We start from the raw sequence: 112802 nt of genomic DNA, 5'->3' as shown, positions 1-112802 counted from the left end.
CCCCTGGTGCGCCGGGGCCTGATGGACCTGCTGCGCAGCCTGTCGCGCCACCTGCGCAGCGGCGCGCTCGATGAAATCACCATGACCACCAATGGCAGCCAGCTGGCGCGGTTCGCCGGCGAGATGGCGGCCGCCGGCATCCGGCGGGTGAATGTCAGCCTCGACACCCTCGATCCCGACGACTTCCGCCGGATCACCCGCCGGGGCGAACTCGGCCCGGTGCTGGACGGTATCCGCGCGGCGCAAGCAGCCGGCATCGCGGTGAAGCTGAACGCCGTCGCCCTGAAAGGCATCAACGAGGAGCAGATCCTGCCCCTCGTCGCCTTCGCCCACGGCCGGGGCATGGACATCACCTTCATCGAAACCATGCCCATGGGCGATATCGACGGCGACCGTACCGATCACTACCTGCCCCTGTCGGCGGTGCGGGAGCGGATCGCCAGCCGTTATGCGATGACGCCGAGCGGGCATCGCACCGGCGGGCCGGCGCGCTATGTCGCCGTCGCCGAAACCGGGCGGCGCATCGGCTTCATCACGCCGATGTCCCATAATTTCTGCGAAAGCTGCAACCGGGTGCGCCTGACCTGCACCGGCACGCTCTATCTCTGCCTCGGTCAGGACGATGCCGCCGACCTGCGCGCCGTGCTGCGCGGCGGCGCCACGGACGACGAACTGCAGGCGGCGATCCGCGCCGCCATCGCCCGCAAGCCCAAAGGCCATGATTTCATCATCGACCGGCCGGGCGCCGCCCCCGCGGTGGCCCGCCACATGAACACCACCGGCGGCTGATCCGCCCGGAAGCGCCCCAGCCATGCCCCGCGAACGCATCACCTTCATCGCCTCCGACGCGCCGGACGCCCAGGCAGCCCTCGCCCGCCTGCGCAAACGCTATGGCGAGGCGGGCGACAATGCCGATGTCATCGTCGGCCTTGGCGGCGACGGGCTGATGCTGTCCTGCCTGCACCGGATCATGTCGGGCGATTTCGTCGATAACCCGCTGCCGATCTACGGCATGAACCAGGGCACCCTCGGCTTTTTGATGAACCCTTACGCCGAGGACGATCTCCTGCTGCGCCTGTCGGTCGCGGAATCGTCATCGCTGCACCCTTTGCGCATGAAGGCGCGCGGGCAGGACGGGCGTATCCATGATGCCCTCGCCATCAACGAGGTCTCGCTGTTCCGCGAGACCCATCAGGCGGCCAAGCTGCGCATCTTCGTCGACGGGCGGATGCGGCTCGAATCCCTGACCTGCGACGGTATCCTGCTGGCCACACCGGCGGGCAGCACGGCCTATAATCTCTCGGCCCATGGCCCGATCCTGCCGCTCGATGCCGGGGTTCTGGCCCTGACCCCGATCAGCGCCTTCCGGCCGCGGCGCTGGCGCGGCGCGCTGCTTCAGCACGAGGCGGTGGTGCGGCTCGAAGTGCTCGAGCCGGGCAAGCGGCCGGTCTCGGCCGTCGCGGACAACAGCGAAGTGCGCAATGTCGCGGAAGTGGAGATCGCGGAAGACCGCGAGGTGACCCTGAAACTGCTGTTCGATCCGGGCGGCGCGCTGGGCGAGCGCATCCTGACCGAGCAGTTCGCGCCCTGATCGGGCGCGGATGGCGCCCCTTCATCTGTTCGGGCGCGGATGGCGCCCTGTCAGTTGATCGGGCGCGGATGGCGCCCCCAGGCCGGGGGCGCCGGGCGCGTCAGCCGACGATTTCGGTCTGGGCGAAGAAATAGGCGATTTCGATCGCCGCGTTCTCGGCGCTGTCCGAACCATGGACCGAATTGGCTTCGATCGACTCGGCGAATTCCTTGCGGATGGTGCCTTCGGCGGCATTGGCCGGGTTGGTGGCGCCCATGACGTCGCGGTTCTTCAGGACCGCGCCCTCGCCTTCGAGAACCTGGACCACAACCGGGCCGGAGATCATGAAATCGACCAGCGAGCCGAAGAAGGGACGCGCGGCGTGAACGGCGTAGAAGCCTTCGGCCTGGGCCTTGGTCAGCTGAACGCGCTTCTGCGCGACGATGCGCAGGCCCGCGTCCTCGAACTTGGCGTTGACCTTGCCGGTCAGGTTGCGGCGGGTGGCATCCGGCTTGATGATCGAGAGAGTGCGTTCGACGGCCATGACAGGCTCCATTTCGACTTGGACGGCAATTCGGTGGGCGCCTTTTAACCGACGCCCGCCCGACTGGCAACTGCGGCGCTTTATGGGCACCCGGCCGCCGTGCTATTAGCCGCGCCATGTTACGGATTGACGGTCTCACCTATCGCATCGCCGGGCGCACCATCCTCGACGGCGCCAGCGCGATGATCCCCGACGGCCACCGGATCGGCCTGGTCGGGCACAATGGCGCCGGCAAGTCGACGCTGCTGCGCCTGATCCTTGGCCAGATTCACGCCGACGACGGCACCATCTCGCTCGACCGCGGCGCGCGCATCGGCACCGTCGCCCAGGAAGCGCCGGGCGGCGACGAGACGCCGACCGATGTCGTCCTGGCCGGCGATCAGGAACGCGCCCGCCTGATGGCGGAAGCGGAAACCGAGACGGACGGCCATCGCCTCGCCGAGATTCACGAGCGCCTCGCCGCCATCGGTGCCCATGCCGGCCCCGCCCGCGCCCAGCGCATCCTCGCCGGCCTCGGCTTCGACCCGGAAGCGCAGGGCCGGCCGATGCGCAGCTTCTCGGGCGGCTGGCGGATGCGCGTCGCCCTCGCCGCCGTGCTGTTTTCCGAGCCGGACCTCCTGCTGCTCGACGAGCCGACCAATTACCTCGACCTCGAAGGCACGCTGTGGCTGGAGGATTTCCTCGCCCGCTATCCGCGGACGCTGATCATCGTCTCCCACGACCGCGACCTCCTGAACAAGGCGGTCGGCGCCATCCTGCATCTCGACCATGGCAAGATGACGCTCTATTCCGGTGGCTTCGACCGTTTCGTGAAGACGCGGGCGGAACAGCTGGCCAATCTCGAAGCCCAGCGCGGCAAGCAGGAAGCGGCACGCAAGCATCTGCAGAGCTTCGTCGACCGCTTCCGCTTCAAGGCCTCGAAGGCGAAACAGGCGCAGGCCCGCCTGAAGATGATCGAGAAGATGGAGCCCCTGCCCGAGCTGCCGGGCGAAACCCGCGTGGAGTTCCGTTTCCCCTGCAAGGACGAACTGGCGCCGCCGGTCGTCACCATCGACAATGCCGCCGTCGCCTATGAGGGCCGCCCGCCGGTGTTGCGGGGCCTGAACCTGCGCATCGACCCCGACGACCGCATCGCCCTCCTCGGCTCCAACGGCAACGGCAAGTCGACCCTGGCCAAGCTGATCGCCGGGCGCCTGACCCCGGTCTCGGGCGAGATGCACCGGGCGCCCAAGCTCCGCCCCGGTTTCTTCGCCCAGCACCAGCAGGACGAATTCCGCCTGAACGAGACCCCGGTCCAGCACATGCAGGCCCTGCTGCCCAAGGCCAGCCCGACCGAGGTGCGCGGCCGGCTGGGCGCCTTCGGCTTCGGCGCCACCCTCGCCGACAATGAGGTCGGCCGGCTGTCGGGCGGCGAGAAGGCCCGTCTGCTCTTTGCCATGATGGCGGTCGACGCGCCCAACATGATCATCCTCGACGAGCCGACCAACCACCTCGACATCCAGGCGCGCGAAGCCCTGGTCGAGGCGGTGAACGATTACGCCGGCGCGGTCATCCTGATCAGCCACGACCGCCACCTGATCGAAGCCTGCGCCGACCGGCTGTGGCTGGTTTCGGGCGGCACGGTGAAAGCCTTCGACGGCGACATGGAAGATTACCGCCGCCTCGTCCTCGCCGGGGCGTTCGAGGATGGGCCGGTGAAATTGGCGGGCGATGCCGGCGCGGGCGACCGCAAGGAAGCCCGGCGCGAGGCGGCCCGCGCCCGCGAGGCCCGCGCCCCCCTGATGAAGAAGATCAAGGCGGCGGAAAGCCGGATCGAGAAACTGGGCGTCGAACTCGCCTCGATCGAGGCCGACATGGCCGACCCCAAGACCTACAACAACGCCGGGCGCATGACCGACCTCGGCAAGAAGCGCGGCGAGCTGCTCAAGGCGCAGGAAACGGCCGAGAACGAATGGCTGGCCCTGCACGAGGAACTGGAAGCGATGGACGCCGCCGGCTGACCGGCGGCGCCAGGCATCACGCCTGCGTCACCGGCCGGGCAGCGGCCCAGCCCACCACCCGCTCCACCCCCGGGCGGCGGCGGCTGGCCAGCCAGGCCTTGCGCCCGGCGGCATGGATCGCGGCCATGGCGGCGAAGGGGATCGTCACTTCCGACGGGATGTAACCGGCGATTTCGGCGACCACCAGCAGGGGAAACAGGAACAGCGCCGGGCGACAGGCCCAGGCCAGAAACACCAACGCCCGATCGAAAGCCGCCTGCATCATCGCCGTTTTCCCCTTGTCGCGTTTGTTCCATATTCGTTCTCTCACGAAGCCGAGCGCCGCACAAGGGTATTTTTCACGTTTTGTTCTCGTTTTCGCGCCGTCACCCGGGCCGGCGCACAATCACCCCATACCAGCCGAGGCCATCGTATTCCTGATAACCGAGGGTCCGCGCGAAGGCGACCAGATCGCCGTTGGCGGCGACATAGAAGCCCTTCTGCCGGCCGCCGTGGTCGAGCGGGAAATGGCCGAGCAGGCCGTTGTCGTCGGAGGCGGCGATGACGCGCAGCGAATGGTCGAGCAGCAGGACCTGTGAGTGGCGCCATTCCTCCTCGCTGAGGCTGGGCTCGTCGCGCACGATCACCCGGGCCTGATCCTGCCAGTCGAAGAAGACCCCAAGCACGCCGAGCGGCGCGCCGTCGATGCGTCCGCCCGCCCGCACCGCCGTCGCGTAAACGGCGACCGTGCGGCTGTCGTGCAGCGGATCGCGGAAAATCTCGTCGACCACATAGTCGTCGCCGCTCCGGGTGGCGAGTGCCCGGTTCACCCAGTGCATCTCGCCGAGCTGCGCCCCGAGCAGGCGGGGAAAGCGCCGCCCGGCCGAAGAGGCGACGACCTGGCCCCGGCGGTCGGTCAGGACCAGATCGACATAGACCGAATAGAAACGGTTGATGAGGCCAAGACGGGAAGCCGCATGATCGAGCGCGTCCGGCGCCAGGGTTTCGAGCGCGCGGCACAAGGCTTCATCGGCCGCCCACCAGCGCACGTCCGCCGTCCGTTCATAGAGATTGCGCACGATGAGCTGGACGAGCGTCTGGGCCATCTCGGCCAGGCGCTGGCGCTCCTTGTCGTCGAACTGGCCCTGCAGGACGGCGGTCTGGGCCTGGATTTCGTGAATGACGTGGGTGCGGAGTTCCTTGGAATTCTCCGCCGCCTGTTTCGCCAGTTGCTTCACCTCGCCCGCGACGACGCCAAAGCCACGTCCGGCATCCCCCGCCCGGGCCGCCTCGATGGTCGCGTTCAGGGCGAGAAGATTGGTCTGGCCGGCGATCTTCTCATTGATGGAAACGAAGCGTTCCACCATCGACTGGATCTTCTGGATGATGGAGGAAATGCTGACATCCGCCATGGCCGCTCCCACGCTCCGCAACAGCATCAGGGATTACCACCAAAATGGTGGCATGACCTCTGATACCTTTGGCGGTCTTGTGTCGCAGGGCGCAGGGCTCAGGCCTTGCGCTCCCAGCGTCCCTCGGCGGATTGCTGCCAGTAGGTGACGGCGTGGCCGGCTTGGCGAAAGCCGGTCCAGCGCCTGCGCGCGGCGGCAAGGGCGGTCTCGTCCCGCCCGTCGAACATGTCGAGGCAGCGGTCGATGTCGGTCAGGCCGAAGTCCGAAGGCTCGGCCCCGTCGACGAGGACGAGGATGCGCGCGCCATTCGGCCGGTCGGCGGGATCGGCGGTCAGCCAGACCGGCTCGTCGGCGGCGAAGTCGTCGGGCGCCCGGCCGTGGGGCAGGAACGACTGGTCGTCATAGGTCCACAGCGCGCCGTCGAGAAACGGCAGACGTTCCCCGTTGCCGGTGACGACGACGGCGCGATGGCCGGCGTCGATCACGCGGGCGAGAAGGCGCGGCAACGCCCATTCGAGCGGCCGCGCCTCGAGGTGATAGAAGGAAACTTCCGCCATCGGGCGGGTTACTTGCCTTCGTAATGGTCGGCGACCAGCCGGTCGAGCAGGCGCACGCCCCAGCCCGTGCCGCCGCGCGGCACCGTCGCCTGATCCTTCTTGGTCCAGGCGGTGCCGGCGATGTCGAGATGGGCCCAGGGCACGCCGTTCACGAAACGCTGCAGGAACTGCGCCGCCGTGATCGAGCCACCGGAGCGGTCCTGCCCGGTGTTCTGCATGTCGGCGATGTCGCAGTTGATCAGCTTGTCGTAGGCATCGCCCATCGGCATCCGCCACACGCCCTCGCCCGTCGCCTTGCCGGCGGCGGCGAGGCGGTCGGACAGTTCATCGCTGTTCGAGAACAGACCGGCATATTCATGACCGAGGGCGATGATGATGGCCCCGGTCAGGGTCGCGAGGTCGATCATGAACTGCGGCTTGAAGCGGTCCTGCGTGTACCACAGGGCGTCCGACAGCACGAGGCGGCCTTCGGCATCGGTGTTGATCACTTCGATGGTCTGGCCCGACATCGAGGTGACGACGTCGCCCGGGCGCTGCGCCGTGCCCGAGGGCATGTTCTCGACGAGGCCGACGACGCCGACCACATTGGCCTTGGCCTTGCGCCCGGCCAGCGCCTTCATCAGGCCGATCACCGTGCCGGCACCGCCCATGTCCCACTTCATTTCTTCCATGCCGCCGGCCGGCTTGATCGAAATGCCGCCGGTGTCGAAAGTCACGCCCTTGCCGATGAAGGCGACCGGCGCGTCCTTGGCCTTGCCGCCCTGCCAGCGCATGACGACGAGCTGGCTTTCACGCTCGCTGCCCTGACCGACGCCGAGCAGCGCGCCCATGCCGAGCTTGCGCATCTGCGCCTCGCCCAGGATCTCGACCTCGACGCCCAGCTTTTCCAGCGACTTGGCCTGTTTGGCGAGGGATTCGGGATAGATGACATTGGCGGGTTCGGACACGAGATCGCGGGTGAAGAACACGCCGTCGGCGATCTTTTCCAGGGTCTGGAACGCCTTCTTGGCGGCGCCGTCCTTCTCGACCCCGATCACCACCTTGGCGAGGGACGGCTTCTCGTCCGCCTTCTTGGTGGTCCGATACTTGTCGAAGCGATAGGAGCGCAGCAGGGCGCCATAACCGACATGAGCGGCAATCTCCGCGGTCGGCAGGGGCAGGCCGTCAATCTCGTCGACGACGAGCTGCACCGTGGTTTCGCCCGAGAGGGCAAGGCGCGCGGCAATGCCACCGCCCAGCGCCTGCGCGGCAAGGGCATCGAGCGCCTCCGCCTTGCCGATGCCGGCGACGAGGATCCGATCGAGTTCGAGACCGGCGGGGGCCAGCACTTCCAGAATATCGCCGCGCTTGCCCTTGAAGCGGCTGGCGGCCAGGGCCCGGCCGATGGCGCCGCCGGACATCTTGTCGAGAGTCTGGGCCGAAGGACCGAGCAGCTTGTCGTCGAGGGCGAGAACGGCAACCGTGCCCGAAGACGGCAACGCGGGCGCAGCAAAGGCGATCTTCATCGTGATCATCACTCCAGCAAGCTTCTTGGCCGGACATGGGGCCGGCGTGCCGCATCTTGGTACGCGCGGCGGCCAATGGGAAGCCCGCTCGACAGCGGAGCATGGCCCGGCTATTGACTGCGCATGACCATCGCCCCCGCCCCGACCGCCGACAGGGAAGACCGCGCGGCCCTGCGCCTCGTCGTCCTGCTTTCGCTCGGCCTTGCCATGCTGCGGCTCGCCGTCCTGTGGATCGGCGCCATGCCGCTCTATCTCGACGAGGCGCAATACTGGTTCTGGGCGCAGGACCTCGCCTTCGGCTATTTCTCCAAGCCGCCGCTGATCGGCTGGGCCATCGCCGGGACGACGGCGCTGTGCGGCGACATCTCCGCCTGTGTGAAGGCGGCCTCGCCCCTCGCCTATGGCATCGCGCCGATCTTCGTCTATCTCTTCGCCCGCAACCTGTTCGGGGTGCGCATTGGCCGTCTCGCCGGGATCGCCTTCGCGACATTGCCGGGCATCGCCTTCTCGGGCTTCATCGTCTCGACCGATCCCCTGCTGCTGACGGCCTGGGTCGGCGCGCTCTGGGCGTTCGAGCGGGCGCTGGCGCTGCGGGGCGCGAAATGGTGGCTGGCGACCGGGCTCTTCCTCGGCATCGGGATGCTGGCGAAATATGCCATGGCCTATTTCATGGTGCCGGCCGCGATCCTGGTCGCGCTGCAGCCGAAAGGTCGGCGCCCCTTCGGCGGCCTGTTGCTGGCCATTGTCGTCGGCTTTGCCGTGCTGTCGCCCAATCTGGTCTGGAACGCGCTGTCGGGCTTCGAGACCTTCAAGCACACCGCCGCCAACGCCAGCGTCGGCCAGCATGTCGGCAATTTTTCCGGCGTGATCGACTTCCTCGCCGATCAGGTGGCGATTCTGGGGCCTGTCTTCGCCCTCGTGCTGGTCGCCGTCCTGGTCCGGCCGCGCGGCCTGTTCCGCGATCCGGGCATCCGGCTGCTCGCCTGGTTTTCGCTGCCCATCCTCGCCCTGCTGATCGCGCAGGCCTTCCTGTCACGTGCCCATGGCAATTGGGCGGCGGTCGCCTTTCCCGCGCTTTGCGTGCTGATCGTCGCGGCGCTGGTCCGGCTCGATTATCCGCGCCTGCTGCGGGCGGCGCTGTGGTTCCACGGCGGGGCCTTCGCGGTCATCGCCATCGGCCTTGCCGTCGGCCATGTGCCCTTCCTCGAATTGTCGCGCCAGACCGACCCCTTCCGCTGGATCAGGGGCTGGGACGTGCTGGCGGACCGGGTCGAGGCGCTGCGTCTCGCCGATCCCGAACACCCGCTGGCGGTGCTCACGACCGAGCGCGGCGCGACGGCCGAACTCATCTATCACTTGCGCGACAGCGGTGCCCTGATCCGGCGCTGGTCGCCGGAAGGCGCGCCGCCGGAAGATCATTTCGCCATGGTCCTCGACCTCGCCGATGCCATCGGCTGCGATGCCGTCGTCGTCACGCGCCAGAAGACCCTGCCGCCCGAGCTGGCCGCCCGCTTCACGGCGCTGGGCGAGCCCGTCGAGGTCAACATGCGGCCCTATGCCGATCCCAAGGGCACCTATTACCTCTTCGTCGGGCGCGGCTTCGGCGGAAAGTCGGGCGATGCGGGGTCTTGCCGCTCTATCACCCGCACCGGGCGAAGGCTATAGTCGCGCGCCATGAGTCGGATGACCTCCTACATAAGGCGCCAGATCGCCGGCCCGATGATTTTCTTCACGCTGATGCTGACCGGCGTGATGCTGGTCGGCCAGTCGCTGCGCACCGTCGACCTGATCGTGAACAAGGGCCTGTCGCTGCAGACCCTGATCGAGCTGACCGCCCTGCTGATCCCCGGCGCTTTGTCGATGATCCTGCCTCTGTCGCTGTTCTGCGCCGTGATGTTCGCCTTCTACCGCCTGTGGCAGGACAGCGAGCTGATCGTCATGTCCGCCTCGGGCATTTCGGTCTGGCGCCTGATCCGGCCGGCGGTCGAACTGGCGCTGGTGGTCATGGCGATTTCGCTTGCCCTCAATGTCTATGTCACGCCGCTCGGCCTGCGTTCCTTCCGCAATGAAATCATGGAGATACGCGGCGATCTCGCCGCTGTCTTCCTGCAGGACGGTGAATTCACCGAACCGACCGGTGGCCTGACGGTCTATGTCCGCGAGCGCCTGAGCACGGGCGAGCTGCGCGGCATCCTCGTCTACGACGCCCGGCGCGCCGATACCGCGGTCACCATGATGGCCGAGCGCGGCATGCTGCTGCCCGAGGGCGATGGCACCAAGGTCCTGCTGGTCAACGGCAACCGGCAGGAAAGCGAGCTTTTCACCGGCAAGGGCTCCTACCTCAGTTTCGAGCGTTACGTTCTCGATCTCGGCTCGTTCGGCGGGGACGACGACATCCGCTGGCTGAAGCCGGGCGAGCGGTTCCTGACCGAGTTGCTGCCGCCCTATACGACGCCCGCCGATCAGGAAAATGCCGCCAAGCTGCTGACCGAGGCGCACAAGCGCCTGTCGTCGCCGCTCTATGCCCTGCCGCTCGCCCTCATCGCCGCCTGCGGCCTTCTGTCGGGCGAATATTCGCGCCGGGGCAAATACCTGCGCTCGGCCATCGCGGGCGTGCTCGCCCTCGCGCTCCGTCTCAGCGAACTCGGCGTCTCGGGCATCGTCACCTCGACCCCGGCGCTGGCGCCGCTGCTCTATATCGTGCCGCTGGCCGCGGTTTTCGTCGCCCTGTGGGTGCTGCGGCCGCCCCGACGCACGGTGCCGACCGAGGCGCCGCCCGCCCTGAAGACCGAGGTGGCCTGAGATGCTGCGCCTCGCCCCCGTCTTCGCGCTCTACATGATGCGGCGCTATCTTTCCGGTCTCGCGCTCGTCTTCGCGCCGGTGATCGCCCTCATCTACATGGTCGATCTCCTCGAGCTGACGCGCCGCGCCTCCCGCGTCGCCGGCAAGGATGCCGATTTCCTGACCCTGATGCAGATGTCGGCGATGAAGCTGCCGGGCCTCGCCACCATGGCCCTGCCCTTCGCCTGCCTGTTCGGCGCCATGTGGACCTTCGCCCGCATGACCCGCTCGAACGAACTCGTCATCGCGCGGGCTGCCGGCCTGTCGGTCTGGCAGTTCCTGGCGCCGCCGATGATGGTCGCGCTGCTGCTCGGCATTTTCACCGTCGGCATCATCAACCCGTGGACGGCGGCGCTGAACTACCACTACCGCCAGCTCGAATCCTTCTACATCAAGGGCACCTCGGCCTCGCTCTCCACCGTGACCGAAAGCGGCATCTGGCTGCGCCAGTCGGACGAACAGGGCAGCGCGGTCATCCATGCCCTCGCCGCCTCGGACGGCGGCCTGCGGTTGAGCGCCGTCGTCGTCTTCATGTTCGACCCGCAGGAGAAATTCCTGCGCCGGGTGGAAGCCTTCAGCGCGAAATACGACAACGACGTCTGGACCCTGTCCGACGTCTGGCTGATCGAGCCGGACCGTCAGGCCAAGGCCGTTCCCGTCTATCGCCTGGCGACCAATCTGCACCCCGAGGACATCCAGCAGAGCCTGGCCAATCCCGATTCGATCTCCTTCTGGGCGATTCCCGATTTCGCCAAGCGGCTCGAGGCCGCCGGCTTCTCCTCGACCCGCTACCTCGTGCAGTGGCACAGCCTCGCCTCGCTGCCGCTCGTGCTGTGCTCGATGGTGCTGGTCGCGGCGACCGTGTCCCTGCGCAATTCGCGGCGCGGCGGCGTCGCCATGCTGATCGGCCTCGGCGGCATCGCGGGATTCGTGCTGTTCGTGGTTTCCGACATTGCCCGGGCCCTTGGCATCGCCGAAAGTGTTCCGATCATTCTGGCCGCCTGGGGCCCCGCGATCGCCGCGACCCTGGTGGGCATCTCGTTGCTGTTTCATATGGAAGATGGTTGATGGCCGCCCGACGCCCCATGAACGACATGACCCGGCCGAGCCTGCGCACCCTGCGCAACCGGACGGCCATTGCCCTGGTGCTGGGCCTCGTCGCCATCGGCGGTCCGACGCTGGCCGTCGCGCAGAGCCTGCCGGGCGGGGTCTCGACCACCGAAGGCCCGGTCCAGATCATCGCCGACGAGATCATCTACAACCCGAACACCCATACGGTCACCGCCACCGGCAAGGTCGAGATCGCCCAGGGCGAGCGGGTGCTGATGGCCGACAAGATCACCTATTTCGAGGACAGCCGGATCGTCGCCGCGAGCGGCAGCGTCTCCCTGCTCGAGCCGACGGGTGAAGTGCTGTTCGCCGATTACGTTGAGCTGGACGACCAGCTGCGCGACGGCTTCGTCCAGACCATCAGCCTGCTGTTCTCCGACGATTCGCGGGCCGCGGCGGTGCGCGCCATCCGGCGCGACGGCAATGTGACCACCCTCGACCACGCGGTCTACAGCCCCTGCCTGCCCTGCGTCGCCAATCCCGAGCGCCCGCCCCTGTGGCAGGTGAAGGCGGTGAAGGTGACCCACGACCAGGCGGCGAAGACGGTCGAATACGAGGACGCGACCTTCGAGGTCTTCGGCGTTCCGGTCGCCTACACACCCTATTTCTCCCATCCCGATCCGAGCGTGAAGCGCCTCAGCGGTTTCCTGTCGCCCCGCGTCGGCGGCAGCGGCCGCCTCGGCTATCACATCGCGACACCCTATTTCTGGGCGATCGACGATGCGACCGACCTGACCCTGACCCCGCATTACACCTCGAAGGAAGGCAGCTACATCACCGGCGACTTCCGTCAGCTCTATTCGAAGGGTCAGCTGCTGGCGCAGTTCAGCGCCGGCTATGGCAACGATTACGCGGACGACGGCACCAACACCGGCGAGGATTCCTTCCGCGGCCACATCTTCGCCCAGGGCGACTGGCAGGTCGACGACAACTGGCGCGTCGGTTTCGATGTCGAACGCTCGACGGCGGATACTTACCTGAAGCGTTTCGACTTCTCGTCGCCCAACTACCTGACCTCCGACCTCTATGCCGAAGGCTTCTTCGGCCGGTCCTATGCCTCGATCATCAGCTACAGCTTCCAGGACCTGCGCAGCCAGGCCGATCCGGGCAAGACCCCCCTCGTCCTGCCGCTCGGCTATGCCAGCTGGATCGTCGAGCCGGACAGCATCGGCGGCCGCCTCGACCTGACCGCCAGCGGCATCGCCATCAGCCGCGACGAAGGCGAAAGCCAGCGCCGCTTCAGCCTGGGCGCCGCCTGGCAGCGGCCGTGGATCACCGATCTCGGCACCGTCTTCACCCTCGACCTCTCGGTGCGGGGCGATATTTTCGACAGCGAAGACGTCTACGACAGCAGCGGCAACGATCTTTCGGGTTCGACCGGGCGCATCCTGCCCAAGGCGTCGCTCGAAATGCGCTATCCCCTCGTCCGCGCGACCGAACACGGCCGGCAGGTGATCGAACCCATCGCCCAGTTCGTGCTGGCGCCCAGCGTGCCCCTGTCCAACAAGATCTCGAACGAGGACAGCCAGAACTTCGAGTTCGACGACACCAATCTCTTCGCCGTCAACCGCTTCAGCGGCTATGACAGGTGGGATTCGGGCTCGCGCTTCGTCTATGGCCTGCGCAGCGCCTATTACGGCGACGACGGCACCACCTTCTCGGTGTTCTTCGGCGAAAGCTATGAATTCAACGACACCAACGAAGTCTATGACGAGGGTGCGGGCATCGGCCACGCCCGCTCGGATTTCGTCGGCGCCATCACCTTCACGCCGACCTACTGGCTCGAACTCCAGCACAACTTCCGTCTCGACAAGGACGACCTGTCGTTCAACCGGAACGACCTGCGGGCGATCATCACCGGCAAGCGGGTGCAGGCCTATATCGGCTATACTTCGGTCAAGGATCCGAGCGGCGTGCCCAACCAGAGCGACCGCGACGAAATCTATGTCGCAGGCCAGGCCAAGCTGACCGAGTACTGGAGCATTTACGGCGACACCCGCCAGCGGCTGAATGATTCGAATTCGACCCTGTCGACCGGCCTTGGCCTGTTCTACACCGACGAATGCATCGAGGTCGGCACCGTCTATCGCCGCGACACGACGCGCGACCGCGACATCGAGCCCGACACTTCCGTGAATGTCGTGCTGCGGCTGCGCAACCTTGGCATGTAATCTCCCGCGTCATCCCGGCGGACCGGCAGTCGCGGGGCTTTCCCTTCCGCCGCCCAGGGACTATGCTGCGCGGGCTGAATTGCGGCCCGCGCCACGTCGCGGGCGGCCCTTGTCCTTATGACCGGCAAACGACCAGAAGATAGATCGACAATGCGCTTTGATGTCTTGAATGCGGTCTACGCAGTGGCTTTGGCCGTGGCAGTCACGGGTACGACGGACAGTGCCGCGGCCCAGGCAACAAGGACGAGGGAGCCCGCTCCTCCTCCGGCGGCGGCCGAGGTCGGCATCGCCGCGGTCGTGAATGACGAGATGATTTCGGCCTTCGACGTCGAGCAGCGCGTGCGCCTGCTGCTGGTCACGACGGGCGTGCCCTATAGTCCCGAAGCCGCGAAAGCCGCCCGGCTGACCGCGCTCCGCTCCCTCGTCGACGAGGCGCTGGAGCTGCAGGAAGCCCGCAAGCAGAGCGTCACCGTCACCAAGGAACAGGTCGAGCAGAGCTTCCAGCAGGTGCTCGATTCCAACAAGGTGACCCTCGAACAGTTCGAGCAGCTGATGAAGCAGGCCGGCACCTCCGCCGCGACGCTGAAGCGTCAGCTGGCCGCGGAACTGGCCTGGAATCAGGTCGTGCTGAGGCGCTATCAGGGCCGCCTGTCGGTCGGCGCCGAGCAGATCCAGGCTGCCATCGACCGGATCAAGGCCAATGCCGGCCGGCCGGAAAGCCTCGTGTCCGAAATCATGATCGCGGTCGACAATCCGGAGCAGGAACGCCCGGCCCAGATGCTGGCGCAGCAGCTGTTCGACCAGATTCGCGGCGGCGCCCGTTTCTCGGCTCTCGCCCGGCAGTATTCGCAGGCGCCCTCCGCCGCCAATGGCGGCGATATCGGCTGGATTCTGCCCGGCCAGCTGTCGAGCGAACTGGACGATACCCTTGGCCAGATGCAGGTGAATTCGATTTCGCCGCCGGTCCGGGCTTCGGGCGGCTGGTACATCATCGGCCTGCGCGAGCGTCGCCAGACGCCGCCGCCGCCGCCGGAAGTGATCCTGGTCGAGCTGAAGCAGCTGTTCGTGCCGGCCAATATCTCGGCCGACAGCGCCACCATCGACCGCCTGACCGCCGAGCTGAACGACGCCAAGGCCTCGATCAAGGGCTGCTCCGTGCCGCGCAGCGTGCTCGACAGCCTGCCCGACGCGACCTTCGGCGAAGTCGGGCGCCTGAACGTGAAGGACCTGCCGGTCGAATATCGCGACGCCATCGAGGGACTCGCCATCGGCGAGGCCGGCGGCCCGGTGCGCTCCACGGACGGCCTGCATCTCCTCGTCCTGTGCGACCGCGACGACCAGACCCAGGACGCGATGATGCGCGACGCCGTGCAGCGCAGCCTCGAGGACCAGCAGATGGCCATGCTGGCGCGGCGCTATCTGCGCGACCTGCGCCGGACCGCGACCATCGAAGTCCGCTGACCCCATGTCGGATCTCGCCCCGCTGGCCCTGACCTGCGGCGAGCCGGCGGGCATCGGGGCGGAAATTGCCCTCAAGGCCTGGATCGAACGGGGCGAGCAATCGCCCCGTTTCGTGCTGCTCGACCAACCCGGCCGCCTGACCCGTCTTGCCGAGAAACTGGGCCTGCAGGTGCCACTGGCGACGGTCTCCAGCCTTGGCGATGTCGACGACGAGCTTTTCGCCGAAGCCCTGCCCGTGCTGCCGCTCGACGCGCCGATCAGGGGCGAGGCTGGCCATGTCGACGAGGCGGATGCCCCGGCCATCGTCGAATCCATCGTGCGGGCGGTCCGCCTCGCCCAGTCGGGCGAAGCCGCCGCCGTCGTCACCAATCCCATTCGCAAGCAGTCGCTGAAGGCGGTCGGCCTCGATCATCCGGGCCATACCGAATTCCTCGCCGCGCTCGCCGGGGGCGGCGCGCGTTCGATCATGATGCTGGCTTCGCCCCGGCTGCGGGTGACCCTGGTCACCGTGCATGTCCCGCTGGCGGCGGTGCCCGATCTTCTCTCCGTTCCGGCCATCCTCGAAGTCGCGCGGGCGACGGCGCGGGCCCTGCGCCAGGATTTCGCCATCGACGCGCCCCGCCTCGCCATCCTCGGGCTCAACCCGCACGCCGGGGAATCCGGGATGCTCGGGCGCGAGGAAATCGAGATCATCGCCCCTGCCGTCACCGCCCTGCGAGCCGAGGGGATCGACGCCTTCGGCCCGGTGCCGCCCGATGCCGCCTTCCATCCAGCGGCGCGCGGCCGTTACGACGCCGCGGTCTGCATGTATCACGACCAGGGCCTGATCCCGCTGAAGATGCTGGATTTCGACGAGGGGGTGAATGTCACCCTGAACCTGCCCTTCGTGCGCACCTCGCCCGATCACGGCACCGCCCTCGACATCGCCGGGACCGGCCGTGCCAATCCGCAGAGCCTGATGTCCGCCCTCGCCCTCGCCGAAGCCATGGCACGGGCGCGCCTGTCCGCCACCGCCGCATGAACATCGACGACCTGCCGCCCCTGCGCGACGTGATCGCGCGCCATGGGCTCGCCGCCAAGAAGACGCTGGGGCAGAATTTCCTGCTCGATCTCAACATCACCGCCCGCATCGCCCGGGCGGCGGAAATCGCGCCCGGCGACCTCGTTTACGAAGTCGGTCCCGGCCCCGGCGGGCTGACCCGTGCCCTGCTCGCCGCCGGCGCCCGCGTCGTCGCGGTCGAGCGGGACGAACGCTGCCTCGAGGCGTTGGCGGAGGTCGCGGCCGCTTACGAGCCCGGGCGCCTGACCGTCATTCCGGGTGACGCGCTCGAAATCGACGAGATGGCGGTGCTGGGCGGGCAGCCGGCCAAGGTGGTGGCCAATCTGCCCTATAACGTCGGCACGGCGCTGCTGATCCGCTGGCTCTCGGCCGATCCCTGGCCGCCCTGGTGGCGCTCCCTCACCCTGATGTTCCAGCGCGAGGTTGCCGAGCGGCTGACCGCCCTGCCGCGCGAGGACGCCTATTCCCGCCTGTCGATCCTGGCGCAGTGGCGCTGCCGGGTGCGCCATCACTTCGACCTGAACCCCAAGGCCTTCGTGCCCCCGCCCAAGGTCACCTCGACCGTGGTCGGCCTGACGCCCCTGCCCGCGCCCGAGCATGAGTGCCGCCTGCCGGCGCTGGAGCGGGTGACGGCGCAAGCCTTCGGCCAGCGCCGCAAGATGCTGCGCCAGAGCCTGAAGGGCCTCGGCATTCCGCCCGAGGCCCTTCTGGACGCGGCCGGCATCGCCCCGACCGCGCGGGCGGAGGAACTGGGCGTCGCCGACTTCGCCCGCCTCGCCCGCCTGCTGCCGTAAAGTCCCCTTCATCCGCGGCATGGCTCACCCGCCCTTGCGGCGGGTGCCGGGCGGGGGGGCCGCTGCTAGGCTTTGCCGCCCAGCCCGGACGCGCAGCGCATGACGACACCCTACGATTCGATTCCCCTGCCACTGCGCCGCTCCCCGCCCTTCGTCATGTTCTGGACCTCGCGGGTGCTCGGCTCTCTCGCCTTCCAGATGTCGTCGGTTGCGCTCGGCTGGCTGATCTATGAACTGACCGACAGCGCCTATCTGCTCGGCCTCGCCGGGCTCGCGCAATTCATGCCGATGATGCTGTTGACCTTCGTCGTCGGCCCCGTCGCCGACCGTTATGACCGGCGGCGCATCGTCGTCCTGTCCCAGACGGTGCAGGGCGCCACCCTGCTGCTGCTGACCCTCGGCACGCTGGCGGGGCTGCTCGGCGTCGGGGCGATCTTCGTCGGCCTCATCGTCCTCGGCTGCGCACGGACCTTCGAGCGGCCGGCGATGGCCGCCCTGCTGCCGGCCATCGTGCCGCTGGCGGTGTTGCCCCGGGCGGTCGCCGTTTCCTCGTCGGCCATGCAGACGGCGACCATCGTCGGGCCGTCGCTGGGCGGCCTGTTGTTCGCCTTTGGCGCCAGCGTGCCGCTTGGCCTGTCCGCTCTGCTGTTCCTGCTCGCCGCCGCCGCCCTCGCCCCCTTGCGCCTGCGCGAGGCCCCGCGCCCGCCAGAGCCGATGAGCCTTTCCACCGCCTTCCGTGGCCTGTCCTTCATCCGGGGGCGCCCGATCCTGCTCGGCGCCATCTCGCTCGACATGGTGGCGGTATTGCTGGGCGGCATCACCGCCCTGTTGCCGATCTTCGCCCGCGACATCTTGCAGGCCGGCCCCTGGGGCCTTGGCTTGCTCCGCGCCGCCCCTGCCGTCGGCGCCATCGCCATGTCGCTGTTCATCGACCGGCTGGCCCTCGACCGGGGGGCCGGCCCCAAGCTCTTCGCCTCGGTCATCCTGTTCGGCCTGTGCACCATCGCCTTCGCCGCCTCGACCGACCTTGTCTTCTCGATCGCGACTCTCACCGTGCTGGGCGCCGCCGACAATGTCTCGGTGGTAATCCGCCAGAGCCTGGTTCAGCTCTCGACGCCGGACGACATGCGGGGCCGGGTCAACGCGGTGAATTCGCTCTTCATCGGGGCGTCGAACCAGCTTGGCGAATTCGAATCCGGCATGACCGCCGGCCTGTTCGGCACGGTCGAGGCCGGCATCATTGGCGGTGTCGGCACCATCGCCGTCGCGCTTGTGTGGATGTATCTGTTCCCCAGCCTGCGACGCGCGGAAAGACTGTCGTCCTGAGCGGGATCAGGCGCTGCGCCCGCGCCCCTCGACCGGCCAGATATCGACCAGCGTATCGCCGTCGAGGACGTGGATGACGTCGTGGAGGTTCACCGTCGGGTCGCAATGCGGCACCTGCAACCGCACCAGCGCGCCCAGCGGCAGCGCGGCGAAGACAGCGCCATGCTCATCGCCCATGAAGGCGAATTCACTGCCCGCGGGCGCGCCCCCCGCCACCTTCGGCTTCGGTCCGTCGGTGGCGAACGCCTTGTAGCCGGCGTCGACGGTGACGAAATCGGCGCAATTGGCGCTGATCACCCGCGCGTCGACGAAGAGGGCGGCGCCGAACGGCCCGGCCCCGCCCGCTTCGAGCGCGACCGCATCATATTCGACATCCATGAAGATATAGGAGCCGGCCTGCAGCTCGGTCAGGACGCCGAGGCCGGCTTCCTGCGCGAAGGTGCCCGTGCCGCCGCCGGTCAGGAGCGGTGGCGGCAGACCATCCGCCCGCAGCAGCGCCGCCGCCGTCGCCATGTCGGCAAGGGCCATGGCCGCGATTTCGCCCCGGACGGCGTAATCCTCGATGTGCTGGGCATGGCCGGCATAGCATTGCAGGCCGGCGAACCACAGGCCCGGCAGATTGGCCACGCTTTTCGCCAGCGCCGCCGCGGCCTCCGCCCCCGGAACACCGGTGCGGTGAATGCCGGGGTCGATATCGACCACCGCGCCGATGCGGACGCCGGCCGCCGAAGCCGCCGCGGACAGGGCCCTCGCCCCCGCGTCGCTGTCGACGGCGACCAGCAGTTCGGGCACGCGGGCAGCGACCCCCGCCAGCCGCGCGAGGGCGGAAGCGCCGATCACCGGCGAGGTGACGAGCAGGCTGCGCAGGCCCGGGGTATCGGCCAGCGCCTCAGCCTCGCCGGTCTTGGCGACGCAGAGGCCGATGGCGCCCGCCGCGAGCTGGCGCGCCGCGATGGCCTTGCACTTGTGGGTCTTGGCATGGGGCCGCAGGGCGAGACCGGAGGCGCGGGTCGCCGCCGCCATGGTGGCGACGTTCCGCCCGAAAACCGCGAGGTCGAGCACCAGGGCCGGTGTCGCAAGGTCCGCGCGCCCGCCGGGGACGCCGATCAGGGCGCGGTTCGGGTGCATGTCTATTCCGCCGCCAGTTCCTTGGCGCGCGGCAATTCCTTGTAGAAGAACACCGTGTCTTCCAGCCGGCCGGTCGACGCCCGCGCATAGCGCGGCACCCGGCCGACCTCGGTCCAACCCATGGCGCGGTAAAGTTTCTCGCTCTTGTCGCCGGCCCTTGTGTCGAGGGTCAGCAGGGTGCGGCCCTGTTTGGTCGCCTCCGCCTCGGCCACCACCATCAGGCGCTTGCCGACGCCGTGCCGACGCACTTCGAGCGCGACGATCAGCATGGCGATTTCCGCCCGGTGATTCTGGTTGGGCGTGGGGATCAGGTCGAGATAGACGCAGCCGACCAGCCGGTTGGCCTGTTCGGCGACGATCAATATCCGCTGCCCATGGGCGACGCTGCCCGCCACCTCGGTCCAGAAGGCCATGGCATCGCCGAATTCGAGCGGCGCCATGAAGGAAACCGAAGCTCCCGCGTCCACCGCTTCGACCAGAAGGTCGGCGAGGGCGGGAATGGCGGCCCAGGCTTCGGCCGCATCCAGGGTGCGAATTGTGATCATGCGGCACTCACAATAAGCCGAACGCAAAACTGGTGGCTATGGTCGTCTCTTCCATTCATGACGGATATGGTACAAGGCCAAATGACCGACCGCGCAACCGATTTCTTGCTCGATCCACGCCTTGCCGCCGATACGGTGACGCTGGGGGATTGGCCGCTTTGCCGCGTGCTGATGATGAACGAGCGCCGCTACCCCTGGATTATCCTCGTGCCGCGCCGCCCGGGCCTCGTCGAGATGCTCGACCTCAGCCCGGAAGACAGCCGGATGCTTTGGGAGGAATTGCACCAAAGCATGGCCGCCCTGCGCGGTTTGGGAACAAAAATCAACGTCGGCGCCCTCGGCAACATCGTGCGGCAACTGCATGTCCATGCGATCGCGCGGACCGAGGGCGACCCGGCCTGGCCCGGCCCGGTCTGGGGTCATTCCCCGCGGGAGCCCTGGCCGGACGCGGGCGAGGCAGCGGCCGAACTGCGCCGCCGCCTGAATTTGCCGCAGTGCGGCATATAGGCGCAGGCCTCTAGGACAGCAGCGCCAGGGTCTCGCGGACGATGACCGCCTCTTCGTCGGTCGGGATGACGAAGCCACCGATTCGGCTGCCCGGCGCGGTGATGCGGGGGCCGCCCGCCGCGTTGGCGCCTTCGTCCAGCACCGCGCCGAGGAAGCCCAGCCCCTCGATCACCCGGGCCCGGATCGGCGCCGCGTTCTCGCCGATGCCGGCGGTGAAGACGATACCGTCCAGCCCGCCCAGCACCATCATCAGCGAGCCGATTTCACGCAAAATCCGATGCACGAAGAGGTCGACCGCCTCGGCCGCCGCGGGTTCCGGCGATTCGAGCAGATCGCGCATGTCGTTCGAGATGCCCGAGACGCCGAGCAGGCCCGATTCGCGATAGAGCATGTCGGCGATCTTGCGCGGGCTGTAGCCCTTCTGCTCCATCAGATAGAGCACGACACCCGGGTCGATGGTTCCCGAGCGGGTGCCCATGACGAGGCCGTCGAGCGCGGTAAAGCCCATGGTGGTGGCGACCGACTTGCGGTCGTCCATGGCGCACATGGAACAGCCGTTGCCGAGATGGGCGACGATCACCTTGCCCTTCGCCTCTTCACCCATGACCGCGCCCATGCGGCCGGCGATGGCCTGATAGGACAGGCCATGAAAGCCGTAGCGGAACACGCCTTCGTCGATCAGGGCGCGCGGAATGCCGAACAGACGGCCAATCCGGCTCTGGCCGAAATGGAAGGCGGTGTCGAAGCAGGCGACCTGCGGCAGGTCGGGGCGCAGCCCCTCGAGCGTGCGGATGGCGGCGAGATTATGCGGCTGATGCAGCGGCGCCAGGGGCACCAGCGCCTCCAGCCGCTCGATCTCTTCGTCGTCGAGCAGGACGGGCTTGTCGAACTCCAGGCCGCCGTGCACCACCCGGTGCCCCGCCGCCAGAATGGGCCGGCCCGGCAGCCGCTCCGCCGCCAGCGTCAGCAGCAGGTCGAGGGCGTCCTCCTGCTCGTCCATCTGTTCGGGGGCGAGATGCATGGGGATGGCATTGCCCTCGCCGTCCTTCAGCTTGAAGGCGGGGTGGCTGCCGATGCCGCTGATCGAGCCTTCATAGAGCGGCTTGCCGGTCACGTCGGCGATGCGGAACTTCACGCTGGACGAGCCGGCGTTGATGACGAAGACGATGCCCTTGGGGTCGATGGTCATGTCAGTCCCCCTTGGCCGGCGCACAGCGGACGCGCAGTACCGCGAGCGCGGCCGAGGCGGCGCGGGCCGCCGGCCCGTCGGCCCGGCTGGTCAGGATGATCGGCACCCGCGCCCCGAGGACGAGGCCCGCCGCCTCGGCATCGGCGAGATAGCCGAGCTGCTTGGCGACCATGTTGCCGGATTCGAGATTGGGACAAAGCAGGATATCCGGCTGGCCCGAGACGGGCGAGGCGATATGCTTGGTCTTCGCCGCCTCGGCCGAAATCGCGTTGTCGAAGGCCAGCGGGCCGTCGACGATACCGCCCGTGATCTGGCCCCGCTCGGCCATTTTCGACAGGGCCGCCGCCTCGACCGTCGACGGGATTTTCGAGGTTACCGTCTCGACCGCGGACAGGACGGCGATCTTCGGCACCTCGATCGCCAATGCCAGCGCGAGGTCGATGGCATTCTGCGCGATGTCCCGCTTTTCCTCTAGGGTCGGGGCGATGTTCACCGCGGCATCGGTGACGAGCAGCAGCTTCGGGTAATTGGGCACGTCCATGACGAAGACATGGGACAGGCGGCGGTCGGTGCGCAGGCCCCCCTTGTGACCGACGACGGCGCCCATGATCTCGTCGGTGTGCAGGCTGCCCTTCATCAGGCCCTCGACCTCGCCGGCCTGGGCGAGTTCGACTGCGGTGTCGGCTGCGGCATGGGAATGCTCGACCGGGACGATACGGATACCGTCGAGCGAAATGCCCATCTTCTCCGCCACGGCGCGGATACGCGCCTCGGGTCCGACCAGCACCGGCTCGATCAGGCCGAGGTCGCGGGCCTCGATCGCACCGCCCAGCGACGAGACGTCGCAGGGGTGAACGACCGCGACCTTGAGCGAGGGGAAGCTCACCGCCCGCTCGATCAGGCCGGCGAGCCGGGCGCCCTTGCGCAAGAGTCGGATTTCCGGCAGGCCCATGGCCTCGCGCCGGATCTTCTCCTGCGGGGCAAGAACATCGACACTGCCGGAGATGACAGGGTGACCAGGCTCGGTCTCGCCCTCGACGCCGAGGGTGACACGGCGCCCCTCGCCCTTTTCGAGCACCTTCACGGTCAGGTGCAGCGTATCGTCGAGGCCGACCGGGCGGCGGTATTCGAGCCGCTGCGAAAGGATAATGGTCCCCGGCCCCGGCAATCGTGTACCGATCACCGCCGAGACCAGCGCCAGCGCCCAGGGGGCCGGCGCCACCGGCTCGCCATACCTGTGCGCTGAGGCGAAGGCTGGGTCGACAAGGAAGGGATTGAGGTCACCGGTCAGGGATGTAAGGGTTGCGACATCCTCGCGGGTGAGCCGACGTTCGATCGCGGCGGCATCGCCGACGGACAGTTCGTCGAAGGGGCGGTTTTCGATCATCGTCATGGGGACAAGATTACCCCCGCCACGGTGACAACAAGAAGAACAAGATGGGGGAACGGCACGAAATGATAAAATTAATGGTCTGCATGAGGCGCCACCCGGGCATGAGCCGGGAGCAGTTCCTCCACTACTGGCGGGATGTCCATGGTCCCATGGCGGTGGAGCGGGCGGAATTGCTGGGGATCCGCCGCTACGTGCAGAATGTGACCGCGCATGAGGAAATCTCGCAGGCGCTGACCGCGGCACGCGGCACGCCCCAGCCCTATGACGGCATTGACGCGCTTTATTGGGATTCGATCGGCGCCATGCTCGATCACCTGAGCACGCCGGAAGGTGGCAGGGCCGCCTCCGAGCTGTTCCTCGATCACATCAATTTCGTCGACTATAGCGACTCGCCCATCTTCATCGGCGAGGAAATCGACGTCTACGGCTCGGCCTGAGCCGACCCGGCCCCCGCGCGCGGGGGGCCGGGCACCCGGTCAGCCGCGGGTCAGCGGCTTGTACTTGATCCGGTGCGGCTGGTCGGCGTCGGTGCCGAGGCGGCGGTGCCGGTCTTCCTCGTATTGCTGGTAGTTACCCTCGAACCACTCGACATGGCTTTCGCCCTCGAAGGCCATGATGTGGGTGGCTATACGGTCGAGGAAGTAACGATCGTGCGAGATCACCATGATCGAGCCGGCGAAATCGAGCAGCGCCTCTTCGAGCGCGCGCAGGGTATCGACGTCGAGATCGTTGGTCGGTTCGTCGAGCAGCAGGAAGTTGGACTGCGACTTCAGCATCTTGGCGAGATGGACGCGGTTGCGCTCGCCGCCCGACAGCATCCCGACCTTCTTCTGCTGGTCGGCGCCGCGGAAGTTGAACGAGCCGAGATAGGCGCGGCTCTGGATTTCGCGCTTGCCGATGGTCAGCATCTCGTAACCGCCCGAGACCTCTTCCCACACCGTCTTGTTGGGATCGAGGGCATCGCGCGACTGGTCGACATAGCCGAGCACCACGGTATCGCCGATACGGATTTCACCCGCGTCGGGCTTCTCGGCGCCGGTGATCATGCGGAACAGCGTGGTCTTGCCGGCGCCGTTCGGGCCGATGATGCCGCAGATGCCGCCCGGCGGCAGGTTGAACGACAGATTGTCGATCAGCAGCCGGTCGCCGAAGGACTTGGAGATGGCCTTCGCCTCGACGACGAGACCGCCCAGGCGCGGACCCGGCGGGATGACGATGGTCGAGCGGCCGATCTCGCGGTCGCCCTGTTTCGCCACCAGATCGTCGAAGGCCGCGATACGCGCCTTGGACTTGGCCTGACGGGCGCGGGGCGAGGCCCGGATCCATTCCAGCTCGCGCTCGATCGCCTTCTGGCGCGACTCTTCCTGGTTCTTCTCGATTTCCTGGCGCTTGCGCTTCTGGTCCATCCAGCCGGTGTAATTGCCCTCGAAGGGCAGGCACTGCCCGCGATCCATTTCGAGGATCCAGCCCGCGACATTGTCGAGGAAGTAACGATCGTGGGTAACCGCGACGACGGTGCCCTCGTATTTCTCGAGGAAGTTTTCCAGCCAGGCGATCGACTCGGCGTCGAGGTGGTTGGTCGGTTCGTCGAGCAGCAGCATGTCCGGCTTCTCGAGGAGGAGACGGCACAGCGCGACGCGGCGCTTCTCGCCGCCCGAAAGCGTGGTCACGTCGGAGTCGCCCGGCGGACAGCGCAGGGCATCCATCGCGATCTCGACATGGCGCTGGATATCCCAGGCGTCCTTGGCGTCGATCTGTTCCTGCAATTCGGCCTGCCGGGTGATGAGATCGTTCATCTCGTCGTCGGTCAGGTCTTCGCCGAAGCGGGCCGAAACCGCCTCGAACTCGTCGAGCAGATCCTTGGTTTCCTTGACGCCCATCATGACGTTGCCGAGCACGTCGAGCTTGGGATCGAGCGGGGGTTCCTGCGGCAGATAGCCGACCTTCACACCCTCGGCTGCCCAGGCCTCGCCCTGGAATTCGGTGTCGAGGCCGGCCATGATCTTCATCAGGGTCGATTTACCGGCGCCGTTGCCGCCGAGAACACCGATCTTCGCGCCCGGCAGGAACGACAGCCAGACATTCTTCAGAACCGTCTTCCCACCCGGATAGGTCTTGGACAGATCCTTCATCACATAGACGTACTGGTAGGAAGCCATCGGCCCTGCCCTCTGTTCGCTCGCATTTGCCGGGATCGGATTGCCGCCCTTGTAGCCCAGCCGACCGGGGGCCGCAATGGCAGGGGTTGATTTGCCCGCCGCCTCGCACCATATTGCCAACGCTATTGCGAACCATTTGCATGAACTGCATCGGAGGATCTGGATGCGCCGTCTGATCGCCACACTCGCCCTTGGTCTTGGCCTCGTCGCCGGCCAGGCGAAGGCCGAGGAACTGAACATCTATTCATCCCGCCACTATCCGTCCGACGAATTGCTGTTCGGCAAATTCAAGGAAGAGACGGGCATCACCGTCAATCTGATCCAGGGCAAGGCGGCCGAACTCGTCGAGCGCATGAAGCTGGAAGGTGCCAACAGCCCGGCCGACATCTTCATCACGACGGATGCCGCCAACCTGTGGCGCGCCCAGTCCGCCGGCCTGTTCCAGCCCGTGACCTCGGACAAGCTGCAGGCGGCGGTGCCCGATCAGTTCCACGAGCCGAGCGGCCTCTGGTATGCCTTCGCCACCCGCTCACGCGTCATCGTCTACAACAGGGACAAGGTGAAGCCCGAGCAGCTTTCGACCTACGAGGCGCTGACCGCGCCCGAATGGAAGGGCCGCGTCCTGTCCCGCTCGTCGAACAACGAATACGTCCAGTCGATGACGGCAGCCATGATCGCCCATCTGGGCGAAGCCAAGGCCGAGGAATGGGCCAAGGGCATCGTCGCCAATTTCGCCCGCGCGCCCAAGGGCGGCGATACCGACCAGATCAAGGCGGTCGCGGTCGGCGAGGCCGATGTCGCCCTCGTGAACCATTATTACTACGCCCGCATCGCCGCCTCGGATAAGCCCGAGGACAAGGAGATCATCGCCAAGGTCGGCATCTTCTTCCCCGACCAGGAGAGCTTCGGCACCCATGTCAATGTCTCGGGCGCCGGCGTCGCCGCCCATGCCCCGAACAAGGACGCGGCGATCAAATTCCTCGAATATCTGGCGAGCCCGGAAGCGCAGGACATTTTCGCCGAGGCCAACAACGAGTTCCCGGTCCTGAAGGGCGTCGCGCCCTCGTCGGTGGTGCAGAGTTTCGGCGACTTCAAGCGCGACACCCTGCCCATCGACGAACTCGGCAAGAATAACGCCGCCGCCGTGCAGCTGCTCGACCGCGCCGGCTGGCGGTAAGCCGTCTCGTAACGCGAAATGCCAAGGGAGGCCGGCTATGTGCCGGCCTCTGCCTTGTCTAGCCACGTGATGAAGATGCCAAGCCAAGGAACACGGCGATAGCACGATTGAGGCGCATCAGGTCGACATCGTCGAGAGCGCCAATTTTCATGCCCAGCTTTACCTTGGGGACCGTGGTGATCTTATCCACCATCAGGCGAGACTTCACGCGCAGCCCATTTCCGTCACGGGCTTCGACTTCCAGCCTGAAGAGCGGAGCTTCGGTGGCATCCGAGGTGAATGCGCAGATCGTAACAGAGGTCGTGGCGTCGAAACTATCGTCCTGAACGATCACCACGGGCCGCGGTTTGCCCGTGTAGTCCTGCCCGGCCGACGCGGTCCAGACCTCCCCGCGCTTCAATCCTCTATCCCTTCCGAAATCGCGTCAATGAAGGCCTGGTCCTCCGCCGCCCCTTCACTTCCGGCAATCGCAGCAGCTTGACGATGCGCCTCCGCCTTGAAGGTCGCCGCCCGGACATCGGGAACCCAGATCTGGATCGGCCTCAGGCCTTGTCGGCGCAGCCTCTCGCGATGAGCCCGCACCTTGTCGCGTGACGTCTTGCTCGGTGATACCCCTGTCATGGCTGCCTCCGACATTGGGTTACATGTAACATAGCGGCATGATCCCACATCAGCCAATAACTTGTTTGGCCCGGCCGGACGGCCTAGCACCCACCGCGTGACGACTCGGCGCGCTTCGCCCATGATGGTCGCCAGCCAGCACATATGGACATCATGAGCGACAAGAACGACGAAGCCGCCCGGCAGAAGGCGGCCGAGGGGCAGCAGGCGAGCATTCCGATGGCGCCGCAGGACCGGCGGCGGGCCTTTCTGGTCCTGACCATCGGCCTGATGTGCACCGGTTTCAGCCAGTCGGTGGTCTATGCCATCCTGCCGCCCATCGCCCGCGATCTCGGCCTGTCCGAGATGCAGGTGGGTAGCATCTTCGTGCTGTCGTCGCTGTTCTGGGTGCTGACCACGCCGTGGTGGGGCCGCCGCTCCGACAAGCTGGGGCGGAAACTGTCGGTGCTGATCGGCCTGTTCGGCTTTTCCCTGTCGATGCTGCTGTTCACCCTGACGCTGCAGGCGGCGCAGGCGAAATGGCTGACGATCGGGGCCGCCTTTCCGATCCTGATCCTGACCCGTTCGCTCTATGGCCTTATCGTCTCGGCTGCCAATCCGTCCGCCCAGGCCTATGTCGCCGACCGCACGACGCGGGACGAGCGGACAAGGGCGGTCGCCACCATCGGCGCCGCCTATGGCCTTGGCGCGACCATCGGCCCCGGGCTTTCGGCCAGCCTCGTCATCCTCGGCATCCTGGTGCCCTTCTATTTCTGCGTGCTGCTCGGCCTCCTTAGCGCGGCGCTGATCTGGCGTTATCTGCCGGAGAAGGAGCGGCCCCTGCCCGCCCACGCCAAGGTGAAGCTGCGCCTGTTCGACCGGCGCATCGTGCTGAACCTCGTCAATGGCGGCCTGATGTCGTCGGCCCAGGCGATCATGATCCAGACCGTCGCCTTCTACATGATGGACCGGCTGTCGCTGCCGCTCGACCATGCCGCGCAATATGCCGGCATCGGCCTGATGGCTGCTTCCATGGCGGCCTTGTTCGGGCAATTGGTGATCGTGCACCGCTTCCGCATGTCGGCGCCCGTCCTTGAGCGCAGCGGGTTGCTGATCGCCGCCGGTGCCTTTCTCGCCATGGCCTTCGCCGACCAGATCGGCCCCCTCGTCTTCGCGCTGACCATGATCGGCCTTGGTCAGGGCATGGCCCGGCCGGGCAATGTCGCCGTCGCCTCGCTCATCGTGCGGCGCCACGAACAGGGGGCGATCGCCGGCCTGAACAACGCGACCAATGCCTTCGGCTTCCTGATCATGCCCTTCATCGCCATGCCGGCCTACAAGCTCGACCCGTCCCTGCCCTATCTGATCGGGGCCGGTCTGTTGTTCGTCGCCATGGTCATTTCCGTCGCCGATCCCAATGCCCGCATGGCCGCGAGCAAGGCCGGCGAGCATTACGAGCCGGACGACATGGACGATCCCGCCCGGCCGCTCTGATGCTGCGACGCAATACGCCCTTGAACTCGGCCCCGTTCATCCCCAGTTTCGCGCGGGTGTTCCTTTGGGGGTGTATATGCTCGAGAGACTGATCGAACAGGCCATTCTGGCCAGCCGCTGGCTTCTGGTGCCGCTCTATCTCGGCCTCGCGCTGATGCTGCTGGTGCTGATCTGGCAGTTCTACGCGGATTTCTTCCATGTCATCGGCACGCTGGGCACGGCCGACGATTCCGCGATCATCCTCGAGACGCTGGCCCTCATCGACCTCGTGCTGGTCGCGGGCCTGATCACCATGGTGGTGATCAGTTCCTACGAGAATTTCGTCTCCAAGATCGACGTGAAGGAAGGCTCGGACACGCCGCCCCTGTTCGGCAAGCTCGACCCCGGCACGCTGAAGATCAAGCTCGGCGCCTCGATGGTGGCGATCTCGTCGATCCAGCTGCTGAAGGCTTTCGTCAGCGTCGGCAAATATTCCTCGACCGAACTCGGCTGGCTGATCGGCATCCACATGACGCTGGTCGTCTCGACCCTGCTCATGGCCTTCATCGACAAGCTTGCCTTCTCCAAAGGCAAGGGCGAGAAGGCGGAAAAGGAAAAGGCGGCCGCCTGACCGCCTTTTCGGAACCTCTGATACCGGCCTGCCCGCTCAATGGGCGAGCAGGACCGGGACCGGGGCGCCGTCGAGAATTTCCTGGGTCAGACCGCCCAGCAGATATTCGCGCACCCGGCTGTGGGTATAGGCGCCCATGACGACAAGGTCGGAGCCCAGCTCCAGCACCCGGTCGAACAGCGCCTTCGACAGAAGATAGCCCTCGGTCGGGACATTCGCCGTCCGCACCACGACGCCATGGCCGGCGAGATAGGCGGCGACATCGTCCAGCCCATCCTGATCGACCGCGTGGTCGAAGGTGACGACATCGACTTGCCGCGCGTCGACCAGCAGCGGCATCGCCGCGGTCAGGGCGCGCGTCGCCTCGAGGCTGCCGTTCCAGGCAAGCAGGATGCGGGCGGGCTTGTGACCCGGCACCGGATCGCCGTTCTCGATCCCGGGCACCAGCAGCACCGGCCGCCCGCTGGACCACAGGGCGCCGTTCAGGCTGTCGGTCTCGCCCCGGCTGACGCTGGAGGGCGTGCGTGCGATCACCGCGACGTCGTTCAGGCGCGCACGGCGCCCGACCAGACGTTCCGGCGCGCCGACCATGGTGCCGAACGACAGGGAAAAGCCGCGCTGGCGGCCGCGGGGAATATCGCCGCAGCCAAGCTCGTCGAGCACCTCGCCGATCATCGCCTTGATCTCGCCCTTCAGGGCATCGGCGGCCTTCTGGGCCTGGTCGATCAGTTCCGGCGCAAAGGCGATGCCCGACAGGCCGTCGAACACCGGCGGCATCAGCAGGGCGGGGTCCATCTGCGGATGGAACACTTCGACATGGGCATTCGCCTCGCGGGCGAATTCGATGGCGTGGCGCAGCGCCGGCCGCGCGGTCTTCGGCCGCTCGACAGGCACCAGAATGGTCTTGAAGGACATGATCTCGCTCCCCGACAGGCCTATCGCGGCCTAAAGGCTGCGGCGGCTGCTGTCAATGGTCATCGCCCGGTGGCCGACCATCAGGCGCCCGGCATCGTGCCAGGCATGGTCGGACAGGAGCGCGGTGAGCCATTCCGAGTCGTGGGGCACGGCGAAGACGATTTCATCGCAGGCATGGGCTTTCGCGATCGCCCGGGTCGCGTCGGCGAGGGCGAGGGCCGCCCGCTCGGGAAACAGAAGCTCGAGCACGCCGACCGCGTTGACCACCAGCTCGAACCCGCCCTTGAGGGAGGGCACCATGCTGTAGGCGAGCAGACCGCGGATGTAACCATCCCGTTCCGCGACGATCAGACCCGAGCGATTCCCCTCGGCGTAACGCCTGGCGACACCGCGCCAAGTACCGAGGTCAGGTGTGCCGAGGCAGGCGTGAGCGAGCGGAAAAGCCGCGTCGACATGCCCTTCGCCCAATGGTGACACCTGATATGCCGCGGTCATTGCCGACCTCTCCCTGATCTGGGAACGACCCTAGCAGGGGCTGTATGCAACCGCCTTGAGGTGGATCAAGCGAGGGTCTTCAAGCGATCTGGTCGAAGGGATGGAAGCAGGCTTCGCGGTCTTCCTGACCGGCGATTTCCACCAGTGCGTCGAGATCCTGGATGTCGACGCCGTGATTGCCCTTCAGCAGGATCACCGCCTCGCCCTTCAGCTGGGTGAAGGTGCGGCTGACGGTTTCCGTGGTCAGGCCGAGGTAGTCGGCGATGTCGCCCCGGGTCATCGGCAGCTCCACCGGATTACCCGGCCGCCCCCGCCGCACCGCCCGGTCCGACAGGGAGAGCAGGAAGGAGGCGATACGCTCCCGCGCCGTCTTGCGGCCCAGCAGCACCATCTGGTCCTGCGCCGCCATCAGCTCGTTCATGGCAAGGCCGAGCATCTGGCGCTCGATCTTGGGCAATTCGTTGAACAACCCGCGCAGCTGCGGGCGCTGGAACCGGCAGCAGGTGACGGGGGTGATCGCCGTCGCGCTATAGGCATAGGTGCCGCCGCGCGACAGACCGAGAAAATCCCCCGCCATCATGAAGCCGGTGATCTGGCAGCGGCCGTCGGCCAGCAGCTTGAACACTTTCACCGTGCCGGAGGTCAGGTTGAACAGATCGTCCGCCGGGGCGCCTTCCTCGATGAAGGTGGTGCCCGCCTCGAAACGCTGGTCCGACATGATGGAGGCAAGGCGTGCCAGTTCGTCCGCATCGAGGGCGTTGCACATATTAAAGCTGCGGGCCTCGCAGTGCTCGCAGGTGTGCATGTCCGGGTGACGGCGCCTTGCGCCGCCTGCGCCCTCTTCCGCCGGGGCGCGACCGGTCCTGCCTGCCTGCTGTGCCGCCATGTCCCGGCCCTTTTCCCGCGCCCGCGCGCCTGTTCCCGAAGAAAATATACCTCGTGTAAATGGGGCCAGTCCGGGGCAACAATCCTTGACCTGAATCAATGCCTGTGGGGTTACAGACGGGCTATGGCCAAAGACTTGGACCAGACAGAGACCATAGCCTTCCTCGAGAGGCCGGCGACACACGGCGGCATTGCCCCGCATCGGATCGACACGTCCTGCGCCTTTGTCTTCCTCGCCGGGGATTTCGCCTACAAGATGAAACGGGCGGTCGACCTCGGCTATCTCGATTTCTCGACCCTTGAAGGCCGCGAAGCCGCCTGCCGGGCGGAAATGACGCTGAACCGGCGGACGGCGCCAGAGCTTTACCTTCGCCTCGCCCATGTCACGCGGGCGGCGAACGGCAGCCTCGCCCTCGATGGCGACGGGCCGGCGGTCGAGCCCGTCGTCGTCATGAAGCGTTTCCCCGACGACGCCCTGGGCACCACCGCGCTGGCGGCCGGGCGAATCGAGCGGGCGCAGATCGCCGACCTCGGCCGGCGGCTCAAGGCCTATCACGGCGAATGCCCGGTGCCGCCGCTGCCGCCCGCGCCCATGACCGCGCGCCTCGCCCCCTGCCGGGTGCCGCTTCGCGCCATGGCGCCGGACATCCCCGCCTGGCGGATCGAGGGGCTGCTGGCCCGTCTCGCCCCGCATTTCGAGGCGGCGGACCGCCTGATGCCGGCGCGCGCGGCGCAAGGCTTCTGGCGGCGGGGCCATGGTGACCTGCACCTTGGCAATATCTGCCTGATCGACGGCCGGCTGGTGCCGTTCGACGCCCTCGAATTCGACGATGATTTCGCCACCGCCGACGTGCTTTACGACCTCGCTTTCCTCGCCATGGACCTGCGGCGGCTGGGAAGGGGCGATCTCGCCCTTGCCCTGTTCGACGCATACGGCGATGTCGGGCCGGGCGGCGCCGCGGTGATGCCCGGCTTCATGGCGCTGCGGGCGTCGATCCGCGCCTTCGTCGCCCATGCCCGCTGGCAGGCCACCGGCGGCCCGGCCCCTGTCGAGGAAATGTCCGGCTTTCTCGATACGGCCGAGGATGCGCTGGCCGAGACAAGGCCCCGCGTGCTCGCCGTCGGCGGCCTGTCGGGCACCGGCAAATCCACCCTCGCCCGGGCGCTGGCCCCCCGCCTCGGCCCGGTGCCGGGCGCGCTGCACCTGCGGACCGACGTCATCCGCAAGGCGATGCATGGCATCGCCGAGACCGACCCGCTGCCCGCCGACGCCTATGGCCCGGGCAAGAGCGAGGCGGTCTATGCCGCCCTGTTCGAGGCTGGCGCCGCCGGTTTCGCCGCCGGCCGCAGCGTGATCCTCGACGGTGTCTTCGCCCATGAAGCCGAGAGGGCCGCCGCCCGCGCCATCGCCCCCGACGCCTTCACCGGCCTGTGGCTGGAAGCGCCTCTGTCCCTCCGCCAGCAGCGGATCGAGGGGCGGCGGGGCGATGCCTCGGACGCGACCCCCGCCGTCGCCGCGAAACAGGAAGGTTACGACCTCGGCACGCTGGACTGGAGCCGGCTCGCCGCCGGCGGCCCGCTCGACGCGCTGGTCGCGGCCGCCCTCGCGATATCAGGGCACGAGGACGGCGGCGCCCTGTAGCCGGCCGCTGCGCAGATCGCCCAGCGCCTCGTTCGCCCGGTCGAGGGCATAGGGCACCACGGCGGCATGAAGCGGGATTTCGGCGGCGAGGGCCATGAACGCTTCCCCATCCTTCCGCGTCAGATTGGCGACAGAGCGCAGCACCCGCTCGTGCCACAGGATTTCGTAGGGAAAGGCCGGAATATCGCTCATGTGGATACCGCCGCAGACGACCGTGCCGCCCTTGTCGACCCGCGACAGCGCGATGGGCACGAGATCGCCCACAGGGGCAAAGATCAGCGCGGCGTCGAGCACTTCGGGCGGCGCCTCGTTCGAGCCGCCGGCCCAGACGGCGCCAAGGCCGCGGGCGAATGTCTGCGCGGCGATATCGCCCGGCCGGGTGAAGGCGTACACGCGCTGGCCCTTGGCCACGGCGATCTGCGCGATCAGATGGGCGGCGGCGCCAAAGCCGAAGATGCCGATGGATTGCGCCGGCCCCGCCATGGCCCAGGTGCGATAGCCGATCAGCCCGGCGCACAGCAGCGGCGCGGCCGAGCGGTCGTCGTAACGCTCGGGGATATGCAGGACGAAATCCGCCTCCGCCACCATTTCCTCGCCATAGCCGCCGTCGGCGGTATAACCGGTGAAGCGCGCCGCCTCGCACAGGTTTTCCTGACCCCGCAGGCAATAGCGGCAGGCCCTGCAGGCATGGGCCAGCCAGGGCACACCGACCCGGTCACCGGGGGCCCAGCGGGTTACACCGTCGCCGACCTCGATCACCCGGCCGACCACCTCGTGGCCCGGCACCACCGGCCCCGAGACCGCCGGCAGTTCGCCATCGACAAGATGAAGATCGGTCCGGCAGACACCGCAAGCCAAGACCTTGATGCGCAACTGCCCAGGTCGCAGTGGCGGGCGCGCGAGTTCGCAACGCAGGAGCGGACGCCCCCGCCGCTCGGAAACCATGGCCCTGTATGTCGTCACCCGGATTCGCTTTCCGCTGTTTTGTTTATTATGCGTCAGACTTGCAATAGTTGCGAGATGAAGCGCCGTCCATCCGGGGGTTTCACCGCCCGTTCAGGCGGAACAACCAGCTGCGCAGCCGGCGCAGGTGCGCCTCGGCCGTCCGGTCATCGGCGATACCGCGTCGGCGGCGGCAAATTTCCGCGACCAGCCAGGCGAGGGCGGGCAGCGGCGCCCGGCCGGCGGCGGCGCAATAGCGCGCCAGATAGATTTCCACCATCCAGAAGCGGAAGGCCCGTTCGGCGGCCCCGGCCTGACGCCCCTCGCCCTTGCCGAGCAGCAGCCAGGACAGGCTGCGCGCGACATCGAGGTCCGGCTCGCCCCGCCCCGCCCGTTCGAGATCGAGGATGGTGATCCGCCCGGCGCCCAGCCGCGCGTTGGCACCGTGAAAATCGCCGTGGCAGAAGGCGAGCGCCCGCTCCTGCCGCAGGATATCGGCGACAAGGGCGGCAAAGGGGGGATCGAGCCGGCGCAACAGGCCGAGCGCATGGTCGAGGCTCATCTGCCGGGCCGGGTGCTGCATATCGACCGGCGCCCGGTGGAAAGCCTGCTGGATGTCGGCGAGGCGGCGGATCAGGCCGAAGGTGCGCCAGGGCTGGCGGGTCATCACGGTGCTGACGTCGACGCCGGGCACGAAATCCCCGACGAGGCCGATGCGCCCCGCCCGTTCCTCGACCCCGTGAACCTGCCAGACCGGCAGGCCGGCCGCCGCCGCCGCCCGGGTCAGGTCATATTCGCCCCGGCCGGTCTCCGCCGCGAAACGCTCGTGATACAGCTTGAGGACCCGGCCATCGCCGAGGTCGAAGATGTCCGATTTGCCGCCCGTGCCGATCCGGCCGCCGGGATCGGGCGGCGATGGCGCTGGCGGTTGTGGGGGGCGATCGTCGGTCGTCATGGCACGCAACCGCCTATAGCACGATGGACGATGGCCGCCCATGGCCTTTGCCGGCGGCGCAGGGGTGATCCCCACGGCGGCCCCTTGCCGACGGCCCCCTGGGCAACGCATGATCGCGGCCCCTGTTTTCCCGTCGGGTTCCGTGAATGAGCAGCAGCATCGCCGGTATCGAAAAGGCCCGCATCGAAGCCTGCCTCAAGGCCGAGACCGCCCGTTTCATCGACCGCAACCCGCGCTCGAGACAGCTCGGGCAGGAAGCAAAGGCTCATTTCCCGGACGGCGTGCCCATGCACTGGATGACCGACTGGGGCACGCCTTTCCCCCTCTTCGTCGCCGAGGCCACGGGCGCCCGCCTGACCGATGTCGACGGCAACGCCTATCGCGACTTCTGCCTGGGCGACACGGGCTCGATGTTCGGCCATTCGCCGGCCCCGATCATGGAGGTGCTGGCGCGGCAAGGGGGCCACGGCCTGACCTACATGCTGCCGACCGAGGATGTGCCCGTGATCGGCCGTCTGCTGGCCGAGCGTTTCGGCCTGCCGCAGTGGCAGGTCGCGGCGACGGCGACCGACGCCAACCGCTTCGCCCTGCGCTGGGCGCGGGCGATCACCGGGCGTCCGAAGATCCTCGTGTTCAACGGCTGCTATCACGGCACGGTGGACGAGACTTTCGTCCGTCTGCGGGACGGCCGGGTCATTCACCGCCCGGGCCTGCTCGGACAGGTCACCGACCTGACGACGGGCGCCCACGTCGTCGAATTCAACGACCTGCCCGCCCTCGAAGCCGCGCTGGCGGAAGGCGATGTCGCCTGCGTCATCACCGAACCCGCGCTGACCAATATCGGCATGGTCCTGCCGGACGAGGGCTTCATCGAGGGAGTGCAGGCGGCCTGCCGGCGGACCGGCACCCTCCTCCTGATCGACGAGACGCATACGATTTCGACCGGCCCCGGCGGCTGGACCCGCAAGCACGGTCTGTCGCCCGATTTCTTCGTCGTCGGCAAGGCCATCGCTGGCGGTGTGCCCTGCGCCGTCTGGGGCTTCACCGACGCCATCGCCGCCGGGATGAAAATCGCCCGGGAAAAGGCCGGCCCCGGCCATTCGGGCATGGGCACCACCCTGTCGGCCAATGCCCTCGCCCTGCGGGCGCTGCGCGCCAATCTCGAACAAGTCATGACCGATGCCGCCTATGACCACATGCTGGCCATGTCGGACCGGCTGGCGGCGGGCATCCGCGCCGTGATCGCCGGGAACAGCCTGCCCTGGCATGTCTCGGCGGTGGGGGCGCGGGCGGAATTCGTCTGCGGCCCGGTGCCGCCGCGCAACGGCGCCGAGGCGGCCGTCTCGATGCATGGCGACCTCGAAGCCGCGATCCATCTCTATCTGATGAACCGGGGCTTCCTCATCGCCCCGTTCCACAACATGACCCTGACCTGTCCCGCGACCACGGCCGAGGATGTCGACGCCCTGGTCGCCTGCATCGCCGCCGCCTGCGGCGACCTGCTTGCCGGAGCCTGATCTTGTCCTTCACCCATCCCGCCGCAACCGACGGCGCCGAAGCCGCCGCCTTTTTCGCCGCCAATCCGGATATCGAGGCGGTCCAGCTGGTGCTGACCGACACCAGCGGCGTCGCCCGCGGCAAGACCGTGCGCCGGCACGAGCTGGCCTCGGTCTATACCAACGGCCGGCCCCTGCCCTGTTCCATCCTCGGCCTCGACGTGACCGGCGCCGATGTCGATGAAACCGGCCTCGTCTGGGAAGAAGGCGACGCCGACCGTCTGGCCTTCCCCGTGCCCGGCACCCTGCGCCGCGCGCCCTGGCTGCCCGTGCCCACGGCACAGGTGATCCTGTCGGTCTGGCACCTCGACGGCCGGCCCGAGGAGGCGGACCCGCGCCACGCCCTCGCCCGGGTGGTGAAGCGTTACGAGGCGCTGGGCCTCACCCCCGTCGTCGCGGCCGAGCTGGAATTCTATGTCGTCGATCCGGAGATCGGCCCCGACGGCATGGTCCGTCTCGCCAAATCGCCGCTGACCGGCCAGCGGCTGGTGACGACGCAGGTCTACGAATTGAACGCGCTCGAGGAATTCGGCGCCTTCCTGACCGAGCTTCAGGCCGCAGCCGATGCCCAGGCCCTGCCGGCGGAAACCGCGATCAGCGAATTCGCCCCCGGCCAGTTCGAGATCACCCTGCGCCACCAGCCCGACGCCATGAAGGCGATCGACGAAGCGATCTTCTTCAAGCGCACCATCAGGGGCGTCGCGCAGAAGCACAATCTGATCGCCACCTTCATGGCCAAGCCCTTCACCGGGCGCACCGGCTCCGGCCTGCATCTCCATTTCTCGATGAACGACGAGAGTGGCCGCAACGCCTATGCCAGCGAGGACGAGCGCGGCCCCGCGATCATGCAGAGCGCCGTCGCCGGCCTCATTGAGACCATGCATGAGGCGACGGCGATCTTCGCCCCCGGCGCCAATTCCTACCGCCGCTTCCGCCTCGGCTCCTATGCCCCGATCGCGCCCTGCTGGGGCGTCAACAACCGCTCGGTCTCGGTGCGGGTGCCGATCGGCCCGGCGAACAGCCGCCATATCGAGCACCGGGTCTGCGGCGCCGACGCCAATCCCTATCTGGCGCTGGCCGCCGTCCTCGCCGGGGCGCATCACGGCATGGTCAACAAACTGACCCCGCCCGCGATCATCGCGCGCGACGGCTATGCCGAGACGGCGGAACGCCTGCCGACCCAATGGGCCGATTCCATCGCCATCTTCGAGACATCCGCCCTGATGCGGGATTACCTCGGCGCGCGCTATACGGAAGTCTTCACCGCGATCAAGAAGGCCGAACTCGACCGTTTCTACGCCCAGGTCTCGGCCCTCGACTACGTCTGGTACCTGCGCAACGCCTGAGGCGGCGGGATCGACCGAAAAGCGGCCGCGATCACAATTTGCGGGCGCGGCGAAGGTTGGCATTGCCACCGGGCTGGGGCATCCTGCGGCCATGACCGCGACATTGTCCCGACACCCGCCGGCCGCGACCCTCGCCGGGCTGAGCGATGCCCTCGCCGCGCTCTGCCTCGAGGCGGGCACGGCCGAGAGCGCGCTGGAAGCGGCCATCGCCGAGGTCCTGGTCCATCGGCCAAAGGCCCGGCCCGGCCTTGTCCGACGCCTGTGGGGCACATTGCCCGCCGGTGATGACGACCGGGGCGACGATGGCGCGCGAGCGCGCCTGCGCCGGGAAATCGAAGCCGCCGACGGCCGGCGGATCGCCATCGCCTGGATCGCCGCGCAGGCGGAAACCTTGCCGCCCGGCCCCGGCGGCGACAGCGTTCGCGCGCATCTGCTGCGCGCCGCCGTCGAAGCCGGCGCGGCCGAGCAGCGACGGGCCGAGGCCGGCCGGCAGGCGCTGCACGACCTGATGCCGCTGCGGCGCGAGGGGATCGGCGCATGATCGACATCCTGCTGTCCCCGGCCAACCGGCCCTTCGCCATCGCCATCGGCCTGATGCTGGGTCTCCTCCTGGTCGAGCTGCTGGGCGCGCTGACCGGCTTCCGCCTGGGCGAGCACGGCGCCGACCACGATGCCGACATCGCCGATCACCACGCCGAGGCGGAGGGCGGCGTGCTCGACTGGATCGGCCTCGGCAAGGTGCCGCTGGTCGTGTTGCTGGCCGAATTCTGCGCCGCCTTCGCCAGTTTCGGCCTTCTCCTGCAGGAAGTCGCGGGCGCGGTGCTCGCCCCCCTGCCCGGCTGGGGCGCCGCCCTCGCCGTGCTGGCGCCCGCCGTGCTCGCCACCCGCTGGCTCTCCATCGGCATCGCCCGCGTGCTGCCGCGCGAGGAAACGGTGGCGGTCAGCGTCGACACATTGGTCGGCCGGATCGGCAAGGTCGGCAGCGGCACCGCCCGGGCCGACAATCCGGCCGAGGCCATGGTCAAGGACCAGCACGGCCACGCCCATTACGTCCGCGTCCGCCCGGCGCTGGACGGTGAAATCCTGAGCGCCGGTGCCCGCATCGTGCTGCTCGCCCGCGAGGGCGGTGTCTTCACCGCCACCCTCATGCCCGATCTCGACACGCCGGGGAAAATCCCATGAATGAAGAACTCTTCGCCGTCCTGACGCCGGTCGTCCTCGGGCTCGTCCTTCTTCTGGTGGTCGGTCTCGTCTTCGCCCGGCTCTATCGCCGTGCCTCCAAGGAAATGGCCTTCGTGCGCACCGGCCTTGGCGGCTCCAAGGTCATGCTGGACGGCGGCGCGCTGGTGCTGCCGGTGTTCCACGAGATCACCGGCGTCAACCTGAAGACGCTGAAGCTGGTCGTCCGCCGGGCCGAGAGCGAGGCGCTGATCACCAACGACAAGCTGCGCGCCGATGTAACCGTGGAATTCTTCGTCCGCGTGAAGCGCGATGCCGATGCGATCCACATGGCGGCCCAGACCCTCGGCACCCGCACCAATGACACCGATGCCCTGCGCGAGCTGGTCGAGGGTAAATTCGTCGACGCGCTGCGCGCCGTCGCCGCCCAGATGACGCTGGAGGACCTGCACCTCAAGCGCGCCGACTTCGTCCAGTCGGTGCAGAATGTCGTCGCCGAGGATCTTGCCAAGAACGGTCTCGAACTCGAATCCGCCTCGCTGACCGGCCTCGACCAGACCGACCAGAAATTCTTCAACCCGGAAAACGCCTTCGACGCCGAGGGCCTGACCAAGCTGAAGGAAAAGACCGAGCTGAAGCGCCGCGAGCGTTTCGTCGTCGAGCAGGACACGGAAGTCGCGATCAAGCGCAAGAATCTGGAAGCGACGCGCGAGAAGCTGGAGCTGGAGCGTCAGGGCGAGGACGCCGTTCAGGCCCAGCAGCGCGAAATCGCCTTCATGCGCGCCGCCGCCGCGACCGAGATCGCCAAGAAGGAAGCGGCCGCTCAGCAGGAGGCGGAGAACGCCCGCATCGAAGCCCAGCGCAAGGTCGAGACGGTGAAGATCGCCAAGGATCGCGATCTCGAGATCGAGCGCCAGAAATCGCAGATCGACGTCGCCAAACAGTCGGAAGCCCGGGTCGCCGCCGAAGCCTCGGCCGAGCGGGCGCGCATCGAGGCCGACCAGCAGGTGCAGTCGGTCCGCATCGAAACGGAAAAAACAGTGGCGATCACCCGCCAGCAGTCGGAAATCGCCCTCGCCGAACAGTCGAAGGCGAAGTCTGCCGCCGAAGCCGCCGCCGCCCAGGCCAAGGCCGAGGAAGTGCGCGCCGCCGAACAGGTGGAAACCGCCCGCGCCCTTGAAAAGGCCGAGCGTCAGCGCCAGGTCGAATTGACCGAAGCGCGCAAGGAAGCCGAGAAGGAAGCCCTGAAGGTCACCGTCGGCGCCGAGGCCGAGCGCCGCGCCGCCGACGAGATGGCGGAGGCCCGCCGCATCGAGGCCCAGGCAGCGGCCGATGCCGAAAGGATCGGCGCCGAAGCCCGCGCCCGTTCCTACGAAGTCGACGCCGCCGGCCAGCAGGCCCTGAACGCCGCGCGCAACACCCTGACCGACAAGATCATCGCCCAGGAAATCCGCCAGCGCCTGATCGAGAAACTGCCCGAGATCATCGCCCAGATGGTGAAGCCGGTCGAAAAGATCGACTCGATCCGCATCGTCGACACCGGCGGCCTCGCCCGCCTCGCCGACGGGGCCGAGGCCGGTGCGTCCGTGCCGGGTGACGAGGGTAATCTCGCCGACCGGGCGGTGGCGGCGGCGCTGCGCTATCGCACGCAGGCGCCGCTGCTCGACAGTCTGCTGGCCGAGGTCGGCCTTTCCGGCGGCAAGGGGCTGGACGGCCTGCTGCCCAAGACCGACGACAAGTAAGTTCGGTCAGTAGCCGACGGTGAAGCGCCGACGCTCATGCTTCGGCGCCTCGACTTCGTCGGCGAGGGCGATGGCATAATCGGCGAAGGAAATCGAGCTGTTGCCATCGTCGGCGACCAGAAGCCCGTCGGTGCCGAGACGGAAGGTCCGGGTGCGCGGCCCGTCGAAGAACAGCGCCGAGGGGGAGAGGAAGGTCCAGTTCAGCGCCGGCTCTGCCTTCAGCCGGTCGAGGAAGACCGCGCCCTTCAGGGCCTCGGCCTTGTAGATGGCCGGGAATTCCGGCGTGTCGACGACGCGAAGGCCCGGCACCGCCTCGAGGCTGCCGGCCCCGCCGACGACGTAGTAGCGCTTCACCCCCGCGGCTTTCACCGCGCCGATCAGGGTTTCCGGATCGCTGGCGAGGAAATGCACGGCGGAGATCGCGATGTCGTGCCCGGCCAGGGCGGCGGCGAGCGCCTTTCCGTCGTTGGCGTCGACCGACAGCGGCGTGACGCCGGGTCCGGCGGCGATCTTCGAGGTGTCGCGGGCGATGGCGGTCACCTCATGGCCGCGCGCCACCAGTTCAGCGAGGATTTTCGAGCCGGCGTTGCCGGAAGCACCGATCAGGGCAATCCTGGACATAGAATGGTTCCTTTCAGTCATCAGGTTTCCAATGGATACCAGATGACATCTTGAAATCTGCTTGTGAAGAGGGCACTTTACGGTCATCTGGTAACCCTGACGAAACCCGGACCCGCGCCATGAACAGCCCCGATGCCTTCAACGCCCTGTGCCCGACGCGGCAGATCCTCGACCGCATCGCCGACAAATGGACCGTCTTGCTGCTCGGCCTGCTGGCCGGCCGCACCATGCGCTTCAACGAATTGCGCCGGGGCGTTGACGGGTTGTCGCAGAAAGTCCTGTCCCAGACCCTGAAGAGCCTGGAGCGCGACGGGCTGGTGACCCGCGCGGTCTATCCAACTGTGCCGGTCACGGTCGAATACGCCATCACGGACCTCGGCCGCACGCTGGCGGCGACGCTGGAGCCGCTGCGTCTCTGGGCGGAAAGCCATATGAATGTAATCGAACAGGCAAGGGCCGATTTCGACCGCCGGCAGCAAGCGGCGGCATGACGCCTGCGCCCCTGTGATTTAGACTGACCGGCATCGCGACTTCGTGAAGGCCGGGGGGGTCTGGGCATGTCGTCACTCGCGCGCCTTGCTGGCGGCGCCTTGCTGCTGCTCGGCCTCGCTTTCGTGTGGCCCGCGCAGGCACAGGAACCACAGGCCGAGCCGACGGCGGAACAACTGCGCACCGAGGCCGAATTCCGCGAGGGGCTGCAAGCCGTCGCGGGCGGCGACTATGCCGCCGCCATCGCGATTTTCGACGCCATTCTGGCCCGCGACGCCAGCCTCGTCCGGGTGCGGCTGGAACTCGCCCGGGCGCTGTTCCTCGCCGGGGATCAGGACGAGCGCGCCCGCTTCCAGTTCGAGCGGGTGCTGTCCGCCGACCTGCCCCAGGCGGTGCAGGACAATGTCGAGAAATTCCTGAACGCCATCCGCAAGCGGCGGCGCTGGACCCTGTCGGCCGAACTCGCCATCGTGCCCGACAGCAACATCAACGGCGGCCCCGACAGCCGGGAAGTGAACCTCGTGTGGTTCCCCGGCCGGCCGTTCGAGCTGAGCGATTCCGCGACGCGGAAATCCGGTGTCGGCCTCTATAGCGCGGTCAACGGCAGCTATCGTTTCGACCTCGCCGATCATTGGCGCCTGCAGACCAGCGGCGGCCTCAGCCAGCGCACCTTCACCGATTCCGAATTCGACGATACCGTCCTTTCGGTCACCACCGGCCCCCGCTACCTTCTCGAGCGGGGCGAGATCGGCATCGGCCTGACGGCCTACCATTGCTGGTACGGCCTCGATCCCTATAACCGCTTCGTCGGCCTCCAGATCGACGGCAATTACCTGCTCAGCCGCAGCGTCCGGGCGGAAGCCGCCTTCCGCATCGGCGACGACCGAAGCGCCCTCGACTTCGGACGCGACGGCCTGTCGACCGATGGCTCCGTCACCCTGCGCTACGCCGTGCTGCCGGAGCTGTTGCTCTACACCGCCGCCAGCGCCCAGCGGGAGGATTTCGACAATGCCTTCTACGCCAATGTCGGCGCGGGCCTGACTGCGGGCATCTATGGCGACCTGCCCTGGGGTTTTTCCGCGGGCGGCTCGATCCGGGTCGCCCGTACCTGGTACGACGGTTACCAGCCCGCCTTCGCAACAACGCGCGAGGACGAGAGCCGGCAATACACGGCCTTCATCCTCAACCGGCGGATCAACGTCTGGCGGGTGACACCCAGCCTCCGCTACACCCACATCGACAACGACTCGAACATCCCGATCTATTCCTACGGACGGGATCTGTTCCAGATCGGCGTAACGAAGGAATTCTGACCCGGGATCGGCTCAGACCGAACCCGGCCGCTCGATCACGAGGATACGGGCGGGGCCGACGGGATGGGCGACATGCTCCGCCCCGATGCCGGCATGGACGATGTCGCCCGAGGCCATGCGCGTGACGCGCTCCACCCCTTCCCCGTCCTTCCAGTGCATGTCGACCGTGCCGTCCAGGACGACGAAGACTTCCTCGCCATCGTTGACGTGCCAGACATAGGGCCGGTCGGTCCAGTGCAGGCGCACCGTCGCCGCGTCGAAACGGGCGATGTCGAGGGCGCCCCAGGCCCGATCCGCCGTGAAGCCCTTCGGGTCGATGAAGCGCATCACAGCAGGTCTTTCACCGTCTCGGGCGGGCGGGTCGCCCTGCCGCCCTTCCCCGAGGTGACGATGGGCCGGTTCAGCAGGATGGGATGGGCGGCGATCGCGTCGAGAATGGCCTCGTCCGGCGCGGTCGCGAGCGCCATTTCCTTCGCCAGCGGCTCCTTGGTCCGCAGCAGGTCACGGACGGACAGGCCCCTGGTCGCGGCCAGCGCCGCCAGTTCGGCCCGGCTCGGCGGCGTCTTCAGATATTCGACCACCCGGGGCTCCACCCCGGCATCGCGGATCAGCTGAAGCGTGGTGCGCGATGTGCTGCATTTGGGATTGTGATAAATAGTCACCGTCATGATCGGGTCCTGGAGTCGCTGTCGGCGGCGAGGATAGCACCGCGCCGCACCGGGGCACGCATCATGTCGCGGCGGTCACCGCCCGGCGAAGCACCGGGCCGGACCCGAGGAGAGGAAACGATGACGCCACCCGCCCTGCGCCTGTTCGGCGCACCCTGTTCCTATTACACGGCGAAGGTCCGTTCGGCCCTGCGCAAGCAGCGTCTGCCCTTCCGCGAGGATTTCCAGAGCCACCCCTATTACCGGACCCATGTCCTGCCGGTGACGCAGAACCAGCGCATTCCGGTGCTCGAATTCGCCGACGGCCCGATCGTGCAGGATTCGACCGAAATCCTCGACCATCTCGAAGCCCGCGACCTGCTCGGCGCACGCCCGGCCGGGGTCGCGCGGGTGGTGGAACTCTTCGTCGAGGCTTATGCCGACCGGGCCATGCTGCGGCCCGCCATGCATTACCGCTGGAACTTCCGGGCCGAGAACGAAGCCTTCATCATCGGCGAATTCTCGCGCCTGATCGCCATGGGCGACACCGGGAAGGGATCGGAACTGGGCCGCGTCATCGCCGGCCGCATGTCGGCCTATCTGCCGCCGCTCGGCATCACCGAGGCGACGATCCCGGCGATCGAGGCGCAATATCTCGCGTTGCTCGACGCTCTCGACCGGCATTTCGCGCATCATCCCTATCTGCTGGGCGGCAGCCCGTCCCGCGCCGACTACGGTCTGATGGGGCCGCTCCATGCCCACCTCGGGCGCGACCCTCATGCCGTGCCGCTGATGCAGCGCCGCGCCCCCATCGTCTATCGCTGGACCGAACGCATGAACGCGGGCGAGGACACGTCGCCGGAATTCCCCGATCCCGCCCCGGGCTTCGAGATCACGGCGGACCTTTGCCCCGTGCTCGACCTGATGGCCGCGGAATTCGGGCCGGAACTGGCGGCGACGCTCGATCTGTTCGGGACCTGGGCGGCGGAGCGTACCGACATGCCCGCCGGCACCCCGGTCTCGTCCAAGGGCGTGGACCAGCCCAGCTTCGGGCCGGTGCGCTTCGATATCCAGGGCATCACGTTCGAGGTGATGTCGGCCGGCCATTCGCTGTGGATGCTGCAGCGGGTGCAGGATGCCTTCGCGCGGCTGGACGACGCGGAAAAGGCCGAGGCCCGCGCGCTGCTGGCGGCCGGCGGCATGGCCCGCCTGCTCGACGAAAAAATGCCCCGGCGACTGGGCCGCCAGGGCAACAAGTTGACGGTGGCTTAGGGAAGTTCAAAGGCTTCGGGCGATCACCATGCGCTGAACGTCCGACGTGCCCTCGTAGATCTGGCAGACGCGGACGTCGCGGTAGATCCGCTCCACCGGGTAATCCGCCAGGTAACCGTAGCCGCCCAGGGTCTGGATGGCGACGGAACAGACCCGCTCCGCCATTTCCGACGCGAAGAGCTTGGCCTGGCTTGCCTCGATCAGGCAGGGCAGGCCGGCTTCGCGCAGGCGCGCGGCGCGGTGCACCATGAGGCGCGCGGCCTCGATCTGGGTCGCCATGTCGGCGAGCCGGAAGCCCACGGCCTGGTGGTTCATGATCGGCTGGCCGAAGGTGACGCGCTCCTTGGCATAGGCGACGGCGTAATCGAAGGCGGCGCGCGCCATGCCGACCGACTGCGAGGCGATGCCGATGCGCCCGCCTTCGAGGTTGGACAGGGCGATCTTGTACCCCTCCCCTTCCTTGCCCAGCAGATTCTCGGCCGGCAGGCGCAGATCCTCGAAAATGATCTGGCAGGTATCGGAAGCGTGCTGGCCCAGCTTGTCCTCGACCCGGGCGACCTTGTAGCCCGGGGTATCGGTCGGCACGATGAAGGCGGAAATGCCCTTCTTGCCGGCGGCGGGATCGGTCACGGCGAAGACGATGGCGACCTTGGCGTTTTTCCCTGAGGTGATGAACTGCTTGGTGCCGTTCAGCACATAATGGCTGTTGCCGTCCCTGGTCGCGCGGGTCTTCAGGTCGGCGGCGTCGGAGCCGGCCTGGGGTTCGGTCAGCATGAAGGCGCCGATGGCCTTGCCGGCGGCCATGTCGGGCAGATAGTGCGCCTTCTGCGCCTCGGTGCCGAACTTCAGGATGGGCAGGCAACCCACCGAATTATGCACGCTCATGATGGTCGAAAGCGCGCCGCAGCCCGCCGCGATCTCTTCCAGCGCCATGGCATAGGCGAGATTGCCGGTATCGGAGCCGCCCCATTCCTCCGGCACGACCATGCCGAAGAAGCCGAGCTCGCCCATTTCCGCGACCGCTTCCGCCGGGAATTCGTGGTTGCGGTCCCAGTCGGCGGCGAAGGGGGCCAGCCGCTCGGCGGCGAAGGAACGCGCCGCGTCGCGGATCTGGACCTGTTCCTCGGTGTAACCGAAGTCGCTCATCTCAGTGCACCAGCTCGACCGCGAGGGCGGTCGCTTCGCCGCCGCCGATGCAGAGCGAGGCGACGCCGCGCTTCAGGCCGTATTTCTCGAGCGCGGCCAGCAGCGTGACCAGGATGCGCGCGCCCGAGGCGCCGATGGGATGGCCGAGGGCGCAGGCACCGCCATGGACATTGACTGCCGCCGGATCGAGGCCGAGTTCGCGGATCGCCGCCATGGCGACGACGGCGAAGGCTTCGTTGATCTCGTAGAGATCGACGTCCTTCTTGCTCCAGCCGGTTTTGGCGAACAGCTTCTCGATCGAGCCGATGGGCGCGGTCGGGAACAGGCTGGGCTTGTCGGCATGGGTGGCGTGGCCGCGGATGACGGCGATGGGGGCGAGGCCCCGCTTCTCGGCTTCCGAGCGCTTCATCAGAACGAGCGCGGCGGCGCCGTCCGAGATGGAGGAGGAATTGGCCGCTGTCACCGTGCCGCCCTCGCGGAAGGCGGGCTTCAGGGTCGGGATCTTGTCCATCTTCGCCTTGGGCGGCTGCTCGTCGCTCGAAACCTCGCCGCCCTTCTTCAGGGCGACGGGCACGATTTCCTTGACGAAGGAGCCGTCCTTGATCGCCGTCTGCGCCTTGGTCAGGGAGGCGATGGCATAGGCATCCTGTTCCTCGCGGCTGAACTGGAAGTTTTGCGCGCAATCCTCGGCGAAGGTGCCCATCAGGCGGCCCTTGTCGTAGGCATCCTCGAGCCCGTCGAGGAACATGTGGTCCATGACCCGGCCATGGCCCATGCGATAGCCGCCCCGCGCCTTGTCGAGGAGATAGGGCGCGTTGGTCATGCTCTCCATGCCGCCGGCGACCGCGACATCGGCCGAGCCGGCGAGGATCAGGTCATGGGCGAACATGGCCGCCTTCATGCCCGAGCCGCACATCTTGTTGATGGTGGTCGCGCCCGCGCCGAGCGGAAGGCCGGCGCCCAGCGCCGCCTGACGGGCCGGGGCCTGGCCCTGACCGGCGGGCAGCACGCAGCCGAAGACGATTTCCTCGACCGCCTCCGGCGCGAGGCCGGCGCGGGAGAGCGCGGCCCGGATCGCGGTCGCGCCGAGCTGCGAGGCGGTGAAATCCTTCAGGTCGCCCTGAAAGCCGCCCATGGGGGTACGCGCGGCACCGACGATGACGATGGGATCTTCCATGATGCGTCTCCTTGTTATTTGGCGGCCATGCGAAGCGCGCCGTCGAGACGGATCACTTCGCCGTTCAACATGCGGTTCTCGGCGATATGCTTGACCAGCGCGGCGAATTCCGCCGGATAGCCGAGACGCGAGGGGAAGGGCACGAGCTTGCCCAGGGAGTCCTTCACCTCCTGCGGCATCCCCGCCATCATCGGCGTCTCGAAAGTGCCGGGGGCGATGGAGACGACGCGGATACCGGTGCGGGCCAGCTCGCGCGCGATCGGCAGGGTCATGCCGACCACGCCGCCCTTGGACGCCGCATAGGCCGCCTGGCCGATCTGGCCGTCATAGGCCGCGATGGACGCGGTGTTGACGATCACGCCGCGTTCCCCGTCCTCGCCCGGCTCGTTCTTCGCCATGGCGAAGGCGGCGACGCGCAGCATGTTGAAGGCGCCGATCAGGTTGACGTTGATCACCTTGGCGAAAGTGTCCAACTTGTGCGGCATGTCGCGACCGACGACCTTTTCGCCGATGACGATGCCGGCGCAATTGGCGAGGCCGTGCACGGCGCCGAATTTGGCGATGGCGGCATCGACCGCGGCCTGCCCGTCGTCGGCGTTGGTGACGTCGGTCTTCACGAAGATCGCGTTGGGGCCAAGGCCCTCGGCGACCGAAGCGCCATTCGGATTGACGTCGACGAGGACGGCATTGCCGCCCGCCGCGATGACCATCTGCGCGGTCGCGAGGCCGAGGCCCGAGGCGCCGCCGGTAACGATGAAGGTCTTGCCCGTGATCTGCACGTCAGGCTCCTGAAGATTGTAGTCGTCGTCCCGGCGCAGGCCGGGACCTTGGGACGAAAGACGCGATACGCGCGATCAGGCCGCCGAGGCGTCCTTGGTCTTGGCCACTTCCTGATTGCGCAGGATGAAACGCTGGACCTTGCCGCTCGGGGTCTTGGGCAGGTCGGTCACGAATTCGATCTCGCGCGGGAAGGAATGGGTCGACAGGCGCTTGCGGACATATTGCTGCAGCTCTTCCGCAAGCTGGTCCGACGGCTCGAAGCCCTTGGACAGGACGACGAAGGCCTTCACGATCTCGGTCCGTTCCGGGTCGGGCTTGCCGACCACGGCGGCTTCGATCACGGCGGGGTGCTCGATCAGCGCGCTTTCGACATCGAAGGGCCCGATGCGATAACCGGCCGAGGTGATGATGTCGTCCGAGCGGCCGACGAAACTGACCGAGCCGTCGTCATTCAGCTCGACCGTGTCGCCCGTCAGGTAGTAATTGCCGACGAAGCTGGGGGTTTCGCGGTTCAGGTAGCCGGGGAACCAGAACAGCGGCGACTTGCTGCGGTCGATGGCGAGAATGCCGGGCTGGCCCACCGGCAGTTCTTCCTGGCCCTCGGGATCGACCACGACGGCATGGTAGCCGGGCATCGACAGGCCGGCGGAGCCCATGCGGATCGGGTGCTCGATGCCGTGGTGGTTGTTCACCACCATGCCCATTTCGGTCTGGCCGTAGTGATCGTTGATCGGCGCCGCCAGATGTTCGGCGAACCAGCGGATCACCTCGGGGTTCAGCGGCTCGCCCGCCGAGGAGACGGCGCGCAGCTGGCCCTTGATCGGCGCGGCGGCTTCCGGCCCGGCCGCGATCAGCAGACGGTAGGCGGTGGGCGAGCCGGCCAGATTGGTGATGCCCAGCTTCTTGATCAGGCCATAGGTCGATTCGACGGTGAAGGAGCCGTCATAGAAGGTCGTGGTGTGGCCGAGCAGCAGAGGGCCGGTGACGGCGTAGTAAAGGCCGTAGGCCCAGCCCGGATCGGCGATGTTCCAGAACTTGTCCTCGGGCAGCAGCTCGACCGCGTCGCGCATGTAGACGCCGAAGGACAGCAGCGCCTTCAGCGGCACCGGCACGCCCTTGGGCAGGCCCGTGGTGCCCGAGGTGAACATCAGAAGGAAGGCGTCGTCCGCCCCGCGCAGCACCGGCGCGAAATCGGCCGGCTGCTTCGCCAGTTCCTCGGCGAAATTCATGTCGCCGGCCGGCACGTCCTTGCCCACGGTCAGGACCGGCGGGCAGTTCGGCACATCGTCGAGCTTAGAGCGGTTGCCGAGATCGGTGACGACGAAGCGGCTTTCCGCCGTCTTCACCCGGTGCTCGATCGCCTTGGAGCCGAAGGCGGTGAACAGCGGCTGGTAGACGCAGCCGGCACGCCAGGTGCCGAGGATGGTGACCAGCAGCTCCGGCGTCCGGGGCAGCAGGCCCGAGACGCGGTCGCCGGGCTTCGCGCCGTTGGCGACCAGGAAATTGGCGAATTTGGCGGACAGATCGCGCAGCTGCTCGAAAGTGTAATCGGCGCTGCTGCCGTCCTTGCTTTCATAATGAAGAGCGACCTTGCCGGCGCCGACATGGGCGTCGCAGCATTCGAGGCAAGCGTTCAGGCCCCCGGCGAGACTGCCCTTCAGCAGCTCCTGCTCGAGCGCGGCGACGGAAAACCCGGCAATGACGGAATCATAGGTACGCTTCATCGGCGCATCTCCCTTGGCTTGTTCCGGCCCTCGGCCTTTGGCGAACGGGTTAAGCCCATTGCGCGTCGGCCACAATGGCAGCAGGCTCCAAATTCGGCGACGGAATTTGCCATGCCGGACAAGGGGGAACGGCCCAAGGCCATGATGCAGCGCGGCACGATTTCGGTTCATCTGGTCGAGGAGGCGCTGGTGGTCGCCCGCCAGCGCGGGTTCGACATCGACGCCGTGCTGACCCTTGCGGGCATCGCCCCCGGCCTTCTGGCCGACGCCACGGCCAGGGTGCCGGCCAGTCAGTATGCCGCGCTCTGGATACACCTGGCGCGGGCGATGAACTGCGAATTCTTCGGCATGGACCGCCACCCGATGCGCCCGGGCAGTTTCACCCTGATGGCGCGCAGCGCCCATGGCGCCGAAACCGTCGGGCAGGCGCTGCGCCGGGCCTTGCGCTTCATCTCGCTGATCCTCGACGATTTCCAGCCCCGACTGGTGCGCGAGGGCGAGCGGGCGTCCGTCGTCCTCACCGAGACCGGCGAGCCTTTGCGCGCCTTCACCTATTGCACCTTCTGGCTGATTCTCCACGGCCTGACCTGCTGGCTGGCGGGCCGCCGCATTCCGGTGACGGCGGCCGAATTCCGCTGCGCCGAGCCGCCCTATACCGAAGACTATCGCACCCTCTTCACCCACGATCTGCGCTTTGGCCGAAGCCGCACCCGGCTGGAATTCGACGCCGCCGTTCTCGACCTGCCGGTGAAGCGCAGCGAGGCCGAGCTGAAGAGCTTCCTGCGCCGCGCCCCCGCCAATATTCTGGTGAAATACCGCTCGAACGACAGTCTGACCGTACAGGTCAGACGGCGGCTGCGCCGGCTCGACGCCACCGAATGGCCGGATTTCGACCGTCTGGCCGGGGAATTGCACATGTCGCCGTCGACCCTGCGCCGCCGGCTCGACGGCGAAGGCCAGAACTATCAGGCGATCAAGGATTCGCTGCGCCGCGACCTCGCCATCCGCTGCCTGAGCGAAGGCACCAACAGCGTCGCCGACATCGCCGAACGGCTCGGATTCGCCGATCCCAGCTCGTTCCACCGCGCCTTCAAGAAATGGACCGGCATGTTACCCGGCGAATTCCGGCGTGGCAGCGCCGGGGCCGAAACGGCGGTGCCGCGGGACGACGGCCGGGCCGCCTGAATTTCCCCTGTCGGCAGACAAGGCGCCGCCGATTTCAACCGGGCGCTCCAGGCCTTAACCTGTCCTTAAAGGTATAAACGCAACTCTGCTTGCGAAGCCATTCCTGGCGCAAGGCTGGGCGCCCCGATTTGAAATGACAGAACGTCTCGTCCCCCGCGGTTCGCGTTCTCGCCGTGACACCCCCTCTTGGGGGAAAGGCGGTACGGCGTGAACGGCATCACCGCCAACGACACGCACGCCGCGGCCATCGACGCGGCGCGGAGCAAAGGCGCCACCATGCGGCGGGGCTTGCTGGCGACGGCGACACTGGTCGGCACCGGGGCGCTCTACCTCCTTCTCGCCTTCCTGGGCACGACCCTCGCGCAGATCGCCGATCCGTCCTTTGCCCTCGGCTTCGCCAATGCTGCCGTCCTCGCGTTGCTGTGGCGCAGCGCGCCGCACCGCGCCCTGCCGGCCCTCGTCGGTTCGGGACTGGCCTGCCTCCTGTTCGACATGGCGGGCGGGACGAGCTTTTTCTCCGCCGCCGGCCTGTCCTGCGCCGTCACCGTTCACATTCTCCTGACGCTCGGCCTCGCACGGAAAACGCGCGGATACAGGAATGGCATCGGGGGTGAATTCCGCGCCCTGCTCGTTGCGGCCGCCGGGGTTCCGTTGCTGACCGGCTTCATCGTCGCCGCCAACAGGGTCGGCATGGCCTCTTCGCCGCTGCCCTTCCTTTCAGTCTGGTGGCTGTGGTGGCTGTCATCCTGCGTCGGCGTGATCGCGCTTCTGCCGATCGCCCTGTCCTATGATGCGGCCGCGGTCCGGCGTTTCGCCCGGAGCCGCTGCACGCTCGGCCTGATCGGCACGATGATCGCCTGTTTCGCCATCGTCGCCTTCTCAGACATCGCGGGCCATACCGCCTTCGCGCTTGTGTCGATCACCCTGGTGCTGGCATCGCTCCGCCTGCCCCGCTTCGCCACGGCCGTGGCGGCGGCAGCCTGCAATCCCGTAATCCTGATCGCTTTCGACAATCGGGTCGAAGTCCCGCTGCAGGCCAGCCACATCCTGGCGATGCTGCCGTCATGGCTGCCGGCGCTCGCGCTGCTGGCGGCGCCTTACGCCATCGCCCGCCTGATCGAGGAACACCGCGGCAATCAGCGCGTCCTTGAGGAAAACGAGAGACGTTTTCGCGGTGCCATGGACAATGCCGCCATCGGCATGGCCTTCGTCGCCCCCAATGGCATCATCGTCGAGAGCAACAGGGCGTTCGCCGACATGCTGGGCTACAAGCCAGCCCAGTTGGTCGGCACCAATTTCCGCGACATCACCTATCCCGACGACCTGACCCACGATGTCAGCCAGCTCGAGCGGATACTGGAAGGCGCGATCGACAGCTACCGGATGGAAAAACGCTACGTCACGATTGACGGGCGGGTCATCTGGTGCAATCTGGCGGTCTCGGCCTCCCGCGATGCCGAAACGCGGGATGTGCTGCATCTGATCGCCCAGATCGAGAACATCGACCAGCGCAAGAAGGCCGAGGCAGCCCTGAGCGAGAGCGAAAGCCGCTGGAGTTTCGCGCTCGAAAGTTCGCGCCACGGCGTCTGGGACCGCGATCTCGTGGTCGGCCGCACCCTTTATTCACCGATGTGGACGGCGATGCTGGGGCTGCGCCAGGAAGACGTCGGCGACAACGAGGAAAAATGGCTGGAGCTGATCCATCCCGATGACCGGGAACGGGCACTCCGCCTCGACGAGGCCTGCATCGCAGGAACCACGGATAATTTCGCGGCCGAATTCAGGATGCGTCATCGCGACGGGCGCTGGATCTGGATTCTCGACCGGGGACGAGTGGTGTCACGCGACGCGGACGGCAAGGCCACCCGCATGATCGGCACCCATGCCGACATCACCGCCCGCAAGGAAGCGGAACAGAACCTGCGCGATCTGAGCGCCGCCCTGTTCGAGGAAAAGGAACGGCTGCGGGTCACGCTCTATTCGATCGGCGACGCCGTCATCTGCAGCGATACCGCCGCCCTCGTCACCTTCATGAACCCCGTGGCGGAGCAATTGACCGGATGGACCGCCGCCGAAGCCCTGGGCCGCCCGGCGGCAGACATATTCCGCCTCCAGGACACCGCAACCGACGCCGATCTGCCGAACCCGATCGAAGCCTGCCTGCGCGAACTGAAGCCCTATTACGTCAAGAGCGACGCCAAGATGCTCAATCGCGCGGGCCGTTACCTGAACGTCCAGGATTCGGCGGCGCCCATTCGCAACGCCGACGGCGAATTGCTGGGCGCCGTGCTGGTGTTCCAGGACGTGACCCGAGCGCGCGAACTCGAACACGAACTGGAACAATCGGCCCGCCACGACGTCCTGACCGGCCTGCCCAACCGCCTCGCCCTCGAACAGAGCCTGGTCGAGGCCTGCGATGAAGTCGTGGCCACGCGGCGCCGCTTCGCCCTCGCCTTCATGGATCTGGACCGCTTCAAGATCCTGAACGACAGCGCCGGGCACGAGGCGGGTAACGCCCTGCTGGTCGAAGTCGCCCGCTGCATCAGCTCGCTCGTTGGCGCAAATGACCTGACCGTGCGTCTCGGCGGCGATGAATTCGCCATCCTCCTGGCCGACCGCAGCATCGACGAGGCCGAGAGCCTTGCCCGCACCCTGATCTGCGCGCTCTCCGCCCTCACCTTCTCGTGGGATGGCAAGCCCTATCACGTCACGGCCAGCATCGGCCTCGCCGAGATCGCCGACGGCACCATCGCGGTCAGCGAATTGATGAGCCGGGCCGACGTCGCCTGCTATACCGCGAAATCGACCGGCCGCAACCGCGTCTGCACCTATCGCGCGGACGAAAGCGACGCGGGTCGTTACCACCGCGATATCCAGATCGCCTCGGGCATCCGCGCCGCCATCGCCGCGGACCGGTTCCGCCTGTTCGCCCAGCGTATCGAATATCTGCAGGACAGCACTCCAGGCCGGCGCTATTACGAAATCCTGCTGCGGATGCAGGGCGAAAACGGCGAATTGCTCTACCCCGGCCATTTCATTCCGGCAGCGGAGCGTTACGATCTGATGAGCGAGATCGACCGCTGGGTGATCCGCACCACCCTGCGCCGCTACGGTCCGCGCCTGCCCGTCCTCGGTGACTTCGCCCTCGCCATCAACCTGTCGGCCAATTCGCTGAACGACCCCAACCTCTGGACCTTCGTCGGTCACGAGCTGGAAGTCTCGGGCATCTCGCCCCACCGCCTGCACTTTGAGATCACGGAAACGGCGCTGATCAACAACATGGCCGCCGCCAATGATTTCGTCGCCTGCGCCCGGGCAACGGGCTGCGGCATCACCCTCGACGACTTCGGCGCCGGCCTCAGCTCGTTCTCTTATTTGCGGCAGTTCCCGGTCGACGAGCTGAAGATCGACGGCAATTTCATCAAGCAAATCACGACGAGCGCGGTCGACCGCGCCATCGTCGAATCCATCAACGAGCTGGGCCACAAGTTCGGCGCCTATACGATCGCGGAATTCGTCGAGGACGAGGCGACGATCGAACTTCTGCGCGGCATGGGCATCGACATGGCCCAGGGCTATGCCATCGCCCGGCCCGTGCCGCTCGAGCAGATTCTCGGCGAGGCCGAGGCGGGGAGCGCCTGACGCGGCTCAGGGGTTGTTGCGCTCCTGACGGCGGCGCTCCTGGTCCTCGCGGCGCCTTTCCTGTTCCTGCGCGCGCGCATCGCGTTCCTGCTGGATGCGAATCTCGCGAAGGCGGCGTTCCTCGCGCTGCTGGGCCTCGCGCTCGCGGGACTGGCGCATCTGCTCCATCTCGCGCTGGCGCCGTTCGGCCTGCTGCTGCTGCTCGCGCTGCTGCCGCTCCAGCTGCTGGCGCAATTCGATTTCGCGCATTTTCTGATCGTGAAGCTCGCGGTCGCGCATCTGCTGTTCGCGCTGGCGCAGTTCGATTTCGCGCTGCTGCTGTTCCTGACGTTCGCGATCGCGATCGCGGTCCTTGATCTGCTGATCGCGCTGGCGTTGCTCGTATTCGATGCGGCGCCTTTCCTGCTCGCGGCGCTCCTGTTCACGGTGCTGCCGCTCCCAGGCCGCGCGGCGGGCGGCATCGTCGTTATAGGAGCCACCATAACCATAGTCGTTGGGATAGGGCTGGCGATAACCGCCATAGCTCCCACCACCGTAATTCCCGCCGCCATAGCTGCCGCCGCCATAGCCGCCACCGCCATAGCTGCCGCCGTCATAACCGTCGTCATAGGCGACACAGGCCGAAAGTCCGCCGGCCATCAAGGCGGCCGTCATCAGCCGCAGAGAACGCCGAACCCAAGTCTGCCTGATCATTCCCGTTACTCCCGGCGGCCCGTGAAATCGGAGCCTCGCGCCGCATCAATGCGCCGAAGGGGAACAGGGTTGCACGCTGGATGATGATTTCGCGATGCCGACCGTCAGGGATCGCCGCGCCGGTCCGCTTGCGCTATCCCTTTTGCGGCACCGCCTGCCGCACACACTTATTCAGCGCCGGAGCGAGCCGATTCCGGCAAGGGCGATATTCGAGGTGACTTGCAAATGCATATGTTCCCGCGTGTCCTTGGCGCCGTCGTGTCGATCGCCACGCTTTGCGCCTGCGTGCCCGCGTCATGGGCGGGAGGGGCGACCGAGCAGTTGCGGGAGGCCCATACCGTAAAAACGGCCCAGGGCGCCGAGGAATGGCGCCTGACGTGGAGCGAGCCGCCGACGCCCGTCTGCGCCGCCGATGATGTCGAGATGGCCTCGACCTGCCCCTGTTCCGGTTTTGCCTATGGCGAACAGGGGCATCTGTCGATCATTCGGCTTCGGGATGGCAAGGAAATCGACCGCCTCGACCTTACCCCCCTGTTCGCCGGGGCCGACCTGATGGAAGGCGGTCTCGCGGTCCTGCAACGGCAGGCGCCGCGGCCCGACGATCTCGACCGCTTCTACGCCGACGATCCGAAACTGGCGGCGGCGATCGCGCGCCGGCCCGAGACGGCGATCATGAAGTTCGCCGATTACGACCGGGACGGCCGGGCCGAGGAATTCCTGCTGCAGGTCGGCACCCTGCCCTGCGACAAACATCAATTCGTGGCGATCGGCCTGCCGAAGGGGGCGGACCGACTGAGAGCCCTGACGGCCGAGGGAACGGAGGAACCCCTCGTCCTGCCCCTCGCGGCCTGGGAAGCCCTGCGGCGGTCGACAGCGCCGAAGACGGTCGAAACCTGGGCCTGCGGCGATCACGGCAGCGAGCAGCGCGAGGAGATGGTGGTCTTCGCGCGGGACGGCGCGATCAGCGTCAGCGAGCGAAGCACGCCCTGCGCCGGCACCCCCTAGGGGCCCAAATGGAAACGGGGCCGGCTTGCGCCGACCCCGTTCCGAACTTGCCTGGAAGGCTGGATCAGAAGTCCATGCCGCCCATGCCGCCCATGTCGCCGCCCGGCATCGCGGGGGCCTTCTTCTCGGGCTTGTCGGCGATCATGGCTTCCGTCGTGATCAGCAGGCCGGCGACCGAGGCGGCGTCCTGCAGAGCGGTACGGACAACCTTGGTCGGGTCGATGATGCCGGCCTTGACCATGTCGGTGAAGACGTCGTTCTGGGCGTCGTAGCCGATCTTCGGATCCTTGTTCTCGAGCAGCTTGCCCGAGATCACGGCGCCGTCCTTGCCGGCGTTTTCGGCGATCTGGCGCACGGGGGCCAGCAGGGCGCGACGGATGATGTCGATGCCGTGCTTCTGGTCCTCGTTACCGACCGAGAGCTTGTCGAGAACGCGCGAGGCATAGAGCAGGGCCGAGCCGCCGCCCGGGACGATGCCCTCTTCCACCGCGGCGCGGGTCGCGTGCAGCGCGTCGTCGACGCGGTCCTTGCGCTCCTTCACCTCGACTTCGGTCGAGCCGCCGACCTTGATCACCGCGACGCCGCCGGCGAGCTTCGCCAGACGTTCCTGCAGCTTCTCGCGGTCGTAGTCCGACGAGGTCTCTTCGATCTGGGCCTTGATCTGGCCGACGCGGGCCTGGATCTGGTCCTTCTTGCCGGTGCCGTCGACGATCGTGGTGTTTTCCTTGTCGATGACGACCTTCTTGGCCTGGCCGAGCATCTTCAGGTTCACGTTCTCGAGCTTGATGCCCAGGTCTTCGGAGACGACCTGACCACCGGTGAGGATCGCGATGTCCTCGAGCATCGCCTTGCGACGATCGCCGAAGCCCGGAGCCTTCACCGCCGCGACCTTCAGGCCGCCGCGCAGCTTGTTGACGACGAGCGTGGCCAGGGCCTCGCCTTCGACGTCTTCCGCGATGATCAGCAGCGGACGGCCCGACTGCACGACCGACTCGAGGACCGGCAGCATGGCCTGCAGACCCGAGAGCTTCTTCTCGTGGAGGAGGATGTAGGGGTTGTCGAGATCGACCGTCATCTTCTCCGCGTTGGTCACGAAGTAGGGCGACAGATAGCCGCGGTCGAACTGCATGCCCTCGACGACGTCGAGTTCGGTGTCGAGGCCCTTGGCCTCTTCAACGGTGATGACGCCTTCCTTGCCGACCTTTTCCATGGCCTTGGCGATCATCTCGCCGATGGCCTTCTCGCCATTGGCGGAAATGGTGCCGACCTGGGCGATCTCGGCAGAGCCGGCGATCTTCTTGGACTGCTTCTTCACGTCGGCGACGACGGCCTCGACCGCGACGTCGATGCCGCGCTTCAGGTCCATCGGGTTCATGCCGGCGGCAACGCCCTTGCAGCCTTCGCGAACGATGGCGGCGGCGAGCACGGTCGCGGTGGTGGTGCCGTCACCGGCGATGTCGTTGGTCTTCGAGGCCACTTCGCGCACCATCTGGGCGCCCATGTTCTCGAACTTGTCGGCGAGTTCGATTTCCTTCGCGACCGAGACACCGTCCTTGGTGATGCGCGGCGCGCCGAACGACTTCTCGATGACGACGTTGCGGCCCTTCGGACCGAGGGTGACCTTCACCGCGTCGGCGAGGATCTCGACGCCGCGCAGCATGCGCGACCGGGCGTCGGTGTTGAAACGAATGTCCTTGGCAGCCATTGGCTTAATCCTTCAAATCTTCTGGCGGATCAGACGGGCGAGACCGCTCAGGCGGCCTTCTTGCCCTTCTTGGCGGTGGTCTCGAGGATGCCGAGGATGTCGGATTCCTTCATGATCAGGAGATCTTCGCCGTCCAGCTTGATTTCCGTGCCCGACCACTTGCCGAACAGGATGCGGTCGCCGGCCTTCACGTCGAGAGCGACGAGTTCGCCCTTCTCGTTGCGGGTGCCGGAGCCGACGGCGACGACTTCGCCTTCCTGCGGCTTTTCCTTGGCGGTGTCGGGGATGATGATCCCGCCCTTGGTCTTCTCTTCTGCTTCGATGCGCTTGACCAGGACACGGTCATGCAACGGCCGAAAGCTCATGGGAACCTCCTCTGGAAATAGACAAAGGCCTGTTAGTCGGGCCGCGTTGTTAGCACTCCCGTTCGGCGAGTGCCAACGGACGCAGCAGAGTTAGGCGCACCCCCCGCCTCTGTCAAGCCGGCCGGGCCACAAAATCGGTGCTGCACATGCACAGGTCGGCAGGCCGCTTCCATCGGAATCTGAGTGCAACGCCGCAAACACTTGAATCCGCGTGATGTTTCTGCCATTTTCAAGTCTTGTCGGACGGGGTCGCTCCCGGGCCGGCATTGGGCGTTGGGCTTAACCATATGGACTTCGGGCCGCGTGGTATCATGAGCATGGATCGTCGCAACATATTGCGTCTCGGGCTCGGTTTGCCGTTCCTCCTGTCCGGGGGCGCGACAGAGGCGCTCGCCGGGACGCTGAACGATCAGATGCCGAAGCCCGCGCGCAAGCCTGCGCCTCCCGCCGCGCCGCGTGCCCTGCCCGTCATCATGCTCGACCCCGGTCACGGCGGCCGCGACCCGGGCGCCATCGGCCCCTCCGGCGCCTTCGAGAAGGACATCACCCTCGACCTCGCCAAGCGCATCGCCGCCCAGATCGAAGCCGGCGGCCGCTGCAAGGCGGTGCTGACCCGCAGCAAGGACGTTTTCGTCCCGCTGCAGGAACGCGCGATCAAGGCGCAGACCGCCAAGGCGGATTTCTTCGTCTCGATCCATGCCGATTCGGCGCCCAATCCGGATGCCCGCGGCCTGTCGGCCTATACGCTGTCGGAAAAGGCCTCGGACGGTCTCGCCGCCGCCATCGCCGACCGGGAAAACGCGGTCGACCTGCTACACGGTCTCGACCTCGGGGTGTCGGACCCGCAGGTCGCCGCCATCCTGTTCGATCTGTCGCGGCGCCATTCGCTGAACACCGCCCTCGCCCGCAAGGCGCATATCGTCAAGACTGCCGGCGCCAAGCTGCGGCTGCTCGACAATCCGCGCCGCTCGGCCAATTTCGCCGTGCTGAAGGTGCCGGACGTGCCGGCCGTGCTGATCGAGACCGGCTTCCTGTCCAACACCAATGACGAGTTGCTGCTGACCTCGGCCAAGAGCCGGTCGAAGATCGCCACCGTCCTCGCCGACGCCTTCACCGGCGCGGTCACGGTGGGCTGATGCCGCTTCTGTTCCGCCTCGCCCTCGTCGTCGCCGCGCTCGACGGTTTGCTCGGCGTCGGCCTCGGCGCTTTCGCCGCCCATGGCCTGAAGGCGACGGCGACGCCGGATCAGCTCGCCCTCGTGCAGACCGCTAGCCTCTATCAGATGATCCACGCCGCGGCGACCCTGGGCGCGCTGTGGCTCGTCGAACGGGGCCGGGTTTCGGTCGCGGCGCCGCTTGCCTTCGCGGTCGGGGCCTTCGTCTTCGGCGGCGCGCTTTATGCCATTGCCCTCGCCGATCTCCGCCTCGGCATGGTCGCGCCCATCGGCGGCACCATGATGCTGATCGGCTGGGCCTGGCTGCTGGTCAGCGCGGCGATCCGGCGCTGACCCCGGGTCGGCTTCGCTTTGCGCTGCCGACCGTTTCGGTCTAGAACGGGGACAAGCCACCAAAACCGGAACATCGGACCCGCGCCTTGAGCGTCTATTCCAGCCGTGAAGGCGACCGCATCCCGCTGGGATCGCGTCTTCTGTCGATCAACTGGGGCCTCGTGCTTCTTGTCATCGCCATCGCGGCGATTGGCGTCGCCATGCTCTATTCCAGTGCCGGCGGCAAATGGGACCCCTGGGCGGGGCGCCAGCTGGTGCGCTTCATCATCGGCCTCGGCGTCATGATCGTCGTCGCCCTGATCGACATCTCCCTTTATGCCCGCTACGCCTATTTCCTCTATGGCGTCACGCTGGTCGGCCTCGTCGGGGTCGAGGTCATGGGCTCGATCGGCATGGGGGCGCAGCGCTGGATCGACCTCGGCTTCTTTCAGATTCAGCCGTCCGAAATCATGAAGCTGGCGCTGGTGCTTGCCCTCGCCCGCTATTTCCACGGCGTGATGCCGGAACAGATTGGCCGGCCGACGGTGCTGATCGTGCCGCTTCTCATGGTGTTGGCGCCGGTCGCCCTCGTCCTCAAGCAGCCGAACCTCGGCACCGCCACCCTGCTGCTTGCCGGCTCGGGCGCCATCTTCTTCCTCGCCGGGGTGCGGCTGTGGAAATTCGGCATCGTCATCGCCGCCGGCCTCAGCGCCCTGCCCATCGTCTGGGAGTTCATGCACGACTACCAGCGCCGCCGGGTGCTGACCTTCCTGAACCCCGAGGCAGACCCCCTCGGCGCCGGCTACAACATCCTGCAGTCGATGATCGCCCTCGGCTCGGGCGGGGTGTTCGGCAAGGGCTATCTGCTCGGCACCCAGAGCCAGCTGCGCTTCGTGCCCGAAGTCCATACCGACTTCATCTTCCCCCAGCTGGCGGAAGAATTCGGCATGATCGGCGGTCTACTGCTGATCCTCCTCTACATCTGCCTCTTCGGCTATGCGCTGGCCATCGGTCTCGGCTCCCGCCACCAGTTCGGCCGGCTGGTCGCGCTCGGCATCGGCACGCAGCTGTTCCTCTATGTCTTCATCAACCTGTCGATGGTGATGGGGCTCATTCCGGTGGTCGGCATTCCGCTGCCGCTGGTCTCCTATGGCGGCTCGGCCACCATGACACTGATGATCGGTGTCGGCCTCATCCTCTCCGTCTCCGTGCACCGCGAGCGGCGCCTGCCGCGCCGCCTCGATCACAGTTGAGTGTCATGAAGAAACCCGGTACCGGCGTATTCCGTGAGCCTTCGGCGGCCGAAACCCTCGTGGTCATGGCCTTCGGCTGGCCGGAGGAGCGGATTTCCATCGGCGCCATCGTCGACATGCTGGCGGAACGCGGCTTCGGCCTGCTGATCCTGCTGCTGGCCCTGCCGACCTGCCTGCCCATCGCGCCGCCCGGCCTGTCGGCCATCGCCGGCTTTCCCATCGCCGTCATCGCCCTGCAGATGGTGGCCGGCCTGCCCCGGCCCTGGCTGCCGAAACGCGTGCTCGCCCGCAGCCTCGCGGCCGAGGACCTGCGCAAGGTGGTGCGCGGCGGACTGCCGGTGATCGAGCGCGTGGAAAAGGTGCTGAAGCCCCGGCTTTCCGTGCTGACCGGGCCTTTCGCGGAACGCATGGTGGGGCTGCTGATCGCCTTGCTCGGCCTCATGCTGGCGAGCCCGATCCCCTTCACCAATATCCCGATCTCCTTCGCCATCCTGTTCCTGGCCCTCGGCCTCATCGAACAGGACGGCTTGATGACCTCGATCGGCATCGCGGGCGGCATCGCCGCCATCGGTTTCCTGGTTTACATGACCGTGCTGTCGTGGGACGCGCTCAGCGGCTGGCTGGGCGGCGCCATCTGAGATCGGTCAGGGCTTGCGGGTCCATTCTTCGGTGCCGGCGGCCTTGGCGCCGATGGGGGCCCAGCGCCCCTTCAGCCCGCCGTCGGGCATCATGATGTAGACGGCGACCGCCGCCTCCTTGCTGGACGGGTCCTGCCAGGTCACGGCGAGCGTATCGCCAAGGCGCAAGCCCACACCCTCGACCTTCTGACCCTGACCGGTCCAGTCGAGGTGATAGACATCGCCTTCCAGCGTCACCGCGACATCGGCGGCATAGGTGCCCGGCTCGCCGCCGTTCTGGCCGGTGACGAGGTAATTGCCGGTCAGGTCCAGCCCCGCCTGGGCGAAGGCCGGCGCGGCAAGGCCGACAACAAGGCCGGCGCCAAGGGCGAAGCGGCGGATCGCGACATTCATTCCCGAACTCTCCCCATCAGAATCGCGCGGCGTTCAGGCGCCGCGTTCCGTCTCCAGGCTGCGCTCCAGCACCGCCAGTTCCGTTTCAAGCCGGGACAATTCCGCCGCCCTCGCCGATTCGGCCCGTTCGGTGAACGCCCCGGTCACCTCGTCCAGCATGGCGCCGATTTTGGCAAGACTGGGGTGAGCGTCGCCACGCAGCTGGTGAATCCGCAAGGCATGTTCGCCCAGCCGGCGGCCCAGCCCGAGATAGAAGGTCAGCAGCCGGCGCTGGGCCATCGCCTCCTCGGGATGCTCCTGCACCTGATAGACGACGGGCAGCGCCACATCCTCGAGCCGGCGCAGGCGGCGCGCCACCGCGGACGGCGTCACCCCGGCCAGATGGTTGATGGCATCGAGGTGACCGTCGGCGAGGGTGAGGATATCCGCCGCCGCGCTGCCGCCGCCCTGCCCGGCATCCGCACCGGGCAGAAGGGCACCGAAGATCAGCTGCAGGGCGGCATAGGCCGCTACCCCCGCCCCGATGGAAAGCGAGGGCGCGTCGCCGAGCCAGAGATAGAAGATCAGGAAGGCAACGCCGCCGCCGAGGCCGGCGGCGATGTGCCGGATCAGGTCCATGCCGCCCTCAGCCGCGGATCAGCCGCGCCTTCAGTTCGGATTCGATCTTCAGCAGCTCGCCCTCGGCCTGTTGGCGGCGGCCGCGGCCTTCGGCCTGGATCTTCATCACCTCGTCGATGGTCGAGATCAGGTCGCGGTTCACAGTCTGCAAGGTCTCGATGTCGACGATGCCGCGCTCCGCCTCGCGGGCGACGCCGATGGTGCCCTGCTTCAGCATCTCGGCATTCTTGCGCAGCAATTCGTTGGTGGTGTCCGTCACCTCGCGCTGCAACTCCAGCGCCCCCTGCGAGCGGGCGATCGAGATGGCGATGACCATCTGGTTCTTCCAGATCGGGATCGTGTTCAGGATCGAGGACTGGATCTTCTCGACCAGCACCGTGTCGTTGCCCTGGATCAGGCGGATCTGCGGCATGGTCTGCAGCGTGACCGTCTTCGACAGGCGCAGGTCCTGCAGCTTCTTCTCGAAACGGTCGAGGGCCTGACGGGCATCGGCCAGTTTCTGGGCGTTGAGCTGGGCAAGGCCGGGATCGGGGTCGTTGGCCGCGGCTTCGAGCGCCGGCAACACTTTCGTCCGCATGTCGGCCAGCAGCTCCTCGCCGGCACGGATATGCAGGTTGAGGGCGCGGAAATTCTCGAGGTTGCGCTCGAACAGCATGTCGAGCATCACGACGTCGCGCAGCAGCTGGTCCTTCGCCTCCTCGAGCTTGAGGACGATGCGGTCGATCTGGCTCGCCACCTTCTCGTAGCGGCCGAGGAATTTGCCGACCTCATTGGCGGCGCTGCCGAACAGCCGGCCGATGAAGGAGGGCGACTTGTTCAGGCTTTCCGCGTCGAGCCCGCGCACCTTCATCAGAAGGTCCGACAGGGTCTCGCCCACGACGCCCGAATCCTTGGCCGCCACGGTCTTCAGGATACCGTCGGCGAATTCGGCGATGCCGCTCTGCACCTTGGTGCCGAACTGCAGCACGGCGGCGCTGTCGGTGATGTCGATGCCTTGCTTGATCTCGGTCACCAGCGCCGCATCCACGGGCTCCAGCGCGACCGAGGGCGACGGGCTGCGCGACAGCTCGGTCTGCGCCAGCTCGATATTCTTCGACGGCTGCGGCACCACGTTCGACATTCAGCATCTTCCTGCAAGGGGCGATCGCCGCAGTATAGCGACCCCATCCGGCCGATGCGAGGTCAGGCCGCCTGCAGGCCCACGGGCGGCGGCACCGGATGGCCGTCCGCCCGGACCAGGCCCATGCGCACCAGCATGTCGAGATGGCGGGCGAAATGGCGGGCGGCGGTCGGCCGGTGCCAGCCTTCCAGCCAGTTCTGTTCGAGAAAGGCGAGCACGCCCGGCTGGCCCAATTCGACTTCCCACAGGATGCCGAGCAGGGATGCCAGGGTCTCCTCCTCCTCCCGCGTGGCGAAATCGGTGCAGAGGGCGGCGTTCGCCTCCTCCACCCGGCCCGATTCGGGACCGGCGCCGAGACCGAAATCGAGCAGCCCGCGCCGCTCGGGCGGGGAGACCAGGTAGTGGGTGACCTCATGCACGATGACGCTCGCCTCCGACCGGGTGCGGAGGAAGCGGCCATCCCACGAGAACGCCTGCTGCGGGGCCTCGTCCAGCGTCTCGAGGCCGAAGTCATGGGCGAGGCGGACCGCCCGATCACGGTGCTCCGCCGTATCGACGCCGAGGGGGATCAGGTCGGCGCTGTCCATGACGAAGGCGAAGGCGGCGCGCGCATGGGGCGCCTCGACTTCGAGATGGGCGTCGAAGGCGGCCCGGATGGCCGGCAGATCGGCGATATCGACACGCGAGAGGATCATGCCCCGTGCTTTATGCCGAAGCGCCATGCCAAGGCAAGACTGGCGGCCCCCTGCCCGCCCGCCTATTTTGTCGCAGCAACGAACAAAACGACGGGGGAATCCATGTCCTTGCCGGCACAGGCGGCCATGAACGCGGGTGAAGTGCAGAGCTTCCTCGAACAGGTCTTCGAACAGGCGATGCACATCAAGGTCGAGGAAACGGCGCCCGGCTTCTCGCGCTGCCGCTTGCCCTTCGACACGAAGCACCTGCGCCCCGGCGGCACGATTTCCGGCCCCAGCATGTTCCAGCTGGCCGATTGCGGCCTCTATGCCATGGTGCTCGGCACCCTCGGCCCGGTGGCGCTGGCGGTGACCACCAACCTGAACATCAATTTCCTGCGCAAGCCCGGCCCGCGCGACATGATCGCCGAAAGCCGCGCCCTCAAGTTCGGCAGCCGGCTCGTCATCGGCGAAGTCTCGCTCTATTCCGATGGCGACCCTGACCTGGTCGCGCATGCCACCGGGACGTATTCGATCCCGCCACGCTGATCAGCGAAAGACCCGGAAGGTCAGCCAGGCGAGGACCAGCACGCCGCCGATCACCAGCATCCCGTTCGTCGACTGCGCCTGATCGAGCAGATCGTCGAAGGAATTGCGGATTTCGACCGGCGGCAGGTCCGAGCGGATGACCAGCCAGTCCCAGAAGGCGGTCCAGACGTAGGTTACAACTCCGGCCATGGTTGTGTTCCGGCAAGGGCGACTGTGCCGGTGCAGCGTAAGTCCAAAAACGCCCGGACGCCAGTAGCGGCGCCGATGCCACGCAGGCTGGACTATTTCCGCCCCCGGGCTGGAAAAGCCTTGATTCCCCTGCGTCAATCGTGCTCATACCAAGGTCGTATGGCAGCATAATGAGAATCATCTTTTTATGTTGCCACGCCGATAGGTGAAGCGATCTCTCCTCCGCTTGCTTGATCGGAACGGCCGCAGCGCAACGTCGGGTTGCGATTTCGGGGCTTCGGCCCAGTATCGCGATTTTCGACGCGGCCCATACTTTAAGCCCGCCGTTCACTCTGGCCCTCGAACGGCGGGCATTTTTTTGCCCGCGCGGTCCCTATTCGTCGTGATGATGGTGTCCGTGGGGCGTCGGCGCCTCCTCGGTCGGCACCAGCACCAGACGGCCGTGCTGCACCCCCCTCTCGGCCATCACGTGATCGGCGAAATGGCGGACCTCGCCGGCCTTGCCGCGCAGCAGCGCGACCTCGAGGCAGCGGGCATCGTCGAGATGGACATGGGTCGTCGCCAGCGACAGATCGTGATGATCGTGATGGGCATGGGTCAGCCGGCTGGCGAGGTCGCGCCGCTCGTGATCGAAGACATAGACGAGGGCGGCGACGCAAGGGTGATCCCCCTCCTCGCCCAATCGGGCTTCACGCAGGCCCGCCCGCACCAGATCGCGGATCGCCTCGGACCGGTTCTCGTACTGGCGGGCGGCCATGAAGCCGTCGAGTTCGGCGGTCAGATCGAGATCGAGGGTGATGGTCACGCGCTGCATGAAGGAAACTCCGCCGGGTCGGTATGCCGCGCCAGCCTAGGCAGCTCTCTGCCGGCCGTCGAGAGCGCGTGCGGTGGCTGGCGCGGGACGCCGGCTCGTGACAGATTGGCGCCATGCTTCGCACTGCCGCCCTGACGATGACCCTCGCCCTGCTGCACGCCGCCACCGCCGCGCCGGCGCTGGCCGAGCGAGCGCAGGACGGTCAGGCCCGGCCGCGCTACAACACCGAATTGCCGCCCGATGTCAGGGAGAACATCCGTGTCTACCTGCGCCGCACCCTGCCGCCCATGTGGTGGTATGAAGACCCGCAGCCGAGCGCGGTCGGCTACGACGTGACCATCCACATTCCCGACGGCTGGCAGGGCTCGCCGGGGACGGCGCTGCTGAATTTCTGCCCGCGCCCGAGTGACCCGGTCTGGCACAAGCTGCGCCAGATCGACCTGCAGGCGAAGCAATATTCGGTCGCTGGCGCCGTCGTTACCTGTCGGCCGCGATGAGGTCGACCAGCTTGGCCCGGGCCTGGGCGCGGGCGACGAAGATGAAATTATTGTAGTAGATTCGCCCCTCGAGCCGGTGAGTGCCCGCCTCGTTCAGGGCCGTAGTATCCTGATGCACGGCCGGATCGAAGGCTTCGATGGGGCGCAGCCCCGTGCCGTCGAGGAAGTAGCCGGTGTAACCGAGAGGCTCCAGCCGTTGGCGCAGCGAGGCGACGGCGCCGGGGCGGTGCCGCTCCTCCGCCTCGATCAGCAGGGTGGGCAGGTCGCGCCCGATGATGCCGAGGCCGCCGTCGATCACCGCGATCTCGTGGCCTTCGACGTCGATCTTCATGAAATCGACCTTGTCGCGCAGCACATCGTCGAGGCGCCGCTTGGGCACGGTGAAGCTCTCGGTCGGGGCATCACCCAGCTTGGCGAAGGCCGCCGCCTCGACGGTGCCGAGGGCGGCCGCGTCCACCGGGACATGCAATACGACTTCGCCGACCGTATCGCTCAGCGCGCAGCTGTCGACCTTCAGGCGGCCGGCGGCGATTGCCCGGCTGAAACGCAGCTCCATGACCCGGACCAGACGGGGATTGGGCTCGAAGGCGAAGATGCGGGTGCCGAAGCGCAGCAGCCAGTAGGTGTAGAGACCGCGGTTGGCGCCGATGTCGCAGACCGTCTCGCCCTTCGAGACGAGGCGGGGCAACAGGCGCATCTCGGGCTCGCCATCCTTCATCGCGCGGTTATCGCGAATATCGGCGAGCACGCCGAACAGCCGGGGAAACCGGGACTCGATCAACGACTTCAGGTGTGCCAGCACGACATTGTCCTTCGGGGCTTCGCGATACTGGGCAACAGAAGACACGAAATCGGTGCCCACCGCCAGTGTTCACCCCGCATTGCGGGGCGACCGGCGCCTCGCGCCTTGACTGTTGTGACGGCGGCGCCATGCTTCAGGCGTCGAATGAGCGAACGCAGGGAATCGTCGGGGCATTCATGATTTTCTGGACACACGGATTGATCAATCGCCTCGTGCGTCTTGGGGATCTGGCGGCCATCGCCATCGCCTTCATCGCCGTCGGCGTGACCTGGCGCGGTCCCGGTCTTGGCTTCAATATGCTGCAGTTCGGCCTCGCCGGCCTGCTGTTCCTCGTCCTGTTCGTGCGGCTGATGGAAGCCTCGAACAGTTACCGGGTGGAGCGTTACCGCAATCCGCTGTCGTCGATCCTGCGGCCCGCCCTGATGACGGCGATCGCGCTGCCGGTCACGGGCATCGTCGTCGGCATCTATAGACCGGAGGTGTTCGACCTGGGCGCGGAGATGCTGCGCTGGCTGGGGTGGGCCGTGGTCGCCCTGGCCGCCAATCGCTTCATCGCCAAATTCCTGGTGGCCAAGGCCTTCCGCGACGGCCTGCTCAGGCGCCGGGTCGCCATTGTCGGCGTGACCGAGAAGACGGACACGATCATCGAGAGCCTGCGCAGCGACGACCAGCGCCACACCTACGAGATCCTCGGCATATATGACGACCGCGGCCCGGACCGCCGGGCGGAATCGGTGCAGGGTGTTCCCGTCATCGGCAAGGTCGAAGACCTGCGCAAGGCGGTCAGCGCCTCCTCGGTCGATGTCGTGATCCTGGCCCTGCCCTGGGTCGCCATGACCCGCATCGACGGAATGCTGGAGCGGCTGCAGGGTTTCGCCGCCGACCTCCTCGTCCCGCTCGAGAGTCACGACCTGCGCACTGGTTTCGCTTCGACCGTCACCATCGCCGGGATGCGCTCGCTGTGCATGGCGCATCGCCCGCTGAAGGGCTCGCAGGGCGTGCTCAAGGCGGTGGAGGACAAGGTGGTCGCCGTGATCGGCCTGACCCTGACCGCGCCCATCCTGCTGGGCGCGGCCATCGCGATCCGCCTGACTTCGCCGGGGCCGATCCTGTTCCGTCAGCGCCGCGTCGGCTTCAACAACCAGACTTTCGACGTCTTCAAGTTCCGCACCATGACCGTCGACCCCAATGACGACGGCACACGCGGCACGCCCAAGGACAATCCCCGCATCACCAGGGTCGGCGCCTTCCTGCGCCGCAGCAGCATCGACGAACTCCCCCAGCTCCTCAATGTGCTGAAGGGGGACATGTCGGTGGTGGGGCCACGGCCCCATGTGCCCAACATGCTGGTCGGCAACAACACCTATCTCGAGGCCGTGCGCCAATATGCCTTCCGCTGCCGGGTGAAGCCCGGGGTGACTGGCCTTGCCCAGATCAACGGCGCGCGCGGCGGCATCCACACGGTGGAAAAGGCCCGCAAGGCGGTCGAATTCGACATCGCCTATATCGAGAACTGGTCGCTGTGGCTCGACATCAAGATCATGGCGAAGACGGTCATCGTCGGCCTGTTCGGCAAGGACGTGTTCTGATGGCCCTGCGGCCCGCCACGGCCCTCGCCGTGGTTCTGGCCGGCCTGTTCGGCGGCACGGCGGCGCGGGCGGCGGAGGCGCGGCCCTTCGTCGTCTATCATGAAAGCTGGCTGGAACGGCCGGCGACCGGGGCCATCGCCACCACCCTCGCCTTCATGCCGGCCTATGCCAACACGGTCGTGCTCGCCTTCGCCCGGCCCGACATGATCTATCCCGGCCAGCTCGACCTCGGGGCGACCGGCCTCGAATATCAGTTCGGCGGCCCCATCCTGCGCGACGCGATCGCCATCCTGAAACGCGACAACCCGGGAGTGCGCGTGCTGCTCGGCGTCGGCGGCGATGGTTACAAGGAAGGCTGGCCGGCCTATGATCCCGTCGCCGCCGCCCGCCTTGTCGCCGATCTCGGCGCCGACGGCATCGACCTCGATTACGAGCCGCCGCGTCCCGATTGCCGACCGTCCGGCGAGGCGGGCCGCATCGCCTGTGCCAGCGACCCGATCTGGCGCGATCTCGTGCGCCGGACGCGGGCCGCCCTGCCCCGGCCGGCGATGCTGTCGATCCCGGTCTGGAGCGTCGGCGCCTATGGCGAAGGCGACTACGCGGCCGCCCGGCCGGTCTCGCCCTATACCGGCGTCATGCTCGACCTGCTGCGCTCGCCGGAGGCGGCGGAGGTCGATCTCCTCTCGATCATGAGCTATGAAGCCGGCCCGGACTTCGATCCGCGCCAGGCCTTCCGCGCCTATCGCCATTATTGGCAGGGGCCGCTGACCATCGGCATCAATGTCGTCTCCAGCATTCCGGGCGACGACTGGAGCCCACCCCGGATCGAGGCCATCCTGTCCGATCTGGCGACGCCGGCCGACCCGGGCGCGGGCGCCATGCTCTATGCCGCGCTTCAGCGCACGTCGGACGGCAGCGCCAACGGCCGTCGCAAGCTTCAGGATATCTGCCGGGGCCTCGGCCTCTCCGGCTGCGATGCCACTCTGCCCTGACGCCCGCGTCAGGCGCGCGGCTGCCGGCCTTCGGGATGGATGGCGACGAGATTGCCCCAGCCCTCCGGCACGCTTTCACGCGCCAGCAGCCGGCCGTCGGCCTGACGGATGAAGAAGTCGTAGCCAAAGGCCTCGATCGCGCGGAAGGCGCCGGACTTGTCGTCGCCGCGATGCTTCTGCAAGTCGGCGTTCACCTCGAACAGGATGATCGGCCGGTGGCGGGCGATGGTTTCCGCCGCCCCGGATATCACCTGTGCCTCGACGCCCTCGACGTCGATCTTCAGGCAATCCAGCCGGCCGGGCGCCAGTTCGGCCATCAGGCGGTCCAGGGTCGTCACCTCGACCTCTTCCGTGCCGTGGTGGCTGCCGTCGGTCAGCAACGAAAACGTCTGGGGATCGTCGCCGACGAAGACATGAAAGAACGTGGCGCGTCCCTCCCGGTCGGAGACAGCCTTGCGCACCAGCCGGATCTGGGTGAAGTCGGGATTGAGCGCGACATTGGCCGCCAGCCGGTCGGCCGACAGACGCCCCGGTTCCACGGCGACGACAAGGCCAGCAGGCCCCACCAGCGGCGCCGCCCGCAAACTGTAGATGCCGATATTGGCGCCCACGTCGATGAAGACATCACCGGGGCCGATCAGGCGGTCGAGAAAATGCAGGTCGATCTCGGCCCAGTCGCGCATCATGTAGCACGAGACCGAAGTATAGCGGAAATCGGCCGGCACCTTCAGCAGACCGGCACCCGGCGCGATGCGAAACAAAGGCTCGCGCCGCAGGCAGACCCAGAACACCAATGCCGCGCCGCGCCAGAGCGTTGCCAGCGGGGCCGAGCGGAAACCCGGGTGCGCCAGTAGTTTACGAACCCGCCTGACCAAACGCAGCACCGTGATCTCCGTCAACTCGGCTCCGCGACGGTCGATTGCGCGCGCCGCCGGGCAAGATAGACCGACAGCGCCGCCGCCGTCGCGAATTCGCCGGGCGTAAACATGACGGAATAAATGATACTGGCAATAGAGACGTAAAGGATCAGATCGCGCAACGCGAGCGCCATCGGATCACCATCGGCGGCATTGCGCCAGGCGAAGTAGAGACAGCCGAGCAGGCAACTGGCGATCAGCAGGACTCCCAGCAGGCCGTATTCGAACATGATGCCGACCCAGCCCAGATCGGCGAGGAAGAACTGCGCGTCGCCGAAGACATCGGCCATGGTGACGGCGCTGAACCTAGTGATCGAGCCGACGCCGAACAGCAGGCGCAAGGGATCGCCGAACATGAAATTGAACGCGAGGGCGAGCGAATTCTGCCGGATGGTCAGCGAGCCGCCCAGATTGCTCTTGGCCGATTCCCCGATCATGCCGGTGGCGACGGCGAAGATGAGAACCGCCGCCGCCATGACGCCGCCCAGGATGACGAGGCTGCGCAGTTGCCGCGGCAGCGCCGTCGTCACCGCCCAGCCGACCAGCAGCAGACTGACCGCGATCGCCGTGCGCTGCTTGTAGATCAGGATTTCAGCGAGAATACAGGCGACGGCGAGGCCCAGCAGCCACAACCGCCCGCGCCCGGCGACCGCCTGACGCGCGCACCAGAAGACGAAGAGATTGCCGAAGAACATCGGCATGTAGATGCGATAGCCACGCTCGAACTCGAACATGAACAGCTTGCTGTCGGCGTTGTTGCCCTGATAGGCCGAGGCCGGCATGACGATCCACAGGAGTACCATCAGCCCGAAGGTGGTCGCGCCCAGGATCACCAGTGCCCGTTCGACCTGTGAAGCCTTGGGCTTCGCCACCATCAGCAGGCCGAGCAGGGAAAAATAATAGGTCAGGGGCCAGGACTTGGCCGTGGTCGCGAGGCCATCGAACAGGCCGTTGCCCAGCTGGATCATCGACACCATGGGTGTCACGCCGAGGACATAGGCCAGCATCAGGAGAAACAGCAGGGTGAGCGGCGGCTTCGCCCTTGCGATGCCCACGGGCACCAGGGCGAGCGTCAGGGCCGGCCAGGCCTTGGACAGGTAATAGGCCGGCATCACGTCGATCAGATAATGGAAGCTTTGCCCGAACATGGGCAGGGTGAGCGCGAAGAGGAAGACGAGCGCGGCCCTGTGTTCCTCGGCCACGGACGGCAAGGGCGGCACCAGGGCACCGACCCGGGGCGCAGGCATCGGCGGCACGAGGCGCCCCGCCGGACGGAGGATCTGCCCCCGCCGCCGGACGGCCCGCACCTCCGGCCTGTTCACCTGCCCCCCTCGGCGGGCGGCAGGGCGGCGGGCGCGTGGGACTTGAGACCGAGGCGGGCCTTCACGGCGATCCACACCACCGGCAGGGACTGCTTGAACACACGCTTCGCGTGACGCCGCGGGTTCAGCATCAGACGATGCAGGGATTCGAGGGCAAGACGCCGCATCCAGGCCGGTGCCCGGGGAATGAGGCCGGTGGCGAAATGCAGCGAGCCACCGATGCAGAGGGCGACGCCCACCGCGCCGCCCAGCTCGATCGCGCGCAAGGCCACCATTTCGGACTGGGGACAGCCGCAGGCGATGAAGACATAGCGGGCAGGATTGGCGATGATGAAACGCGCCGCCGCCTCGATGGCCGCCGGGTTGGAGACAAGGCCCATCGGCGGCTCGTGATGCGCGATGCGGGTCAGGCCATATTGCGCCCGCAACTCGGCGAACAGCTTCTCGTCACCGCCGATGACGGTGATCGCGTCGTCGGGCCTGATATAGCGCCTGAGCAGCAGCGCGGTCAGATCGCTGCCGGCGGCGAGCGGCAGATTGAGCCCGAACAGCAGCTTGCCGAGAAGACGCAGGATCTGGCTGTCGCAGGTGACCAGCCAGGCATGGGCATGGACCCGCGCGAAATTGCGGTCGCCCTGATCGAGGGCGACGACATGCTGCGCATTCGGCGTCACGACATAGACGAGCGGCAACGCCGGATCGCGCCCGGCCACGGCCTCGGCGGTTTGGTTCACGTCGACCGGCGTGATCGACAGACCGAGGAAGTCTATGGCCGGAGGGAATTCCGTCGTCGTCATAGCGGGGGTACCGTGCGGCCGGTCTCGGTCTGCCAGGTGCGGTTGATCGAGTAGTTGAACTGCGGATCCCAGGGCAGCGTGTTGTCGAGATACTGCTCGACCCAGTGACCGACCTCGCCGACGAGGCTGCGCGGCACGAAGAGGAGATCGCCCGACACCAGCATGACGTCGTCCGCGGGGTCCATGCGCTGGATGAAATTCTGGATGTCGATCGTGCGCATCATCGGCTTTCCGTCCGGCGCGCGGCGGATCAGCACCACTTCATCCGGCCGCGCATCGTCGCGGAAGCCGCCGGCATTGATGATCACCTGCAACGGCGAAACCGGTCCCGTGACCAGATAGGCCCCCGGCGCGGCGATGCTGCCGCCGACATAGATCCGGGACGAGGCATAGGTCTTCACCTGCACGGCGACCACCGCGTCGGCGGCCAGGAAGCGGCGGGCGGCGACCTTGATCTTGCTCTCGAATTCGCCGGGGGTAAGGCCGGCGGCCACGATCTGGCCTGTGGTGCGCAGCCCGACCTGACCGTCCGGCGACACCGTCACTTCGTCGTCCATCTCGGGCGTCAGCAGGAATTTCACCTGCAGCGTGTCGCCAGGTCCAATCCGGTACTGCGGCTTGCTGTCGACCCAGGACGAGAAGAAATCGGGTTTGACCACGTCTTCCTGGATATAGACCTCCTGCCCCGTGCAGGCGGACAGCAGGCCGCCCGCCAGCAGAATGGCCGCGATGGGACGGGGGCGGCTTTTTCTCACAGCCATTTGTATATCCTCGAGGGAATATGGAAGCGACGGCCGGTCATGATGAAACCGAGGATGTCGCCCCCCGCCTCCAGCACCGCATCTCGCGTCCACACGGCCGCGGGCCCACGGCTGCTCTCGGCCTTCAGCATCAGGATGGTGGCATCGACGATGGCCGAGGCCCGCCGGCCGATATGACCGGCCGACAACGGCGGCGCCACGATCACGACGAGATCGAACGCCTGCTGTAGCGCCGCCACGCCCTCGACGGCCTGGCGCAGGGGGACGCGCAGATCGAAGACGGGGCTCGACAGAGGCTCGATCGCCACCTCGACATGCCCGAACCCCGGCAGCGGCGCGTGGCCGACATCGGCGGTCCGCCGCGTCGCCGCGGTCTGCGGCCGCAACCCCAGGGCCCGGGCGATGCCCTGACCGTCGCCCAGATCGACCAGCAGCACGCTCAGGCTGCGCTGCACGGCGCATTCGGTCAGCAGGCCCTGCAGCAGCGCGATATCCGCCGCATCCCGGTCGACCGGCAGGATGTGCAGGCTGCCGAGACCGCGGTCGCCAATCAGCGTGTCGAGGATCTGCGACGACAGATGGCCCATTTCCTCGTCCGAGGCCCGGTGCTTCGGCCGCGGCGCGCCAACCATGAAACTGGCCAGCGCGCTCAAGCCCAGCTGGCGCTCCGCCTCGCTCGGCAGTAGGTAGACCTGCCGATTGATGTTGGCGAGGAAGCCGCCGGCGATCCCCGCCAGAATGCCGCCGAACAGACCGGCGGCGAGGAAACTCCAGGCCATGGTCGCGCCGGTCACCGGAACTTCCGGCAATTCGATCACGCGCACATTGTTGGTCTGTTCCGCCGCCGCCTTCTCGTCCATCTTCACCGCTTCGGCGCGCAGGGCGTACTGGTGATAGACGTCCTCCATCACCTTCCGCGTCCGCTCCAGCTCGTGCAGCAGGAACTGTGCCTCGCGCAATTCGTCGACCCGGCTGGCCGCCTCCTTCGAGAGGCGCTCGAGTTCGGCGATCTGATCGTCGAGAGAATCGCTCTCGACCTCCAGCTCGAACAGCCGGGAGTTCATGAAATCGAGCGTGGGGTTACGCACCTCGCGGTTGATCTGATATTGCGGCTTGGCCTTCTCCCGGATGGATTCCTTCAGGAGAGCGATGCGCTTTTCGGTCTGGGCGCGCAGCGGAAAATCCGGCGCGTAGAGTTTCTTCAGGCCCTGCAGTTCGAGTTCGAGCTTGGTCAGCAGGTTGCGATCCTCGTCGTTCAGGATCTGGTTGGTCTGCTCGCCGTAGTCGAACAGACGCAACGGCTCGGCCGCCAGCTTCGCCCTGGCCGCCGTCACCTGCTCGATCACCATCGCGCGGCGCTCCTGTGCCTGGCGGGTTCGCTGCAGCAACACGTCCGACTGATTGACGGCGAGGATGATGTCCTGGTCGATCTCGATGGCGCCGTATTTCAGCTTCACCGCCCTGATCTGGGCGTCGATACCCTGCAGATCGTCAGCGAAACGGCGGACCTCCTCGTTCAGCAGGGGCGAGCGGACGACGTCGAAGACTTTCCGCCGCCGTTCCTGATAGGCCTTGATCACCGCCGAGGTGACGGCCGCCGCCAGCTGCGGATCGACATGGCGGAAACTGACGCCGATGACGCTGCTTTCTTCCCGCACCTGGGCCTTCAGATCGTCGCGCAGCCGCTCTACCGCGCGCTGCGACCATTCGTTTTCGTCGGCCGGCGGCAGCAGACCGAACAGCCGCCGCTTCGCGACCGCCGGGTAAAGCACCTCGGGCCGCATCTGGCGCACGACATCGGCGAGCACCCCGTCGGAGACGATGATTTCCGCCTCCGACTGGACGAGCTTCAGCCCGTCGATCGACAGGACCGAGGGTCCGGCGTCGCTCACCCCCTCGGTGCCACTGTGCTCGCGATTGACGAGGACGAGGATGAGACCGTTGGCCGTGTAGTATTTCTTCGCGGTCAGCGAGGCAGCGACCCCGATCAGCAGCGGAATCAAGCCGACGATCACGATCACCCGCCAGCTGTAGAAGGCGAAAATCAGCAGATCGCGAACGGTATAGCCGCCGCGTGAAGCCATTGGCGCCGACCGTGTTCCGGTACGCGTGGCTGCCCCCTGCTCCGTTGTCTGAGCCCCCGATGCCAAAATCGCCCCTTTGCCGCCGAACCAGTCTCACATTGGCCAAAGCGGTGCCGTAACTCAAGAACCTAGCGCGACCATTCCCTTGAGAATCAAGGCATTGGTGACAAAGCCGCTACTGGAATCCCAGCGCGAGCTGGAGCGAGCCGGCGATGAAGCCGGTTACCGCGCCAAGGACGAAGAATATCCACTCGTCCTCCTGGAACGCCGGCCGCAGCAGGTCCTGGAATTCCTCGGGCGAAAGCGCGCGTGTCCGCTCGGCGAGGAAGCGTGACAGGAATTTCGCCCGGTCCTTGTTGAAGGCCTCGTCCTCGAGCGGATCGAGCGCCATGGCGGTCGACTTCTCGGCGATGGAGCTCTTCAGCCCGGCATAACCGTCCGGCCCCATGGCCAGCTGCAGCGTCGTCCGGATCACCGGCGATTCGAGCATCGGGGCGAGATGCTTCTTGATCAGCAGCTTGGTCTTGCCCGATTGCCGGCCGACCAGGATCTCGCGGGTGATGCGGCCGATGGTCAGCATTTCGCTGGCGGCGAGTTCGGCGAATTTGTCGGCGATCTCGTTCTGGCGGCGCAGGAACACGCCCTGGAAGCGCCACGGCCCGATACGCACCGGCTTCAGTGGCCGGAACACCATGGAGAGGGCGATCCAGTTGGTGAGGAAGCCGAGCACGGCGGCATAGGCTGGCAGCAGCCAATGGGCCGGGATGAAATAGAACAGCACCATCTGCAGCAGGCCGAAGGCAAGGCCGATCCAGAAACTGGCGCGGATGACGAAGGCCAGTTCCTTGTTACCGACCTCCATGAACATGCGCACGACAAGGCTGCGGTCCGCCTCGACCTGATTGCCGATCATCTCGCGGATGTCGACCAGGTCTTCGGCATTGTCGATGATGTCGTCCATCATCGCGCCCATCACCTTGGACAACTGGCCACGGGCGTGATTATAGACCCGGTTGCGCACCAGCCGGGGCAGATTGGCCCAGAGCACCGGGCTCTGTTCCGACATCAGGTCGTCGACGTAATCCTCGATCCGGGCGGCGACCGCCTTGGCGACCTGCTCCGAAATCCGCTCCGGCTCCATCTTGCGCATGAAATCGCTGAGGGTGCCGATCTTGGCCAGGGTCTTGTCGACCAGGATGTTCGACATCTTGCGCGCCTTGCGCGGCACGACCCCCTGCCAGCCGAGGAACGGCTCGAGCACGCCCACATAATGCACGGGGTAAAAGACCATCTGCATGGCCATCCAGACGTGGACCCAGGTCACCACGGCCGCGACGATCGGAATGCTGACGAAGCCCCAGAAATCCGGCCTGCTCGTCAATTCGGCCCAGAACATGCCCAGATCCATCTATCTCCCCCGCGCCTTCCAAAGGGCGGTCTTGCGCCGCCTTCCGCATGATTATCCCGGCAAGGCCACCGCGACCAAGCCGGAACCCACCCGCTTTCGGGGCTTTGCCGCTCAGAGGAGCGCGGCCACAAGCCCGATGACCAGAAACACACCGGCGACGATGCCGTGCAGCAGCGGCAACTCGCTGCGCAGGACATTGCGCTGCATGGTCAGAAAGGCCAGCTCGTCCATCGCGTCCAGCCGCTCGCGCACCCGATGGCGCAACCGCCCGGCGCAGCGGCCGACCAAGGCCGGCTCCCGCGCGGCGACGGTCAGCAGGTTCAACAGTTCGCTCGTCGCCGACTCGATCATGCCCTGCATGGCCCGGGGCGAGACCACGAGATTGAGCAGCAGGCGCCCCGGCAGCCGGGCGAAGATCGCCGCCACCCGGCGCTCGACGATGGCGCGGGTGGCGATGGCGCCCCGGCCAGCCACCAGTTCGTCGATGACGATATCGAGGCGGAAGGATTCGTCGGCCACCGTATCGGCATAGAGCGTGGTGATCATCGCCCGCTCCGGCAGCAGGGGGGTGAGACAGCGCCGGGGCAGCCGGAAACGCCAGCCTGCCGGCGGCGGCAAGAACAGCCAGTCGACGGCAAGCCGGCTGGCGCCATAGCCCATGATCGCCCCGGCCAGCATGGGCAAGAGACCGGGGGCGAAGGCGGGCAGCAGCAGGGGCAGCAGGGCGAGCGCGGGCAGCACCACGGCAAGGGCACGGAAACAGGGCGTCGCCACGACGGCGATCATCCGCGAAAGCTCCAGCGGCCGGGCGCCGAAATAGCGTTCCTGCATGGCGGGCACGTCGATCAGATCGTCGATGGCGGCGACGATCTCGACCAGCGCCTTGTCGATGGCCCGGGGTACGTTGCGCGCCAGATGATCCTCGAACTGGACCTTGGCCGCGCCGGGCAGGCCACGCCACATCACGCCGAGATGCTTGCCGGCGACCCGGTGCAGGATCGCCTCCCGCTCGGCCGCGAAGGCCTCGTTCACCGCCGCGGCGATATCTTCCGGGCCGAGGGCGACGGCCAGTTCCTTCAGGGGGCCGACGGCTTCGAGGCTGAGGGCGCCGATCCGCCGGCCGATCTCGGCACTGCGGGCGGCGATCAGGGGTGGCAGCAGACCGTCGGCCCGCAGGCGCCGGGGCAGGCGGATACCCGTGAGCAACGCCCGCGACCCGGCCAGCGGCACCACGGCCATGGCGCATAGACCCAGCAGATAGAGGGCGAGCAGGATCACCGCCGTCCGTTCCCGGCAGCCCCGCCACGCCGGTCCATGCCATGCCCGGTCATTGCCTGTTCCCCCCTTGCCTGACCCTGACATGACGCAAGTCTTGGTCGGTCGTCAAGGTATTCGCGCCCGCGCCCCCCTTCGCAAGCGCCGACATTGCATGGTAAATGCGAAGGCGCTGGCGCGACCGGCAACCCGACCAGTTTCCGTTCGAGGGACGAGCCGCCGATCATGAAGACAGACGCCGAAAGGACCGCCCCGCGCGGGCGACCGCGCAAGGGCAAGGGGCGCGAGGAACGGACGCTGGCGCTGCGCCAGGCGATCATCGAATCCGCGATCAAGGAGTTCGCCGCCAAGGGCTATGCCGGCGCCTCGCTGCGCATGATCGCCGGGCGGACCGGGATCGAACTCGGCCATCTCGGCTATCATTTCGCGACCAAGCTGGAATTGTGGCAGGCCGCCGCCGCCGCCCTGTTCGACGTCATGCCGGCGCCGGGCGACCTGCCGCCCGCGACCTCGGCGGCGGAGGCGAGCGCCAACATCATCCGCCTGATCGGCGATTACGCCTCGTTCTGCGTCAGCCATCCCGAGCATATCCAGATCGTGTTCAGCGAATCCCCCATGGGGGGCGAGCGGCTGGACTGGCTGGCCGATAATTATCTGAACGCCATCGTCGCCGGGATCGCCCTGCATCTCGACGCCGCGCATCGTTTCGGCGTGCTGCGCGAAATTCCGGCCTCGATCTTCATTGCCGCCATGGTCGGCATTTCGGCGATCAATTTCGCCCTGCCGCCCTTGCGCGACATCCTGCTGCGCGGCGGTCTCGACCTCGGCCCGATGCAGGATCTGCTGCTGCGCTTCCTGCCGCCTGGCCCGCCAGCGACCGATTGAACCGCCCCGAAGACGATTGTGGCCGTTTGCACGGCGAATAGTCCCAAAGTGCAAATTTTGACGAATGACAAGTTTAGAGCGGCGGGCTATCAAACCCATGCGTGTGAGCCCTTATGCACGCTGCCCGCGGGTTTCGCCGGGCCGACTTGATGGCGTCGATGCCTTCATCGACGCCATTATTTTTGCCGCTAGTCTGCGGACGACTTGCAGGTCGTCCGATAGTCGGTCACCGGGGGCATGGCATCCTCGCCGGCGGTGATCACCGTCAGGCTGGCGGCGGCGCTGTCATATTCGAAGGCGCAGAAACCGAAGCCCGTGCCGGCGCAGGATTCGACTTCCGGCACGCGGGCGGCCAGCGTGGCTTCCCGGCCGGCGCCATCGGCTGACGGACCGGAGCGGGGAACCGGGCGCCAGCCCGCCGCGATCAGCCGGCGGCGCGCGACGTCGATGGGCAGATCGTAGACATTGGGCACCTTGACGCGGCCCTGACAGCGGCTTTCCTCGGCGGACAGCGGCGTGACCAGGACCGCGCCGTCGGGCGCGACATGGAGTTCGGCCACCGGACGGGGCAGGAAATCCCCGGTCCAGATGCGGATTCCCCGCGGCTCGAGCGGGGCGATGCCGCCGATGCTCAGGGCGGCGCCGCGCCGGGCATAGGCGATGGCGACGAGAGTCGCGCCGTCGAACAGGGCGATATTGCCCTCGTCCATCTCGCAGCTGCCGCTGGTGCCCGCCGTCATCCGGCCGACGAAGGCCACCGCCTGATAGGGCCCGACCGCGGCTTCACCGGTAACCGCCCAGCCCGCGGCCGAAACGATCCCCGCCGCCTCGGAGGTTGGGGAAGCGAGGAAATGGGCGCATTCGCCGCGCTCGGCGGCAGCGGCGGGTGCGGGCGGCAGTGCCGTCAGGGGCGTCAGCGCCAGTCCGGGCACCACGGTATAGAGCGCGGGTGTTCCCGTCGCGAAGGCCGGCGCCATGGCGCCGAGACCGGCCATCAGCACCGCCGCGCCGATCGCTGTGAAACACTTCATCGCCAAGTCCCCCCGAGTTCCGGCAATAAGATCATCGTTGCGTGTCGATATAGGCGAAATCGTGATGTCCGGTCCCCTGTTCGTTGAAGGCCTGCTGCGCCTGATCGGCGCTTTCTATGTCTTCGCCGGGCTGGTCGCCCTGCGAGCGGCCGTTTTCGGCGGTTTTCTCGACCGCGCCCTCGCCACCCTGTCGGCCAAGCCGGTGCCCCGGGCGGAGCGCCTGCGCCGCCATTGGCTGACCGCCGCGCCGATTCCCATCGCCCTTGGCGGTGCCGCGCTCCTCCTGCTGTGGCAGGGGGCTTTGGTGTTTTTCATCGTCAATGCCCTCGGTCAGGCGCTTTATCTCGGCCTCGTCGCGCCGCGCTGGCTCGACCCGGACGACCCGCCGGAGCCGGCCGGCCGCCGCTCGACCTGGTGGGCCTTCGCGGTCTATCTCGCGGCGACACTTGCGGTTCTGTCGGCGGCGCAGACCGGCGTGCTGCTGCCCCTCGATGCGATTCCGCCCGCCGCCCTCGGCGGGATCGGCTTCGGCCTTGTGGTGGCGTTCGGTTTCCTGCTGCGGCCCCTGCTGGCCCGGCCCTCGCCGGCATTGGAGCCGGCCGAGGCGACACCGCCGCCCGCGCATCTGATCCTCACCCCCGGCTGGCGCGGCACCGGCCTTGTCGATGCCGCCGACGGGCGCCCGTGGGAATATTGGGCCATGACCGATCATGTGCCCGACGAACTGCAGGACCGGCTGCGCGCCTGGTGCCAGCTGTTCGCCGACCACGCCGACCCGGACGATCCCTGGCGCGCCGCCCTGCGCGATCCTGCCGCACAGGAAGCGATCACCGCCATGGGCGCAGAGTTGCTGGCCGATCTCGCCCCTGGCCTGCCCGGCATCGCCATCGACTTCGTGCCCGTCGCCCGCCCGGTCGCCAGCCGCTGGCCGGACGCCTCCAGGGTCACTCTTCGGCCCCGCAGCCTGTCCTGGCCGCTGCAGATCCCGGCCCCCGAAGAAGGCGACGAGCAGCGGGAACGCGAGTTCGACCCCGCCGACTTCGGCCTGTCCCACAGCCTCGCCGAAGACCTCATGGCCTGGAACATCGCCTATGAGGAAGCGATCCCCGACCTCGAAACCGGCAGCGAACCCGTCTGGAGCGACGAAGCCCGCGCCGCCTTCAATGCCGAAGGCCAGGCGTTGGCCACCCGCCTGCGCCGGGAACTCGACGCCACGGGCCAGGACCGGGTCGCGGTGGAGACGGTGCTGCCGTGAGGGATGGGGCCGCAGCGCACCGCCGCCACGAGCCGGATATCGATTCCGGCCGCACCTTTGATCAGTAATCCTTATGGTAACTATAATATACGCCCAAACACAATCCCAAGGATTCAGGATTATAATCTTCAATCTTCTCCATTTCGAACTCCGTATACCATACAGACTGATATGAAACGTCTTTTATAATGACCCATTTAATCTGACCGCGGCAGCCATATGTCTCGCCGCCCATATTCTTGTTGGCATATTCCGATGGATTCAGAACGCGGTATATCCTGCCGCCGCCTGTTAAATGATCATCGCCCTTCATCACCCCATAGAATTCAATTTGCATGACCCCGGATCGCCCATTGATGACGATTGCCTTGTCGTCAAAGACATATAAGTCCTTGGGGCCGGGCCAGTCCGGGTTCCCGGGTTGATAAAAGGTGAGCCTGCCGCCCTGATTTTCCGCGCGCGACGGCTGGACCTGAACAGCGGCCGCCAAACCCGCCAGCAGTGCCAAGGCGGTCAACTTCACCCCGATCCGCTTGCTCAACGACGCCATGGCCACCTCTCCGTCAGCACCAAACCTTAATGGAGGGACACTATACTGAATTTATGCCCGTTCAATAGAGCGTGCCTGTCGCGGCGGCGAGCTGTCGGGCCGCGCGACAGGCGTTGAACAGTTTCCAACATCCGCGTCGCGAAACGCGCACCGACTGTCGTGCCTCACGGCTCCGTTCCTAAATCGCCAAGCCATGGATTGATTCAGATCAATCCAGAGCGAAGATCAGCGCAAGAAACCATCCGGCATAACTCTTGCGTTCAAGGCGGCAGAACGGGTGACGACGGCGTCACTCGGCCTTTCTCGCAGGAGTTTGCCGTGGCCAATGTAACATTTTCGTCCCCGCGCATGGCGAAGGATATCACCGTCTATGCCGTCGCCGGCGATCGCGGAACCGTTCTCGCCGTCGCCAAGCAGCACAAGATTCCGATCCCCTTCGATTGCCAGGACGGCAATTGCGGCTCCTGTGTGGTCGAAGTGGTGCATCTCAACGCGCCGACCAAATACAGCAAATACGGGATTGCGCTCACCGAAGAGGAAAAGGAAACGCTGCGGCAGATCGGCAAGATCAGCAAGGACGAGGTCTATGAGGCCGAGGTGAACGACATGGCGCCGCGCCATCGTCTCGCCTGCCAGTGCTTCGTGCGCAACGAGGACATCCTGGTCCGCTTCGAGGGCGACGAGACCCTGCCCGCCCAGGCGCCGCACATCACCCATGCCGCGCAAATCTTCAAGGGCGGCATCCGCATTGCCTCGGTCGATGAATTCCTCGGCTATGCCGTGAAGATCGAGGAAGACGCGGCGGCGCATTTCTATGGCCTCGCCGAAGACATGAAGGCCTGCGGCAACGACGATGTCGCCAAGCTGTTCTATCAGCTCGCCGGCTTCTCGCGGCAGCACCTGAAGGAAGCCAAGGAACGCGCCACGGCCCTCGATGCCGAAGTGGTGGTGCCGCCCGCCTATGTCTGGCCGGATCAGGTGACCCCGGAGCGGACGTCGCTGATGGCGGCCGATCCGTCCCTGTCGCGCCTCGATGCCCTCAACGCGGCGATCCTGGGCGAGAGGCGCGGCTATGAATTCTACCTCGCGCTGGCCGGCACCACCCACAACGCCGAGGTCACCGCCCTCGCCAAGGCTTTCGCCCGGGAAGAGAAGGAACATCTCGAGATCCTCGAGGCGTCGATCACGCGGGAGCGCTGGACCCTCGCCCATCCCGACATGCCCGCGCTCGACTGAGGGGAGAGATCCGATGGAAACGGTGGAAGAATTCCTGGCCCACGCCATCCAGTTGGAGCGGGAGGCCGCCGACCGCTTCGGCCAGCTGGCCGATGCGATGGATTCCGCCGGTAACCGGGAGGTGGGCCAGTTGTTTCGCCAGCTCGCCCATTATTCCCGGCTCCATCTGGCCGAGGCGCGCGACCGGGCGGGCTTTCTCGACATCCCCGACCTGAAGCCGGGCGAGTTCTCCTGGCCCGACGCGGAAAGCCCCGAAACCGCCGCCATCTGGGCGGCGGACCCGATGATCGGCACGGACGACGCCCTGGCGACCGCCCTGGCGGCGGAGCGCGCGGGCCTCGACTATTATGCCGGCGTGCTCGCCCGGGCGACGGACCCGGAAATCATCATGTTCGCCAAAGCCTTCGTCGAGGAAGAGAGCGGCCATGTCGCCGAACTCAACCGCTGGATCGCGGCACGGGCCGCCGGCCTGAAAACGCCGGTCGACGCCTGAGGGCTTGCTCCCGTACCCCGGCCGATGAGGGCACGCCCTCTCGGCCGGACCGTGAAGGCGGCCCTACAGACCTTCCTCAACGCCCTGACGGCCGCAAATTAACACCTAATCTTTATTTCGGTTTCATGCTGGGACGGTTGCGTTCGGCCGAGTCACTCTCAGATCTGAGGTCGGCGATAAGCTGCTCAATGTAAGCTAGGTCCAACTCGAAGGCGGGTGGATCTGGGACTGAGACCGTCTCTGAAGCAGGATTGTCATGGCTGTGCGTATTGGCTTTCGTCATACCCACGTGGAATCGGATCGCGAGTACATCGGACAAATGCACCCTGCGCAGCTTTTGGGTCTCAATTCTGTCGACGCCGCGCCGGACCACGTCGCAAAAGATGTGTTCCTCGACGAGGCGCTCGTAGCAGTCTCGCAGGCGCCCATAGAGGTGTTTCACCTCGAATTCGTAGTCCGAAGGGCTCGACTTGTGGAGCTTCTTCAATGGCGCGAAGTCGCTCCGGATCCGCGCAAGGCGCTTGGTCACGCTCAGCCCTTTCCACGACACCCCGGCGGGATCGACCTTACCCGCGTTGGCGCCGTCGGCGAAGAGTGCGATCGTTTCAGTCGTAACGCCGAGATCATCGGCTTCTCTGCATAGGTCGTTGAAAAAGATCAAGTCGTGCGTAAAGACGATTACCTGGCGCTTTTGCGCCTCTGCTGCGATGCGGGCCGCGACCTTTAATCCGCGATCACGGTCTAAGGATGAAACGGGATCGTCGATAACGATCGGGCCAGCTCCTTCCGTCACAGCGATTTCCGTTAGAAATGCCGCAAGCGCGAGCGCGCGCTGCTCGCCCTCGCTGAGAATTTCGGAGGTCAATTTTGTTAGCGTGGTGCCCGGATTGGTTTGGAACGCGGCCTTGGTCTGTCCGCTCTTTCGCGCCAAACCAACCTTAAGGTGCGCAATTTCTAAAGTTTTGCGTTCTACCTCGAAATGGTCTGTCACGATCTTCGTCAGATGTGTGTCAACGAGTTCATTCGCCTTCTGGGTAATGCCCCTCGTCTGAACCTCAGCAAGCGCTGCGGTGTAAAGCGCGTCCTCCTTGAGAAGGTCCCGGCGTTTGATCACGTGATCACGGCCTGCATTGAGGATCTTGCGATCAGCGAGCTCAGCCCGCTCAGTTTCCAGTTTCGCGCGCTCCCCACTCTGATCGGCCTTCGCCAACGCCTCGGCTTCGGCGGATAGAACCGCTGACAAGTCTTGCAGAGCGCCATGCGGGGAGACCAGACTTGCGGCTGCTAACGGCGGCGGTGGCGCCTCAGATGTCTGGAGCAAGGCCAGAGCGGTCGCGCGTCTGGATTCCACGCCTTTCTTGAAGGACGTCACTGTATCCGCGAGTTCCGCATTGCGCTTACGGATCTGTTCGAGCCGGGTTGCCCAATCCTTCGACGCGAATATCTCGACCTGGGGCAGGGACGTAATCGCCTGGGTGACCGCAGTTTCAGCCTGGTCGGCAGCTGCAGCGAGTGACCCGTTGACAAAAGCCTGAAAGCGGACCATGCGGTCCGATGCTTCAGCGCTGAGCGGTTGCTGGCAAAGGACGCAGGTTTCGATTGCGTCCGGCGTACTGACGACGGGAAACTCGCGGCCGGCATAGGCGTCCGTGATCGAATATTCGCGGGCAGCAAGCCAGAGCCGCCGCCAGGTTTCACTACCGACACCGGGGAGAGGCTCACTTGAGAAGAGGTCGGCGGCCTTCGTGCCGGCGGCTGTTCGCGCATCGATGGCCTGTTGCTTGAGGGCGCGATATCTGTCGAGCTGCGGATCGCTGAATGCTTGACCAAGGTTGGCGCACTCGGATGCGAGGTTTTTGACCCAAGTGGAAAGCGCGGTCGCGTCGGCTGCCGAGGCAGTGTTAGCAGCGAGTAGACGCGTCAGTTCGTCAACGCGCTTCTCGTCTTTCGGTGAAAACGTCGCCGCGGTGTCAATTTGCACATCTGTCACCTTGCCAGTGAGGCCAGCGTAGAAGGTCTGGGCCTTCGTCGTTCTAGGCGTATCGAAGACAACGGTGACGAGGGCGATTTGATCCGTAATGGGCTTACGCTCAGCTTCCAGCTTATTCCTGAGGGTGAGGCACAGCTCGTTGAGTTTGTGAGGCAGGGCCAAGCCGAATGGAAGAAACTGGATCTGGTTTCCTCCATCGACATAGAGCTGCGCTGCACTGCTGTCGAACACTGCGACCTGTAGCAGGATCTCCGAAGCGGGCGCGCCGGCGGTCCAGGGCACGACGACATCGCCGCTGCCCAAGTCGACGATGATTTCGGCTTCTTGCGGTCCCCCGCTTGAGCCATAGACGTCAGCTAGCACCTTGAGCTTGGCTGGGTTGTCGGTGCGGGTGCGGCAGGCAGTGCGGAAAATTCGGACGAAGCCGCTCTTGCCACTGCCGTTGCGACCATAGACGATCGTCATGCCGTGGGGCGTGAACGACAGCGCGGCGGCCGGCACGAGACGGTTGACGTTCTTGACGTTGCGAATGCCTTTGATTTGAAGAGGTGGTCCGCTCGAGACGGACGCGAAGTGAGCTTTGCTCAACGGCGTTGATGTCGGTGGTTTCGCGGCCATAGAAAAGCCAACTTTATCTTTGATTAAATCAAGCAGTTCGCTTTCATCCTGCATGGTCAACATAGATGAACCCGCCAATCGACGAAGCGCGTCTTGGCGCCAGGGCGCCAGCTTGGTCGCGGACCAATTCAGGATTTCGTCGACCGCCCCCATTTCGGATCCTCCCCTAGCGTCCTCTCGCGCTTCCGCTCAAAGTCCATTGGCGCAGGCGACAAACTCGCAGATGTCTTCAGCCGCTTAAAGTTGTACTCTCTGGTAGGATCTGAAAGCGAGAGCGACTTTTGACGCCCCAAGCGCCACGATGAACGTGCTTAGCGTGTGCGTTCGCGCACCAGAAGTCAGGCAGCAGTTAAGGGGACACCATTGCAGTTAAGGGGACGCCATACCCAATTCAACAAACGCAACCCCGCCCCTGCCCCACAGCGGCAGCGATCCCTAAAATCCAGCGATGTCGTGAGTGTCATCCGGCCGGCGGCCTTGTGGCGTCCCCTACGGGATTCGAACCCGTGTCGCCGCCGTGAAAGGGCGGTGTCCTAGGCCTCTAGACGAAGGGGACGCAGAGGCTTCGCATCAGCGAGGCGCCTCAAGTACATATTCCGCGCGCGGCGGTCAACACAAAAAAGCGCAAGGGCTCAAAGCCCGCGGTTTGCGTCCCACAGCACGAATTCATGGGCGATGAAGCGCTCCATCATGTCGCGGTAGATCGCTTCGATCAGGTCGGGGCTGGCGCCGTGATTCTGCGCGAGGGCGCGGACCTTGGTCACCACGTCCTCCACCCGTGCTTCGTCGCGGACGATGTCGCGGCTTTCCTTGATGCGGCCGGCGTCGGCGATGCGCTGTTCCCGCTCGGCCAGCAGACGCACGATTTCCCGGTCGAGGCGGTCGACCTCGGCGCGGACTTCTTCCATGGTGTTGCAGCGTGTCATGCTTCCATCCTAGCCGCGCCCGGCCGGCGCCGCATCCTCGATGAAGAGGCGGATGCGCTCCCGCCCCTGCCAGGTCTCGGCCCGGACATGGCCGACGACGTGGAGCGCCTCGCCGGTGCGGAAGGCGGCGTCGAGGGCATCGACCACGGCGCCATCGCCCGAGCGGAAGGCGACCGCGTCGGCCGAGCGGCCGCCGGCATCCGAGAGGCGAAGGCGCAGGTGCCCCTTGCCCATCACCGCGGCATGGGCGACGCGGACCGTGGGCACGGCGAAACGCGGCTCCGGATTGCCCTGGCCGAAGGGCGCGACCTGCGCGAGGCGTCGGACGAGATCGGCGTTGATGCCGGCGATGCCGATGGCGGCGTCGAGCTTCAGCCCGTCGGCCGCCAGCGCCTGTTCCACCGCGCCGTCCATGCGCCCGGCCCAGAAATGTTCGAGTTCTTCCAGCCGGGCGATGTCGATCGTTATGCCGGCGGCCATGGCATGGCCCCCGCCCTCCTCGACAAGGCCGACGGCGCGGGCGGCGGAGACGGCGGCGCCAAGGTCGATGCCGGGGATCGAGCGGCCGGAGCCCTTGGCCTTGCCATTGTCGAGAATGGAGAGCACGAAGCTCGGCCGGTGATAACGCTCCTTCAGGCGGCTGGCGACGATGCCGATGACGCCGGGGTGCCAGCCCTCGCCCGCCGCCATCACCAGCGGCCCGGGGCCATTGGCGCGGGCAAGGCGGGCTTCCACTGCCTCGATCGCCGCGGCCTCCACCTCTTTCTCGATCTGCTGGCGCTCGCGGTTCAGGGCGTCGAGCCGGGCGGCGATGCTGGCGGCGAGTTCCGGATCGTCGGTCGCGAGCAGGCGGGCGCCGAGGTCGGCCTGACCGACCCGCCCGCCGGCATTGACCCGGGGGCCGAGCAGATAGCCGCAGTGATAGGCGGTCGGCACCGTGTCGATCCGGGCGACATCCATCAGGGCGGCAAGCCCCGTGTTGCGCCGCCCCGCCATCACCTTCAGGCCCTGGGTGACGAAGGTGCGGTTCAGCCCCTTCAGCGGCACCACATCGGCGACCGTGCCGAGGGCGACGAGATCGAGGAGGGCCATGAGGTCGGGCGCCGGCCGCGCCTCCCGCTCGAAGAAGCCGCGGCGGCGGAGCGCGCGGTTGAGCCCGACCACCAGCATGAAGGTAACGCCCACGGCGGCGAGCTGGCCAAGGCCGGAAGAATCGTCCAGCCGGTTGGGATTGACCAGCGCCCGCACCTCGGGCAGCAGGGGCTCGGCCTGGTGATGGTCGGCGACGATCACCTCGAGCCCGGCGGCCCTCGCGGCGGCGAAGGGCTGGAAGGCCAGCGTGCCGCAATCGACCGCGACCACCAGCTTCACGCCCTGCCGCACCAGCATTTCGAGCGCTTGCGTGTTGGGGCCATAGCCTTCCTTCTGCCGGTCGGGGACATAGAGGAAGAGCGAGCGGCCGAGCGCCGCGAAATAGCGCATCAGGACGGCGGAGGAGGTCGCGCCATCGACATCGTAGTCGCCGAAGACAGCCACCGGGATATCCGCCTCGATCGCCTCGGCCAGACGCTCCGCCGCGGCCTCGAGGTCGCGCAGCACCGATGGGTCCGGCATGTCGGTCTTCAGCACGGGGTCGAGGAAACGGTCGACATTGTCCAGATCGACGCCGCGCCCGATCAGCACCCGGCAGGTGACGGGATCGAGCCCGGTCGCCTGCGCCATGGCGAGGGCCGCCCGGTCATCCGCCACGCGGAAACGCCAGGGCCGCCCGGCGAAGGACGCGGCGACGCCAAGGGCGAATTCGGATTGAGCCGGGGCAAGAGAATCAGCGAACATGGTGGCCATCTTAAAGCCGGCGGCGCCCCGCCGCCCCCCGATTCATGGCTCCCATGGTATGCGGGGATGCAGGCAAGCACAAAATCTTGCCCCGGACGAAATTCTTCCTCTTCCGACTCATGGCCCCCGCGCCTAGAGTTTGTGTCCAACCACGGTTCGCCACCTATCTATAGGGTCTGGCCAGAACAACAGTGGGCGGGGCGACGGGCCGGGCGGCTCGTCCGAGGGCTCAAAAACCTAAGTTGCGGGGACCAAGAACAATGCGGATCGAGCGGCGATTCACGACCGAAGGCAATTCTCCCTATGCCGGGATCGAGTTCACCAAGGTTTCGAGCGAGATCCGCAATCCCGACGGCTCGGTGGTGTTCCAGCTCGCCGCGATGGAAGTGCCGGCGGAATGGAGCCAGGTCGCGACCGACATTCTCGCCCAGAAGTATTTCCGCAAGGCCGGCGTCCCCGCCCGCCTGAAGAAGGTGAAGGAAAAGGGTGTCCCGGCCTGGCTGTGGCGCTCCGTCCCCGACGACAAGGCGCTGTCCGCCCTGCCCGAGGGTGAGCGTTTCGGTGACGAGCGCACGGCGACCCAGGTCTTCGACCGTCTGGCCGGCACCTGGACCTATTGGGGCTGGAAGTCGGGCATGTTCGATGCCGAGGCCGACGCCCTCGCCTTCCGCGACGAACTCGCCTTCATGCTGGCGACCCAGATGTGCGCGCCCAATTCGCCGCAGTGGTTCAACACCGGCCTGCATTGGGCCTATGGCATCGACGGCCCGGCGCAAGGGCACTATTACGTCGACGAGAAGACGGGTGAAGTCACCCGCTCCACCTCGGCCTATGAGCGGCCGCAGCCCCATGCCTGCTTCATCCAGGGCATCGAGGACGATCTGGTCAACGACGGCGGCATCATGGACCTGTGGATCCGCGAAGCCCGCCTGTTCAAATACGGCTCGGGCACCGGCACCAATTTCTCCAAGCTGCGCAGCGCCAACGAGAAGCTGGGCGGCGGCGGCAAGTCGTCGGGCCTGATGTCCTTCCTGAAGATCGGCGACCGGGCGGCGGGCGCGATCAAGTCGGGTGGCACCACCCGCCGCGCGGCCAAGATGGTCGTCGTCGACATCGACCATCCGGACGTCGAGGAATTCATCGACTGGAAGGTGATCGAGGAGCAGAAGGTCGCGGCCCTGGTCGCCGGCTCCAAGCTGGCCGAAGTGCATATGAACGCGATCCTCGCGGCCTGCCATTCCGATGTCGTCGGCGGCGACGCCCGCTTCGACCCGAAGCAGAACGAGGGCCTGAAGGCGGCGCTGAAGGCCGCGCGCAAGGCCATGATCCCCGACAATTACGCCCAGCGCGCGATCCAGTTCGCGCGGCAGGGTTACCGCGACCTCGAATTCCGCGTCTATGACACCGATTGGGATTCGGATGCCTATCTGACCGTCTCGGGCCAGAATTCCAACAATTCGGTCCGCGTCACCGACGAATTCCTGAACGCCGTCCTCGCCGACCGCGACTGGAACCTGACCTATCGCACCACCGGCAAGGTGGCGAAGACGGTGAAGGCCGCCGAGCTGTGGGAAAAGGTCGGTCTCGCCGCCTGGCAGTGCGCCGACCCGGGCATCCAGTATCACACCACCATCAACGACTGGCACACCTGCAGCAATTCGGGGCCGATCCGGGCGTCCAACCCGTGCTCGGAATATATGTTCCTCGACGATACCGCCTGCAATCTCGCCTCGCTGAACCTGCTGACCTTCCGGCGCGACGACGGCAGCTTCGATGTCGAGGCGTTCGAGCATTCGGTGCGGCTGTGGACCCTCGTCCTCGAAATATCGGTGACGATGGCGCAGTTCCCCTCGCCCAAGATCGCCGAACTGTCCTATCGCTACCGGACGCTGGGCCTTGGCTTCGCCAATATCGGCGGCTATCTGATGGCCTCGGGCCTGTCCTATGACTCGGACGAGGGCCGCGCGCTCTGCGGCGCGATCTCGGCGGTGATGACCGGCGTCGCCTATGCCACCTCGGCCGAGATGGCCAGGGAGCTGGGCGCCTTCCCGGGCTTTGCCGACAACCGCGCGCCCATGCTGCGGGTCGTCCGTAACCATCGCCGCGCCGCCCATGGCCTCGCCACCGGTTACGAGGGGCTGAACACCCTGCCGGTCGCGCTCGACCATGCCAATGTCCGCGAGGCCGCCCTGTCGGCCGCGGCGAAGCGCGCCTGGGACGTTGCCCTCGAACTCGGCGAGAAGCACGGCTACCGCAACGCGCAGGCGACGGTGATCGCGCCGACCGGCACCATCGGCCTCGTCATGGATTGCGACACCACGGGTATCGAGCCGGACTTCGCCCTGGTGAAGTTCAAGAAGCTGGCCGGCGGCGGCTACTTCAAGATCATCAACCGCATCGTCCCCGTCGCCCTCGCCACCCTCGGCTATGGCGAGAAGGATATCGCGGACATCATCGACTATGCGGTCGGCCATGGCACGCTCGACGGCTCGCCCGCGATCTCCCACGCCGCGCTGAAGGCCAAGGGCTTCGGCCCGGCGCAGATCGAGGCGATCGAGAAAAACCTCGCCTCCGCCTTCGACGTGAAGTTCGCCTTCAACAAATGGGCGCTGGGCGAAGACTTCTGCGTGAACACGCTGAAGCTCCCGGCCGAGAAGCTGGACGATCCGGGCTTCGATTTCCTCGCCGCCCTCGGCTTCTCCAAGGCCGATATCGAGATCGCCAATGTCTATGTCTGCGGCGCCATGACCCTCGAGGGCGCGCCGCATCTGCGCGACGAGCACCTGCCGGTGTTCGACTGCGCCAACCCCTGCGGCCGCATCGGCAAGCGCTTCCTGTCGGTCGACAGCCACATCCGCATGATGGCAGCGGCCCAGCCCTTCATCTCGGGCGCGATCTCGAAGACGATCAACATGCCGTCCTCGGCCACGGTCGAGGAATGCAAGGAAGCCTATCTGCTGTCCTGGCGCCTCGCCCTGAAGGCCAATGCGCTCTATCGCGACGGCTCGAAACTGTCGCAGCCGCTGGCCAGCCAGATCCTCGACGAGGTGAACGACGAGGTCGGCGAGGACGCCAACCCGATGGTGAAGGGTCAGGTCATCGCCGAGCGCATCGTCGAGCGGATCGTCGAGAAAGTGGTGCCGGCCGAGGGCGTGCGCCAGCGCCTGCCCCATCGCCGCAAGGGTTACACCCAGAAGGCCAATGTCGGCGGCCACAAGGTGTACCTGCGCACCGGCGAATATGACGACGGCAAGCTGGGCGAAGTCTTCATCGACATGCACAAGGAAGGCGCCGCCTTCCGCAGCCTGATGAACAATTTCGCCATCGCGGTCTCGATCGGCCTGCAGTACGGCGTGCCGCTCGAGGAATTCGTCGACGCCTTCACCTTCACCCGCTTCGAGCCGGCGGGCATGGTCGAAGGCAACGAGGTCATCAAGATGGCCACGTCCATCCTCGACTATGTCTTCCGCGAACTGGCCGTGTCCTACCTCGCCCGCAACGACCTCGCCCATGTCGAGCCGGCGGACCTGCGCTTCGACGCCATGGGCGACGGCGCGGACGAGGCCGCTCTCGACGGCGCGCCCCAGCGCCGCGAGGCGACCGACGCCAAGGCCGCCGCCTACAAGGCCGCGACCAACGCGCCGGTCTCGAACGGTTACGTCCGCTCGAACCTCTATGTCCTGAACGCGGCGGCGCAGGGCCTGCGCCAGGCGGCCAAGGCCTCCTCGGCCGAGGCGGTCGCCTTCGCCGAGACTTCGGCGGCGGGTGCCGTGGCCGGCGTCGCGGTCGGCAGCGACATCACCGTCGCCGCCGCCGTGGCCAGCGCCCCCTCGGCCGCCGAAACCCGCCTCGCCCGCATCCGCGAGGCGCGCGTGAAGGGTTACGTCGGCGATGCCTGCGGCGACTGCGGCAACTTCACCCTGGTGCGCAACGGCACCTGCCTGAAGTGCGACACCTGCGGCTCGACCAGCGGCTGCTCGTAAGCGCCAAGGCTTGAACGCGAACAGGCCCCGCCGAAAGGACGGGGCCTGTTTTCGTTTGGGGGGCACGCAATGTCCCCCTCCCCCCGCCGCCTGAAGGGCGCTGCGGCTGCAGGTACGGGATCAGCCGATCTCTTCGAGGGCCATCAGGGATTCGGGCAGAACCTGGCCGCCGTCGACGACGATGTTCTGACCGGTGACATAGGCCGCTTCCTTGGAGGCGAAGAACAGCGCCGCGTTGGCGATGTCGTCGACCGAGCCGAGGCGCTTCATCGGGATCGAGCCTTCCATCTTGGCCAGATAGTCGGCGCCGAGGCCGTCCAGCCCTTCGGTCCGGATGTTGCCGGGCATGACCGCGTTGATGGTGATGCCGAAGGGCGCGAGTTCGATCGCCGCCGTGCGGATGAAACCGAGCTGGCCCGCCTTGGACGCGCCGTAATGCGACCAGCCGGGATAGCCGGTGATCGGCCCGGTGATCGAGGAGGTGACGACGATGCGGCCCCAGCTCTTCGCCTTCATCGCTGGCAGCACGGCCGAGACACTGGCGAAGGTGGAGCGCAGGTTGGTCGCCATCACATGGTCGAAATCGGCCATGGTCATCGCCCCCAGCTTGGCCGAGGGGAAGATGCCGGCATTGGCGCAGAGCACGTCGATGCTGCCGTAACGCGCCAGCGCGACATCCGCCATGGCCTTGCAGGCATCGAGGTCGGAGACGTCGGCGGCATAGGCAGAGGCATTGGCGCCGATCTCCGCCGCGGTCTTTTCCGCCTCCTCGAGATGGCGGGAGACGACGAGAACATTGAAGCCGGCCTTGCCGAAACGCTTCGCGATGCCCTTGCCGATGCCCTTGCTGCCCCCGGTGACGATGACCGTGCTGCCGGCGAGAGATTCGAACATGACTGTCTCCGATCCTTGTCGATTTCCCGAGGGTGCACTGCAAAAAAAATGTTGTAAAGCCCGCAGAACACCCCCAAGCTCCAACACAGTCGGTCACAAGTTCAACATTTGTGACACAACTTGCGGGGAATCCGCTGCACCAATCCAGCGAAAGGGCACGGTCATGAATCTCTCGAGGCGGTCGGTTCTGAAGGGCATGGCGGCCGGGGCGCTGGCTGCCGGCGGCCCGATGATGACATCCCGTTCGGCCTTCGCAGCCCGCGACAAGGAGCTGAACATCCTGTGCTGGGAAGGCTACAACTCGGCCCAGGTGCTCGACCCGTTCCGCGCGGCGAAATCGGCCACGGTGAAGGCGGAAAGCCTGACCAACGACCCGACCATGATCAACCGCCTGCGCGCTGGCGAGATTTCGACCTGGGACCTGATCAATGTGAACAATCCCTGGGCGCGCAAGGTGATGTGGCCCGAGAAGCTGATCAAGGCCCTGCCCCGCGCGACCTTCGAGCCCTATTTCGACAAGATGCTGCCGATGTTCAAGCCGCCCTATAAGTGGGCGATGGACGACACCGGCACCGATCTGCTCGGCAGCTGTCAGCGTTTCGGGCCCTATTCCTTCGTCGTCAACACCGACAAGGTCAGCCGCAAGACGGCGGAAGACACCGGCTGGGACCTGTTCAACGATCCCGCCCTCGCCGGGAAATACGGCATCCTCGAATCCGACGACTGGAATGTCTTCGGTATCTTCGTGATCGCCGGCATCGACCCGTTCAAGGTCCATAGCGACGCCGAACTCGCGACCTTCTCCGAAACGGCGAAGAAGGTGTTCAAGGGCGCCAAGATGATCGGCGACATCGCGACCATGAACCAGGCGCTCGTCTCGGGCGAGATCGACCTGCATCTGACCGGCGGCACCTATTCGGTCTCGCCCGCCCGCGCCGACGGCTATCCGCAGCTGCGCGGCATCACGCCGCTGAAGGGGCCGATGCCCGGCGGCAAGGGCGGCATCTCGTGGATCGAGGTGACCTCCCTCGTCAACAACCCGACGCCCTCGCCCCTCGCCCTCGAATTCCTCGAGTATGTCCAGGATCCGGCGGTCGCGCATACCGTCGCCTTCGCCGAGGGCACCTACAACCCGGTCGCCCAGATGGGCAATCCGGATTGTTACAAGCTCTTCACCAAGGAAGAGCTGGAAGCGATTCAGTGGGACAGCCTCGAGGAGGAAATGGCCCGCTCGATCGAATATGACATCGTGCCCGATTACGACAAGGCGCTCGACATCATGAACGCGGCCAAGCGCGTGCGCGGCTGACCGGTCCGCGCCGCCCCGCCCGCGCGGGGCGGCGCCACTATTTCTGTAATGCGTGAGGGGTCATGTCGATCGACGTGAAGAAACCTAAGCCCATCCTGCAACTGGTCGGGGTCCGCAAGACCTTCGGCGATTTCGTCGCCGTCGACCGCATCGACCTCGACGTCCGGCAGGGCGAATTCCTGACCATCGTCGGGCCGTCCGGCTCGGGCAAGACCACATTGCTGCGGATGCTGGCCGGCATGGATGTGCCGAGCGAAGGCAACATCACCCTGCATGGCGAGCTGATCAACGACGTGCCGCCCAACAAGCGGCCGACCTGCCTCGTCTTCCAGTCCCTCGCGCTGTTTCCGCACAAGACCGTGGGCGACAACATCGAATTCCCGCTGAAGGTTCGCGGCGTCGACAAGGAAACGCGGAAGGCCCGCGCGCTGGAACTCATGCGCGTGGTCCGCCTGCCCGCCGATTATCACGGCAAGAACGTGATGAAATGTTCGGGCGGCGAGCGCCAGCGCGTGGCGCTGGCCCGTGCTCTCGCCTATGACCCGGAAGTCCTGTTCTTCGACGAGCCGCTGTCGGCCATCGACTACAAGCTGAAGAAGATTCTGGAGAAGGAGCTGAAGGACCTGCACCGCGAGACGGGCAAGACCTTCATCTACATCACCCACAGCCTCGAGGAAGCCATGGTGATGTCCGACCGGATTGGCGTCATGCGCGCCGGCAAGATCGTGCAGGTCGGCACGCCCGAGGAAATCTACGCGACCCCGGCCGACCGTTTCGTTTCCGAATTCGTCGGCGAGGTGAATGTGATCGAGGTGGCGAAATCCGCCGCCGGCACCTGGCAGGGCGTGGACCTGCCCGGCACCTATACGATCCGCCCGCCCAAGGACGAGGATGCCGCGCGCGCCTTCGTCGTCGTCCGCCCGGAATTCATGCGCCTGCTGGACGAGGGCGAGACGGCGGACAATTGCCTCGAAGGCACGGTCTACAACGAATATTCCCTCGGCTCCCGCCTGCAGTATCAAGTTCATGTCGGGGCCAAGGTGATGCTGGTCGAGGTGCCGCGCGGCCGGCTGGCCAATGCCGCGCGGGATGCCCGCGTCCGCCTCGGCTTCGATGCGCGCGACGCCATCGTGGTGGGGAGCTGAGGCCATAGCCCTGCGCCTGCCCGCCGCCGGCACCAGAGCCGCCCTGCCCGTCGCCCTGCTGCTGACGGCGGGATTCGTCGCGCCGCTGGTTGCGATCATCGCCTATTCTTTCGCGACGCCGCGCAGCTTCGATGTCTTCTCGTCCTTCACGCTCGAGAATTACGCCGGCATTTTCGACACCAGCAACACGGTCTGGCTGTCCTTCCTGTGGTCGGGCCTCTTCGCCATTGCGACCGTCGCCCTGCTGGCCGTCTTCGCCTATCCCATCGCCTATGGCATGGACCGGCTGTTCGGGCGCTGGTCGTCCCTCGTCTCGATCCTCTTCGTCTTCCCGCTCTTCGTCTCGGAGAATGTCCGGCTCTATGGCTGGGTGCTGTTCTTCATCAAGAACGGCGTGCTCGACGGCAGCCTGAAGGCCGTGGGTTTCGACGGCGGGCCGGACATCCTGTTCACCCCGGGCATGATCCTCGCCGGCATGGTCTATACCTATCTGCCCTTCATGCTGTTCCCGATGACCCTCGGCCTTGCCATGGTGCCGAAAGACCTGATCGACGCGGCGCGCGATCTCGGCGCCTCGCGCCTGCAGATCTGGCGCGAGGTGGAATTGCCCCTCGCCATGCCGGGCATATTGATCGGGATGCTGCTGACCTTCGTCCTTGGCATCGGTGCGGTCGCCGAGGCCAAGATCCTGGGCGGTCAATCGGTCATCGTCATCGCCCATGATATCGAGATCGCCTTCACCTATTCGCAGAACTGGCCGCTCGGCTCCGCCCTTGCCGTCGTGATCACGCTGTTCATCGGCGTGCTCACCCTCGCGGTCTTCGGCAAGCTCGACCTCGACCGTCTGCTGGGGAGGCGCTGAAATGGATATCAACGCCCGCCGCACCCGCGCCTTCGTCACCCTGTGGACGATCCTCGTCCTCGTCGCGATCTATCTGCCCATCGTCTGCGGCGCCCTGGCCAGCCTGTCGAAGGGGCGCTACTTCGGCTTTCCGGTGCGTGAATACTCGATGGAATGGTGGGGCAAGACCGTCGATTCCATCGAGATCGGCATGTTGACCCGCACTTCCTTCGCGGTCGCGATCACGGTCACCCTGCTGTCGGTCGTCATCGCCTTCTTCGGCGCCCTCGCCTTCGCCCGCTACGACTGGAAGGGACGCCGGCTGTTCCAGAAGATCGTGCTGCTGCCGATCTTCTTTCCGCAACCGGTGCTGGGCCTCGCCCTCCTCCTGTGGTTCTCGGCCCTCGGCATCCAGACCAGCTGGCTTACCGCGGTCTTCGCCCATCTCGTCTGGATCGTGCCGGTCGTCACCCTCGTCATCTCGATCCAGGTCTATGGCTTCGATCCGACGCTGGAGGAAGCGGCCTATGACCTTGGCTGCAGCCGCTGGCAGGTCTTCCGCGAGGTGACCCTGCCCCTGCTGTGGCCAGGCGTCTGGTCGGGGATGCTCTTCGCCTTCCTGCTGTCCTGGGGCAATTTTCCGCTGTCGCTCTATACCGCGGGCGCGGATTCGACGATCCCCAAGTGGCTCTACGCCAAGATGGTCGCCGGCTATACGCCGATGGTGCCCGCGCTCGGCACCATGAGCACGCTGGGCGCCGCCCTCGCCCTTGGCCTCGGCGGCATCGTCCTTTACCTCTATCGGCGGCGGCAGGCGCAATGACCATGCGCGCGAGGGAGAACGGGAAAGGGCATGACGGAAAAGGAAAACCCGGCCCGGCGGCTGGGCAAGCGCGCCCGTCACGAGCATATCGTGAAGGAGCTGATGGCCTCGTCGAGCTTGCGGGTGTCGGAGCTGGCGGAAGCCCTCGACGTCTCGACCGAGACGATCCGGCGCGACCTGTTCGAATTGGGCGAGAAGGGCCTGATCAACCGCACCTATGGCGGCGCGGCGCGGCCGCTGGGCAGCGAGCCGACGGTCGCCGAGCGGCACCGCATGATGGTGCCGGAACGGGAAGCCATCGCCAAGCTGGCGGCGCAATTGATCCGGCCGAACGACGTGCTGCTGATCGGCGGCGGGGCGACCACGACCCATGCCGCACGGCGGATCGCCGCCGTCTGCCGCGATCTGACCGTGATCACCCATGCCTTTGGCGTGGCGACCGTGCTGTCGGCCAATCCGACCATCACGGTGCTGATGGCGCCCGGCCGCTACAACGGAAGGGAAGGCAACATGGGCGGGCCGGAGACCAACGAGTTCCTGGAGGGCTATTCGGCCAACTGGGCGATCCTCGGCGCCTCGGGCATCACGGCCGAGGGGGTCTCGGAGGCGGAGCCGCTGGCGGCCTCGGTCTACAAGACCATGATGCGGCGGGCGGCGGGCACGGTGATCGTCGCCGATCACGGCAAGTTCGAGCAGCACGCCCTCGCCATCTGGGGGCGCTGGGGCGAGATCGGTCACCTGATCACCGACCGTGCGCCGACGGGGCCGCTGGCCCGGGCGCTGGATCGGGGCAGGGTCGAAGTCAAGGTGGCGGGCGGCAACTGAACGACCCCGCCGGCAGGGAGAGGCGGGCATGAACGGGGATGTCACGGACTGGAAGCGGCGCAACCGCTCCTTCTATTACGCGTCGGCGCCGGAGCCGGACGATCCGGACCTGAACCCGGCGACGACGGCGCTGCTCGTCATCGACGTGCAGAACACCTATCTGGCCCGCCCCGACCGCGCCACCCTGAGCGATCCGGCCACTCTCGCCGATTATGACGCCTGGACGCCGTTCCATGCCCGGATGAATGGCACCGTCATCCCCAACATCGCCGCCCTGCTGGCGGAATGCCGGTCGCGCGGCATCGAATGCCTGTTCGCCCGCATCGCCTGCCAGACCCGGGACGGCCGCGACCGCTCGCTGAGCCAGAAGAAGCCGGGCTTCAACAACCTGCTGCTGCCCAAGGATGAATGGCCGTCGCAGATCGTGCCGGAACTCGCGCCCCGGGGCGACGAAATCACGGTGACGAAGACGACCGACAGCGCCCTGACCGGCACCAACCTGCGCCTCATTCTGCATAATCTCGGCATCCGCACGGTCATTTGTGCCGGCATCTTCACCGATCAATGCGTCGCCTCGACCGTGCGCAGCCTCGCGGACGAGAGTTTCGACGTCGTCGTGATCGAGGATGCCTGCGCGGCCGCGACCATGGAACTGCACGAGGCGGAACTGCGCATCGTCAACATGATCTATTGCAACGTCATGGCGACGCAGGAACTGCGCGCCCTGCTGCCCCGCTGAAACACCGGAGATAACACCCGTGTATCAAGCCGAATTCCTCGCCCGTCTCGAAAACGCCCTGCGCGGCGCCCTGCCGCTCTGGGGTATGGGGGACGAGACCGAGCTGCGCCTGCTCACCATCTCGGAAAACGCCACCTTCCTCGCCACCCATAAGATCACCCATGACCGGACGGTGTTCCGGGTTCACCGGCCCGACTATCACACGCGGGAGGAGATCGTCTCGGAACTGGCCTGGATCGAGGCCCTGCGCGCGACCGGCGACCTCGCCATTCCGGCGCCCGTTCCAAAAGAGGACGGCACGCTGATCGCCGACATCGACGACGACGGCCACACCCGCCATGTCGTCGCCTTCGAATTCGTGCCCGGCATGGAGCCGCCGCATGGCGACCTTCTGCCCTGGTATCGCGAGCTGGGCGCGATCCATGCCCGGCTGCACGCCCATTCGATCGGCTGGACCCGGCCGCCGGGCTTCACCCGCTTCACCTGGGATTTCGAGACGACGATCGGCGACACGCCCCACTGGGGCGACTGGCGGAAAGGCCCGGGCCTGACGCCGGAGACCATCGCCATCGTGCAGCAGGCGGTCGACCTGATCCGCGAACGCCTCACGGCCTATGGCAAGGGCGAGGCGCGCTATGGCCTGATCCATGCCGACCTGCGCCTCGCCAATCTGCTCGTCGACAGCGACCGCCTGACCCTGATCGACTTCGACGACTGCGGCCTGTCCTGGTATCTCTACGATTTCGCGACGGCGATCAGCTTCATCGAGGACGATCCGCGCCTGCCCGCCCTGCTCGATGCCTGGAGGGAAGGCTATCGCGGGGTGCGCCCCCTGACGGAAGACGAGGCGGCGATCATTCCCACCTTCATCATGATGCGACGCATCCAGCTCACCGCCTGGGTCGCCTCCCATGCCGAGACGCCGACCGCGCAAGCGATGGGCGAGCCCTATGTCGCCGGCACGGTCGCCCTCGCCCGGCGCTTCCTCGCCGATGCCCGCTGAAAGGATCAGTCCATGACCGCCGCCAAGAAACGCATCCTGGCCCTGAACGCCTTCGAGGGCGGCGCCGGCCTCGACCGCGACGTCGAGGATCTGGTCCGCCGCCGCAAGGCGACCTTCGGCGCCAGCTCGGTCCTGTTCTACGAACAGCCGCTGCACGTCGTGAAGGCCGAGGGGTGTTACATCCATACCGCCGACGGCCGGTCCTATCTCGACCTTTACAACAATGTGCCCTCGGTCGGCCATTGCCACCCGCGCGTCGTGGCCGCGGTCTCGGCCCAGCTCGGCCTGTTCAACACCCACAGCCGCTATCTCTACGACAATATCCACGATTACGCGGAACAGCTGCTCGCCACCTTCCCGGCCGGCCTGTCCAACATCGTTTTCACCTGCACGGGATCGGAGAGCAATGATTTCGCCCTCCGCCTCGCGCGGCTGGCCAGCGGCGGCGACGGTTTCGTCGTCACCCGCACCGCCTATCACGGCAATACGACGGCGGTGACCGATGTCTCCCCCTCCTCCGCCGTGTCGGGCCGGCTGGCGCCCCATGTCCGCATCGTCGAGGCGCCGGGCACAGCGGCATACGGCGATGATATCGCGGGTGGTTTCGCCGCCGCCGTCACCGCCGCCATCGCCGACCTGAAGCACAAGGGCATCGGCTTCGCCGGCCTGCTGGTCGACACGATCTTTTCCTCGGACGGGGTCTTCGCCGATCCGGCCGGCTTCCTCGCCCCCGCGGTCGCGGCGGCCCAGGCCGCCGGTGGCCTCTTCATCGCCGACGAGGTCCAGCCCGGTTTCGGCCGCACTGGCGGCGGCATGTGGGGCTTTGCCCGCCACGGCGTGACGCCGGACGTCGTCACCATGGGCAAGCCGATGGGCAACGGCTATCCCCTCGCCGGGGTCGTCACCCGGCCCGACCTGCTGCGGCATCTCTGCGATGAATACGGTTACTTCAACACCTTCGGCGCCAGCCCGGCGGCGGCGGCGGCCGGCCTCGCCGTGCTCGCCGTGCTGCGCGACGAGGGGCTGATCGACCATGCGGCCGAGGTCGGCGGCCATCTGAAACAGCGCCTCGCCGCCCTGCGCGGCACGGTGCCCGGCATCGGCGAGGTGCGCGGCGCCGGCCTCTACCTCGGCCTCGACATCGTCGACCGGGACGACGGCGCAACCCCGGACGGCGCGGGCGCCAGCCGGGTGATCAACGCCCTGAAGCGCGACGGCGTGCTGATCGGCGCCGCCGGCCCCTATGGCCACACGCTGAAAATCCGCCCGCCCCTGTGCTTGACGCTGGACGACGCCGACCGTTTCGTCGACATCCTGACCCGCATCGGCACCCAGGGCTGACGGCGCAGGAAGAAGTTTGCGATTGATTCGCATTCTTGTATGGTCCGGGGGATATTCAGCCCCCGGACCCGGTATTCCCCCAAGCCTTCGATGCGCGACAAATCCTTCCATAGCCTCGCCCAGGCGGCCGAGACCTATTACGAGGAGTTGAAGCGCTTCGTGCTGCGCCGGACCGGCTCGCACCAGACCGCGGCCGATATCGTGCAGGAAACCTGGGTCAAGGCCGCCACGGCGGCCGTCGCCCTGCCGGACAATCCGCGCGCCTATCTCTACCGCATGGCCGGCAATCTGATCGCTGACCGCGCCCGGGACGCCGGCCGGATCGTCGCCCATGACCTCGACGGCCTGCCCGAAGACCTCGTCTGTCCCGATCCCGGCGCCGAGCGGATCGTCGCCGCCCGTCAGGAATTGGCGATCCTGACGGACGCGGTGCGCGACCTGCCGGAAAAATGCCGGCAAGTCTTCCTGCTCTACCGCGCCGACGGCCTGAGCATGCGCGAGATCGCCGCCCGCCTGGACATTTCCGAGAAGACCGTGGAAAAGCACATCGCCCGCGCCATGGTCGATTGCCGCCGCAAGCTGCGCGCGGCGGGACGTGAATTATGACCGGGGGATTCGACCGTCGTCTTCCGTCACACAGTCAGGCGCCAGACGACGACGGAGAGCGGCCGATGGATCGAAATGATCTGCCCGACAGCCTGATCGAGGCCGCCAGCCGCTGGCACATCCGCCTGCGCGACGACGGCGGATCGGAGAGTCAGCGCGCGGCCTTCGCCGCCTGGCTCAAATCCGATCCCCGTCACGCCGCCGCTTTCGACGAGGCGGGCGAGGTCTTCGCCCTGCTGGAAGCGCCGGCAAAACTCGTCGCGGCGGAGCGCCGCATCCCCGCGCGCCGGCCCGCTCGGCGCGGTGCCATCGCGGCCGCCGCCGGCCTCGGCCTTGCCCTGTCGCTCTGCCTGGTCGCCGTGGTGGGCGCGCCGTGGCTGGACGATTGGCGCAGCGATTTCGTCACGGCGACCGGCGAGCAGCGCGTGCTTGACCTCGCCGATGGCAGCCACGTGGCGATGAACACGGATACCGCCCTCGCCCTCGATCTTTCGGCCGACACGCGCGCGCTTCACCTGTTCCGGGGCGAAGCCTGGTTCGACATCGCCAAGGACGCCGCGCGGCCCTTCGTCGTGACGACGCCGCAGGGACGGATCGAAGTGACCGGAACCCGCTTCGACGTCCTGATCGAGAACGGCGCCACTATCGTCAGCCTGGACGAAGGACAAGTGCGCCTGCGACCGGCATCGGCCCCGGCGACGACACAGGTCACGCTCGCCCCCGGCCAGCAGGCCAGGATCGAGGATGGCCGCGCCGAGGCGACGACGAGCTTCGACGATACCGCCGTCTCGGCCTGGCGCCGGGGCCAGATGGTGTTTTTCGATGCGCCGCTGTCGTCGGTGGTGGATCAGTTGAACCGCTATCACCCCGGCCGCATCGTGATCGCGAATGGCGATCTTTCCAGCCTCCGGATCAGCGGCGTGTTCGGAACGGCCGACCCCGACAAGGTGCTGGAGATCATGGCCCATACCCTGCCGGTACGGGTCAGTCGGATCACGCCCTATCTCGTCATCCTGCGCTGATCGGGCGCCAGCGCAAAAAAAACCGGAACGGACTGGGGGGACATCACGGTCGACCGCGTCTCAATTGCAATTGCAACTGCCTAGCAAAAGCATAATCGAGAGACGCATGACGATGACCATGATGGCGAAGGGCTCCGGCGCCCGCCTTCGGCGCCTGCTGGCTTCCGCTTCGATCCTGGCCCTGCTGACGGGCGCGGCCACGGCGCGGGCTGAACAGACAACGGCGGGCGCGGCGGCCGGACAGACCGACGGGCTCTATCCGTTCAGCATCCCCGCCCAGGCCCTGCCGCGCGCCATCGCCGCCTTTTCCGCCACGACCGGCATTCAGGTCCTCTATACCGAACGTTCGGCATACGAGCACATGGCCCCGGCGGTGTCCGGCCAGCTGAGCGCCAACGAAGCCCTGTCCCGCCTACTGGCAGGCACCGGCCTGACCTGGCGTTACACCGGGGCGAATGCCCTGACCATCGAGAAATTGCCCGAATCATCGGGGACGGAGGCGCTCGATACGGTCGTCGTCGAAGGACGCGTGGGCAACGGCTCGACCGAAGGCACCGGGTCCTACGCCGGGTCCGTCAGCCGCTCGGCCACGGGACTTTCCCTCTCGCCGCGCGAGACGCCGCAAACGATCACCGTCGTCACCCGCCAGAAGATCGAGGATCAGGGCACCGACGAAATCAAGGACGTGCTGGACCAGACTGTCGGCATCACCTTCCAGCGCGCCGGCGCCATCGGCACCGACGCGGACGAGGTCTACGCGCGCGGCTTTCCGGTCTCCGCCTATCAGGTCGATGGGCTGAACCGCTCCACCCTCTATGGCTATGACGATTCGATTTCGGACATGGCGGCTTTCGACCGGGTGGAAATCCTGCGCGGCGCCAATGGCCTGCTGACCGGCAAGGGCGACCCTTCCGCCACCATCAACCTGATCCACAAGCGCCCGACCGACACATTCGCCGCCCATGCGACGGCGGAGATCGGCTCCTGGGATCATTACCGGGCGGAGGCCGATGTCTCCGGCCCCCTGAACGAGGCCGGCACCATCCGCGCCCGATTCGTCGCCGCCTATCAGGACGAAGAGTCATTCATCGCCCGCCTGAGCACCGACAAGCAGGTCTTCTACGGCATCGTCGAGGCGGACCTGACGCCGGCCACCACCGTCAGCCTCAGCGTCGACTATCAGGAGCACAATGCCGACAGCGCCTCGCGCGGTGGCATCCCCCTGGTCTACGCCGACGGCACGCCGACGAATCTGCCCCGCTCCACCAGTTCCGCGACCGACTGGGCCTATCACAAGAACGACAGCCTGTCGGTCCAGACCGCGATCGAACACCGTTTCGACAACGACTGGACCGCGGAAGCCCGGCTCGAGCATGTCAGCCGCTCCTACGACAGTCTGATCGGCTATGGCGTCGGCGGCTCGCTGCAGCACGACGGCAGTGGCATGTTCATCTATTCCTCGCGCTGGGCCTCAGAACCCGAACAGAACACCTATGCCCTGAACCTTTCGGGCCCCTATGAACTGCTGGGCCGGAAGCACGAATTGATGCTGGGCATCGCCGGTTTCCAGGCGCAAGAGGTTGGGCCGAACTTCAAGGACTGGTGGAGCGCCGGCTTCGTCACCATCCCGGATTACTTCACCTGGAATGGCGAGGCAGCCCTGTTCGACACGTCGTCGGACGGGACTTTCGAGAACGCCGAGCGACAGTTCGGCGCCTATGGCGCCACCCGCCTGCGCCCGACCGACGATCTGTCGATCATCGTCGGCGCCCGCGCCAGCAACTGGAAGCAGGGCGAACTGCGCGAGAACGGCGTCTTCACGCCCTATGCCGGGATCGTCTTCGATCTCGACGAGACCTGGTCGGTCTATGGCAGCTACACCAGCATCTTCCTGCCCCAGAGCAATCAGCGGGAGAACGGCTCCTATCTCGATCCCGAAACCGGCACCGCCTACGAGGGCGGCCTGAAGGCGGAATTCTTCGATGGCCAGCTTTACGGCACCATCGCCTATTTCGACATCACCAAGGACAATTTCGCGAGCGCCCTCGCGGGTGTCATGACCCCGTCCGGCGGTCAGGCATACGAAGCCGTGGATGGCGCCCAGTCCCGGGGTGTCGAGATCGAACTGGCGGGCGCGATTCTGCCCGGCTGGCAAGTCGGCGGCGGTTTCAGCCACACGCGGGTGGAAGGCCCGGACGGCAAGCCCTTGCGCCCGACCGTGCCCGAGAACAGCTTCAAGCTCTTCACCACCTATCGCCTGCCCGAGGATATCGCGCCCCTGACCGTGGGTGGAAACCTGCGCTGGCAGAGCGACATGACCAATACCAATTTCCACTACACGCAGGAATCCTACGCCCTGCTGGACCTGATGGGACGCTGGCAGATCAACGACCATCTCTCGGCCGCGGTGAACGTCAACAATGTCTTCGACGAGACCTATTATGCCAGCATCGGCTGGATGGGCTATTACGGCGAGCCGCGCAATGTGACCCTGACCCTGCGGGCGGATTGGTGATGGCGGGCCGGGGTCTCGACATCGGACTGCGCGCCCTGGCCGCTCTTCCGGTCGGTTATGCCCTGGCGGCCCTGGCGACCGCCGCCCTGGCGCGGCATCTGCCGCTCGACGCCGATCAGGCGGTGCTGGCCGCGACCATGGCCAGTTTCGCCATTTTCGCCGCTGTCGCCATCTGGGCCTTCGCCGCGCGCGGCCAGCGCCGGCTGTGGGCCGGCATCGGTCTCGCCGCGGCTGGCGCCGGCCTGCTCGCCATCCTCTGAGAGGTGCCATGTTCCCCTCGATCCGGCAATCCATGGCCTTTCTGCACACCTGGGCCGGCCTGCTCGCCGGCTGGGTGCTCTTCATCGTCTTCTGCAGCGGCACCGCCGCCTATTTCAACGGCGAGATCAGCCGCTGGATGCGCCCCGAACTGGGGAATGCCAGCGACCCCCTGCGGGCGATGGCCTCGGCCGAGGCCCTGCTGAAGCAGGAAATGCCCGAAGGCCACTATTGGTTCGTCAGCCTGCCCGGCGGGCGCAACAACGCGACCCATGTCTATTGGCAAGCCATGCCGGCGAGCCCGGACGAGACCGAGGGCGATGAAGGCAACCGCACCCTCGACGGCACCGGCGCCGCCGCCGACGTTCGGGCGACGGAGGGCGGCGACTTCCTTTATCGCTTTCATTTCGACCTGCGCTACCTACCGGTCATCATGGCCCGCTGGATCGTCGGTGCCTGCGCCATGTTCATGCTGGTCGCCATCATCAGCGGCATCATCACCCACAAGAAGATCTTCGCCGATTTCTTCATGCTGCGCTTCGGCAAGGGCCAGCGCAGCTGGCTCGATGCCCATAACGCGGCCTCGGTCCTCGCGCTGCCGTTTCACCTGATGATCACCTATACCGGCCTCGCCAGCCTGATGTTCCTCTACATGCCCTGGGGGATCGACGCGCGTTACGACGAGCCCGAAACCTTCTACAGCGAAGCCTGGGATTCGCCCGCACCTGTCGAACACCAGGGCCGGCCGGCGCCCCTCGTCCCGGTGACGCCGCTGATCGAGCGGGCGCTGCCCTTCCTGGACGGGGAAGCGCCCGCCTATGTCTTCGTCGAACATCCAGGCGATACCTCGGCGGTGGTCGAGGTTTCGACGAGGGGCGATGGCGGCCTGTCCGCGGCCCGGCGCCGCGTGATCTTCGACGGCACCACCGGGGCCATTCTTCACGCCGGCACGCCGGGCGGCGGGGCTGCCGAAACGCTGGCGGTGATGATCGGCCTTCACGCCGGCCGTTATGCCGACACGGGCCTGCGCTGGCTCTATTTCCTGTCCGGCCTTGGCGGCACCGCCATGGTGGCGACCGGCCTCCTGCTGTGGACGGCGAAGCGGCGGCGCAAGAGCGAAACACCGGCCTTCGGCTTTCGCCTGGTCGAGGCGCTGAATATCGCCACCATCACCGGGCTGCCGGCGGGGATTGCCGCCTATCTGCTGGCGAACCGGCTGCTGCCCCTCGGCGGGGCGGACCGGGCCGAGGCAGAAATCCTCGCCCTGTTCGTCACCTGGGCCCTCGCCCTCCTCCTCGCGCTGGTCCGGCCGGCGCGGCGCGCCTGGGCGGAGGGACTGGGCCTCGCCGCCCTCGCCTTCCTGTCGGTTCCCGTCGTCAATGCCCTGACCACCGCGCGGGGCTTCGCCGCCAGCCTCGCGGCCGGGGACGGCGCCTTTATCGGCGTCGACCTGACCACGGCGCTGATCGGCGCGGGCTTCGCCTTCGCCGCCTGGCGCGCGGCCCGGCCGCAGGCGGCGGCGCGGACATCACGGCGGCTGCCGTCGTCGGGAGCGGCGCGGTCATGACCGGCGCCCTTCTCTTCGCCCTGTGCCTCTCGGGTTTCCTGCTGCTGGCGCTGTCGATGGACCGCCACCGGGCGGAAATCACCCGCCACCGGCTGCGCCCAAAGGTCTCGACCGGCGTTCGTCTCGTCGGCTTTGCCTGCCTCGCCCTCGCCTTCGCCATCAGTCTCGAAGATGGCGGGCGGGGTCTGGTCGGGGGGATTGGCCTCGCCACGGCGGCGGCCCTCGCGGTCGTGCTCGGGCTGGCGCTGCGGCGGGCGCGCTGACGGGCGGCGGCATCAGCCGCCGGGCGGCAGGTCCAGCAGGATGCGGATGATCTGTCCGCTCGACGCCACCTTGCGGTCGCCCCTCGCCTCGCGGGCGAGGGCGAGGCCCGAGGTCATCGCGACAATGGTGCGCGCCAGCACGTCGACCGGCATCGGCGGCGTCTTGCCGGTCAGCGCGAAATAACCCGCCAGCGCCGAGGTGAGCGCCGCCTGGTGGCGCTCGATCACCGCCGTGAAACTCTGGGCGAAGGCGGGGTTGCGCCGCGTCTCGAACATCAGCTCGAGGGCCAGCAGGGGAATGTCCTGCTCGTCGAGGGCATCGACCCAGGCCGGCAACTCCACCGCCAGCACGCGGGGGTCGTGGTTCGCCCGGGCAAGGAAGCCGTCCAGCTCGCGAATCTGGCCCTGCAGCTGGCGCTGCAGCAATTCGAGGAACAGCGCCTCCTTGTTGCGGAAATGCCAATAGACCGCGCCCTTGGTGAAGCCCGCCTCGGCGGCGATGGCGTCAAGGGTGGCGCCCTGATAGCCGGCGCGCAGGAACAGCTGGCTCGCCGTCGCGACCAGGGTCTCCCGCGTGCGTTCCTTGCTTTCCTCGCGGGTCAGGCGGGCCGGACGGGCTGATTTGGCGTCGATCATGGCGCCAGACTAGTCGCCTGCATTCACATACTCAACAGTATTGACATACCGAATGGTATGTTTATGGTGCGAACAAAGAACAAGACAAGCGGAGGAAAATGGCCATGGCGGGAGAATTGCCCTGCCCTTGCCCCTGCGATCATCGGCTGCGGCTGAACGGGATCGAACTGAACGTCCACATCGAGGGCGAGGGTGAACCCGTCCTCCTGCTGCACGGTTTTCCGGACGATCATCAGGTCTGGCGGCGGACCGTCCCGGCGCTGGTGGGCGCGGGCTTTCGCGTGATCGCGCCCGACCTGCGCGGCTGCGGCCTGTCGGAGGCGCCGCCAAGCGAGGCGGATTACCGCCTCCCGCTGCTGGTCGGCGATCTGGTCGCGCTGCTCGATCACCTCGGCATCGGCAAGGTGCGGCTCGTCGGTCACGACTGGGGCGCGCTGATCGGCTGGGCGCTGGCGCTCGAACATCCGGCGCGGGTGGAGCGTTATGCTGCCCTCTCGGTCGGTCATCCGGCGTCCTATGTCGGCGCGCCGCTGAAGCAGAAATTGATGGCCTATTACATCCTGCTGCTGCAACTGCGCGGGGTGATCGAGGCGAGCCTGCGTGCCGCCGACTGGTGGCTGTTCCGCACCCTGACCCGCACCCCGGGCGAGGTCGATCACTGGATCGCCCGCCTGTCGCGCCCGGGCCGGCTGACGGCGGCGATCAATTACTACCGCGCCAATTTCGCCCTGTTCTTCCGGCGCGACTGGCCGCGCACGGCGATCCCCGTCATGGGCCTGTGGTCCGACGGCGACTTCGCCCTGTGCCGCGAGCAGATGACGGGAACCGCGCGCTGGCTGAACGGGCCGTGGCGCTACCACGAGATCGCGGGGGCCGGCCACTGGCTCCAGCTCGAAGCGCCGGAGCGGGTCAACGCCCTGCTGTGCGATTTCCTTCAAGGGACTCCAACGTGAAAGACCTTCGTTTCCACCTGCTGCTCGCCCTCGTGCTGGCGGCGGCCTGTTTCGGCATCTGGCGCTGGCAGGCGCCGGGCGAAGCCCTGACGCCGGCGGAGGTCGAGCGTTACGTCGCCGGTTTCGACGCCGACCTGCCCCTGCCGCCCCAGGACAAGGCCGAATTGCTGGCCGGCGTCCGCCGCTTCGCCGAAGCGGACGACGGCCGCCCGGTCTACATGCTGAACCTGATGCGCTATTTCGAGGCGCTGCGCCCGGCGCCGGGCATTCCCGAAACCTATGCCGGCACGCCGAGGGAGGCCAACGCCCTCTACGAGGCCGCGGTCATCCCGATGGCGCTCGAAGGCGGCGCGCAGCCCCTGTTCGCGGGCGAGGTCGCGGGCCGCAACGTCGCCGGCGCCGATCCGGCGGAAGACGGCTGGAGCCGCGTCATCCTGATGCGCTACCCCAGCCGCCGCGCCTTCCTCGACCTTCTGTCGCGCCCCGACTATCGGGCGGTGATGCCCTACAAGATGCAGGCGCTGCATCTCGCCCTGGTGCCGGTGCGGGCCGAAATCGTCCTGCCCGGCCTCGTGCCGGCGAGCGTGACCCTCGCCGTCCTGCTGTTCCTCGCCATCGGCTGGTGGCGCGCCGCCCGCCGGGCCCGAACCGTCTGAACAAATCACAAGGGAAGAAGCCATGCCGATCAGCAATTTCGAGGGCAAGACCGTTGTCGTCACCGGGGCCGGATCGGGCATCGGCCGCGCCACCAGCCTCGCCTTCGCGCGGCGGAAAGCCCGCCTCGTCCTTGTCGACGTCGACGCCCGGGGCCTCGAGGACACGGCAGGCAGCGCGCGCGCCCTTGGCGCCGACGCCCTGATCGAAGTTTGCGACGTCGGCAACGCCGAAGCGGTCGAGGCCATGGCCGGCCGGGTTCTCGCCGCGCGGGGCACGCCCCATGTCCTGTTCAACAATGCCGGCATCGCCTATTTCGGCGACTTCCTGGAACACGAGCCGGCGCATTGGGAACGCATCATGCGGGTGAACGTCCTGGGCATCGTCCATGGCGTCCGCGCCTTCCTGCCTGCCATGCTGGCGGCGGGCGACGCGCGCCACATCGTCAACACCGCTTCCGCCGCCTCGGTCTCGCCCGCGCCCAACATGGTCGCCTATGCCGCCTCCAAGGGCGCGGTGAAGAACCTCGGCGAGGTGCTGGCGCTCGAACTCGCCGGGCGGAACGTGATGGTCCATTCGCTCTATCCCGGCATCATCAACACGCCGATCGCGACGGCGAAATCGGCTCTGCCCTCGGTCCCGCAATCCCAGCTCGACCGGCTGGCGCATTATTACGTCACCAAGGGCTGCGGCCCCGAGGTGGTGGCGGAAGCCGTGCTGAAGGGTATCGCCCGGGGCAAGGCGCATATCTTCACCGGCCCCATCGCCTGGCCGGCGCAATTCCTCGCCCGCTTGTCGCCGGCGCTGTCGCGCAAGTTCACCCTGATCAGCGCCCGGCAGATCGGCTATCTGCCGTGATCCCTTCAGGCCCCCAGGAACAGCCGGTAGGCGGGATTTCCGGTCTCGTCTTCCCACGGGTAGCCGAGGGCGTCGAGCTGGGCCTCCAGCCGCGCCCGGCCGCCCGCCGGCACCTGGAGGCCGACCAGCACCCTGCCGTAATCGGCGCCGTGGTTGCGATAGTGGAACAGGGTGATGTTCCAGTCCGCCCCCACCCCGTCGAGGAAGCGCATCAGCGCCCCCGGCCGCTCGGGAAACTCGAAGCGCAGCAGGATTTCGTCGCCGAGACCGGCGGGCGCCCGGCCGCCGACCATGTAACGGATGTGAATCTTGGCGGTCTCGTCCGCCGACATGTCGAGCACGCTGTAACCGAGGCCGGTCAGGCTTTCGATGATCGGCGGCTTTTCCTTGCGCGCGTCGCCCAGCTTCAGGCCGACGAAGACATGGGCCCGGTCGCCCGCGGCATAGCGGTAGTTGAATTCGGTGATGCTGCGATTGCCCAGCACCTGGATGAAGCGGCGGTAGGAACCGGCGACTTCGGGAATGGTGACGGCCAGCAGGATCTCCCGCGCCTCGCCGATTTCCGCCCGCTCGGCGACATGGCGCAGGCGGTCGAAATTCATGTTGGCGCCGGAGGCGACGGCGACCAGCGATCCCGTCCGCGTGGGGTTCGCCGCGGCATAGGCCTTCAGCCCGGCGAGGGACAGCGCCCCCGCCGGCTCGGCGATCACGCGGACATCCTCGAAGACATCCTTGACCGCGGCGCAGATGGCATCCGTATCGGCGACGATCACATCGTCGAGCAGGGCACGGCACAGGCGGAACGTCTCCTCCCCCGCCTGACGGACGGCGACGCCGTCGGCGAACAGCCCGACCCGGTCGAGCACGACGCGGCGCCCGGCCTCGATCGCCGCCTTCATCGAGGCGGCGTCGACCGGCTCGACCCCGATCACCCTGGTCTCGGGGCGCAGGAACTTGACGTAGGAGGCGATGCCGGCGGCGAGACCGCCGCCGCCGATGGGCACGAAAACCGCCT

The 112802-nt window shown here is 66.9% G+C and carries 107 protein-coding genes and 1 tRNA gene (2 of these 108 only partly in view); 58 read left to right on the top strand and 50 right to left on the bottom strand.

Features of this window, described 5'->3' with window-relative positions:
- Positions 1-789, top strand: the 3' portion of a protein-coding gene (gene moaA, locus DKG74_RS00800; RefSeq protein ID WP_109901638.1) for a GTP 3',8-cyclase MoaA. Its footprint begins 246 nt before the window's first position; only the last 789 of its 1035 coding nucleotides appear in the window; its start codon lies beyond the left edge, outside the window; its stop codon occupies positions 787-789.
- A 22-nt stretch (positions 790-811) separates the two neighbouring features.
- Positions 812-1591: an NAD kinase gene (locus DKG74_RS00795; RefSeq protein WP_109901636.1), complete on the top strand. Its 780-nt coding sequence runs from the start codon at positions 812-814 to the stop codon at positions 1589-1591.
- 100 nt (positions 1592-1691) lie between these two features.
- Here DKG74_RS00795 and ndk read toward each other — a convergent pair whose 3' ends face one another.
- Complete coding sequence (ndk, locus tag DKG74_RS00790) at positions 1692-2114, bottom strand: nucleoside-diphosphate kinase (protein ID WP_109901634.1); 423 nt, start codon at positions 2112-2114, stop codon at positions 1692-1694.
- A gap of 116 nt (positions 2115-2230) precedes the next feature.
- Here ndk and DKG74_RS00785 point away from each other — a divergent pair, with 116 nt between their 5' ends.
- On the top strand, positions 2231-4114 hold the full coding sequence (locus tag DKG74_RS00785) for an ABC-F family ATP-binding cassette domain-containing protein (protein ID WP_109901632.1): 1884 nt from the start codon (positions 2231-2233) through the stop codon (positions 4112-4114).
- A gap of 16 nt (positions 4115-4130) precedes the next feature.
- On the opposite strand, the gene DKG74_RS00780 is transcribed toward DKG74_RS00785, so the two are convergent.
- The 4 genes from DKG74_RS00780 to DKG74_RS00765 form a co-directional block, all read right to left on the bottom strand.
- Positions 4131-4379, bottom strand: coding sequence for a hypothetical protein (locus DKG74_RS00780; protein ID WP_109901630.1), 249 nt, complete (start codon positions 4377-4379; stop codon positions 4131-4133).
- Positions 4380-4479: 100 nt separating this feature from the next.
- On the bottom strand, positions 4480-5505 hold the full coding sequence (locus DKG74_RS22380; protein WP_279340846.1) for a methyl-accepting chemotaxis protein: 1026 nt from the start codon (positions 5503-5505) through the stop codon (positions 4480-4482).
- A 98-nt stretch (positions 5506-5603) separates the two neighbouring features.
- A complete protein-coding gene (locus DKG74_RS00770) occupies positions 5604-6062 on the bottom strand; it encodes a DNA polymerase III subunit chi (protein WP_109901626.1) in 459 nt (152 codons plus the stop codon).
- An 8-nt stretch (positions 6063-6070) separates the two neighbouring features.
- Positions 6071-7567, bottom strand: a complete 1497-nt coding sequence (locus DKG74_RS00765; protein ID WP_109902587.1) for a leucyl aminopeptidase — start codon at positions 7565-7567, stop codon at positions 6071-6073.
- Positions 7568-7690: 123 nt separating this feature from the next.
- Between DKG74_RS00765 and DKG74_RS00760 the strand changes: the two genes are divergently transcribed.
- From DKG74_RS00760 to DKG74_RS00725, 8 genes are all read left to right on the top strand, one after another.
- Positions 7691-9232 carry an ArnT family glycosyltransferase gene (locus DKG74_RS00760; RefSeq protein ID WP_109901624.1) on the top strand — a complete coding sequence of 514 codons (1542 nt, stop codon included), beginning with the start codon at positions 7691-7693 and terminating at the stop codon, positions 9230-9232.
- Positions 9233-9241: 9 nt separating this feature from the next.
- Positions 9242-10369, top strand: a complete 1128-nt coding sequence (lptF, locus tag DKG74_RS00755) for an LPS export ABC transporter permease LptF (RefSeq protein WP_109901622.1) — start codon at positions 9242-9244, stop codon at positions 10367-10369.
- A gap of 1 nt (position 10370) precedes the next feature.
- Positions 10371-11477, top strand: coding sequence for an LPS export ABC transporter permease LptG (gene lptG, locus DKG74_RS00750; protein WP_109901620.1), 1107 nt, complete (start codon positions 10371-10373; stop codon positions 11475-11477).
- On the top strand, positions 11477-13690 hold the full coding sequence (locus tag DKG74_RS00745) for an LPS-assembly protein LptD (RefSeq protein WP_109901618.1): 2214 nt from the start codon (positions 11477-11479) through the stop codon (positions 13688-13690). The genes lptG and DKG74_RS00745 overlap by 1 nt, the downstream gene beginning before the upstream one ends.
- Before the next feature lie 195 nt (positions 13691-13885).
- Positions 13886-15151 (top strand): peptidylprolyl isomerase, encoded by a 1266-nt coding sequence (locus DKG74_RS00740; RefSeq protein ID WP_165837464.1) that lies wholly within the window; start codon positions 13886-13888, stop codon positions 15149-15151.
- A gap of 4 nt (positions 15152-15155) precedes the next feature.
- Positions 15156-16172 (top strand): 4-hydroxythreonine-4-phosphate dehydrogenase PdxA, encoded by a 1017-nt coding sequence (gene pdxA / locus DKG74_RS00735; protein ID WP_109901614.1) that lies wholly within the window; start codon positions 15156-15158, stop codon positions 16170-16172.
- Positions 16169-17005 (top strand): 16S rRNA (adenine(1518)-N(6)/adenine(1519)-N(6))-dimethyltransferase RsmA, encoded by an 837-nt coding sequence (gene rsmA / locus DKG74_RS00730; protein ID WP_109901612.1) that lies wholly within the window; start codon positions 16169-16171, stop codon positions 17003-17005. Before pdxA ends, rsmA begins: the two co-directional genes overlap by 4 nt.
- Positions 17006-17104: 99 nt before the next feature.
- Positions 17105-18331 carry an MFS transporter gene (locus DKG74_RS00725; RefSeq protein ID WP_109901610.1) on the top strand — a complete coding sequence of 409 codons (1227 nt, stop codon included), beginning with the start codon at positions 17105-17107 and terminating at the stop codon, positions 18329-18331.
- 6 nt (positions 18332-18337) lie between these two features.
- Here DKG74_RS00725 and DKG74_RS00720 read toward each other — a convergent pair whose 3' ends face one another.
- Positions 18338-19459: an alanine racemase gene (locus DKG74_RS00720; protein WP_109901608.1), complete on the bottom strand. Its 1122-nt coding sequence runs from the start codon at positions 19457-19459 to the stop codon at positions 18338-18340.
- A 2-nt stretch (positions 19460-19461) separates the two neighbouring features.
- Positions 19462-20004, bottom strand: coding sequence for a GNAT family N-acetyltransferase (locus tag DKG74_RS00715; protein WP_109901606.1), 543 nt, complete (start codon positions 20002-20004; stop codon positions 19462-19464).
- 81 nt (positions 20005-20085) lie between these two features.
- Here DKG74_RS00715 and DKG74_RS00710 point away from each other — a divergent pair, with 81 nt between their 5' ends.
- Positions 20086-20511, top strand: coding sequence for an HIT domain-containing protein (locus tag DKG74_RS00710; RefSeq protein WP_109901604.1), 426 nt, complete (start codon positions 20086-20088; stop codon positions 20509-20511).
- Between the two features lie 10 nt (positions 20512-20521).
- Here the strand turns inward: DKG74_RS00710 and DKG74_RS00705 are convergent, their stop codons facing one another.
- The gene (locus tag DKG74_RS00705; RefSeq protein WP_109901602.1) at positions 20522-21700 is read right to left on the bottom strand and encodes an acetate/propionate family kinase; all 1179 of its coding nucleotides are present in this window, start codon (positions 21698-21700) and stop codon (positions 20522-20524) included.
- A 1-nt stretch (position 21701) separates the two neighbouring features.
- Positions 21702-23093, bottom strand: coding sequence for a bifunctional enoyl-CoA hydratase/phosphate acetyltransferase (locus DKG74_RS00700; protein ID WP_109901600.1), 1392 nt, complete (start codon positions 23091-23093; stop codon positions 21702-21704).
- Positions 23094-23137: 44 nt separating this feature from the next.
- Between DKG74_RS00700 and DKG74_RS00695 the strand changes: the two genes are divergently transcribed.
- Positions 23138-23530 carry an EthD domain-containing protein gene (locus DKG74_RS00695; protein ID WP_109901598.1) on the top strand — a complete coding sequence of 131 codons (393 nt, stop codon included), beginning with the start codon at positions 23138-23140 and terminating at the stop codon, positions 23528-23530.
- A 39-nt stretch (positions 23531-23569) separates the two neighbouring features.
- Here the strand turns inward: DKG74_RS00695 and ettA are convergent, their stop codons facing one another.
- Positions 23570-25252 carry an energy-dependent translational throttle protein EttA gene (ettA, locus tag DKG74_RS00690; RefSeq protein ID WP_109901596.1) on the bottom strand — a complete coding sequence of 561 codons (1683 nt, stop codon included), beginning with the start codon at positions 25250-25252 and terminating at the stop codon, positions 23570-23572.
- Positions 25253-25415: 163 nt separating this feature from the next.
- On the opposite strand from ettA, the gene DKG74_RS00685 reads away from it, so the two are divergent.
- The gene (locus tag DKG74_RS00685) at positions 25416-26429 is read left to right on the top strand and encodes a Fe(3+) ABC transporter substrate-binding protein (RefSeq protein ID WP_109901594.1); all 1014 of its coding nucleotides are present in this window, start codon (positions 25416-25418) and stop codon (positions 26427-26429) included.
- A 58-nt stretch (positions 26430-26487) separates the two neighbouring features.
- Here DKG74_RS00685 and DKG74_RS00680 read toward each other — a convergent pair whose 3' ends face one another.
- On the bottom strand, positions 26488-26829 hold the full coding sequence (locus tag DKG74_RS00680; protein WP_109901592.1) for a type II toxin-antitoxin system PemK/MazF family toxin: 342 nt from the start codon (positions 26827-26829) through the stop codon (positions 26488-26490).
- Positions 26826-27050, bottom strand: coding sequence for an antitoxin MazE family protein (locus DKG74_RS00675; protein ID WP_109902585.1), 225 nt, complete (start codon positions 27048-27050; stop codon positions 26826-26828). Before DKG74_RS00675 ends, DKG74_RS00680 begins: the two co-directional genes overlap by 4 nt.
- Before the next feature lie 153 nt (positions 27051-27203).
- Here DKG74_RS00675 and DKG74_RS00670 point away from each other — a divergent pair, with 153 nt between their 5' ends.
- Complete coding sequence (locus tag DKG74_RS00670; RefSeq protein WP_165837462.1) at positions 27204-28523, top strand: MFS transporter; 1320 nt, start codon at positions 27204-27206, stop codon at positions 28521-28523.
- 76 nt (positions 28524-28599) lie between these two features.
- On the top strand, positions 28600-29133 hold the full coding sequence (locus DKG74_RS00665) for a TIGR00645 family protein (protein WP_109901588.1): 534 nt from the start codon (positions 28600-28602) through the stop codon (positions 29131-29133).
- A 36-nt stretch (positions 29134-29169) separates the two neighbouring features.
- Here DKG74_RS00665 and DKG74_RS00660 read toward each other — a convergent pair whose 3' ends face one another.
- The 3 genes from DKG74_RS00660 to DKG74_RS00650 form a co-directional block, all read right to left on the bottom strand.
- On the bottom strand, positions 29170-30048 hold the full coding sequence (locus DKG74_RS00660) for a universal stress protein (protein ID WP_109901586.1): 879 nt from the start codon (positions 30046-30048) through the stop codon (positions 29170-29172).
- A 30-nt stretch (positions 30049-30078) separates the two neighbouring features.
- Entirely contained in the window at positions 30079-30543 is a 465-nt protein-coding gene (locus DKG74_RS00655) for a hypothetical protein (protein WP_133251456.1), read from the bottom strand.
- Between the two features lie 79 nt (positions 30544-30622).
- Positions 30623-31309 (bottom strand): Crp/Fnr family transcriptional regulator, encoded by a 687-nt coding sequence (locus DKG74_RS00650; protein ID WP_243403986.1) that lies wholly within the window; start codon positions 31307-31309, stop codon positions 30623-30625.
- Positions 31310-31552: 243 nt separating this feature from the next.
- On the opposite strand from DKG74_RS00650, the gene DKG74_RS00645 reads away from it, so the two are divergent.
- Complete coding sequence (locus tag DKG74_RS00645; RefSeq protein WP_109901580.1) at positions 31553-33070, top strand: bifunctional aminoglycoside phosphotransferase/ATP-binding protein; 1518 nt, start codon at positions 31553-31555, stop codon at positions 33068-33070.
- Here the strand turns inward: DKG74_RS00645 and DKG74_RS00640 are convergent.
- Together DKG74_RS00640 and DKG74_RS00635 are read right to left on the bottom strand one after the other, a co-directional pair.
- Positions 33041-33943 (bottom strand): zinc-dependent alcohol dehydrogenase family protein, encoded by a 903-nt coding sequence (locus DKG74_RS00640; RefSeq protein ID WP_243403985.1) that lies wholly within the window; start codon positions 33941-33943, stop codon positions 33041-33043. The two genes, DKG74_RS00645 and DKG74_RS00640, sit on opposite strands and share 30 nt — an antisense overlap.
- A gap of 172 nt (positions 33944-34115) precedes the next feature.
- Positions 34116-34967 carry a phosphotransferase family protein gene (locus tag DKG74_RS00635; RefSeq protein ID WP_165837461.1) on the bottom strand — a complete coding sequence of 284 codons (852 nt, stop codon included), beginning with the start codon at positions 34965-34967 and terminating at the stop codon, positions 34116-34118.
- A gap of 146 nt (positions 34968-35113) precedes the next feature.
- Between DKG74_RS00635 and DKG74_RS00630 the strand changes: the two genes are divergently transcribed.
- From DKG74_RS00630 to DKG74_RS00610, 5 genes are all read left to right on the top strand, one after another.
- On the top strand, positions 35114-36484 hold the full coding sequence (locus DKG74_RS00630; RefSeq protein ID WP_109901574.1) for an aspartate aminotransferase family protein: 1371 nt from the start codon (positions 35114-35116) through the stop codon (positions 36482-36484).
- Between the two features lie 2 nt (positions 36485-36486).
- A complete protein-coding gene (locus DKG74_RS00625; protein ID WP_109901572.1) occupies positions 36487-37869 on the top strand; it encodes a glutamine synthetase family protein in 1383 nt (460 codons plus the stop codon).
- Between the two features lie 91 nt (positions 37870-37960).
- Complete coding sequence (locus DKG74_RS00620; RefSeq protein ID WP_109901570.1) at positions 37961-38410, top strand: hypothetical protein; 450 nt, start codon at positions 37961-37963, stop codon at positions 38408-38410.
- A complete protein-coding gene (locus DKG74_RS00615; RefSeq protein WP_109901568.1) occupies positions 38407-39051 on the top strand; it encodes an OB-fold-containig protein in 645 nt (214 codons plus the stop codon). The genes DKG74_RS00620 and DKG74_RS00615 overlap by 4 nt, the downstream gene beginning before the upstream one ends.
- Positions 39048-40790 carry a flotillin family protein gene (locus tag DKG74_RS00610; protein WP_109901566.1) on the top strand — a complete coding sequence of 581 codons (1743 nt, stop codon included), beginning with the start codon at positions 39048-39050 and terminating at the stop codon, positions 40788-40790. The genes DKG74_RS00615 and DKG74_RS00610 overlap by 4 nt, the downstream gene beginning before the upstream one ends.
- A gap of 6 nt (positions 40791-40796) precedes the next feature.
- On the opposite strand, the gene DKG74_RS00605 is transcribed toward DKG74_RS00610, so the two are convergent.
- Positions 40797-41411 carry an NAD(P)-dependent oxidoreductase gene (locus DKG74_RS00605; RefSeq protein ID WP_109901564.1) on the bottom strand — a complete coding sequence of 205 codons (615 nt, stop codon included), beginning with the start codon at positions 41409-41411 and terminating at the stop codon, positions 40797-40799.
- Positions 41412-41530: 119 nt separating this feature from the next.
- Here DKG74_RS00605 and DKG74_RS00600 point away from each other — a divergent pair, with 119 nt between their 5' ends.
- Entirely contained in the window at positions 41531-41902 is a 372-nt protein-coding gene (locus DKG74_RS00600) for a winged helix-turn-helix transcriptional regulator (RefSeq protein ID WP_109901562.1), read from the top strand.
- Between the two features lie 66 nt (positions 41903-41968).
- Entirely contained in the window at positions 41969-43213 is a 1245-nt protein-coding gene (locus tag DKG74_RS00595) for a surface lipoprotein assembly modifier (RefSeq protein ID WP_109901560.1), read from the top strand.
- A 12-nt stretch (positions 43214-43225) separates the two neighbouring features.
- Here the strand turns inward: DKG74_RS00595 and DKG74_RS00590 are convergent, their stop codons facing one another.
- Positions 43226-43540 (bottom strand): cupin domain-containing protein, encoded by a 315-nt coding sequence (locus DKG74_RS00590; RefSeq protein ID WP_109901559.1) that lies wholly within the window; start codon positions 43538-43540, stop codon positions 43226-43228.
- On the bottom strand, positions 43540-43881 hold the full coding sequence (arsC, locus tag DKG74_RS00585) for an arsenate reductase (glutaredoxin) (protein WP_109901558.1): 342 nt from the start codon (positions 43879-43881) through the stop codon (positions 43540-43542). Before arsC ends, DKG74_RS00590 begins: the two co-directional genes overlap by 1 nt.
- Positions 43882-44001: 120 nt before the next feature.
- On the opposite strand from arsC, the gene DKG74_RS00580 reads away from it, so the two are divergent.
- A complete protein-coding gene (locus tag DKG74_RS00580) occupies positions 44002-45132 on the top strand; it encodes a glutathione S-transferase family protein (RefSeq protein WP_165837460.1) in 1131 nt (376 codons plus the stop codon).
- 6 nt (positions 45133-45138) lie between these two features.
- Here DKG74_RS00580 and DKG74_RS00575 read toward each other — a convergent pair whose 3' ends face one another.
- From DKG74_RS00575 to DKG74_RS00560, 4 genes are all read right to left on the bottom strand, one after another.
- Positions 45139-46278: an acyl-CoA dehydrogenase family protein gene (locus tag DKG74_RS00575; protein ID WP_109901556.1), complete on the bottom strand. Its 1140-nt coding sequence runs from the start codon at positions 46276-46278 to the stop codon at positions 45139-45141.
- Position 46279: 1 nt separating this feature from the next.
- Positions 46280-47455, bottom strand: coding sequence for an acetyl-CoA C-acyltransferase (locus tag DKG74_RS00570; protein ID WP_109901555.1), 1176 nt, complete (start codon positions 47453-47455; stop codon positions 46280-46282).
- A gap of 14 nt (positions 47456-47469) precedes the next feature.
- The gene (locus DKG74_RS00565; RefSeq protein WP_109901554.1) at positions 47470-48234 is read right to left on the bottom strand and encodes a 3-hydroxyacyl-CoA dehydrogenase; all 765 of its coding nucleotides are present in this window, start codon (positions 48232-48234) and stop codon (positions 47470-47472) included.
- 75 nt (positions 48235-48309) lie between these two features.
- The gene (locus DKG74_RS00560; protein ID WP_109901553.1) at positions 48310-49959 is read right to left on the bottom strand and encodes an AMP-binding protein; all 1650 of its coding nucleotides are present in this window, start codon (positions 49957-49959) and stop codon (positions 48310-48312) included.
- A gap of 111 nt (positions 49960-50070) precedes the next feature.
- Here DKG74_RS00560 and DKG74_RS00555 point away from each other — a divergent pair, with 111 nt between their 5' ends.
- Entirely contained in the window at positions 50071-51144 is a 1074-nt protein-coding gene (locus DKG74_RS00555) for an AraC family transcriptional regulator (RefSeq protein ID WP_207779186.1), read from the top strand.
- A 207-nt stretch (positions 51145-51351) separates the two neighbouring features.
- Positions 51352-54786 (top strand): EAL domain-containing protein, encoded by a 3435-nt coding sequence (locus DKG74_RS00550; RefSeq protein ID WP_109901552.1) that lies wholly within the window; start codon positions 51352-51354, stop codon positions 54784-54786.
- Between the two features lie 6 nt (positions 54787-54792).
- On the opposite strand, the gene DKG74_RS21950 is transcribed toward DKG74_RS00550, so the two are convergent.
- The gene (locus tag DKG74_RS21950; protein ID WP_133251455.1) at positions 54793-55479 is read right to left on the bottom strand and encodes a hypothetical protein; all 687 of its coding nucleotides are present in this window, start codon (positions 55477-55479) and stop codon (positions 54793-54795) included.
- A gap of 225 nt (positions 55480-55704) precedes the next feature.
- Here DKG74_RS21950 and DKG74_RS00540 point away from each other — a divergent pair, with 225 nt between their 5' ends.
- Positions 55705-56484, top strand: a complete 780-nt coding sequence (locus tag DKG74_RS00540) for a DUF1062 domain-containing protein (RefSeq protein WP_109901549.1) — start codon at positions 55705-55707, stop codon at positions 56482-56484.
- 64 nt (positions 56485-56548) lie between these two features.
- Here DKG74_RS00540 and groL read toward each other — a convergent pair whose 3' ends face one another.
- On the bottom strand, positions 56549-58189 hold the full coding sequence (groL, locus tag DKG74_RS00535; RefSeq protein ID WP_109901547.1) for a chaperonin GroEL: 1641 nt from the start codon (positions 58187-58189) through the stop codon (positions 56549-56551).
- A 47-nt stretch (positions 58190-58236) separates the two neighbouring features.
- Complete coding sequence (gene groES / locus DKG74_RS00530) at positions 58237-58554, bottom strand: co-chaperone GroES (protein WP_109901545.1); 318 nt, start codon at positions 58552-58554, stop codon at positions 58237-58239.
- A gap of 311 nt (positions 58555-58865) precedes the next feature.
- Between groES and DKG74_RS00525 the strand changes: the two genes are divergently transcribed.
- The 4 genes from DKG74_RS00525 (at position 58866) to DKG74_RS00510 (ending at position 61931) form a co-directional block, all read left to right on the top strand.
- On the top strand, positions 58866-59690 hold the full coding sequence (locus DKG74_RS00525) for an N-acetylmuramoyl-L-alanine amidase family protein (RefSeq protein ID WP_243403984.1): 825 nt from the start codon (positions 58866-58868) through the stop codon (positions 59688-59690).
- Entirely contained in the window at positions 59690-60061 is a 372-nt protein-coding gene (locus tag DKG74_RS00520) for a DUF423 domain-containing protein (RefSeq protein WP_207779185.1), read from the top strand. The genes DKG74_RS00525 and DKG74_RS00520 overlap by 1 nt, the downstream gene beginning before the upstream one ends.
- 86 nt (positions 60062-60147) lie before the next feature.
- Positions 60148-61293, top strand: coding sequence for a rod shape-determining protein RodA (gene rodA / locus DKG74_RS00515; protein WP_109901543.1), 1146 nt, complete (start codon positions 60148-60150; stop codon positions 61291-61293).
- 5 nt (positions 61294-61298) lie between these two features.
- On the top strand, positions 61299-61931 hold the full coding sequence (locus tag DKG74_RS00510) for an exopolysaccharide biosynthesis protein (protein ID WP_109901541.1): 633 nt from the start codon (positions 61299-61301) through the stop codon (positions 61929-61931).
- A gap of 6 nt (positions 61932-61937) precedes the next feature.
- Here DKG74_RS00510 and DKG74_RS00505 read toward each other — a convergent pair whose 3' ends face one another.
- The 4 genes from DKG74_RS00505 to DKG74_RS00490 all read right to left on the bottom strand — a co-directional run bounded on the left by DKG74_RS00505 (position 61938) and on the right by DKG74_RS00490 (position 64757).
- The gene (locus tag DKG74_RS00505) at positions 61938-62324 is read right to left on the bottom strand and encodes a hypothetical protein (protein WP_109901539.1); all 387 of its coding nucleotides are present in this window, start codon (positions 62322-62324) and stop codon (positions 61938-61940) included.
- Between the two features lie 33 nt (positions 62325-62357).
- A complete protein-coding gene (locus DKG74_RS00500; protein ID WP_109901537.1) occupies positions 62358-62942 on the bottom strand; it encodes a hypothetical protein in 585 nt (194 codons plus the stop codon).
- Positions 62943-62949: 7 nt separating this feature from the next.
- Positions 62950-64062: a toxic anion resistance protein gene (locus tag DKG74_RS00495; protein ID WP_109901535.1), complete on the bottom strand. Its 1113-nt coding sequence runs from the start codon at positions 64060-64062 to the stop codon at positions 62950-62952.
- Positions 64063-64124: 62 nt separating this feature from the next.
- Complete coding sequence (locus DKG74_RS00490; protein ID WP_109901533.1) at positions 64125-64757, bottom strand: hypothetical protein; 633 nt, start codon at positions 64755-64757, stop codon at positions 64125-64127.
- 102 nt (positions 64758-64859) lie between these two features.
- On the opposite strand from DKG74_RS00490, the gene DKG74_RS00485 reads away from it, so the two are divergent.
- Positions 64860-65285, top strand: a complete 426-nt coding sequence (locus DKG74_RS00485) for a PaaI family thioesterase (protein WP_109901531.1) — start codon at positions 64860-64862, stop codon at positions 65283-65285.
- On the opposite strand, the gene DKG74_RS00480 is transcribed toward DKG74_RS00485, so the two are convergent.
- Together DKG74_RS00480 and nikR are read right to left on the bottom strand one after the other, a co-directional pair.
- The gene (locus tag DKG74_RS00480; protein WP_109901529.1) at positions 65286-65474 is read right to left on the bottom strand and encodes a hypothetical protein; all 189 of its coding nucleotides are present in this window, start codon (positions 65472-65474) and stop codon (positions 65286-65288) included. It abuts the gene before it with no gap.
- A 373-nt stretch (positions 65475-65847) separates the two neighbouring features.
- Positions 65848-66288, bottom strand: a complete 441-nt coding sequence (gene nikR / locus DKG74_RS00475; RefSeq protein ID WP_109901527.1) for a nickel-responsive transcriptional regulator NikR — start codon at positions 66286-66288, stop codon at positions 65848-65850.
- Between the two features lie 113 nt (positions 66289-66401).
- On the opposite strand from nikR, the gene DKG74_RS00470 reads away from it, so the two are divergent.
- Positions 66402-66785: a hypothetical protein gene (locus DKG74_RS00470; RefSeq protein WP_109901525.1), complete on the top strand. Its 384-nt coding sequence runs from the start codon at positions 66402-66404 to the stop codon at positions 66783-66785.
- On the opposite strand, the gene DKG74_RS00465 is transcribed toward DKG74_RS00470, so the two are convergent.
- On the bottom strand, positions 66766-67632 hold the full coding sequence (locus tag DKG74_RS00465; protein WP_243403983.1) for an FkbM family methyltransferase: 867 nt from the start codon (positions 67630-67632) through the stop codon (positions 66766-66768). The two genes, DKG74_RS00470 and DKG74_RS00465, sit on opposite strands and share 20 nt — an antisense overlap.
- A gap of 152 nt (positions 67633-67784) precedes the next feature.
- Between DKG74_RS00465 and DKG74_RS00460 the strand changes: the two genes are divergently transcribed.
- Positions 67785-69176 carry an undecaprenyl-phosphate glucose phosphotransferase gene (locus DKG74_RS00460; RefSeq protein WP_165837459.1) on the top strand — a complete coding sequence of 464 codons (1392 nt, stop codon included), beginning with the start codon at positions 67785-67787 and terminating at the stop codon, positions 69174-69176.
- Positions 69176-70168 (top strand): glycoside hydrolase family 18 protein, encoded by a 993-nt coding sequence (locus DKG74_RS00455; RefSeq protein ID WP_109901521.1) that lies wholly within the window; start codon positions 69176-69178, stop codon positions 70166-70168. The genes DKG74_RS00460 and DKG74_RS00455 overlap by 1 nt, the downstream gene beginning before the upstream one ends.
- Positions 70169-70176: 8 nt before the next feature.
- Here the strand turns inward: DKG74_RS00455 and DKG74_RS00450 are convergent, their stop codons facing one another.
- The 7 genes from DKG74_RS00450 to DKG74_RS00420 all read right to left on the bottom strand — a co-directional run bounded on the left by DKG74_RS00450 (position 70177) and on the right by DKG74_RS00420 (position 78735).
- Positions 70177-71052 (bottom strand): FkbM family methyltransferase, encoded by an 876-nt coding sequence (locus DKG74_RS00450; RefSeq protein WP_133251453.1) that lies wholly within the window; start codon positions 71050-71052, stop codon positions 70177-70179.
- An 11-nt stretch (positions 71053-71063) separates the two neighbouring features.
- Entirely contained in the window at positions 71064-72407 is a 1344-nt protein-coding gene (locus tag DKG74_RS00445; RefSeq protein WP_133251452.1) for a hypothetical protein, read from the bottom strand.
- A complete protein-coding gene (locus DKG74_RS00440) occupies positions 72404-73204 on the bottom strand; it encodes a WecB/TagA/CpsF family glycosyltransferase (RefSeq protein ID WP_109901515.1) in 801 nt (266 codons plus the stop codon). The genes DKG74_RS00445 and DKG74_RS00440 overlap by 4 nt, the downstream gene beginning before the upstream one ends.
- Positions 73201-73965, bottom strand: coding sequence for a polysaccharide biosynthesis/export family protein (locus DKG74_RS00435; RefSeq protein ID WP_243403982.1), 765 nt, complete (start codon positions 73963-73965; stop codon positions 73201-73203). The genes DKG74_RS00440 and DKG74_RS00435 overlap by 4 nt, the downstream gene beginning before the upstream one ends.
- Positions 73956-76049 carry a GumC family protein gene (locus DKG74_RS00430; RefSeq protein WP_109901513.1) on the bottom strand — a complete coding sequence of 698 codons (2094 nt, stop codon included), beginning with the start codon at positions 76047-76049 and terminating at the stop codon, positions 73956-73958. The genes DKG74_RS00435 and DKG74_RS00430 overlap by 10 nt, the downstream gene beginning before the upstream one ends.
- Before the next feature lie 175 nt (positions 76050-76224).
- Positions 76225-77457 carry a DUF445 domain-containing protein gene (locus tag DKG74_RS00425; protein ID WP_109901511.1) on the bottom strand — a complete coding sequence of 411 codons (1233 nt, stop codon included), beginning with the start codon at positions 77455-77457 and terminating at the stop codon, positions 76225-76227.
- A gap of 111 nt (positions 77458-77568) precedes the next feature.
- The gene (locus DKG74_RS00420) at positions 77569-78735 is read right to left on the bottom strand and encodes a hypothetical protein (protein WP_109901509.1); all 1167 of its coding nucleotides are present in this window, start codon (positions 78733-78735) and stop codon (positions 77569-77571) included.
- A 222-nt stretch (positions 78736-78957) separates the two neighbouring features.
- Between DKG74_RS00420 and DKG74_RS00415 the strand changes: the two genes are divergently transcribed.
- Positions 78958-79617 (top strand): TetR/AcrR family transcriptional regulator, encoded by a 660-nt coding sequence (locus DKG74_RS00415; protein ID WP_109901507.1) that lies wholly within the window; start codon positions 78958-78960, stop codon positions 79615-79617.
- Positions 79618-79805: 188 nt separating this feature from the next.
- Here DKG74_RS00415 and DKG74_RS00410 read toward each other — a convergent pair whose 3' ends face one another.
- The gene (locus DKG74_RS00410; RefSeq protein ID WP_109901505.1) at positions 79806-80648 is read right to left on the bottom strand and encodes a hypothetical protein; all 843 of its coding nucleotides are present in this window, start codon (positions 80646-80648) and stop codon (positions 79806-79808) included.
- Between the two features lie 64 nt (positions 80649-80712).
- Here DKG74_RS00410 and DKG74_RS00405 point away from each other — a divergent pair, with 64 nt between their 5' ends.
- Entirely contained in the window at positions 80713-81903 is a 1191-nt protein-coding gene (locus tag DKG74_RS00405; RefSeq protein WP_133251451.1) for a hypothetical protein, read from the top strand.
- A gap of 61 nt (positions 81904-81964) precedes the next feature.
- On the opposite strand, the gene DKG74_RS00400 is transcribed toward DKG74_RS00405, so the two are convergent.
- On the bottom strand, positions 81965-82453 hold the full coding sequence (locus tag DKG74_RS00400; RefSeq protein WP_109901501.1) for a hypothetical protein: 489 nt from the start codon (positions 82451-82453) through the stop codon (positions 81965-81967).
- 318 nt (positions 82454-82771) lie between these two features.
- Here DKG74_RS00400 and DKG74_RS00395 point away from each other — a divergent pair, with 318 nt between their 5' ends.
- Together DKG74_RS00395 and DKG74_RS00390 are read left to right on the top strand one after the other, a co-directional pair.
- On the top strand, positions 82772-83689 hold the full coding sequence (locus DKG74_RS00395) for a ferritin family protein (protein WP_109901499.1): 918 nt from the start codon (positions 82772-82774) through the stop codon (positions 83687-83689).
- Between the two features lie 13 nt (positions 83690-83702).
- Entirely contained in the window at positions 83703-84182 is a 480-nt protein-coding gene (locus DKG74_RS00390) for a ferritin-like domain-containing protein (protein ID WP_109901497.1), read from the top strand.
- Between the two features lie 112 nt (positions 84183-84294).
- On the opposite strand, the gene DKG74_RS00385 is transcribed toward DKG74_RS00390, so the two are convergent.
- The 4 genes from DKG74_RS00385 to recJ form a co-directional block, all read right to left on the bottom strand.
- Complete coding sequence (locus DKG74_RS00385) at positions 84295-86943, bottom strand: AAA family ATPase (protein WP_109901495.1); 2649 nt, start codon at positions 86941-86943, stop codon at positions 84295-84297.
- Positions 86944-87270: 327 nt separating this feature from the next.
- Positions 87271-87346 (bottom strand) — tRNA-Glu (locus DKG74_RS00380).
- A 76-nt stretch (positions 87347-87422) separates the two neighbouring features.
- Complete coding sequence (locus DKG74_RS00375; RefSeq protein ID WP_207779184.1) at positions 87423-87716, bottom strand: chorismate mutase; 294 nt, start codon at positions 87714-87716, stop codon at positions 87423-87425.
- Between the two features lie 9 nt (positions 87717-87725).
- Positions 87726-89552 carry a single-stranded-DNA-specific exonuclease RecJ gene (gene recJ / locus DKG74_RS00370; protein WP_109902573.1) on the bottom strand — a complete coding sequence of 609 codons (1827 nt, stop codon included), beginning with the start codon at positions 89550-89552 and terminating at the stop codon, positions 87726-87728.
- Between the two features lie 260 nt (positions 89553-89812).
- Between recJ and DKG74_RS00365 the strand changes: the two genes are divergently transcribed.
- Entirely contained in the window at positions 89813-93535 is a 3723-nt protein-coding gene (locus tag DKG74_RS00365) for a vitamin B12-dependent ribonucleotide reductase (RefSeq protein ID WP_109901491.1), read from the top strand.
- A gap of 120 nt (positions 93536-93655) precedes the next feature.
- On the opposite strand, the gene fabG is transcribed toward DKG74_RS00365, so the two are convergent.
- On the bottom strand, positions 93656-94429 hold the full coding sequence (gene fabG, locus DKG74_RS00360) for a 3-oxoacyl-ACP reductase FabG (RefSeq protein ID WP_109901489.1): 774 nt from the start codon (positions 94427-94429) through the stop codon (positions 93656-93658).
- A gap of 163 nt (positions 94430-94592) precedes the next feature.
- Here fabG and DKG74_RS00355 point away from each other — a divergent pair, with 163 nt between their 5' ends.
- The 14 genes from DKG74_RS00355 to DKG74_RS00290 all read left to right on the top strand — a co-directional run bounded on the left by DKG74_RS00355 (position 94593) and on the right by DKG74_RS00290 (position 108686).
- Positions 94593-95738, top strand: coding sequence for an ABC transporter substrate-binding protein (locus tag DKG74_RS00355; RefSeq protein ID WP_109901487.1), 1146 nt, complete (start codon positions 94593-94595; stop codon positions 95736-95738).
- A 62-nt stretch (positions 95739-95800) separates the two neighbouring features.
- A complete protein-coding gene (locus tag DKG74_RS00350; RefSeq protein ID WP_109901485.1) occupies positions 95801-96883 on the top strand; it encodes an ABC transporter ATP-binding protein in 1083 nt (360 codons plus the stop codon).
- Positions 96852-97745 (top strand): ABC transporter permease, encoded by an 894-nt coding sequence (locus DKG74_RS00345; protein ID WP_207779183.1) that lies wholly within the window; start codon positions 96852-96854, stop codon positions 97743-97745. The genes DKG74_RS00350 and DKG74_RS00345 overlap by 32 nt, the downstream gene beginning before the upstream one ends.
- Before the next feature lies 1 nt (position 97746).
- On the top strand, positions 97747-98547 hold the full coding sequence (locus DKG74_RS00340; RefSeq protein ID WP_165837458.1) for an ABC transporter permease: 801 nt from the start codon (positions 97747-97749) through the stop codon (positions 98545-98547).
- A 30-nt stretch (positions 98548-98577) separates the two neighbouring features.
- A complete protein-coding gene (locus DKG74_RS00335; protein ID WP_109901483.1) occupies positions 98578-99372 on the top strand; it encodes a DeoR/GlpR family DNA-binding transcription regulator in 795 nt (264 codons plus the stop codon).
- 28 nt (positions 99373-99400) lie between these two features.
- A complete protein-coding gene (locus tag DKG74_RS00330; RefSeq protein ID WP_109901481.1) occupies positions 99401-100111 on the top strand; it encodes a cysteine hydrolase family protein in 711 nt (236 codons plus the stop codon).
- Between the two features lie 19 nt (positions 100112-100130).
- Complete coding sequence (locus DKG74_RS00325) at positions 100131-101114, top strand: phosphotransferase enzyme family protein (protein ID WP_243403981.1); 984 nt, start codon at positions 100131-100133, stop codon at positions 101112-101114.
- A 12-nt stretch (positions 101115-101126) separates the two neighbouring features.
- Entirely contained in the window at positions 101127-102455 is a 1329-nt protein-coding gene (locus tag DKG74_RS00320) for an aspartate aminotransferase family protein (protein ID WP_109901479.1), read from the top strand.
- Positions 102456-102545: 90 nt separating this feature from the next.
- Complete coding sequence (locus DKG74_RS00315; RefSeq protein ID WP_109901477.1) at positions 102546-103061, top strand: RNA polymerase sigma factor; 516 nt, start codon at positions 102546-102548, stop codon at positions 103059-103061.
- A gap of 65 nt (positions 103062-103126) precedes the next feature.
- Positions 103127-104083 (top strand): FecR family protein, encoded by a 957-nt coding sequence (locus DKG74_RS00310; protein WP_109901475.1) that lies wholly within the window; start codon positions 103127-103129, stop codon positions 104081-104083.
- Between the two features lie 106 nt (positions 104084-104189).
- Positions 104190-106598: a TonB-dependent siderophore receptor gene (locus tag DKG74_RS00305; protein WP_109901473.1), complete on the top strand. Its 2409-nt coding sequence runs from the start codon at positions 104190-104192 to the stop codon at positions 106596-106598.
- Positions 106598-106858, top strand: coding sequence for an iron transporter (locus DKG74_RS00300; protein WP_165837457.1), 261 nt, complete (start codon positions 106598-106600; stop codon positions 106856-106858). Before DKG74_RS00305 ends, DKG74_RS00300 begins: the two co-directional genes overlap by 1 nt.
- 8 nt (positions 106859-106866) lie before the next feature.
- On the top strand, positions 106867-108423 hold the full coding sequence (locus DKG74_RS00295; protein ID WP_109901471.1) for a PepSY-associated TM helix domain-containing protein: 1557 nt from the start codon (positions 106867-106869) through the stop codon (positions 108421-108423).
- The gene (locus tag DKG74_RS00290; RefSeq protein WP_109901469.1) at positions 108420-108686 is read left to right on the top strand and encodes a DUF3325 family protein; all 267 of its coding nucleotides are present in this window, start codon (positions 108420-108422) and stop codon (positions 108684-108686) included. The genes DKG74_RS00295 and DKG74_RS00290 overlap by 4 nt, the downstream gene beginning before the upstream one ends.
- A gap of 12 nt (positions 108687-108698) precedes the next feature.
- Here DKG74_RS00290 and DKG74_RS00285 read toward each other — a convergent pair whose 3' ends face one another.
- Positions 108699-109322, bottom strand: coding sequence for a TetR/AcrR family transcriptional regulator (locus DKG74_RS00285; protein ID WP_109901467.1), 624 nt, complete (start codon positions 109320-109322; stop codon positions 108699-108701).
- A 104-nt stretch (positions 109323-109426) separates the two neighbouring features.
- Here DKG74_RS00285 and DKG74_RS00280 point away from each other — a divergent pair, with 104 nt between their 5' ends.
- From DKG74_RS00280 to DKG74_RS00270, 3 genes are read left to right on the top strand one after another with little or no spacing between them, the layout of a single operon-like run.
- Positions 109427-110275, top strand: a complete 849-nt coding sequence (locus tag DKG74_RS00280; protein ID WP_109902563.1) for an alpha/beta fold hydrolase — start codon at positions 109427-109429, stop codon at positions 110273-110275.
- Positions 110272-110931 carry a hypothetical protein gene (locus DKG74_RS00275; protein WP_109901465.1) on the top strand — a complete coding sequence of 220 codons (660 nt, stop codon included), beginning with the start codon at positions 110272-110274 and terminating at the stop codon, positions 110929-110931. Before DKG74_RS00280 ends, DKG74_RS00275 begins: the two co-directional genes overlap by 4 nt.
- Before the next feature lie 22 nt (positions 110932-110953).
- Positions 110954-111787 (top strand): SDR family NAD(P)-dependent oxidoreductase, encoded by an 834-nt coding sequence (locus DKG74_RS00270; protein ID WP_109901463.1) that lies wholly within the window; start codon positions 110954-110956, stop codon positions 111785-111787.
- A gap of 5 nt (positions 111788-111792) precedes the next feature.
- Here the strand turns inward: DKG74_RS00270 and ilvA are convergent, their stop codons facing one another.
- Positions 111793-112802, bottom strand: partial view of a threonine ammonia-lyase, biosynthetic gene (ilvA, locus tag DKG74_RS00265; RefSeq protein ID WP_109901461.1) — the 3' portion only. The gene runs 508 nt beyond the window's last position; the window shows 1010 of its 1518 coding nt (coding positions 509-1518); the start codon falls outside the window, past its right edge; the stop codon is at positions 111793-111795.

This window comes from Zavarzinia aquatilis, assembly GCF_003173035.1.
Taxonomy (GTDB): Bacteria; Pseudomonadota; Alphaproteobacteria; order Zavarziniales; family Zavarziniaceae; genus Zavarzinia; species Zavarzinia aquatilis.
Note: the sequence above shows the minus strand (reverse complement) of the source record. Positions and strands in the feature narration are given on the sequence as shown.

Bases quoted from the DNA above. Each gene is read 5' to 3' on its own strand.
- arsC (WP_109901558.1), bottom strand. From the start codon at position 43,881: ATGACGGTGACTATTTATCACAATCCCAAATGCAGCACATCGCGCACC.
- DKG74_RS00505 (WP_109901539.1), bottom strand. From the start codon at position 62,324: ATGAATGTCGCGATCCGCCGCTTCGCCCTTGGCGCCGGCCTTGTTGTC.
- DKG74_RS00405 (WP_133251451.1), top strand. From the start codon at position 80,713: ATGTCCGGTCCCCTGTTCGTTGAAGGCCTGCTGCGCCTGATCGGCGCT.
- DKG74_RS00575 (WP_109901556.1), bottom strand. From the start codon at position 46,278: ATGAGCGACTTCGGTTACACCGAGGAACAGGTCCAGATCCGCGACGCG.
- rsmA (WP_109901612.1), top strand. From the start codon at position 16,169: ATGAACATCGACGACCTGCCGCCCCTGCGCGACGTGATCGCGCGCCAT.
- DKG74_RS00290 (WP_109901469.1), top strand. From the start codon at position 108,420: ATGACCGGCGCCCTTCTCTTCGCCCTGTGCCTCTCGGGTTTCCTGCTG.
- DKG74_RS00485 (WP_109901531.1), top strand. From the start codon at position 64,860: ATGTCCTTGCCGGCACAGGCGGCCATGAACGCGGGTGAAGTGCAGAGC.
- DKG74_RS00645 (WP_109901580.1), top strand. From the start codon at position 31,553: ATGGCCAAAGACTTGGACCAGACAGAGACCATAGCCTTCCTCGAGAGG.
- DKG74_RS00570 (WP_109901555.1), bottom strand. From the start codon at position 47,455: ATGGAAGATCCCATCGTCATCGTCGGTGCCGCGCGTACCCCCATGGGC.
- DKG74_RS00525 (WP_243403984.1), top strand. From the start codon at position 58,866: ATGAGCATGGATCGTCGCAACATATTGCGTCTCGGGCTCGGTTTGCCG.
- DKG74_RS00365 (WP_109901491.1), top strand. From the start codon at position 89,813: ATGCGGATCGAGCGGCGATTCACGACCGAAGGCAATTCTCCCTATGCC.
- DKG74_RS00620 (WP_109901570.1), top strand. From the start codon at position 37,961: ATGACCGCGACATTGTCCCGACACCCGCCGGCCGCGACCCTCGCCGGG.
- DKG74_RS00785 (WP_109901632.1), top strand. From the start codon at position 2,231: ATGTTACGGATTGACGGTCTCACCTATCGCATCGCCGGGCGCACCATC.
- fabG (WP_109901489.1), bottom strand. From the start codon at position 94,429: ATGTTCGAATCTCTCGCCGGCAGCACGGTCATCGTCACCGGGGGCAGC.
- DKG74_RS00520 (WP_207779185.1), top strand. From the start codon at position 59,690: ATGCCGCTTCTGTTCCGCCTCGCCCTCGTCGTCGCCGCGCTCGACGGT.
- DKG74_RS00390 (WP_109901497.1), top strand. From the start codon at position 83,703: ATGGAAACGGTGGAAGAATTCCTGGCCCACGCCATCCAGTTGGAGCGG.
- lptG (WP_109901620.1), top strand. From the start codon at position 10,371: ATGCTGCGCCTCGCCCCCGTCTTCGCGCTCTACATGATGCGGCGCTAT.
- DKG74_RS00315 (WP_109901477.1), top strand. From the start codon at position 102,546: ATGCGCGACAAATCCTTCCATAGCCTCGCCCAGGCGGCCGAGACCTAT.
- DKG74_RS00595 (WP_109901560.1), top strand. From the start codon at position 41,969: ATGTCGTCACTCGCGCGCCTTGCTGGCGGCGCCTTGCTGCTGCTCGGC.
- DKG74_RS00270 (WP_109901463.1), top strand. From the start codon at position 110,954: ATGCCGATCAGCAATTTCGAGGGCAAGACCGTTGTCGTCACCGGGGCC.
- DKG74_RS00385 (WP_109901495.1), bottom strand. From the start codon at position 86,943: ATGGGGGCGGTCGACGAAATCCTGAATTGGTCCGCGACCAAGCTGGCG.
- nikR (WP_109901527.1), bottom strand. From the start codon at position 66,288: ATGCAGCGCGTGACCATCACCCTCGATCTCGATCTGACCGCCGAACTC.
- DKG74_RS00305 (WP_109901473.1), top strand. From the start codon at position 104,190: ATGACGATGACCATGATGGCGAAGGGCTCCGGCGCCCGCCTTCGGCGC.
- lptF (WP_109901622.1), top strand. From the start codon at position 9,242: ATGAGTCGGATGACCTCCTACATAAGGCGCCAGATCGCCGGCCCGATG.
- DKG74_RS00635 (WP_165837461.1), bottom strand. From the start codon at position 34,967: ATGACGACCGACGATCGCCCCCCACAACCGCCAGCGCCATCGCCGCCC.
- DKG74_RS00765 (WP_109902587.1), bottom strand. From the start codon at position 7,567: ATGAAGATCGCCTTTGCTGCGCCCGCGTTGCCGTCTTCGGGCACGGTT.
- DKG74_RS00500 (WP_109901537.1), bottom strand. From the start codon at position 62,942: ATGGACCTGATCCGGCACATCGCCGCCGGCCTCGGCGGCGGCGTTGCC.
- DKG74_RS00670 (WP_165837462.1), top strand. From the start codon at position 27,204: ATGAGCGACAAGAACGACGAAGCCGCCCGGCAGAAGGCGGCCGAGGGG.
- DKG74_RS00400 (WP_109901501.1), bottom strand. From the start codon at position 82,453: ATGGCGTCGTTGAGCAAGCGGATCGGGGTGAAGTTGACCGCCTTGGCA.
- DKG74_RS00705 (WP_109901602.1), bottom strand. From the start codon at position 21,700: ATGACCATCGACCCCAAGGGCATCGTCTTCGTCATCAACGCCGGCTCG.
- DKG74_RS00440 (WP_109901515.1), bottom strand. From the start codon at position 73,204: ATGACGACGACGGAATTCCCTCCGGCCATAGACTTCCTCGGTCTGTCG.
- DKG74_RS00295 (WP_109901471.1), top strand. From the start codon at position 106,867: ATGTTCCCCTCGATCCGGCAATCCATGGCCTTTCTGCACACCTGGGCC.
- DKG74_RS00425 (WP_109901511.1), bottom strand. From the start codon at position 77,457: ATGGATCTGGGCATGTTCTGGGCCGAATTGACGAGCAGGCCGGATTTC.
- DKG74_RS00555 (WP_207779186.1), top strand. From the start codon at position 50,071: ATGCCGGACAAGGGGGAACGGCCCAAGGCCATGATGCAGCGCGGCACG.
- DKG74_RS00780 (WP_109901630.1), bottom strand. From the start codon at position 4,379: ATGATGCAGGCGGCTTTCGATCGGGCGTTGGTGTTTCTGGCCTGGGCC.
- DKG74_RS00330 (WP_109901481.1), top strand. From the start codon at position 99,401: ATGAACGGGGATGTCACGGACTGGAAGCGGCGCAACCGCTCCTTCTAT.
- DKG74_RS00285 (WP_109901467.1), bottom strand. From the start codon at position 109,322: ATGATCGACGCCAAATCAGCCCGTCCGGCCCGCCTGACCCGCGAGGAA.
- ettA (WP_109901596.1), bottom strand. From the start codon at position 25,252: ATGGCTTCCTACCAGTACGTCTATGTGATGAAGGATCTGTCCAAGACC.
- DKG74_RS00580 (WP_165837460.1), top strand. From the start codon at position 44,002: ATGACGCCACCCGCCCTGCGCCTGTTCGGCGCACCCTGTTCCTATTAC.
- DKG74_RS00355 (WP_109901487.1), top strand. From the start codon at position 94,593: ATGAATCTCTCGAGGCGGTCGGTTCTGAAGGGCATGGCGGCCGGGGCG.
- DKG74_RS00510 (WP_109901541.1), top strand. From the start codon at position 61,299: ATGAAGAAACCCGGTACCGGCGTATTCCGTGAGCCTTCGGCGGCCGAA.
- DKG74_RS00310 (WP_109901475.1), top strand. From the start codon at position 103,127: ATGGATCGAAATGATCTGCCCGACAGCCTGATCGAGGCCGCCAGCCGC.
- DKG74_RS00605 (WP_109901564.1), bottom strand. From the start codon at position 41,411: ATGTCCAGGATTGCCCTGATCGGTGCTTCCGGCAACGCCGGCTCGAAA.
- DKG74_RS00710 (WP_109901604.1), top strand. From the start codon at position 20,086: ATGACCGACCGCGCAACCGATTTCTTGCTCGATCCACGCCTTGCCGCC.
- DKG74_RS00320 (WP_109901479.1), top strand. From the start codon at position 101,127: ATGACCGCCGCCAAGAAACGCATCCTGGCCCTGAACGCCTTCGAGGGC.
- DKG74_RS00660 (WP_109901586.1), bottom strand. From the start codon at position 30,048: ATGTCCTTCAAGACCATTCTGGTGCCTGTCGAGCGGCCGAAGACCGCG.
- DKG74_RS00600 (WP_109901562.1), top strand. From the start codon at position 41,531: ATGAACAGCCCCGATGCCTTCAACGCCCTGTGCCCGACGCGGCAGATC.
- DKG74_RS00695 (WP_109901598.1), top strand. From the start codon at position 23,138: ATGGGGGAACGGCACGAAATGATAAAATTAATGGTCTGCATGAGGCGC.
- DKG74_RS00795 (WP_109901636.1), top strand. From the start codon at position 812: ATGCCCCGCGAACGCATCACCTTCATCGCCTCCGACGCGCCGGACGCC.
- groL (WP_109901547.1), bottom strand. From the start codon at position 58,189: ATGGCTGCCAAGGACATTCGTTTCAACACCGACGCCCGGTCGCGCATG.
- DKG74_RS00650 (WP_243403986.1), bottom strand. From the start codon at position 31,309: ATGTGCAACGCCCTCGATGCGGACGAACTGGCACGCCTTGCCTCCATC.
- DKG74_RS21950 (WP_133251455.1), bottom strand. From the start codon at position 55,479: ATGATCAGGCAGACTTGGGTTCGGCGTTCTCTGCGGCTGATGACGGCC.
- DKG74_RS00760 (WP_109901624.1), top strand. From the start codon at position 7,691: ATGACCATCGCCCCCGCCCCGACCGCCGACAGGGAAGACCGCGCGGCC.
- DKG74_RS00490 (WP_109901533.1), bottom strand. From the start codon at position 64,757: ATGATCCTCTCGCGTGTCGATATCGCCGATCTGCCGGCCATCCGGGCC.
- DKG74_RS00770 (WP_109901626.1), bottom strand. From the start codon at position 6,062: ATGGCGGAAGTTTCCTTCTATCACCTCGAGGCGCGGCCGCTCGAATGG.
- ndk (WP_109901634.1), bottom strand. From the start codon at position 2,114: ATGGCCGTCGAACGCACTCTCTCGATCATCAAGCCGGATGCCACCCGC.
- DKG74_RS00410 (WP_109901505.1), bottom strand. From the start codon at position 80,648: ATGAAGTGTTTCACAGCGATCGGCGCGGCGGTGCTGATGGCCGGTCTC.
- DKG74_RS00345 (WP_207779183.1), top strand. From the start codon at position 96,852: ATGCGCGCGACGCCATCGTGGTGGGGAGCTGAGGCCATAGCCCTGCGC.
- DKG74_RS00590 (WP_109901559.1), bottom strand. From the start codon at position 43,540: ATGCGCTTCATCGACCCGAAGGGCTTCACGGCGGATCGGGCCTGGGGC.
- DKG74_RS00470 (WP_109901525.1), top strand. From the start codon at position 66,402: ATGCTTCGCACTGCCGCCCTGACGATGACCCTCGCCCTGCTGCACGCC.
- DKG74_RS00665 (WP_109901588.1), top strand. From the start codon at position 28,600: ATGCTCGAGAGACTGATCGAACAGGCCATTCTGGCCAGCCGCTGGCTT.
- DKG74_RS00630 (WP_109901574.1), top strand. From the start codon at position 35,114: ATGAGCAGCAGCATCGCCGGTATCGAAAAGGCCCGCATCGAAGCCTGC.
- DKG74_RS00700 (WP_109901600.1), bottom strand. From the start codon at position 23,093: ATGACGATGATCGAAAACCGCCCCTTCGACGAACTGTCCGTCGGCGAT.
- DKG74_RS00560 (WP_109901553.1), bottom strand. From the start codon at position 49,959: ATGAAGCGTACCTATGATTCCGTCATTGCCGGGTTTTCCGTCGCCGCG.
- DKG74_RS00340 (WP_165837458.1), top strand. From the start codon at position 97,747: ATGGATATCAACGCCCGCCGCACCCGCGCCTTCGTCACCCTGTGGACG.
- DKG74_RS00480 (WP_109901529.1), bottom strand. From the start codon at position 65,474: ATGGCCGGAGTTGTAACCTACGTCTGGACCGCCTTCTGGGACTGGCTG.
- DKG74_RS00720 (WP_109901608.1), bottom strand. From the start codon at position 19,459: ATGCACCCGAACCGCGCCCTGATCGGCGTCCCCGGCGGGCGCGCGGAC.
- DKG74_RS00350 (WP_109901485.1), top strand. From the start codon at position 95,801: ATGTCGATCGACGTGAAGAAACCTAAGCCCATCCTGCAACTGGTCGGG.
- DKG74_RS00715 (WP_109901606.1), bottom strand. From the start codon at position 20,004: ATGATCACAATTCGCACCCTGGATGCGGCCGAAGCCTGGGCCGCCATT.
- DKG74_RS22380 (WP_279340846.1), bottom strand. From the start codon at position 5,505: ATGGCGGATGTCAGCATTTCCTCCATCATCCAGAAGATCCAGTCGATG.
- DKG74_RS00335 (WP_109901483.1), top strand. From the start codon at position 98,578: ATGACGGAAAAGGAAAACCCGGCCCGGCGGCTGGGCAAGCGCGCCCGT.
- recJ (WP_109902573.1), bottom strand. From the start codon at position 89,552: ATGTTCGCTGATTCTCTTGCCCCGGCTCAATCCGAATTCGCCCTTGGC.
- DKG74_RS00675 (WP_109902585.1), bottom strand. From the start codon at position 27,050: ATGACAGGGGTATCACCGAGCAAGACGTCACGCGACAAGGTGCGGGCT.
- DKG74_RS00430 (WP_109901513.1), bottom strand. From the start codon at position 76,049: ATGGCTTCACGCGGCGGCTATACCGTTCGCGATCTGCTGATTTTCGCC.
- pdxA (WP_109901614.1), top strand. From the start codon at position 15,156: ATGTCGGATCTCGCCCCGCTGGCCCTGACCTGCGGCGAGCCGGCGGGC.
- groES (WP_109901545.1), bottom strand. From the start codon at position 58,554: ATGAGCTTTCGGCCGTTGCATGACCGTGTCCTGGTCAAGCGCATCGAA.
- DKG74_RS00375 (WP_207779184.1), bottom strand. From the start codon at position 87,716: ATGACACGCTGCAACACCATGGAAGAAGTCCGCGCCGAGGTCGACCGC.
- DKG74_RS00455 (WP_109901521.1), top strand. From the start codon at position 69,176: ATGGCCCTGCGGCCCGCCACGGCCCTCGCCGTGGTTCTGGCCGGCCTG.
- DKG74_RS00655 (WP_133251456.1), bottom strand. From the start codon at position 30,543: ATGACCGCGGCATATCAGGTGTCACCATTGGGCGAAGGGCATGTCGAC.
- DKG74_RS00495 (WP_109901535.1), bottom strand. From the start codon at position 64,062: ATGTCGAACGTGGTGCCGCAGCCGTCGAAGAATATCGAGCTGGCGCAG.
- DKG74_RS00725 (WP_109901610.1), top strand. From the start codon at position 17,105: ATGACGACACCCTACGATTCGATTCCCCTGCCACTGCGCCGCTCCCCG.
- DKG74_RS00610 (WP_109901566.1), top strand. From the start codon at position 39,048: ATGAATGAAGAACTCTTCGCCGTCCTGACGCCGGTCGTCCTCGGGCTC.
- DKG74_RS00685 (WP_109901594.1), top strand. From the start codon at position 25,416: ATGCGCCGTCTGATCGCCACACTCGCCCTTGGTCTTGGCCTCGTCGCC.
- DKG74_RS00615 (WP_109901568.1), top strand. From the start codon at position 38,407: ATGATCGACATCCTGCTGTCCCCGGCCAACCGGCCCTTCGCCATCGCC.
- DKG74_RS00435 (WP_243403982.1), bottom strand. From the start codon at position 73,965: ATGGCTGTGAGAAAAAGCCGCCCCCGTCCCATCGCGGCCATTCTGCTG.
- DKG74_RS00280 (WP_109902563.1), top strand. From the start codon at position 109,427: ATGGCGGGAGAATTGCCCTGCCCTTGCCCCTGCGATCATCGGCTGCGG.
- DKG74_RS00300 (WP_165837457.1), top strand. From the start codon at position 106,598: ATGGCGGGCCGGGGTCTCGACATCGGACTGCGCGCCCTGGCCGCTCTT.
- DKG74_RS00540 (WP_109901549.1), top strand. From the start codon at position 55,705: ATGCATATGTTCCCGCGTGTCCTTGGCGCCGTCGTGTCGATCGCCACG.
- DKG74_RS00745 (WP_109901618.1), top strand. From the start codon at position 11,477: ATGGCCGCCCGACGCCCCATGAACGACATGACCCGGCCGAGCCTGCGC.
- DKG74_RS00415 (WP_109901507.1), top strand. From the start codon at position 78,958: ATGAAGACAGACGCCGAAAGGACCGCCCCGCGCGGGCGACCGCGCAAG.